We start from the raw sequence: 115,343 nt of genomic DNA on the forward strand, positions 1-115,343 counted from the left end.
TCTGATTCATTACCTAAATGAGATTTTCAAAACTAGTGGGTATAGCAGGTTTAGTTAGCCTGCCTTTAGTAAGCCACGCACAACAGAAGTTTGCCGAAACCATTACGGCTGCTGATCTTGAAAAACACCTCCGCATCTTGGCCGCCGACGACATGCAGGGCCGCGAAACCGGAACACCCGGTCAGCGTAAGGCGGCAGAGTATATTTCCGCGCAGTTTGCCGCCAATGGCTTAAAACCGATCGTTAAAACTGCCGATGGCAAAACAGGTTATCAGCAACCCTTTACGCTTTACAGGAAGACATGGGGCGATTTTTATGTTACCGCAGGTGGTAAACGTTTTGCCTATTTGAAAGACTTCACAACTAACGGTCTGCTAAACGTACCGACGGAAACAGCGTATGAAACCGTGTTCGTGGGCTACGGCATTGGGGACGCGACTTACGACGATTACACGAATATTGACGTTAAAGGCAAAGCGGTCGTCATGCTGGAGGGTGAACCTAAAGCCCTCAGCAACTCGGGAGCGAATTCAAAATGGAGCGGACCGAACGGCTGGCGTGCTAAGTCTACCCTGGCTAAAGAAAAAGGAGCCGCTCAGATTTTCATTGTTTCGCCTGAATCCGAAGAAAATTTCAAACGCTTACTCTCCGAACGGAGTGCGTTACAAGGCCGGTTTAATCGACTTGGGTTGAAATCCGGCAACGAAAACGTTGGTTCGGTTGGCATTTTCCTGATCACCAATGAAACCGCTGCGGCTTTATTGAATACGCAGGCCGCTACGTTGAAACAGACCGCTGATCAACTTGCCCAGGCCGCTAAACCAACGCCATCGTCACTAACGGGTAAGGTCAGCGTAAAAGCCGAACGTACTGAAGAGCAGGTGCAGTCTTCCAACGTTCTGGGCTACATCGAAGGCACCGACAAAAAAGATGAGGTGATGATTATATCGGCTCATTACGATCACATCGGTGTCAACCCGGACGGTCAGGTTAATAACGGTGCTAATGATGATGGCTCTGGTACGGTCTCGGTGCTGGAGATCGCTCAGGCATTTTCCAGAGCCAAAGCCGCAGGTCAGGGCCCGCGTCGGTCTATCTTGTTTCTGACCGTAACCGGCGAAGAAAAAGGCTTGCTGGGTTCGGAATATTACGCCGACATGAACCCGGTTTTGCCGCTGGCCAATACGGTCTGTGACCTAAACATCGATATGGTAGGTCGCGTAGACGATCTGCATCAGGGAAAATCAGATAACTATATCTACGTGATCGGTTCCGACAAGCTTTCTTCCGAACTGCACAAGATCAGCGAGGATGTGAACCAAAAACACATCAAGATGGAACTGGATTATAAGTACAACGATCCGCAGGACCCGCAGCGAATCTATTACCGGTCCGATCACTACAACTTTGCGAAGCACCGTATTCCCATCATCTTCTATTTCAACGGGTTGCACGCCGATTATCATAAACCAACCGACGATGTCGAGAAAATTGATTTCAAGCTGGCAGAACGTAGCGCCCGACTGGTGTTTTACACCGCCTGGGAGGTTGCCAACCGCGAACAGCGACTAGTGGTTGATAGTAACAAGCAATAGTACGTGTTGTAAAAAAAGAGTCCGGGCACTGCAAGTACCCGGACTCTTTTTTAATGGGCTCATCGTTGATAAAGTTTACCCCACTGATTAGTTTCCTCCGCCAACTTTACCGGCTTTGGGCGCGACGCCGGGCTGAGTGATCTCAAAATTTTCTTTCTGCTTCGCGTCGCTGACCAGTTGGCGAACATCGGCTAACAGCTTTTTAGCGTCGTAGACAACGCCATCTTTCACGGTATACGTTACACCACCGACGCGCTCGACCTGGTTTTTCTCATTCAGATGGATAGCGCCCGTTCCGTACAGCACTTTCAGATTCGCCAGCGGGTTCTGATCAATAATGACGAAATCAGCCAGCTTACCCACTTCAACCGAGCCGATCTGATCCGACATTCCGAGCGCTTCAGCGCCTTTCAACGTAGCCGCCCGAATTACCTCAAGCGGATGAAACCCGGCTTCGCGCAAAAGCTCAAGCTCGCGGATGTACGCGAATCCATAAAGCTGATAAATAAAGCCAGAATCCGATCCGGCCGTAACGCGACCTCCCCGATTCTTATATTCATTGATGAAGGCCATCCAAAGCTGGTAATTCTTTTTCCAGGCTACCTCCTGCTCGGTGCCCCAGTTGTGCCAGTACGACCCGTGCGAAATTCGGCTGGGTCCGTAGAATCGCCAGAGGCTGGGCAGGGTATAGTCGTCGTGCCACTCGGCACGTCGGGCCAGCATCAGCTCCCGGTTCGCTTCGTAAATGTTAAAAGTTGGATCGAGCGTAAAGTCTAGGGCAATCAACTCGTCCATAACCTTATTCCACCGATCGGTACCCGGTTTAGCCGCCTGCTGCCAGAGATTACCCGCTTCCTCAAACCGGTTCTGCTCATTGTTGTAATTGTAGTTTGCCGGATAGCTTTGAATCGTCTTATCCTCAAACAAAGCTTCGGGTAAACCATACCAGTGCTCCATGGTCGTCAGGCCCGCTTTAGCCGTAGCCAGCGCATTCATTCGGGCGACCTCAAGCTGCGCGTGGTGACAAGCCGATCGCAGCCCCAGCTTCTTGTTCTCATCTAAAGCCGTCCGGAACACAGCGGGTTCAGCCCCGAAAAATTTAATACCATCAGCTCCTTTTTCGGCGTTCTGCTGCACCCAGGCCCGCGCTTGCTCCGGCGTATTGATCGGCTCTTTTACGCCTTGACCAAACACCGTATACGCTTTGATCCGCGGAGCCGTAATTTCGTTACGTTCACTCTTGGTCCGGTGTTCAAGCACCCAGTCCAATCCGTTCCCGCACGATGGATCGCGAATGGTAGTGATACCGTGACCAAGCCAAAGCTTGAACACATACTCAGCGTTCGCGCCCTGCTCCTGACCGCCAATATGCCCATGCATATCGACAAAGCCGGGCATCAGATACATACCCTCGCAGTTGAGTTCTTTATCACCCGCTGCAGCCTTTGGGCGGCTTTGCGGATCAATAGCCACGCCGGGATAGCCAACCTGCCGAATCTGAGCGATCCGGTTTTTCTCGACCACAATATCGACGGGACCGATTGGTGGTGCCCCTGTGCTGTTAATCAACGTAACACCTCGAATGATCAGCCGCCCAAACGGTCCTTCGCCTTCACGGCGCGGGGGCGCTTTCTCAACCTGTGCTGTCACCAGGCTACAGCACATAACTAAGAAGAACCAAATAAAGGGTAGTCGTAACTGCATCGTAAGAAGATCTGGGTGCTAAATAGTTGTAAGATAAGCGAAACTGCCTGACTTTTGTCGGATCGAATTTGTACGTGCCGTATGTTCATCCAAAAAAATTTCCTGCTTATTGTGCTAGCCCTCGCTACGGTGTTTGCGTTTGCTCTGAAAGCAACTGTCTTTCAGAGCAACCCATCCGCAGCGTCGATTACACAGGCAGTTCCACCAGCTAATTTCGCTAAGTACTGGGCTACCGGAAAAGCGGAAGTAAACACGTACAAGCTTGAACAGGCGGAGTCTGGCACCTTAAATCCTGGCGAAGCCGTGCTGATTTTCGCGACCGAAGACTTTCGAACTGATAAACAGGTACAAGCGCAAACGCCGGAAGGCCATGACCGATCCATACCCGTTCTGAAAACAAACCTGCTCAAAAAATTCACAGCCGGACTCTCCGATTATTCGCTTTCCACCTCTGTTTTTACCCCTATTAGTGCTGGTCAACTGTCTCCATATTCGAATACGTTGAAAGTTAGTACGTCGGGCCAGGATTGGAATGGGCACAGCTACGTACAGCTTAATTACCGTAACAATGGCTACCAGGTGAGTGGTAGGTCGTATGTTGAGAACGAAGTGGACGAAGCGTATACGCTGGAAAAGGCAATGCTGGAAGACGAACTCTGGAACCGCATCCGGCTCAATCCGGGCAGATTGCCCACGGGCGAAATTCACCTGATCCCGGGTACAATGACGGCCCGATTACGTCATAAACAGCTCCATCCGTTAGTAGCGAACGCTAAAGTGAGCCCTTATCAGGGAATTTTGTATCCGGGAAAAAAACTTACGGCCTACACCATATCATACCCCTCCGACGACCGTACACTGATGCTTGTCTTTGACAATCAATTTCCGCATAAGATTGTGGGCTGGGAAGAAACCTATCGGAGCAAAGACAACCTTCTGACCTCGCGCGCGGTTTTAAAGAAAACGCTTATAACCGACGATTGGAATCACAACGCGCCTGCGTACAGTACGTTACAGGCGAAAGTAGTGCAGTAAACGTATGCAACTAGTCAATTTGATCACGAAAAATCCAGCAACGTATCGTTCAGCGAACCACATCTATTCGCTAAGAACGGTGTGCGTCTTTGGCGTTCTGCTGTGCAGTCTTTTCCTGCAATCCTGCTCTTCTGACAATGACAAGCCCATAACAACCGACGAGCCAACCTACACACTGATCTTCCTGGATAAGACACGTAGCGTGAACGTCAACAAAGCGTTTGTCGCGCAGAAATATCAGCAGGCCATTGCCGATATTATTGAACAGAACATCCGGCAGAAAGGCGACAGACTGGATGTGTATTTCATCCACGAAAACACCTCGAAAGCGCGGGCGCTGAACGTAACGACACGTACTGAATTGGAAGATCTTAGTGCCGCCAGCCCAACTGACCGCGAAGCCGCCGAAACAGAATTCAATCTGATGTTAAGTCGGGAAAAAGCACAGATTCGTCAGCGGGTTTTGCAACAGTTATTAGCTCAGAATGCGGGTGCGTCGAATCAGGAGACGGATATATGGGCCAGTCTGCCCGTTATTGCCAAGGCGAACGAATCTGGGGCTACGGTAAAAGTATATTACCTGAGCGACATGATCGAAAGCGTTAAAGGAGCCGACCGCCGGGATTTTCAGGTGAAGCCGCCAAAAGATAACGCCCAGGCCGACGAATGGGCAAAGGCCGATGCCGGACAACTTAAGCGGTATACCATTGGGAGCCCCGAGATTACCCTCATTTTACCGTTCGAGCCAAACGCATCGGTAAAAGAGAATAACCCGGCTGTAACCCAATATTGGCAGACTCTATTGTCGGAACTTGGCGCGGGTACTATAAACGAGCAGTAAGGCCGCGCTTCAACGTCAGAGGTTAGTGATCGGAACCGATTCTTTGGCTAGATAATACTCAGCCTCCTGCAAGGCTCTCTTGATGTGTCTGTTGAGGTAAATACGTTGCTTATCCACGAAGAAAGCAACTTCCTCATCGTAGTCAACCGTGAAGAACACGCCATTGGCAAAATAGCCCGTACCTGCGTTATGATAGCAGTTAAACTGGCTTATGGAACCGGTATTCAGGGCATTCTTTTCAGCAATAAGTTGCTCGTTTAAGCCGTGTACCAGCGACGTAATGTCCTGAATTTTACCGTTTACGCCAACCTCTTTTGTGAAGTCGATCCGTTGCCCAGCTGCTTCGGACTGCTGCAAAACATCATTCAACAAAGGAATAAGTTCGACGAAGGCTCGCTCGCAGGCACCGTCATCGACACGGTTCTGGTCAAATACATCCGACTCCAGTAACTGATGCAGGCGATTTAGACGCGACTTACGCTGCTCATCCGGGGGCGTAGTCATAAACCCGCGCTCCGTTTAGCAGACGATCTCAGAAAAATAGGCTGTAGTTGGTCTTCTACCTGTATTGGCTGGAGAATTACGGCCGGATATAAACGCTCCTGTTCGGTAACCATAGGCCGAAACATAGGAACGAAATACGTACCGATGTCTGTCGCCCGAAACAGTACGTCGAGCTTGTTAAAAAAACGTTTGATTGTTTTCATCGGCATAAGGTAGTCAATTAATTACGCAGTCTCGGTACTTTGTATATAAAAGACCAACATTACCGATAAAGTTTAAACAAAGGCAAAATAAATCACTAAAAATCAGAAAGTTAATTCGCTTCGTTATACCTGTCTACTACCGTGCCGTTCAACTCCCCTGACTCGCCACCTCAGTAGCGGTAGCAATCTGGTAACTATACCCTTCTTTGAAGCCCGAGAAGTCGTTTTTCAGACAGTACGAAGTCAAAGCCAATCCATCGCCTTCGCGCCGAACTGATAGGTAATGAAACAAAGGTTTGTAGGTTGTAGCCAGATCAGGTAACCGACTGGGTGACAGGTTCAGGGGCTGTCGTAGCCCTCCTCCCCCACCAATCACCAAAAACTCTTTATTCTCAAATCGGTAGCGCTCAAATGCGTGTGAGTGCCCGGTAATGAACAGTTGAGCTTTGGCCGATCTGATATAAGGCGGCACAAACCGCTGCTGTACCAGCTTCGATGATCCAACCAGTTTACTGTTTGAATAGGGAGCATGGTGGCAGGTTACAACGACGACCGCTATAGCTGGGTCGGCATCAAGATCAGCCAGCGTTTGCTCGTACCAGGTTTGCTGCTTCACTAAATTAGCCGCCGAAAGCGTATGAAAGTTTGAATTCAGCATCACCACCGCTACATCGCCCGTCTTCTGTAAATAACCCGTTGGGCTATGCTCCGGAAACCGCTTCTGAAAGTTGCGGGCTCCTTTACGGGGCCTGCCCATTACGTCGTGATTGCCCATAATGGCATACACCGCCGTACCTACTTCGGTGCAGTTTGCCAAGAACTGGTCGATTATCCGCCATTTATTGTTCCGATAACCCAGCGAAACAATGTCACCAAGCCAATACAGCACCGGTGGCTTTAACCGGATGATCTCGGAAAAAATAGCCATCGTTGCTTTTGTATTCTGATGCGCCCGCAGCACTAAACGCTCAACCCACATGGGGGCCTGCGTATCGCTCAGGAACAGAATATCTGTTTTTTTGTCGTCTTCCATCATACTCTAATTCACTTACCATGAAAATGCGCGCCATACCAATTGCAGTTGTAACGAAAAGTTGGCGTCGTTAGTAGCCGTAGCGTTGAGCCATTTTACTTCAGTAGCCAACCGAAACCGGCGATTGATGGGTTGGGTATAAGCCGCTGCGGCCATCCAGCCAACGCTTAATCGATTGGATGTCACCCTTCCTTCGTAATTTAACTCCGACTGAATCAGATAAGCCCCCGTTCCACCGGTTATCGACAGTCGCCGGGCTAAACTACGTTCTGTGCCACTTAACCAGGCCAATGGCATCGAGAAAACAATCAGCACCGGTATTGCCGACACCGATACGCCTGCTGCTTGATTGGCCGATGCACCCTGGTACGAATACATAGGTGTCCATCCCGTTTCCAGGCCAATCCGTAACCGGTGATCAGGGTACCACATCGCCCGAAATGTAAACGGAGTGCCAAAGCGTTTAAAAATCACCCGGTCGAGCGTAGATGGAACCCCCAGCTGCGCCCCATAATAGGCGACGCCACAGCCTCCTATCAACACAAGGTTATACGGATCCCGCTTTGGCTTCGCCGTCAGTGAATCGGTTGCTGCGGCCGTTTGCGCCTTGGTACCTGCATAAGTTCCAAGCAGAACGATCAAGCAGCCAAGTATGCGTACGTAGTGTGCCATAGAGTTACTGACCGACATAATGGTAATACGCAACAACCGGTGAATAGTTTGACAGTATTCCGTTGAAACGGCCCTGATTGATAAACTCCTCAATGAACTTTGGTTCGTCGAGCGTCCAGACAAATACCGTATGGCCCGCTTCCTGCATAGCCTCCACTTCGCTCGTCTGCGGACCGAGTGTCCAGCGAGGTGCCCATATACGAGCACCCAGCGACTGGGTGATAGCGGTATCTAACTCGCATAAAATGGGCGTATCTTCCTTATTGGCCAGTGCCCGGTACGAGTCAACAGCTTCCTGGCTCGGTAGTCCGATTACAATTTGTACGTTACGTCCGGCGGCCAGAGCCCATTGTCGATACTTCTGCTGAATGGCCTGCACTTTATCCATTGGCCCAATATACTTGGTATCGAGCCACACAAATTCGAGGGGCGTACTGTTGACAACTGTTTCTAACGCTTCTTCCAGCGTGGGTATCTTCTCTCCGTTGATGAGCCGGACAAACGTTTGCAGTTGCTGATACGTATATGACTCAACGGATCCCTCCAACCCATTTTTCTGGATAAGCCGGAGATTGAGTGTGTTGTCGTGATACAGGATTGGAACACCGTCTTTCGTATAGCGCACATCCAGTTCAATACCGGTTGCGCCCAGCCTGGAAGCTAGCTTGATTATTTCAATCGAGTTTTCTGAGGCAGGCAGCAAATCGGAGGTGCGCCCACCCGACCGGTGGGCCATGATCGAAAATGGCTTTGTATTTAACGGGCGCTGGTAGGTCAAGGTAAGCTTTTGGGAAGGAGCAGCGGTCTGCTCACCGAAGGCGCCATCCAGCACAAGCGTGTCATTATCAGCTAAGCTATCCGCAAAAGCAACAAACTGTCCATTCCGTTTGGTCCGGAGGGTAAAGCGAACCTGCCCGGTTGCCGTATTTACGAGCTTTCGCCAATAACCGCCGATCACTAAACTATCCTTTGTCCGCTGTCCTTCGAGGTTAAAGAACGTAGCGTCTACACCCGAGAAAATGGATACGTAGTGAGTAGTGTCCGTTCCATTCAGCAAGTACGTCCATTTCAGGGCCACCTGGCTCCCGAAGCGGGTCGACCCATCCGAAACAGCATACACTCCTTCCATCATAGTACGAATAGGCTTGGTAAAATGCCCTGCTCCGGATTCATTCACAAACGCGTAAGGTACGGGGGATTCGTATTGTTTCCGGCATCCTCCTACCAGCAACCACAGGCAACATATAACCAGATAATACGTCTGTTTCACAGAATAAATGCGAAAAAAAGTTGAGGATAAAACAAGTCTCGATCAAACGTATCGTAGAGTGACCAGAACTGCCAGTTAAAGTTTGAATAGGCCGCCCGGAGCCCGAGCGTTACGTGCCGCTTATCATAAAAGGGCTGTTCAAGTATAAATGAGAAAGCAACGCCATTGAAGCTTGCCCGCTTATCCTCCACAGCTAATGTACCGACGCTCGACCGGTAGTATAGATCAATTATAGCCTCCGACCGAACGGTCAGCTGCAAATCCTTTGTCAGTCGATACCCTACCGATATGTTTGGAAAGCTTTGTACGCCATAAGCCTGACTATTGAATACGTCTTTGATCTTAAGCGCCCCGAACCAGCCCGATACCTCATAACCCGCCGATGCGAATAATTTAGTCGTGATCGGCGTAGCCCAGCGAGCACCAAGTGTTAAGCTACTTTGCACGATTTGGGTTTGCAGCCGACCTACCGCAAACAAATGCTTCGTTAAGCCACGTTGTAAGTTGACATCAATAGCTGGCACACTCACTCTAACTTCTTCGGTTAGTTCGGGTGGTGTCGTGGTGAAGATTAACCCTATTGATTTATGCCACTCACCCGGTTGGGGAGCTTGCGGAAAATAGATACCCGGTTGATTGGATATGGGTGCCTCGGCCTCGGTTTGCGCAAAAGCGCTGGAGGCTGCTATTGCCAAACAGGAGATGAACAGGCAAGCCCGGTTGGATATAATTCGAAAAATGGTCACCTAACGTTGAGTGGTGGTAGTTAGATGATGTAAACCGGATTGGTACAGGTTATGTTAGGTGCAGTTAAATAAACACAAAAAGCCACTGGCAACCAGTGGCTTTACTTTAGTAGCGGGAGCTGGACTCGAACCAGCGACCTTTGGGTTATGAGCCCAACGAGCTACCAACTGCTCCATCCCGCGATGTTTGGACTGCAAAAGTACGGCGACTTTCTAAATAAACAACTACCTTTGTCAAAAAAAGTTTTACTCCCTGCCGGAAACGTTTTTTTCCAGCAGGGAGTTGTTTGCTAAAGCCACTGAAAATCAATTAGTGGGATCACCTACGCATGAACACAAAATCTGTAGAAAATTTTCCGGCCGATCACAAGGCCGGTTTCGTCAGCATCGTTGGCAAACCGAATGTTGGTAAATCAACGCTGATGAATCAACTGGTTGGCGAACGATTATCGATCATCACCTCCAAAGCGCAAACCACCCGCCACCGCATTATGGGTATTCTGAACGGAACCCATAACGGTCAGGAATTCCAGCTCGTTTACTCCGACACGCCCGGTATTATAAAGCCTCAGTATAAGCTTCATGAATCTATGATGAGCTTTGTACGTGGCTCGCTGGAAGATGCCGATGTGGTGCTGTTTGTCACAGACATCTTTGAGCAGCACGACGAGAACGACGTTATTCAGCGGCTTCAAAAATCGGAAGTACCTGTCCTGTTGCTGATTAATAAGATTGATCAGGCCACGCAGGAGCAGGTTGAAGAGAAGATTACGTACTGGCAGGAGCATTTCAACGCGCAGGAAATTATGCCTATTTCTGCCTTGAACGGCTTTAACATTGACCGCGTATTTGAGGGCATTATCAGCCGCTTGCCTCAGCATCCGCCTTACTTCCCGAAAGACGAGCTGACCGATAAGCCGGAGCGCTTTTTCGCATCCGAAATCATCCGGGAAAAAATCTTTCTTAATTACAAAAAGGAAGTCCCGTACAGCAGTGAAGTCGTCGTAACTGGCTTTAAAGAGAAAGAAGACATCATTGTGATTCAGGCCGAGATTTTGGTTGAACGCGCCACACAACGCGCAATTCTGCTCGGAGAAGGCGGTAAGATGATCAAAAAAACGGGCATCATGGCCCGCGAGGAACTGGAACGCTTCTTCGGCAAAAAAGTATTCTTAGAGCAATTCGTTAAAGTAGAACCCGACTGGCGTCAGAAAGAGCGTATGCTCAAGCGTTTAGGGTATGATGAATAAGCATCAGGAGTGAAAAGCGAGGAGTGAGAATGGCTGATGTAAGCATTTTAACCAGAGCATTCTCACTCCTCGCTCCTCACTCCTCACTCCTTTTAAGAAATGGCAAATATTGTTGCAATAGTTGGCCGCCCAAATGTGGGCAAGTCCACGCTGTTTAACCGGTTGACGGAACAGCGGCAGGCCATTATGGATAATCAGAGTGGTGTTACCCGTGACCGCCACTACGGTACAGCGGAATGGAACGACAAGTATTTCACCGTTATCGATACTGGCGGCTATGTGGTTGGCTCGGAAGACGTATTTGAAGAGTCAATTCGCGAGCAGGTGGAAATTGCAATCCAGGAGTCGACCGTTCTGTTGTTCGTCGTTGATACGCAAACTGGTATAACAGGTTTAGACGAAGATTTTGCGGACGTACTACGTCGGACAAAGAAGCCGGTATACGTGGTTGCCAACAAAGCTGAGACTTCGGATCGAACTCATAGTGCGGTCGAATTTTATGGGTTAGGGTTAGGTGATCCGTATCCAATTTCGTCGATGACCGGCAGCGGTACCGGCGACCTACTGGATGAAGTGGTAAAGCACTTTCAGATACAGGGAGTAGAAGATCCGGATGCGGGCATTCCCCGTATCGCAATTCTGGGCCGTCCTAACGTCGGGAAATCCTCGTTTTTGAACGTATTGACTGGCCAGGAACGTAGTATCGTAACCGACATTGCCGGTACCACCCGCGACGCGATCAATACCCGTTACAAAGCGTACGGGAAAGATTTTATTTTGACGGACACCGCTGGTATTCGTCGTAAAGCCCGGATTCAGGATAACATCGAGTTCTACTCTACGCTTCGGTCGATCAAGGCCATGGAAGAGTCTGATGTATGCATTATCATGCTCGATGCTACGCGTGGTCTGGAGGCTCAGGATCTGAACATCATTGGTCAGGCGGTTAAAGTAAAAAAAGGCGTAGTCATCATGGTCAACAAATGGGACGCCGTTGAAAAAGACCACCGGACTGCCGATGTGTTGCGGAAAGAGATGATCGAGCGCATGATGCCGATCGACTATCTGCCCATCATCTTCGCGTCTGTCCACGAAAAACAGCGCATTTTCCAGGTTATGGAAAAGGCAATGGAAGTCTACGAAAACAAGAGCAAGCGCATAGCGACCTCGAAGCTGAACGAAGCCTTGCAGCCTGAAATTGAGAGGTATCCTCCGCCTTCAATGAAAGGCAAGATGATCAAGATTAAGTATATGCTTCAGCTGCCTACTCCTTCACCGACGTTTGTATTTTTCTGCAATCTGCCGCAGTACGTTCAGGAGTCTTATCAGCGCTTTCTGGAGAATAAAATCCGGGCCCATTTCGACTTTACGGGTGTTCCGCTAACCTTGTTTTTCCGCCAGAAATAAATGTTACGTCCCGCCAGCGCTGATTTAGGTCATCGCTGGCGGGATAAATTTGTCCATGTTGCCGCAGTCTACCCGTACACGCTATTGGCTTGGTGCCTTTCTGGTGTTTCTAGCGGCTTTTTGCTTCGCAACAAAAGGGATTCTGATCAAGCTGGCGTATCAGTATGAAATCGACGCGATTTCGCTGCTCACGTTACGTATGCTTTTTGCTTTACCTTTCTACATCGGTATTGCGCTAAACCTGGCCCAAAAATATCCTCCTGTTCAGCTTACAACACGGCAATGGCTAACCCTGGCAGCCCTGGGAATTACAGGCTATTATTGCGCCAGCTTCTTTAACTTCCTGGGCTTGGTTTACATCACAGCAAGTCTGGAGCGGATTCTGCTGTTTACGTATCCCACCTTTGTGCTGCTCATGAATGCCTTTGGCCGACGGGTTACGCGGTTGCAGCTGCTGGCACTTGGTCTTACCTACGCCGGTATATTCATCGCCTTTATTGGCAACATTGAAACCTCTTCGCAACGAGACGTTGTCCTGGGTGCCTTTTGGGTTATTTTAAGCGGTTTGGTGTATGCAGTTTATCTGGTCGGCAGCGACCGCATGATTACCCACGTTGGCTCTCAGCGCTATACCTGTTACGCTATGATGGCAGCCACAGTGCCGACAGTTATTCATTGCCTGGTCCAGAATGGCTTGCAGATTGACCATTATCCAATGCCCATTTATGGGCTGGGCCTAGGCATGGGCATTTTCGTGACAGTAATTCCGACATTCATGATTACCGAAGGCATTAAACGGGTTGGTTCCGGAAATGCATCCATTATTGGTAGTGTGGGGCCAATATTTACAATTGTGTTATCAAGTACGATCCTTCACGAGCGTATCAGTACAGAACAAATTGTGGGTACGTTGTTGGTACTTACCGGCGTATTTCTGATTGGATGGCGGGGTAATCGGCCAGGCAACACAGCCGCCCGTTAACTGATTGTCTGTTATGGATTATAGATATCATTTATGAGTAAATCTTACTACTATATTTATCAGAAACCTAATCCATTAACAAGTTTACATGCCCCAATAGGATACAAATTTACCTTTAAATAAGAAACGCTCACTTTCAGCGTGTTAGTCCATAAAGTATGACGCTTTTTGACTTATCTTGCCTACGTATCACACCTGACAATCTCATTCTTGTATGGCTACTGATAAGGTTATGGACGACGATAAACGTATTGACAAAGCGGCTTATGTACTTAAGGCCGTCGCTCACCCATTGCGAATCAAAATCATTCAAATGCTGAATGATAACAAAGAACTGAACGTATCCACGATTTATAAAAATCTGAACGCGGAACAGTCTCTGATTTCCCACCATCTGATTAATATGCGCGACAAAGGCATATTGGATATTCGACGTAGTGGAAAAAATATCTACTACTATCTTGTCGACACGGCCGTATCCGAGATAATCGATTGTATTTATAAGAGCAAAATTCTTAACTAGAAAGTTAAACCCGTTACCTGTCAACGGCCAACAAAAAAGCCCTCTGCGTAGAGGGCTTTTTTATTAACCGAATAACTCACCGGTTTTATAGTGCGGCACAATGCCTAAGTGCATGTACGCCTTTTCCGTCGCTTCCCGACCGCGTGAGGTCCGCTTCAAAAAACCCTCCTGAATAAGAAACGGCTCGTATACCTCCTCAATCGTTTCGGCTTCTTCCCCACAAGCCGTTGCGATCGTCGTAAGCCCTACTGGCCCGCCCTTGAATTTGTCGATGATGGTCAGCAGAATCCGGTTGTCCATATCATCCAGCCCATTCTGATCTACATCGAGTGCGCTCAGAGCAATCTCGGCAATGTCGACGTTGATGTACCCGTTTCCTTTCACCTGCGCAAAGTCGCGGGTTCGGCGCAGCAGGTTGTTGGCAATACGTGGTGTACCCCGACTACGACGGGCAATCTCGTAGGCACCTGATTCGTCGATAGGCGTCCCCAAAATGGCCGCTGACCGTTGAACAATGGTCGTAAGGAGCTGGGCGTCGTAATATTCTAACCGGCAGCTAATGCCAAACCGCGCCCGCAGTGGAGACGTCAGCATACCCGCCCGCGTCGTCGCGCCAATCAGGGTAAACGGATTAAGCTTGATCTGTACCGTCCGGGCGTTTGGGCCGGAGTCGAGCATGATATCGATCTTGTAATCCTCCATAGCCGAGTACAGGTACTCTTCCACGATGGGGTTCAGCCGGTGGATCTCGTCGATAAACAGGACGTCGTTCGGTTGCAGATTCGTCAGTAGTCCGGCCAGATCGCTCGGCTTGTCCAACACAGGCCCGGAGGTCATTTTGATGTTGGCGTTGAGTTCATTCGCTATAATGTGCGACAGCGTTGTTTTGCCCAAACCCGGAGGGCCATGAAGCAGTACGTGGTCGAGCGCTTCGCCCCGTTGCATAGCTGCCCGCACGAATACTTCGAGGTTTTCGAGCACTTTAGCCTGGCCCGTAAAGTCTTCGAACGACAGCGGCCGGAGCGCCCGTTCGATCTCTTTATCGGTGGTGGTCATTCCGTCGTTCGTTCCCTTCAGAAAGTCGTTTCGCATGGTATTGATTAGTGCAATCCTGCTCGAATAAGGCCTGTTTTTCAGGTCAATCCGAACAAGTCGTTTCCATCAAATTTACAAAAAAAACAGGAGAAAACCGCTACCTAATCAGCATTACCGTACCTCGTTTTGTGACCTGGCCACGCTCCGGAAACGACTCACTTTTGTAGGTTACAACGTACGGATACGTCATGGCTGGGTACGTTGTTCCTTTGTAGGTTCCGTCCCATTTCTGCTCGGGATTTGTGCTCACAAATATCACTTCGCCCCACCGGTTGTAAATCCTGAACTCGTAATCCGTAATGTAGGCGGTAAACACCTGGAGCAGATCATTCTGGCCGTCGTTATTTGGCGTAAAGGCATCGGGTATGTTGACGCGTGGCTCACACAGATTAATGACTCGTGCTGTGGCCGTGGCTGTACATCCCTGCGGGTCAGTAGCCTGAACCACAAAGTCCCCAGTCTGGCTTACCGTAACAATAGCGTTAGTTTCATTCAGCGAAGGCCAGAAGAAACTTAGGTTATTGCCTCCACTTGCCACCAGTTGCGCCTTACCTGCATCGCCTACGCACAAGTACGCGTCTTTCGTAAGATTGAACGTAGGAGCGCCTGGCTGTTTCAGTGTAAACGCCGTATCGGTCTCGCAGAAGTACGCAGAATCGGTAACAGTTACCGAGTATGAGCCCGGCGGAATTGCCAATTGTCTGTTAGCTGTACCCGAAAGCGGTCCTGAGGCATCCGCCCAGACGTACGCGTACCGACCAGCAGCGCTGGGCGTTACTTCGATTGCCCCATCCGCTGATGTGCACGATTTAGGATCGGTCAGCGTAGCACGCAGATTCAGTTTTGGCAGCTCATTTACCTGGATGGTATCGGCGTTTTCGCAAACGCCCCCGTCGGGCTCATTAAACCGGGCGGTAACGCTGTACGATCCGCCCTTCGACACCGAGATGTCGCGCGTGGTTTCGCCATTGCTCCACTGAAACTGGGTCCAGGTGCGTTGCGGAACGGTCAGCTTCACCGACGCCCGGTAACACACAACCGTATCCGGGCCAAGATCGAGCGACGGTACCGGCTTTATAAGCACCTGAATGGTATCGCTCTTAAAACATCCACCATTGGCGGCCAGACCAATAACCTGGTAGTAGCCGATCCGGGTAATGGTGACGGTCTTTTGCCTGCTGACTACCCTCCCATTGACAATCCACGCATAGAGTTTGGCGTCAACCTTCAAGTCAAGCGTGATGCCCTTTTTGTTACATATCGACGTATCAGCCCCGAGTTTTATGTCCGGTGGTGTTTCAACAATGGTGATTGTGTCCTTAATAATGGTGTCTTTGCAGATTCCCCCATTGCTGGTTCGGGTTACAATGCGCAGGCTGACAGCATAGTCTCTGGGCTGCTTATAAGTGTGCTGTATCGGATTCAGTGCGGTTGTTGACGTAGGCTGACTACCATCACCAAAATCCCAGGTATAGGTTTCTTTTAGCTTCGGACAGTTTGGACTAGCCTGAAACGTAGTGGGCTGATTGGCACACGTATCGGCGTAGGTAAAGCCCGGTCCACTGGAGTTATCGTTAAAGTTCGCAACCAGGTTCGGCAAACCCAACTGGCTGGTTTTCCCCCCAAGCGACTGCCCGTTCGGATTAAACTGCAAGCTGTCCAGTATACCCCCCGAATTCGGATTTTCAATCGTAGCTAACGAGTTACTACCCTTGATGGCCACATAAATACGCCCATCGGGGCCGATCTGGACAGACCCGTATTGTCGGGTTGTACTGCTGTCAACCACCGTTCGGGAGGCTGTGAGTAAGGAATCTCGTTGCGTTAAATTATACTGAAGTATGTATGATGAGCCCTTTAGACTACCATCCGCGTTGGTATCGGCCAGCATCGTTACGTAAAGTTTTTCACCATCAGGCGAAAACTCAACACCGTACGCTTTGGGGGGCGCGGGACCTAAGTCAAGCGTTCGATTAAAGGTCATTATACCCGTAGAGTCATTGAAGGTGTACAGGTCTACTGAGTTCTTCGGTGGCCCCGGAATCACAACTGCCATCGGCCGATTTCCTTTATTGCCCCCTGTTGTATCGGCCGGGCCAATTTTGATATACCCCTCAGCCTTCGATAACGTGTCTGCATTTATAGTTTGTCCACCTTCGTAGGTTGTAATCGTAGGGGTTTCCGCACGAGTCAGATGCCGTATTTCAAAACGGTTTGTGCCTAACACGCGGGAGATCACCCAGTACGTTGAGTCACGGTCGTTACGTACGGATGCAGACTGTTCAGTGCCTTGCCCAGGCTGGCTTACAGGAATATTTTTTTCTGTTATAGCGCCTTTGCCCGCGTTCTGACGCATGTCGACAATACTGTACGTCAATTGCTTCGCACCATTAATTTCCGTCGTTGTGTATACGTAATACAAGTACTCACATCCCCGGCAGGTCGGTTTAGGCACAATGAGCGCGGATTGGGTTGAATTTTTACTTCCTCCCAACGAAATCGGAGTAGCCGTTGCTGCTGAGTCGCGCGGATCAAGCGATTTCAACGGTTTTCCGTCTTTATCGTAGATGGTAATCCCGTCGGTATAGAACAGCAGAATACCTTTACTGTTGGCAATGGATGATGATCCTTCAATGGTGTTGAGCTTGGCGTCGTCAATGGGCTTAGGTGTACCACCTCCGCTAAAATCCAGACCCGCATTAGCTCCGAAATACCATTTCACGCCCTGCGATTCTTTCTTTTCGCCACACACATCGACGTTGATGCGGTCCTGATAGGAGCAACCATTCGGCCCGATAGCCTCCACAAAGTAACAGCCCGAACTATCGACCTCAATACTTTGCGTAGTCTGCCCTTTAGGATACCACAAAAAAGTTACTCCCGGAGGAGCAGAACCGCCCTGATAAGGATCAAGAGTAATCTTTTCTCCTTTACAAATGGTCGTATCAGTCCGCCAGTTAGCAAATGGCGACGGTGGCGTACCAATCGTAATTTTACGTTCCGAAACGAGAGACGTTCCACTAACCGTACGAGTTAATCGAATCGTATACGTACCCGGTTGCTGATAGACGTGGCGAGCTATAGAATCGTTTTGTTTGGTAACTGTGCTGTTATCGCCAAAATCCCAGACCCGCGTCGTCACGCCCGCCTGTATACTGTCCGTAAGGACAAGTGAATCGGCTTTACACTCCTGATCAGGTACGCAAGCCTTACCCCGAATCCTTATTCCCTGCGATGATACCTGCGCCTGAGCGGTGGAAGAAAGCCCGATCAAGGCAATCAGCACGGTCCAGAGCGCAAGTAAACGTGTATAATTAATAAAAGTTAGCATGTATAAACGCTGAATAAGCCCTCCACTCAAATTCGTCCCTCGGCATAACAACAACGGGGGCATTACGTTAGTATAAACGAAGCTGTTCTGCTAAAATTTTATTGCCCGACAGTCTCTAAAGCACTCCCATTCCGTCTAAATTTAGAGAGTATTACGTTGTATATACTTCGTTTCACTTCGCAACGTTGCAACAATGAATTTGGCCCAGTCTTTGCCACGATTAAGTCATTATGATTAAGAAATATATACTGACGATTTTGACGCTAGCCATTAGCCGGGCGGCCTTCGCACAAGACCCTCAGTTTACTCAATTTTACGCAGCTCCGTTGTACCTGAACCCCGCGTTTGCCGGGTCGGCGCTGGCCCCGCGCATCACGGCGAACTATCGGAACCAGTGGCCAGCCATTACGAACTACGTAACGACCATGATCGGTCTCGATCATTACTTCGACCGGATCAATAGTGGCGTTGGCCTTTTGATTCAGAATGACAACCAGGGTCAGGGTAGGATTCAGTCGACGGAGATAGGGTTGCAATACTCTTATCAATTTCAGGTCGGTGAAGAATCGTTCGTGCGGCTAGGTTTGCAGGGCTCCTACGTAAACCGAAATGTTAACTACTTCGGCCTGACCACGGGTGATCAATTTACCGACCGGGGTTTCATCACCGGCAGCGTTACGTCTGACCCGACGTTACTGGCCGGTTCACCCAAAAACAAATACCTGGATTTCTCGACTGGCGGTCTGTTCTACTCCGACTGGTTCTGGATTGGCGCGTCGGCGCACCACATCAACCGGCCCAATCAGGGTTTTTTCGTTGGCAACAACGAACGATTACCGATTAAAGGCAGTATTCAGGCCGGTTTACGGATTCCGCTGATGGGCTTTACGGGGTTAGCCGATGAAATGGATCGGGAAATCAGTTTCTCGCCGGTGGTTCTTTACAAGTTTCAGGGAAAATACGACCAACTGGATCTAGGCGCTTATCTGACGTACTCCCCGTTGACCGTTGGTGCTTATTACCGGGGGATTCCGTTTAAGAAGTACGACCAGACGATTAATAACCACGATGCTGTCGCCTTGTTGGCCGGTTATCGTGTGGACAAGTTCTCGATTGGCTATAGCTACGATTTCACCGTGTCGACACTCGGCAACAGTGGAGGTTCGCACGAGTTATCATTATCCTATGTCTTCGAAAAACCAGAAGGTCGTCGGCCCGGAGTGCGCAGACGAGATAAGAAGTTGCCTTGCCCTAAGTTCTAATTGCGTTTAGTCGACTGATTTAGTTAAAGTTAACCACTAAACAGCGCCCAAGTCTCGCACTACCAGCTGAACCGTATACCGACTTTTTTGTTCCAGCAATAATTTCTTTTTCACCAGTACCCGGTCGATTGTCCCCTGGTCGTAATAGCGAATGGTGATCAGCTCCAGGCCATCGTTGTAAGTAACCCGAAAGTCTTGTTTTAACTCCTCCAGCAAAGCTGGAATGCGGTCCGGGTTGTCGTCGACTACCACCGAAAAGCTGATGGCCGTGTTCTGCATCAGGTTAATTTTTACGCCCAGTTGAGCAAACCGGCCAAAGATCCGACTTAGGTTATCTTCCGCTATAAACGAAAAATCATTCGGGTGCAGCGAAATTAAGACCTGGTTGATCTTGAAAATGAACGACGGTATAGACAGGTGCTGCTGAAAATCACCGATCACAGTGCCGGGCTTCTCCGGGTCGATGAACGATCGGACGTAAAGCGGTATCCCTTTGTTCTGTAGCGGCTTGATTGTTTTCGGGTGAATCACCGTTGCTCCGTAATACGCCAGTTCGATCGCGTCCTGATACGTAATCCGATCCAGCAGTACCGTTTCGTCAAACCACTTTGGATCAGCGTTCAGTACGCCCGGCACATCTTTCCAGATCGTGACGCTTTTCGCGTCTAGGCAGTACGCGAAAATAGCGGCCGTGTAGTCAGAGCCTTCGCGCCCAAGCGTTGTGGTACGGCCGTCAATAGTCTGCCCGATGAAGCCCTGCGTTATTGTGATCCGATCGGGGTCGATTTTATCCCGGCTACGTTGTTCGGTTACCGTCCAGTCAACACGTCCTTCACGAAATGTTGCATCCGTTTGAATAACCTGCCGCGCATCAACCCATTGAACAGATAAGCCAAGGTGCTGTAAGTAAGCCGCTACAATTTGGGTAGAAAGGAGTTCGCCTACGGAAACGATCTGGTCGTACGATTCATCGTAAGCACCCGCCGATGGTTGACGCAGGAAATCGGCCAATTGGGCGAATGTTTGGTAGACGGCCGAAAAATCGCCCGATAGCTCAGTGAGCATCTGTTCATGGTAAGCCCGTATGGTTTGCAACTGGCTTTCCAGAAGGTCCGTTTGCTGGTCAGCGTAAGCTCTGGCTAAGACTTCCAGCGCATTGGTTGTCTTTCCCATGGCCGATATAACCACGATCACCTGCTGCCCCTGCTGCTGAACAATTTTCGCCAGGTTACGCACCCCAGCCACATCTTTAACCGATGCTCCTCCAAACTTGTAAACTTTCATTGGGTACTCAAAAAATTGTCATTCTGACCAGAGAAGACCTTCACCGCTGACTAGCTGGGGTGAACGCACTTTTCTGATCAGAATGACAAGAAAAAACGAATCGATTAAACAGTAACTGCGCTTCGGGTAAAGAGAAGCTCCCGAACGGCATCGGCTATGCCCTGCGGATCAAAACCGCACTCGTGGTGCAGTTCAATCTGTTCGCCGTGCTCAATAACGGCATCCGGAATACCCAATCGCTTCACACGGGCCATGTAGCCGTGGTTCGCCATAAATTCGAGGACAGCGCTCCCAAAGCCGCCCATGATGCAACCATCCTCAACGGTCAGCACCCGATCAAAGCGGCTAAAAATCTGATGCAGCATTTCTTCGTCGAGCGGCTTCACGTAGCGCATATCGAAGTGAGCCGGGCGAATACCCTCTTTAGCTAACAACTGAGCCGCTTCGACCGCGTAGTTGCCAATGTGCCCAATGGTCAGAATGGCTACGTCTTCACCATCGGCGATCATCCGTCCTTTGCCGATTACCTGCTTTTCGAGCGGAGTGCGCCAATTCGGCATTACACCTTCTCCGCGCGGATAGCGGATGGTGAACGCCTGTTTGCCCTGTTGCACCTCGTCTGACTGAGCCGTGAACATCATATTCCGAAGCTCCTGCTCATCCATGGGAGCAGCGACGATCATATTGGGGATGCAGCGCATGTAAGCCAGATCATACGCCCCGTGGTGCGTAGGTCCATCGGCACCGGCGAAACCCGCCCGATCCAGACAGAAGACTACGGGCAGCTCCTGAATGCAAACGTCATGGATCACCTGGTCGTAGGCACGCTGCATGAAAGTTGAATAAATATTGCAGAACACGACTTCACCCTGCGTAGCCATACCGGCTGAGAACGTAACCGCGTGTTGTTCGGCAATACCAACGTCAAAAGCCCGCGTTGGCATGGCTTTCATCAGGAGATTCATGGAAGAGCCGGAGGGCATAGCGGGCGTAACGCCTACAACACGTGGGTTTTGCTCAGCCAGCTCCACCAACGTATGCCCGAATACATCCTGATATTTCGGCGGCTGGGGCGTATCGTATACCTTCTTTTTAATAACTCCGGTTACCTTGTCGAACAGACCGGGGGCGTGCCACTTGGTCTGGTCTTTTTCGGCTGGTCCATACCCCTTTCCCTTAACGGTCAGAATGTGCAGCAGCTTAGGACCTGGTATATGCTTGAGATCATCCAGAACGCTTACCAGATGGTCGATATCGTGGCCATCAATGGGACCGAAGTAGCGAAGATGCAGCGATTCAAACAGGTTACTTTGTTCCAGCAACGACGATTTGATGCCCGACTGCACCTGCGAGACTAACTCCTGGGCGGTTTTGCCGAGCTTATCCATCTTGCCCAGCAGATTCCAGACCTCATCTTTTACTTTATTATACGTCTGTGAGGTGGTAATGTCGGTCAGGTATTCCCGGAGCGCACCGACGTTCGGATCGATGCTCATGCAGTTGTCGTTCAGAACGATCAACAGATTAGAATCGGTAGCCCCGGCATGGTTCATACCTTCAAAGGCCTCACCAGCCGTCATCGCACCGTCGCCAATCACCGCGATATGGTGCCGTTCGGTATTGCCCTGCAGCTGCGAGGCCACAGCCATACCTAAGGCAGCTGAGATAGACGTAGAGGAGTGCCCAACGCCAAATGCGTCGTACTCACTTTCTTTACGTTTTGGGAACCCTGACAGCCCTTTGTAGAAGCGTTGGGTATGAAACTGGTCTCTTCTGCCGGTTAAAATTTTGTGCCCATAGGCTTGGTGACCAACATCCCATACAAGCTGGTCGTCGGGCGTATTGAATACGTAGTGTAAAGCCACTGTTAGCTCAACTACGCCGAGGCTGGCCCCAAAGTGACCGCCATACACCGATACATCGTCAATAATGAACTGACGAAGTTCATCGGCAACCTGAGGCAATCGAGATTTGTCGAGTTTACGAAGATCGTCGGGAGTGTTGATGGTAGCCAAAAGACTGCCGGGAGTAATCAGCATGTTCGTAGCAGAAAAGCGTCTGTATTACAACAGACGTATAAAGTACAATGTTTCCTTCGGTATTTTTCCCGTTGCTTTATACAGCGAATGTACTTGATTTTTTGTATATTATTAAAAAGTTAAGCCCTGACTGTCTTGAAAATCACTTCGGACAGTCAGGGCTTAACTTGTTAGGTACTTGAAATAATAGCACTGTTAGACAAGCCTAATTACGTTGGCTGGCCCGAAATAGTTTTTGCTTTTCTTCGCGGGTCAGGCTTTCGTAGCCAGAGCGGGATATTTTATCCAAAATTGTATCAACTTCGTCCTGGTCGGGCGTCGAGATTGCCGACGCAGTACTTCCTGCTGTAGCATACGTACTGGCCTGCGTACTGGCACTGCTCCGTTGCCGATACGATACTTTCACGGCTGGCTTGGGCTTGAGCAGGTTGCTCCATCCATCGACTATCCAGTAAATGGGTCGTCCCAGATCGGTACCACTTTGCAGAAGCTTAACGTAGCAGAAGCCCATGATTGCACCACCTAAGTGAGCCAGATTACCACCGGCATTTGCGCCCGCTGATTGAGCAATAGACAGAATGACAAAAAAGAAGACGATGTATTTGATTCGTACGGGCCCAAAGAACAACAGGTGGAACGTATAGTTGGGCAGCAGCGTAGCGGCACCCACAGCTACTGAGAACGCAGCGGCTGAAGCACCGAGCATGTGTGCTAATTGAACGCGACTTTCAAAGTAAGGCACCAGATTGTACATAGCCAGAAACAGCAGGCCACCGGCTAATCCTCCCATAATGTATAACCCGATCAACCGACGACTCCCCAGATATTCATCGATTAACCGACCAAACCAGTACAGAAAGAGCATATTGTACAGAATGTGGAATATCTCTTCGTGCGAGAAAAAATAGGTAATGAGCGTCCAGGGCCGATGCAAAAAAGTAGTGATCGATCCGGGAATCGTCAACTGTTCTAAAATCAAATCGTATACAATCTTCTTCTCGGCCATTGTTAGACTTACTTTAGCTAACAACAGCACTAAAAATACAACGGTATTGATCAATATAAGCTGAACCAACGTATTGTTGGGCTTATTGAATTCGCTTCGAAAATCATCTAACAACCCGCTCATCACTAATAAAACGTTTTTCGTTGTGAACCCCAGTATTTAACCAGTATGTATGCAAACAGCATGCCGCCTATATGAGCAAAGTGAGCTACGTTGTCAGCCTGCGACTGATAGATACCTGAATAAACTTCCATGGCCCCGTAAAAGATAACGAGGTATTTTGCCTTAACCGGTATAGGTGGAAACAATAAAAATAACTGAGTGTTTGGAAACAATAGTCCGAACCCCATTATAACCCCAAATATAGCACCAGATGCCCCAACCATCGGTTGGTTCACCTGTTCGGTATAGATCCCGTTTACGATACGGACTGTGTACTCCTGAATCTTGGCATCTCCCGGAAACTGCTGATACTGCTCGATCACGGTAGTCAGCTTGTCGTATAAAGACGATGCGTGCGTATCCACAAAATTCAAAAAACCGTCGGGCGTCGGGTTCATCCGGTACTCACGAACAGCTGCGTATACGTCGCTAACCTCAAAATAATTTATACCCGAAAACAACAGGGCAGCTCCCAGTCCCGTAAAGAAATAAAAGAATGTGAACCGACGCGGCCCCCAAAACCGCTCCAGCATTGGCCCAAATACAAGCAAACCGATCATGTTACTGAAAATGTGACCGAAACCACCGTGCAGAAACATGTGTGTCAGTAATTGAATCGGGTTAAATCGTTCTGACAAAAATGAGTGCAGCCCAAATTGTTGAATAACAGTCTCATTCGTAAAAAAAAATACCAGTACGTTTAATAATAGTAACGTGCGAACAACCGGAGTAAGATCAAACATTCGTAGAGGACAATTTACCCCGAATAACTCAATTTTTAGCGAAAAAGTCCCGCAATCTTATCCAACGTCAATACAACCGTTATGGGTTCACCGGTTGGCGTATAGCTGGGATTGTCGGACGCAAACAACTGATCCACCAGCGCTTTGCACTCCGTTGAACTCAAACGCACGGCATGGCGACCAGCCGAACGACGGGATAATGAGCGAGCCAGCAACTCAATCCGATCTAATTTTAGCCGCCCGGTATCGGCCCGAAGCTGCGCCAGCAAATTAGCGAAAAGTTCTTCTTCGTTTTCGCCCGTTGTTAAAGCCGGAACGCCCCGGATCACAAAGGTATTTTGCCCCAACTCGTCGAATTCGAACCCCAGGCTAGCCAAGTCATCCCGCAGCTCCAGAGCGAGTTGAAAATCAACCGGCGTCAAGACAACCGTTTTCGGAAACAGAAGCTGCTGCGACGAACCGCTGCGTTTAGTCAGGGCTGAATGGAACTGATCATACAATATTCGCTCGTAGGCCCGTCGCTGATCGATCAGCATCATGCCCGATTTAACGGGAGCCAGCAAATACCGATTCTGTATCTGAACGATTGTTTCTTCGCCAATTTGCGGGGTTTCGTGCTCCTGGGTTTCAACAACCTGCAACTGATTGGCGCGGCTCCCCAACGTAACAGGCCCTACTTCAGGAACAGGTTGATCTTCAGTCGGAGCCGATGCGGGTTTAGCGGTGCCCAGCCAGTCGTCTTCTGCGGACTTATCCACTTGTGCCGGGTCGCTACTCGGACTTACGCCCTCGAACAAAGCCTGCCAGTTATTCACCGACGGCTTTTTGGGGATATCAAAACTTCCTCCAGCGGCTTTGTCCAGTGAACTTGTTCGCGACGAACTCCGCTCACTTATGGGTTTTGTTATAGGATCGGGGCTACGTTCGACCTGACTGCCAGTAGCCCACGAAGCAGTAATGGGCCGGACTGCATCCGGCTTATCGGTACCTGCTGGCTTGGCAACGCCCGCTCCCCGGCCACCCGACAAGAAATTAACATCCGAATCAAAATCGAGTGACGGAGCCAGGTTATAAACCCCAACGGCTTTCCGAACGGCCGCCATCATAATTGCGTACACGGAGCGTTCGTCGTCGAACTTTATTTCTGTTTTTGTTGGGTGAATATTGATGTCAATGTGCGACGGATCGATGTCAATAAATAGGACGTAGAACGGATGACTTCCTTCGGGCAATGTTCCTTCGTAGGCCCCGATTACCGCATGATGCAGGTAATTATGCTTTATGTACCGGTTGTTTACGAAGAAGAACTGCTCGTTACGTGCTTTTTTGGCCGACTCGGGTTTACCAATGTAACCGCGCACGGTAACGTAAGGCGTTTGCTCTTCACAGAAGTTTAACTGCTCGCGGTAGCTCTTGCCGAACATATCAATGATCCGGCGACTCAGTTTACCGGCGGGCAGGTTGTAAATCTCCTGATCGTTATGGAACAGCGAGAAGCCCACTTCGGGGTTGGCCAGGGCCACGCGTTGAAACTCATCGAGGATGTGCCGCATCTCAACCGAGTTCGACTTTAAGAAATTACGGCGGGCCGGTACGTTAAAAAACAGGTTTTTTATGAGAAGATTGGTCCCTGGGAGGCAGGAAATAGCCTCCTGCGTTTTTACGTCCGACCCCTCAATTCGTATAAGTGTCCCTAATTCGTCTTCGGCTCGCCGGGTTCGCATTTCAACCTGCGCTACGGCCGCAATAGAAGCCAGGGCCTCACCCCGGAATCCCATAGTACGAATCCGGAACAAGTCATCTGACGATCGGATTTTAGACGTAGCGTGCCGTTCAAAACTCATCCGGGCGTCGGTTTCAGTCATACCGGCCCCATCGTCCACGATCTGGATCAAGTTCCGGCCGGCTTCCCGAATGATTACCTGTATCGATTTAGCTTTTGCGTCTACTGAATTTTCGAGCAGTTCTTTCACGACCGATGCCGGCCGCTGAACCACCTCACCAGCGGCAATCTGGTTGGCTATCGAGTCCGGTAAGAGCTGTATTACATTTAACATAACGAATTATAGCAGCCTTACGTGGCGTTTTGTCGTACTCTACAATATACAAAGAAAATAGGTGGCTAGTGCCTATAATTCAGATAAAATACAAAACCAGACGATGCGCTATGAACCAGGCGAAAACTGAAAATGCCGCAAGCACAAAACAGGTCAGTTTCATACTTGCGGCATTGATAGCCATTAGCCAGGAGTCATTAGACTTTAATCTCTACGTCAACACCGCTTGGCAATTCCAGCTTCATCAACGCGTCAACCGTTTTGGCACTGCTGCTGTAAATATCAACCAGACGCTTGTAGGTGCAAAGTTGAAACTGCTCCCGCGCTTTCTTGTTGACGTGGGGTGACCGCAGTACGGTGTAAATTTCTTTGTCAGTTGGCAGCGGGATAGGACCGCTTACAACCGCACCCGTTGATTTGACCGCTTTTACGATCTTTTCTGCCGACTTGTCAACCAGCATGTGGTCAAACGACTTCAGCTTAATGCGAATTTTTTGGCTCATTGTGTTTTGGTTCGTTATTTGGAAACAGGACCGTCGAAAGAACCATTTACTCCGACCGCCCTTGAATTGGCCTGCAAAGGTACGAAATAGTGCTGGCTTTTAAGCCTTTACTTTTGTTTTTTTCTCTACAAGTGAGCTAAACGCAAAAGCTTACTGATCTCGTTTTTTCGAGAAAACGTTCAGCCTGATAACGACGAACAATGCGCGCCGACGTAACGTTTCTGGTACGTAGTAACATTACGTCAGGCGTTATAGATCAAAAAGGGCACCTAACGTTAGGTGCCCTTTTTGATCTATAATATGCGTTACAATTACGCTTTCACCGTACCTTTTTCTTTAGCAACTACTGCTTCCGAAATGTTCTGTGGTACAACTTCGTAATGCGAGAAGGTCAGGTTAGCCGTAGCACGACCCGACGACATCGTCCGAAGGTCTGTTACGTAACCGAACAGTTCAGACAGAGGTACGTCAGCTTTGATAACCTGCGAACCTGCTTTAGAATCCATTCCTTTCATCACACCCCGGCGACGGTTCAGGTCACCTGTGATCGGACCGGTATATTCTTCTGGCGTCAATACTTCAACAGCCATGATTGGTTCGAGCAGTTTCGGACCAGCCTGGCGGGCAGCCTCACGGAAGCCCAGACGAGCTGCCATTTCGAACGATAGCGAATCGGAGTCAACGTCGTGGTACGAACCGTGGAACAACCGAACTTTCATGCTTTCGAGCGGGAAGCCAGCCAACGGACCGTTTTTCAGCGACTCGTCAAAACCTTTCTGTACAGCAGGAATAAATTCGCGAGGAATTACACCACCAACAATACCGTTTACGAACTCAAGGCCAGGCTGAACAACACCCGTTTCGTCTTCACCACGTGGTCCAAGTTCAAACACGATGTCGGCAAACTTACCGCGACCGCCCGTTTGTTTCTTGTATACTTCACGGTGTTCAACGTTCTTGGTCAGCTTCTCTTTGTAAGCAACCTGAGGTGCACCCTGGTTTACTTCTACCTTGAACTCACGACGCATCCGGTCGATGATGATCTCAAGGTGAAGCTCACCCATACCACGAATGATGGTCTGGCCGGTTTCTTCGTTCGACTCAACCTTCAGGGTTGGATCTTCTTCGATCAGTTTACCAATTGCTTTCGAGAAGTTATCCTGATCGGCCGTTTTCTTCGGCTCAATCGCGTAACCGATAACGGGGTCGGGGAACACCATCGATTCGAGAACAATCGGGTTCTTCTCGTCCGACAACGTATCACCCGTTTTGATGTCTTTAAAGCCAACTACCGCACCGATATCACCTGCTTCCAGGCGTTCGATTTGATTTTGCTTGTTAGCGTGCATCTGGAAAATACGAGAGATACGCTCTTTGTTACCCGAACGATTGTTCAGGATATATGAGCCAGACTCCAGCACACCCGAGTACGAACGCACGAAGCAAAGACGACCTACGTAAGGGTCAGTCGCGATTTTGAACGCCAGGGCCGAGAACGGCTCAGCCGACGAAGGCTTCCGCGAGATCTCTTCACCCGTATTTGGGTTCGTGCCTTTGATGCTTTCTTTGTCCAACGGCGATGGCAACAGAGCCATCACGTAGTCGAGCATGGTTTGCACGCCCTTGTTCTTGAACGACGAACCGCAAAGCATTGGCACGATTTTCATGCTGATGGTCGCTTTACGAAGAGCCGCCAGGATTTCATCTTCCGAGATCGACTCAGGATCTTCGAAGTATTTCTCCATCAACGAATCATCGAACTCAGCAACGGCTTCGAGCAGTTTCTCACGCCATTCGGTAGCTTCCTCGAGCATATCATCCGGAATAGGAACAACCTCGAAGGTCATGCCTTTATCAGACTCGTTCCAAACGATACCCCGGAAGTTAACCAGGTCAACGACGCCTTTAAAGTTATCTTCTTCACCAATCGGCAATTGAAGTGGAACAGCGTAGCTGCCCAGCATTTCTTTCACCTGCTTGCACACATTCAGGAAGTCAGCCCCCGAGCGGTCCATTTTATTCACGAAGCCCAGACGAGCTACGTTGTAATTGTTAGCCAGACGCCAGTTGGTTTCTGACTGAGGTTCGACGCCATCAACGGCGCTGAAGAGGAACACCAGCCCATCAAGAACGCGCAGCGAGCGGTTTACTTCAACGGTGAAGTCAACGTGGCCCGGTGTGTCGATGATGTTGATGTGGTACTTTTTGTCCCGGTAGGTCCAGTCGACAGTTGTAGCAGCTGAGGTAATGGTAATACCCCGTTCCTGCTCCTGCTCCATCCAGTCCATTGTGGCGGCACCGTCGTGAACCTCACCGATCTTGTGGCTTACCCCGGCGTAATAGAGAATACGTTCGGTAGTAGTTGTCTTACCCGCATCAATGTGGGCAGCGATACCGATGTTTCTCGTGAAATTTAAATCGCGAGCCATTAGCTTGTTATACTGAGAGTTATTTAATTCTAAAACAGCAGGAAGGGGCCGATGAGTTCGCCTAACGGCACCTTTTCAAATCAGGTCGCAAAATTACTGAAAGCCAATAAGAAAACAAATACAAATGCGAAAAATAGGCCGGACACTTGTTCAGCTACTTTCTATCTTTTGTCCAATATTGGCGGGTCCTGAACAAGATTCATCAACCACTGTAAAACCAGGCGTGGCTTTGCTACGTATTGAATACCGGAAGGCGATTATCTATTAGAGCAGGTCTATATAGTTTTAAGAAATTCAAGGCGAGCAGCGAACCTGTCTTTTTGTTTTTGTCAACTCTGCATTCTGCTTCCAGGCTGGAATCTTTATCATAACTTACTTCATGCAGAATCCTTATCTGCTCCCGCTCCACACGGCTTGGCGGTATGCACGACCGGAAAACGACAATATGTATTTGTTTACGTTTTGTTTGTGCTGGCCGATATAGCAGCAGCCTTATACCCTCTTTTTTTAGTTGGTTGGGGCTGTTGAGTCCGCTCAACGTAAAGATACCCTAGTTGCCGATGTTCGATTCTATTTACATTCTCCGCAACGGGCGAATCGTTAACGATGGTAGCTTTGTCGGTCTCCGGCAATGTAGCGTCCTGTTTCAGGAAATGTGGGCGAATCAGAAAGAAGCTCCACAAACCGAAGAACGACTGGAAGCGTAATTCTGCCAATGGTTTAACATAATATAGCCCCGCCAGTGCGCACTGGCGGGGCTATATTATAGACGAGGCCTTACTCCACAGGAGCTTCTACGATGGTTACTATTTTCCAGAGGCCCCGGATGTCCTGAAGCGGTACCGTTACGTTGCCACCGTTCGGATTATCGGAGTGAAGCGTCAGGTATTTGCGGGTTAAGAGCTCGTTGTCGCGGATACGTTTCACTACGAAGTAGTCCCGATACATAACCGCGTACACCCCGCCCGACTGATATTCCCAGTCGCTTTCGCTGACCGGTACAGCCAGCACTTTTGCGCCGTGCGCTAGCTGCGGGCTCATGCTGTTTCCGGAAATCTCCAGGACAACCGCCCGCTTATGCCCTTTCATCACGGGCTTCCTGATTCGGAACATCTCCATGTCAGCATTATTAATGCCATCGGCGTAACTCTCCACGAAGCTGGCGTAGAAACGTACCGGCACGAACGGAATTTCCAGCGTGTCCTCATCGGAAGTCATTAACGTAGCGTTTGCTTCCGGTGAGTTCAAGATGGGCAGAATACCCCGAATCAGGTAATCAGCGCTGATCTGAGGATAACAGGCCAGTAAGCTCATAATCGTATCGTACGACGGCTTGGCGCGACCATTCAGAATATTGTAAAACTTCGACGGGTTCTCGCCTAACTCTTTGGCTATCTGATAAATCGTTATGCCTAATGCGTCGAATATATGCTTCAGTCGATCTTGTATGCTCATGGCTTCATTAATTTTTTCTGAACATTTCTCCATGGAGTGAGTATGGATATGTAGTAAATATAATATAAGTAAAATATATTGCACTTGTATTAGCCCAAAACTACGATAATTGCTGATCATTCGTGCGAATATCAACGGCTTTTTATCTAATAATACAATGAACCGAAATCGACTTGGAAACTACACCCAGTCAACCATCCTGTTTGTTGACATGAATAGCTTTTTTGCTTCCTGCGAACAACAGGATAATTACTGGCTGCGCGGCCGTCCCATCGGCGTTTGTGTGTATACAGGTCGGCAAGGTTGCGTTATCTCACCTTCGGTAGAAGCCAAGCGACGGGGCGTTAAAACGGGCATGCGTCTGGACGAAGCGATGAGTGTATGCCCTGAACTTATCCCCGTTGAAACGCACCCATCCCGATACCGGGATTATCACGTCAAAATCATTACCGAACTTCGCACATTTGCCGATGATGTTGTTCCAAAAAGCATCGATGAAGCCGTCATTGATTTGACCAACTACCAGCAGGCTTACCCCGATATGCGGCAGGTTGCGCTGGCCATAAAAGCTGCCATACGTAACAAAGTTGGGGATTGGCTACGCTGCTCGATCGGGATTGCCCCAAACGTGTTTTTAGCGAAAGTAGCATCCGATATTCAGAAGCCGGATGGGTTGACAATGATAACGCCGGAGACAATTGACGACGTATTACGTCCACTACGGCTTACCGACTTACCCGGCATCGGCCATCGAATGCTGGCCCGGCTTGAAGCGGGTGGTATCTACACGCCACTGGATTTGCGGTATGCGTCTCCCGAGCACTTACGAGCCGTTTGCAAGAGTATTATCGGCTGGCACTGGCACTTGCGCTTAAACTTTGGCGGAGAAGTTGACCTTGGGGCGAATGACGAATATAAAAGCATGTCGGCCATGCGTACAATCTCTGCTGAACAACGGAACACTCCTGAACGATTAGACGAATTGCTTCAGTCACTTTGCCTGACTCTCGAACGGCGTATGGTGCAAAAAGAGGTGTTTTGCCAGGACCTATCGTTCTCCTGCCGATACCATACGGGTAAAACATATAATTATGAAGTACGCTTCCCAGAACCCAAACAAGACGGCCCCGAACTCTACCAGATCATCCGTCAGCGGCTCGACAAATTTCAGGAAACACACCAGTGCGAACCGGTTCTGAACGGGCACTTACGGAGTATGTGCGTTGCCGTTTTCAGATTCATTCCCGCTGAGGTAGTGCCGCTTAGCTTATTTGAGAACTCATTACGTAAAGACAAGTTCCGGCAAACGCTTTACGATATAAAGGCTAAGTTCGGCACCGACAAGCTGATGCGCGCCACCGAGCTGCGCGACAACCCCATCTACCGCGACGTAATTGGCTTTGGAAATATTAAAGATTTATAGATTCACCTGCTCTTTTGGACAAAAGAACGTAGTGCGTCCGCCAACAACAGTCCGTTCAATTCGGGTGGCACAGCGCGGACAAAATTTATGGGCTTCGACATCGTCGTACGGCGAATCGTCCCACTCACGGACGTGGATCAGAAAGCTGTTCGGAAAGTCACGGTACGTTGCTTCGTAGCGGATGGCTGTTTCCAAAACCAGCCGGATAGCTTCATGCAGTAGCACCAATTGACTGTCCGTTAAAGTATCTGCCCGTTGCTCGGGATGGATAAATGCCTGAAACAGCACTTCGTCAACAATCCAGTTTCCTAAGCCTGCCACCACACTCTGATCGAGCAAAACGGGTTTGATCAGGGCTTTTTTCCGCCGAATACGTTCCGATAATTCAACAAGGGAAATATCCAGGGCGTCTTTACCAATCTTCTTACGCTGAAGGAACGTATCAATGTCATCGACCAGCCCTACCCGTTCGAACTTACGCGGACACAGAAAACCCAGGTTAAACCCACTGCCGAATTCAAACACAATCCGTGCAAAGCGGGGCCGGTCGAGGGAAGCGTGATAATAATCAAGGTCGCCGGTCATGCCGAAATGCATGTGCACCGTTACGTTGGGATCATCGGTTTGCACAAACAAATTCTTGCCTACCCGCCGGGTTTGGATAAACGACCGCCCCGTTAGCCTGGCAACCAGTGTTGAATAATCGGTGGTCAGCAGTTTTTTATCTTCCACCTCAATATGAGTGATCGGCTGATAGAGCGACGACGTTTCCAGATACTGTCGCCGAATTTCAACTTCAGGTAATTCAGGCATTATTTATCTAATTTTTTATTGACAAAATACTGTACATCAGGCTTTCATCCGAAATTGACCAAAATCGTATTTACGGCCTTAAATTGCGTAATTACCGTCCTCGCTTTTATCTATTAAGTGGTACCTGAACCGATTACGCAATCGCTATCTTGCAGGAGTTCAGACCATTGGCGGAAAACTTTTTTTCAAGGCAATCAGTTGTTGACAACAATACCCTGGTATAAGTCAGCGTTTCGTCTTTATGTTTCATCCGTAAACGGACCATTCTGTAGCAAAACTTTACTTTTCTTAGCCACTACTACACGGAAAATGCAGCAACCTCTACACAACCGCAAGTGCGGCCTTTTTATGAATGTGCATGTTCAACTGTTAAACTGAAGATTGCTATGGAGAACAATCCCCAAAAACCCAGAACGAATGGTGCCCTGTTAGCAGCCCTGATTATTATGACAGGTCTGGCTGGGGTGTCAAGCTATTTGTATTTCGACCAGAAGAAAGTATCGGAGAACCAGGAGGTAACGATTTCGGAACGCGTTGAAGAATTATCGACAACCCGCGTCAAACTGGATTCGATTTCCTCGGCTCTTGATGCGAAGATTGCTGAAGTACAAAAACTGGGTGGTGATATTACCGAACTTGAAAAAGTACGGGCTCAACTGGAACAGGATAAAGCGGCATTACGTCGTGGAAACCGCATTTCGGCCGTTTCGCTTGCCAAATACGAAGGCAAAATCAAGCAGTATGAAGCGTTCCTGGTCGAAAAAGATTCGCTGATTTCCAACCTACAGCGCGAAAATGTTACGCTGGCGACGAACGTTAAAGTTCTCGATGAAGAAAACACGGGGCTGAAGACTGAGCGTCAGAAGCTTACCGATTCGGTCACAACCGTAATCGCTCAAAACCAGGAGTTGAGCACCAAGGTGACCCGCGCAGCCGCCCTGAAAGCCCAAAACGTAAAGGTGTTTGCGGTTAACGCGAAAGGTAAAGTGAAAGAGGATGACGCCTATAAAGCAAAACGTTTAGACAAAATCAAACTGGTTTATACGCTGCTCGACAATCCGCTGACCAAAGAGGAACCGAAAGACGTATATGTTCGAGTGCTTGACCCAACCGGTGCGGTCGTGTCAGATATGGCCAATGGCTCTGGAACATTTACGGTTGATGGTAACGAGACGATCTATACCACCAAACAGACCATTAATTACACCAATAACGGCCAGAACGTCGAACTGCTTTATACACGAGGCATTCCGTATAAGCCGGGCAAATACACCGTAGAACTGTACGCCGAAGGTTTCCGGATCGGAGCCGGTGAGTTTGCAGTCCGGTAGTTAACTGCCCCTCCAGATACCAAAAGCGCGGCACCCAACGGTGCCGCGCTTTTTTATGTATTTTCGGTTTGTGTAATCGCTGGTCTGTTACTGTTTCACTCCGGTAAAATAGAACAAGGTATCGGGTTCCTGAACGATCGATAACCGAAGCAGTTGGCCCTGCTTTTCCATCCCGCTGTTTGTGAAAATCCGCTCGGTCTGTAATGTACCAATGCTTGCGTCCGCCGTCTTCAGTAGAATAGCGTCGGCCTGACGGCTTAAGCCAATCTGCGGGATCTTCGTACGGTCATTGGCGGAGGCCGACCTGGTATAAACCAGCGTTACGGTACTGTCTGATTCAGGGGTCAACTCAACGTACGGTAACTGCCCGGCAGGCACAGCCACCCGCGATGGATCCAGAAATACATTCGTTTTATAAGTACCGGCCACATGGTCGACTAACGACGCGTTTGGTTGAATATCGTGATCCTGCTGACAGGACATCAGGCAAGCAGCTAAGGCGAAGACAGGTACCTGTGTTTTCATGGGCGGATATAGTTACTGAATAGATCCATCTGAGCCCGCAAGCGTTGCCGTCTCAGGTGTTTTTTTTCCAACATGTTCAGCCGAGGAATTACCTATTGACTCTTCTTCGGTCTCTGTTTCAGCTTTACGTACCCAGACCCGCATGTCGTTGAGGGTCATTGATCCGAATTGCGTGGTAAATGCTACGTCAGCGGCATCACGACCGTAGGCGACTGTGATTCGATTGCCCCGTGGTTCCTGTTGGGTAGCATCGAAGGTATACCACCGATCGTCTACGAAAGCTTCAAACCAGGCATGAAGGTCCATCGGGTCGAGTTCGTACAAGTAGCCGACCACCATACGGGCCGGAATGTTCAGGGCCCGGCAGAGTGCCATGCCCAGGTGCGTGAAATCACGACAGACCCCCACACGGTTGGCAGCGGTATCTACCGCCGAGGTACTGACATCGCTGGCCCCGTATTGATACGTTACATGATCGTGAATCCATTTCCGGATCGCTTCAACCTGGTCATAGCCCGGCTCGGCACCTTCGGTAATCTGAGTGGCTAAATTCCCTAGTTGATCCGATTGACAGTATCGGCTCGGTAGTGTATAGTGCAATACGCTGTCGGGCAGTTCTTCGACGGGGGTATAGGGTGCGCCAAGCGTTACGTCGATGACATCGGCGGTTTGGACAGTAGCCGCGAAATGAATGGAAAACGGCCCCTGAGGAGCCACCAGCCGCTGGCACAGGTTACCGTAGATGTCGGTGAACTCCGTTACGTTAACCGAAGGTGTTATCTGGTATTCTTCGCGAACAATCCATTGCCCCGCCCCTGATCGGGGACGTAACATAAGCACTAAAGGAGTGGGGCCGTGCGCTTCGAACTGAAGTTCGCAGCCAGCGTTGAGTAACATGCTGTATCTGGTGAATGGTTTTCTAGGTAATGCGTAGCTGTTCGGTTTTGTTCAAAGTGAAGCGGCTTTAATTAATTTCCAATCTAAACCGTCTAAAGGCACCGATACGGAGTTCGTTAGTATAACTACTCCCGTCTTATTAGCGGGATTAAATCCTATAAAGCTTCGAAAGCCGCCGGTTCCTCCGTTGTGCCACAGCCAGCCGGTTCGGTTAATGATATGCCAGCCCAGGCCTATTGCCTCAACTGGGTTTTTACCGTTGAATGTCTGCTGGTGGGTTAGCTCAAAATCATGAACTAGTGCGGACGAAGCTTTGCCCAGATTAGCCTGAAGATACCGTAACAAATCAGCCGTCGTGGACCGAATGGCACCTGCACCAGCCAGCGCCTGAAATGTCCAGTTCGGTGTTATCAGTCCACTTTCATCATAGCCAATCGCCATATTCGTGCTGTCGCCTGTGTTCAGCGTAATTTTTGTCTGCTGTAATCCAATCGGTTCACTAATTACCCGCTTCAATAGCTGCTCATACGACTCACCAGCCTGACGCGCCAAAATAGTACCCAACAGGCCAGTCGCCAGGTTCGAGTATTCATAATTGGTACCGGGCCGATACCGAAATTTGGGTTTCATTAAACAGGAGAACAAGAGTGGTTCAGTATACACAGCATACGGGTTCCGGATTGTAAACCCTGTCCCGGTATTCCAGTTACTGGCCATCCGCGGCAGACCTGACGTATGATTAGCCAGCATTTTTAACGTCACCGCAACGCCTTTATAGGTCAATACTGGAATCGAGTCGGGTAAGTAGTTGCTGACCGGATCATCTAACTTCACTAAGCCGCGTCGAACAGCATCGGCTAATAAGGTCGCGGTAAAGGTCTTACTAATTGATCCAATCTCAAAAATGGTTGCTTTGCCTGGAACACGTCCTGTCCCTTTTACCGTTTCCCCATAGCCATAAGTAAACAAGCTGTCGTTACGTAGAATACCTACACTGATCCCCACAGTCTGAGTATTGGTAGTGTAATCACGTAAGGCGGCATCAACTTGCCGGTCAAGGGCTGTACGGAGCGGATTGTTCGTTATTACCTTCGCCGACCGGATTATGGCGGTTTCCCGCAAAGGTTGAAGCGCAAACAGGGCGATTTTCTTCTGCTGGTCCAGATTCAGCAGAAAGTCCATGGTTGCCTTCTCGAAAAAGGCTTTGGAGTGAAACGTGCTGCCGATTAGTACAGGCTTCTCCGACAATTTCCATTTGCCCAGGCTAGCAACAGCTCCCGTGATGAATGCGTGAAACTTGCTTTCCGAAACTTGCTGTTGGAACAAGCCATTGGTCATTGCATACAGTTTTTCGGGCTGGTTAGCGTTATATGCGTTTCGCACCAGCACCTCAGTCGAATCCAGTGACTGACTAATTGGCGACTGCTGCGCTGTGGCAGCAAATGAGCTTAGACAGCTAAGGACGATAAGCAAGCGTAGCATCGGCAGGCAGAGCTATTCCAGCGGCTTGAACAGGAACGTTTCAATTTTGCCTTCTTTATTCTGACTGACATAGAAATCGAGAGCTGCCAGCGCGAACGTAGCTTTATAGCGCGCAATTCCGCCTTCCATCCCTCTGGATTCGAGCGATACCCATTTACCGAGCTGGCTCGTTAGCTGCGCCATAACCTCCTTCGTCTTCTCCAGTGAAATTTGCTGCCTGAAGCCTGGTCCCATCAGGGCATACAGCGAGTCGGGTTGATTGGTATTCATAAACCGCTGCGAGAGCTTGGCGAGTGAATCAAGCTTAATGGCTTCGGCAGACTGGGTTTGAGCCGAAGCAGAAACAACCAGCAGAGTGAGAACTACCCCGAATGCAATACGTATCATCAATAGAGGATTTTAGTTTCAGTCAAAGGTAGGCGGTTTACTACGGTTTATTGCGGCCGTTTATAAAAGGGACCTGGGTTTTACCTTAATGGCAATTCTGCCGGACAAACGGCTTAGAACAGGATTTAAGTAAGAAAAGAATCGGCCTACGCATTTTTAAGTTTGATGATCCATTCTGTTATATAATATTCTGCTACGTAGTATATTTACAATATAAAGTAACTACCGTTTGTACGAACTGATGAACACTAATTCTGAATTGATCGCTGGGATTTACAACTACTGCGACACCTGGTGTGAGCGGTGTCTGTTCACCAGCCGTTGCCGCAGTTTTCAAATCCAGTCGGAAACGGGTCTGACAAAGCCGTTGGAGAACGGACCCGATCTGGTACAGCAATTAACCGAAGCACTGGCCTTAACCAAGCAGTACATCGACAACTTAACGCAGAAGTCAGCACAGGACAGTCCAGAGGCTCCGACTGAACAGCAGGTGCAGGCTTTGGAAGAAAAAGCCGTCGAACGTACTGACTCCGTAGGGCAGTCGATCCGTCACCATACCGCTGTTTTATTAGCCAATGAATATATGCGGTTGAGCGGTTTATGGGCTAAAGAAGAAAATAACCTATTGGAGCAGGCGGGTCAGCGGCAGCTTCACGACGTTGAGCTTGGCCTACGGACGCAGGAAGAAGCGATGCCGACGCTGCATGCCCTCAAAGATGCCTGGGAGATGCTGCGCTGGTACCGAACTTTAATTCCGGTCAAAACACAATCTGCATTACGTGCGCTGGCTGAACCCAGCAATAACGCTCTGCTGCAAAATTATCACTTGGGCAAAGCGAAACTGGTGCTGGTCAGCATTGACCGGTCGCTGATGGCCTGGGAAACCATGATTCAGCATTATCCCGAAAAAACGGACGACGTACTCGATATGCTGTCGCTGCTAAGTCGGTTACGCCGGGAGATGGAAGGAAGCTTTCCGGACGCCCGAGCTTTCAGACGCCCAGGGTTGGATTGAACCGCTCTTCGCCCACAACAAAGCCTGGAATTACGTCAGTAATCGACTTAATTCCAGGCTTTGTTGATTTGTACGGCCTATTTTTTGACAATAACGAACTCCACGCGCCGGTTCTTCTGACGGCCTTCTTCCGTATCATTGGTAGAAATTGGCTTTGTTTCGCCGAACCCTTTGCTGGCAATGCGATCGGGTTCAATGCCTTTGCTGATAAAATACTCCCGAACGGCGTCAGCCCGATCCTGCGACAACTTTGCGTTAATTTCGTTTGAGCCGGTATTATCCGTATGACCGCGTACTTCAATCACCATTTTGGGGGCCTCGTTCAGCGTGGTTACCAGCCGATCAAGCTCGGGTCCTGACTCGGGCCGAAGCTCCGATTTACCCGTATCGAAAAAGATGTTGTTCAGCCGTACGGTTACACCTTCTTTAATCGGTACCAGCTTTAACTCCTTGCCTTTAATCTCCTGGAATCCTTTTGTCTGCGTCAAGTCGACGTTATCCCCTTCGGCAATAAAATCCTTGGCGATGGCGCGCATGGTGTATTTCTGGCCATACGGCAAAACAATCTTGTACTCGCCCGTTACGGGATCAGACGTAGCCTCACCTGCTTCGGCCCCATCGGGCAGAGTCTGGTAAATTATCCGGGCTTCTATGGGTTTACCCGTTGTTTGGTCGATTACCTTACCACTAACGAGTGCCACGGGATCAGGACGGGTACTGGGAGCCGCTGCTACGTCGCTGCCACCACCAACTTTTCCCGGCTGATTCGTAGGCCGATCGTCGGTGAGCTTCACCCGCACAATATCGCCTTTGCCCAGCGTATTCTTGAACGTAGTCAGATACGCATAATCACCCGACGCGGCCAAAGTATAATAAGCATCGTAACCATCGGTATTCACTGCGGGGCCAAGATTAACGGGTTTCGACCAATGCTTCCAGGTCTTGTCGACGCGCTTGCTGACGTAAATGTCATTGCTTCCCAAACCACCCTCGCGGTCACTTGAAAAGTAAAGTGTGGCACCATCGGGTGCTAAAAACGGCGTTGTTTCCGTAAATTTGGTATTTACTTCAGGACCCAGTTCCATCGGCTTCGACCAGGACCCGTCTTTCTGACGGAAACTGACATAGATGTCGTCCTCCTTACTGTTTTTCTTTTCGCTGAACGCCATGAGCAGCACCTTGCCGTCGGCCGACAGGAAACCGCAGTCAAACTGCCCTTTGCTCATATTCACGTAACCAGGAATGTTTAACTTCTGCGGAGGTGCCCACCCATTTGCGGTACGTTTGCTCATCGAAAACCCGCGCGTTTCGTAATTTCCGTTCGTATACTGGCCTTTTATGAGCATCGTGTTCCCGTCCGGTGTGATGCTGTAGGCGCAGTTGTACTCGTCTTTGTTCAGCGGAAAACCCATCCGACGCGCCGGTCCCCACTTACCGCTGGCCGCATCGAGTTCAGAAAACCAGATATCCTGACTGCCCTTAGCCCCGTGCGTGTTGTTCGGATGACTAATCCGGGCGAAGTACAACGTTCGGCCATCGGGTGCAATCATCGGATTGATTTCGTTATACTCCGAATTAACCTGATTGCCCAGGTTTTCGACCTTGGGACCAGCCGCTACGGTTGAGTCTTTTGGGGCCTGGCCAAACGTATACAGCGATACAAGTGCAAAAAATAAGCTGGCGGTAAGGGTACCGTTAGCAGTCATGATATTGCGGAAAAAGTAATAGTGGGGATACTATGTGAATGAGAACGACCGATGGAACAAGTTTTGTATACTACCAGAGCACCCGAACTTGAATCCCGGTCTTACAGAATTACCCGCAATTTGGCAAAACTTAGCAACAACACTTTCTCCCCGGCTTTTTCAAACTGAATCGTCGCTTTACGTTCGGTACCGTTCACATCCACGCTTTTGACTGTACCGAATCCAAACTTAGCGTGCTCAACGCGCTGCCCGGCTGCCAGATCGGCCGTACTGGTCGGCGCGAAATCAGCAGACGGCGTATGCGTTACGGTTGGTTGGGGAGCCTGGCGCTGCGCCGTTTTTTGCGCTAACGACCGTACGAAGGCCATTGAACCGGTCGACGTACTTTCGCTACGGTCCCGCTCGGGTCGATCGAAGTCGAGTCGGCTCGGGGCCGAACGCAGCTTCGACATTTTCATGTAGCGCTGATCGATCTCCATCAGGAACCGGCTTGGCTCGCACATTTTCAGACGGCCGTAATGATAGCGCGTTTCGGCATAAGATACCGTCAGGCGTTTCTCGGCGCGGGTAATGGCAACGTAAAACAACCGCCGTTCCTCTTCCAGGTCATTCCGGCTTTCCAGCATCATCTGGCTCGGGAACAAATCTTCCTCCAGCCCAACGATGTGAACATTCTTAAACTCCAGACCCTTCGCTGCGTGGATGGTCATCAACGTCACTTTGTCGTTATCGCCATCGTCCTCTTTCTCATCGGCGGTGGTTAACAGCGAAACAGATTGCAGGAACGCGCCTAAGCTCTTGTCGTCATTGTCCGGATTATCGACAAACTCTTTGATCGCGTTCAGCAATTCCTGAACGTTCTCGTAGCGGGCCAGGCCTTCAACCGTTTTATCGTCGTACAGCTCTTTCAGCAGACCCGATGCTTTAGCGATGTGGGAAGCCACTTCAAAGGCATCTTTCTGGTCGAGCAGCAGCTTGAAGCTCTTGATCAGATCAGCGAACCCTTCAATGGCAATGGCCGATCGGCCCGCTACGTGCCTGGTGATCTCCGATACAATCTCCCAGATTGAATCTTCTTTCTCGGCGGCAATGACGCTGATTTTGGCAACGGTAGTGTCACCGATCCCGCGTTTAGGGAGGTTAATGATCCGTTTGAACGCTTCTTCGTCCTGTTGATTTACCGTGAAACGCAGGTAAGCAATTAAGTCCTTAATCTCTTTCCGCTGATAGAAGGACAGCCCGCCGATGATGCGGTATTTGATGCTCATCTTACGTAGCGCTTCTTCAAAGGCCCGCGACTGAGCGTTGGTGCGGTACAAGATGGCAAAGTCATTGTTGGTCAGCGACTCGTTCATCTTGGTTTCGAAAATAGCCGATGCGACCAGGCGCCCTTCTTCGTTATCCGAAGAGGCCTTGATGACATCAATCAGCGGACCATCTTCATTATCGGTAAAGACGCTCTTTTCGAGTTGATTCTTGTTGCGGGCAATGATCGAGTTAGCCGCCTGTACGATTGTCTTTGTGGAGCGGTAGTTCTGTTCCAGCTTAACAATTTTGACGTTCTCTTTACCGTAGTCACGCTGAAAGTTCAGGATGTTTTCGATGTTAGCCCCACGGAACGCATAGATACTTTGCGCATCATCGCCCACCACACAGATATTCTGGTGAACGGCCGCCAGCTTCCGGGTAATCAGGTACTGCGATACGTTGGTATCCTGAAACTCATCGACCATTACGTGCTGGAACTTGTGCTGGTACTTATGCAGAATGTCCAGATGGTCGCGGAACAATACGTTGGTATTGAACAGCAGATCATCGAAATCCATGGCATTGGCGGCAAAGCAACGCGTGGCATACTGCTTGTAAATCCGGCCGATATGCGGCATTCGGGCCGCTTCGTCATCGGCCTGAATCACGGAGTTATTGATGTAATCGTCCGGACCGATGAGCCGGTTTTTCGCTCCGGAAATGCGCCCGAAAACGTTGTTGGCCCGATACACTTTATCGTCCAGGCCCATCTCTTTGATGATGCTCCGGAGTAGCGACTTCGAGTCGTCGGTGTCGTAGATAGAAAAGTTGCTGGTATAGCCGATCGCCTTGGCTTCAATGCGCAGGATTTTGGCGAATACCGAGTGAAATGTACCCATCCAGATGTTGCGGGCTTCGGTGCCGACAACCTTCTCGATCCGGTGACGCATTTCACCAGCGGCTTTGTTGGTAAACGTAAGCGAAAGAATACGGAACGGATCGACGCCGTTTTCAATCAGGTAGGCGATGCGATACGTTAAGACGCGCGTTTTGCCGGAACCCGCACCTGCTATAATCATCAGCGGTCCGTCGCCGTGCATAACGGCCTCCCGCTGTGGGTCATTCAAACTCGATAAATAATCAATCATCAACGTTGCTTCTATCCCTCTATAACAACCAAAACTACGAAAAAATTTGGTTAGGCTAGGCTGAATGCCGAGGATAAACCAACGCTGGCCAGGCACGCTTTATTTATAAAAATACCCCCAGTTCAATGCCCATTACTTCCGAAAAAGACGATGTAGTAGCGACTCCGCCATGGCCTTTCCAATAGCGCAGCCATTCCCGTGTTTTATAATTATAGACAAAGCCTTCCAGAATACCGTAGTTGTCATCTTCAATGAGCCGAATTGTCTTTCTTAGATCGCTACGTTGTCATAGAGCAATAGATCCGGAACCGCGTGACCAGGCCCTTCATTTAAAGGAGTTTCGGATAATAGCTCTAACGTAATGGCATGTTTGTGATAAAATAAAACGCCTAGTTCAACGGTGAGTCTACTGATTATCCGTTGGTGCTCTAATGGCAAATTCGTACCATCGTCATGAGCAAAAAACGTTTCCTCCTGCCAAGTTTTATATATGATAAAAAATTAATATCTTACACTTGAATAGAAGCGGTAAACCACTGAGAACGAATTTCTTTGTAAGACCGATACATGCTTGATGTTACTAGTTTAGATTTTTTTACTTATCAGTGCAACCTTTTTAGTTTACCCCTGTCTTTTCCCTGATTGCAACCTAAATCACCTGGACCGCTGAACCTGTTGGAACCGAATCGAACCGTCGGACCGCCGTATCCGGATCGCCATGCTGAACTGGTCAAACGCTGCCAACAGGGTGAGCGACGGGCGCAGTATGAGCTGTATCAACAGTACGTGAAGGCGATGTACAATGTATGTCTGCGCATTCTGAACCACGAGGCTGAGGCTGAAGACGTATTGCAGGAAGCGTTTATGGACGCGTTTAACCACATCAACTCTTTCCGTGGACAAAGCACGTTTGGAGCCTGGTTAAAGCAGATTGTGGTTAACCGATCCATCAATCATCTTCGAAGCCGTCGGTTAGAATTAGTCGACATTGATGCCCACCGCTTTGGCGAAGACGACGGGCCGGACTACGCCGATCCTGAGCCCTACGACGAAGACGGCGTTCAGCTGGAGGTCGAGCGCGTCAAACAGGCAATGCAACACTTACCAGAGGGATACCGGGTTGTTTTGTCGTTATACTTGTTTGAAGGGTATGATCATGAGGAAATTGGTAATGTTCTGAATATAAGCGAAACAACATCACGAACGCAGTATCTGAGGGGAAAGAAACGATTGCTGGAGTTACTGAAATAAACAACAAGACCAATGAAGAAAGATAATTTAGAACGCTTCGTCCGCGACAACCGCGAAGCTTTTGATGACAAAGAGCCGCCGGGCAACTTGTGGCTACACATAGAGGCCGAGCTTACGAAGCAGCAACCCGGTTCATCGGGGCAGGACAAGGCATCGCCGTTTCAGCAAGTTCACCGAAATCAGCAACAATCGGGCCGACGCCAGATTGGCTGGCCGAGTCTCGACTGGCGGGGGGCCGCTTCTGTAGCCGTCTTGCTGCTGGCAGGCAGCTTCTTTTACATGAATTATCAGTACGGGGTAACTCAACAACCGAACGTTGTGGCCGCCAGCCCGATCTATGCAAAAGAAGTGGTGCAATATACCCGCCTGATTGATACGAAACGGGCCGAGTTGAAGCAGATGACCGAAGACAACCCGCTTTTATACAAGGAATTCGCGACGGACCTGAACCGGCTGGAGCGATCGTATCAATCGCTAAAAGCGGACTTACCCAAGAACCCGAATCAGGAAATGCTGATTCAGGCGATGATTCAGAATCTACAGATTCAGATTGACCTGCTCAATGAACAGTTGCGCGTTATTCAGCGCATTAAACGACAAACCAATGAAAATCCTGTGTAGTCTAGTTTTGTGCCTACTGCCTATGCTTGCGTGGGCCGGGGAACCGACGGAAGTCGGTATGCTTGAGCGAAAGAAAACGATTATCAAGATGTTCGACGTAGACGCAAATGATAATCTGTCGGTTGATAATCAGTTTGGCCAGGTTTCGGTAGGCCTGTGGGATAAGAATGAGATACGGGTTCAGATTACGATCACGGCCAATTCTGATTCAGACGAACGTGTGCAGCGGTATCTTGATGCTGTATCCATTGAAGAAAAACGAGTAAACAATCAAATCATTCTCCGCACCCATTTCAGCCAGAATTCAGTAACCAACTGGAGTGTAAATAATTGGAAGAATGATGGGGAACGCAACTTCGTCAAGATAAACTACGACATCATGATGCCCAAGCAGAATGCGCTGTCGGTACGTAACAAATTTGGTAATACCAGCATCCCGGCATTTCACGCTCCGCTGACTGTGTACAATCGGTACGGTAACTTCAATGCCGATGACCTCACGAACCGTCAGAATGATATTGATGTCGCCTACGGCAAAGCTTCCATCCGGAATCTTGACCAGGGGAAGCTGGATATTGCCTACGCTACACTCGACTTAACGAAAGCCAACGTGCTGATCTTAAGCAATAAGTTCGGCAAGATGAACATCGGCGATGTCGGGAAGCTGAACGCGGACATCAATTATTCCGGTGCTAAAATCGGAACGCTCCGTGAATCGGCACGGGTAAATCTCGATTTCTCGGGTGGCTTCCGCATCGAACAGTTTACTAAAACCACTGACGCGATCGATATTGTTGCTTCTTACTCGTCGGTAGCGTTACCAGTTGCTGAAACATCCGACTGCGATTTCAACGTAACAGTTAGCTATGGCGGCTTTAATTACCCAAATACAAACGCCATTCGGTTCACGTCGCAGCCCGATCGCGAAGGAGAGCGTTATGGACCGCGCACGAAGAAACAATATTCCGGAAAAATCGGCTCGGGTAATGGCCCTAAGATCCGGGTTGTATCGTCGTTTGGCAGCGTAAACTTTAAATAGACGAGCGCAGCTAAATACATGAACGCAAAAGGCAACCGACATTGGTTGCCTTTTGCGTTACATGGTAAGCAGTTCACTACGATCAGCCATCTCAAAATCAGCGAAGTCGAAACCAGGCGCAACTGTACAGCCAACCAGTGAGAACGCAGCACTTTGCGCGGTTCCGGATTCGGCCGGTTTGGCACCGAACCAGCAACCCGCCGGAACAACGGCCTGAAATACTTCGCCCTTAACTAAATCGATACCAAGCTTGATTACCAACAACTCCCCTTCTGGGTCAATAACGTAGACGTGAAGCGGGCTCCCGGCGTAAAAATGCCAGATCTCATCGGCCTGTATGCGGTGCAGCGTGGATACGTGATGGCTTTCCAGCAGAAAGTAAATCGCCGTCCCGAACGAGCGGCTACCCGTGAATCGGCCGGGCAATGCGTCTTTCGGGATAACTTCGGCGGAACGATATGTTTCTGCAAAGTACCCTCCCTCCGGGTGAGGCTGCATGCCAAGCGCCTGAACGTATTGAGTTGCTGTCACGAATATTTATTACGTATCGTTGATTATACGTTGGCTTTTATTACGTTGGTGAACTCCCGCGATTTGAGCGAGGCTCCACCAATCAAGCCACCATCGACATCGGGTTGCGAGAACAGTTCAACGGCATTTTTTTCGTTGGCACTTCCTCCGTACAGAATCGTGGTGTCCTGCGCTACGGTATCGCCATACTGGCTGGCAATGTGCTGACGTAGTTCAAAGTGCATGTCCTGCGCCTGACCCGACGTAGCGGTTAGCCCCGTTCCGATGGCCCAGATCGGCTCATAGGCAATCACAACGTTCGCGAACTGCTCGGCTGACAAATGAAACAGGCTCTCGGTAAGCTGGTCTTTTACGAACCCAACGTAATCGCCGTTCTCCCGCAGATCGCGTGATTCACCGCAGCAGAAGATTGGTTTCAGGCCCGTTTCCAGTACGATATTAACTTTCTCCGCCAGCTGCGAATTGGTTTCGCCGAAATACTGCCGACGTTCACTGTGACCCAGTATTACGTAATCAACACCGATCGACTGGAGCATGGGGGCCGAAATTTCGCCAGTATAGGCACCCGATGCTTTTTCATGGCAGTTCTGAGCCCCAAGCGAAATCTTACCACCTGGTGTTACGTACTGACGCGACATGGTCAGATATAAGGCGGGCGGACAAAGCACGACCTCGACATCTCCCGTAACTTCATCTTTTACCATATTGACAACCTCCGAAAGCAGCGCCTGTGCTTCTTCAAAGGTCTTGTTCATTTTCCAGTTACCGGCAACAATTTTTTTACGCATGACAGATTAATAAAGTGGTCATAATCAGATTCTCAATCAAACAAGCGAATTCCTTGTTTATCAATTGCGGGCGAAATTAGAGCTTTTCGGCGGAAGCACCTGATTGCGTTTCCGCTAATTTTTCCGCTACGGTACTCCCTGTAAACGACCGTTTAAAAAGACTATAAACCGGCGGAGGTTTTTTTGTGTTATTTTTATAAAATAATACGTACATTCAATGTAATACTACTTTACATGAAAACGCTGGTTTTGGCTTTTGGCCTATTATGTACCTGTCTGGTAACGCGAGGGGATAACCACCAGCGCACACCAGACCGGGAGCGTTATGGCTTTTTTCTGGCTGGTAACCGATCGTGGACGCGTATTCCCTTCCAGCTCCACTCAAATCTGATTATTGTTCCCGTTAAGGTTAATGACTCCGATACCCTTCAGTTCATTCTGGATACGGGTGTCAGCAACACAATTATTACCGATCCCAAGGCTTTCAAAAAGAGTCCTGTTACGTTAGGGCGGAAAGTCAAATTAGCCGGGGCGGGTGAAGGTGGTAGCTTAACAGCTTCGGTATCGGTCGATAATTACCTGAGCACGGGTGGCCTGCGGGCCGCTCACCATAACCTGGTTATTCTGGACGAAGATATTCTGAAGTTATCGGAGTATGTTGGGACGCCCGTACATGGCATTTTTGGGTACGATATCTTCGCGAATTTTGTTGTCAATATTGACTTTCAGCGTCGGGAGATTCTGCTGATGCAGCCAAAGAAGTACCACTATCGCAAACGTAAAGGGGATCGGTACCCGATCACGATTCAGGATACCAAGGCTTATACCGACGCTTTATCCGTTTTCGACGGCGAAAAAACGCTTCCCCTTCGGGTGGTGCTCGATACAGGAGCCGGTCATGCGCTGTTGCTCGACCGATCGCGGAGTACGGCCGCCATGCCATTGCCCGAGAAAAGCATCCGGGCTCAGCTTGGACGTGGGCTGAACGGCATTATCCACGGCAGTATGGGGCGCATCCAGAAGATTCGCTTTGGCCGGTATGAGCTGGACAACATCCTGGCCTCTTTTCCGGATAGCATGGCCTTTGGGATGAAACTCGTCGACATGCCCGAGCGGCAGGGCAACGTAGGTTGTGAGCTGCTGCGTCGGTTTCACGTTACGTTCAATTATCCGGAGAAGTACGTAGTGCTGAAACCCGTTAAGCGGTTGATGCGCGAAAGCTTCGAGCACGACATGAGCGGGCTCGAACTGCGGGCGAAAGGCGAACGGTTCCGAAACTATTACGTCGACAAAATTATTGAGAACTCCCCCGCGGATCTGGCGGGTTTGCAGGAAGGCGATGAAGTATTGTTTGTGAACAATAGCTCCACCAGCGACCTTACCATTAGCGACATTTATAAAATTCTGCAAAAAGGAGAGGGCCGCGAGGTTACGTTACTCGTCCGGCGAAGCGGTCAGGTGATTGTCGCTGCGTTTGTGCTCAAGCGATTAATTTGACCAGCGGATCAGACATGACTAACAGGCGGCAATAGGTCTATTCCAGTTTGTCCAGCTTAAACCGGAAGGTTGTTCCTTTCTCCAGTTTGCTCATGACGGTTATTTTGGTCCGGTGCGCATTCAGAATATGCTTCACAATGGCCAGCCCGAGGCCCGTACCACCCCGATCTTTAGAGCGGCTCTTCTCAACCCGGTAAAAGCGCTCGAAGATCCGGCTTAAGTGCTCAGGCGGAATACCGGGGCCATCGTCTCGGACGGAAACCAGCACATGCTTTTTGTCTTCTTCAAGACTAACCACGACCCGACCGTTCTCATTTCCGTATTTAATCCCGTTCTCCACCAGATTGGTCATAACCTGCGCAATTCGCTGCGGGTCGGCCTTTACCCAGAATGGACCGGGCCGATCGACACGCATTTTCAAGGATGTGTCTTTAACGTGGGCTATTTTTTCGAGCTGGTCGAATATTTCCTGCGTTACGTGAATCAGATCAACTCGCTCAAAGCTCATTTTCACTTCACCCGTTTCAAGCTGCGACAGGGCTACCAGATCTTTCACCAGCGCATCGAGTCCATCGAGACTTTTGGCCGCTTTTGACAAAAACTTATCCCGAACCTGTTCATCGTCAACCGCACCGTCGATAAGCGTGTGAATAAACCCCTGTGCGGCAAAAATGGGCGTTTTCAGCTCGTGCGATACGTCGGCCAGAAACTCACGCCGAAACTGCTCCAGGCGCTTTAGCTCATCGATCTCTTTCTGCTTTTTGGCGACGTACACGAAGATTTCGTCATTCAGCTTTTTAAAGGGGTTGTTGTTCTTGATGATCGATTTCCGGGAGATGTTGAAATCGCGAATCTTGAGTTTGTGAATGGTTTTATACATTTTGTTTACCTCCCGAAACACGAGTAGTTCGATGGCGTATAAAACCAGAAAAAAGGAGATGACAAACGACGAGATTCCTACCACAAACAACATGTTGTTCGTAACCCCTTCAACAAACGTCAGGAAAGCAAGCGTTAGCGCCGAAATCAGGCACGCCAGCAGCAGCGCAATAATACGGGGACTTAAAGACATTTAATGAATTAGCGAATGACCGGGACACCGGTGCGGTGAAAGAGCGAAAAGAGCGCTCAAACGCAAAACGTATCCTAAAATTAATTCACGCATTCGCTCTTTCACGCACTGGCTCATTCATTTTGGTCCGTAAACATATACCCTACGCCTTTGAGGGTTCTAATGTGGGTATCGCCGATTTTTTCGCGGAGCTTACGGATGTGCACGTCTACGGTGCGTTCGAGTACGTAGATGTCGGCCCCCCATATTTTCTGGAGCAGTTCTTCGCGGCTGAATACTTTGTTGGGGTACTGCGCGAGGAAAAATAAGAGTTCGAATTCTTTTTTCGGCAGAATAACCGATTTGTCGGCCTGCGTAACGGAGTAGTTTTTGCGGTTGATAACGAGGTCAGCCACGGTAATCTGTTCACCGGGATCAGATTTCTGAGCCTCGCGCCGGAACAGCGCATTGATGCGGCTCATCAGCGCCCTTGGCTTAATGGGCTTGGTAATGTAATCGTCGGCACCCACGTCAAAAGCAGCCACTTCAGAATACTCTTCCGAGCGGGCAGTCAGGTAAAGTATATACGTCTGACGTAACTCGGGAATATCGCGCAGTTGTCGACCGGCTTCGATGCCATCCAGATGCGGCATCATGATGTCCAATACGACCAGTTCGGGCAGATACGTCCGGGCCACATCGATGGCTTTACGGCCATCGGTTGCGGTTCGAACGTCATATCCTTCCTTTGTCAGGTTGTATTCGAGCATTTCGACGATGTCTGCGTCGTCGTCTACGACTAAAATGCGGTGCAATGGTTGAGCAGCTTTAGCAGCACTCATACGAAGCGGAGTTGGTGAGAACATTCTGCTTTTTTCGGCAGGTTGCCCGAAGTTACGCGGCTTATCCAGAACGTTACGCTTACATACTGCATACTTAACAAAAATTTAACAGCGCCCAACGCCAATTTTATCGTTTACGAAGTCCTGATAACGAACAATTTACAGGCCAATTTTAGTGGACTCCTTAGTAAAATCGGCCTGATCCGGTACTTGCTGTTTTTTTGCTAAACCTGTCAAGAAAATAACGATAACGGCATTAACGATGTTTATCCGACATTATGGACACTCGCGCACCGGAGATTCAACTCCCCCCCTACGCTAAACTGGTTTGCATTCTGCTTTCATTGGTCATTATCATCTATGGTTTACACGCCCTCCAGGGGTTGTTGATTCCGCTGGTATTTGCCATTTTGTTTGCGGTGCTGCTGTTTCCACTAGCCCGGCGGCTCGAGAATTGGCGTCTGCCCCGTGTCCTGGCAATTATTATATGCCTGATTCTGACGCTGGCCGTCATCGTCGGCATTCTGTATGCCGTTTCTATGCAGATCAGCAGTTTTTCGGAAGTGCTGCCCCAACTCATCGAGCGGGGAAACAACTACCTGAATCAAATTCAGACGTATGCCGACGAGCACCTGAATATCGACCGAAAGAGACAGGTAACCGAAGTTCGTAAATACTTGAATCAAGCCATATCCGAAGGTGGGACGATTCTTACCTCGACTTTGCTGGCTACAACCAGTACGTTAACGGACGTATTTCTGGTGTTGCTGTTCATCTTCTTTTTTCTGCTGTACCGTGACTTTTTCCGGTCGTTCTTCTATAAAGTATTTGTGAACACCCGCCGGTCGAAAATAGATGCGGTCTTACAGGGCATCTACATGGTGGTCAAGGATTACCTGGCGGGTTTATTTGTGGTTATTCTGATCATTGGTACGCTGATGACGGTAGGACTGCTTATTTTAGGCATTGACTATGCCGTATTCTTCGGCTTTTTCGGGGCCTGTCTGGTGCTTATTCCTTATTTTGGCATTTCGCTTGGTTCACTCTTACCAGCTGCTTACGCCCTTGTAACCGACGATAATCCCTTGAAAGCGCTGGGAGTTATTGGCGTATTTCTGTTCGTACAGACGCTGGAAGGCAATTTCATTACGCCATACATTGTCGGTTCTAAAGTCAGCATCAATCCACTGGCCGCTATTATTGTTCTGCTTTTGTGGGAGAACGTATGGGGACTACCCGGTCTGGTCCTGGCCTTACCTATGACGGCCATATTAAAGGTAATATTCGACTCGGTCGAGTCCATGAAGCCCTATGGCTTCTTACTGGGAGAAGCCGAAAAACCACGGCCACCCATAAAAAATTTACAGGAGCTAGCCGAGCAGCTACCGCGACGCGCCAAAAAGATTGGTGAAATAGATGAGAAAGACTGATTTAAAGAGTGAATGAGCGAATGGGTGACTAAACCAGTAAATAATCACTCTTTCACTCATTCGCTTTTTCACTCTTTAGAAATTGAGCGGATCAAGGTTTTTGAAATGACCGTTCATACGGATTCGCTGCTTCGTGCGCTCCATGTCCGATACCACCGGCAATACGTTGTTGAGGTGCTGAATCAGGAAAAGCTGCCGTTCGGCTTCGGTTTCGATCGTCAGGAGCTCGTATTCCTGCTCCATAGATAAACCGACTTTGTGGGCAACGCGGTAGGAAAAGTTTTTCACGCTCGGTTTGTAGTCGGTCTCAATCTGCAACAGCTTGTATAAGCGTTCCAGCCGCTCGGTCAGGGCCGATGCGTGGGCGCTGTAGCTATCGCCGGGCTCCACTAACTCAACTTCACCACCGGCGTACAGCTTACCCGAAACCGGATTTTCGAAGTTTACCAGCCGAAAAACGCTTATGCCTTTCGTCTTTATATCCATCCGGCCGTCCTCATAGCGTTTATGCAGGGTCGTTACGTGCATTTCGGTACCGTATCCGGGCAGCTTGTTATTGATAAAGGCCGGAATGCCGAACGTGCGCTCTTCGTCCAGACATTCGGTAATGAGCTGGCGGTATCGCGGCTCGAAGATATGCAGGTTCAGATCCTCACCAGGATAGACTATCAGGTTCAGTGGGAACAGGGGCAGCGTCTTTTCCATACGGCCAAAAAGGTACGGCTTTTTAATGGAACATTGCCTTCGACTCCACGAAACGCACTTGTCTGGCCCGCGCTTCGGTGTAAATCGGATCGGCCAGATGACCCAGGCCTGTTACGTCGGATGTGCAATCAGTAACAACGATGACCTTCGGCACAAGTTGCGGAGCAAAGTCCAGTATCTGCTTCAAACTGTTGGCCACACAGTGCGACTTTGCTTCGCCCATCAGATAAATGGTATCAAATCGATCCAGATCCGCAATCAACGGCTCATTTAATTGAGTCTCGGGCACGTTTGGATCGGGCACCTGCGCTCTGAAAATACCGAAGTGCTCCGATAATGGATGTAAGCCTTTCGGAACCGCTACGTAGTCAAGCTCGCGCTGCCGTGACCAATCTTTGAGTGCCGCCAGCAACGTATCGTGCAGAGCTGCCCCGCGCGATCCGATCAGGCAATGCTCTGGCCAGATAAAGTGTTGAAACTGCCCGCCGGCTTCCAGATCCCGGACGTATTGCTGTGCCTTTTCGGCCGCAAAGCGAGGAATCCAGCGACCCTGGTCTACGTCTTCGGCTGTAATCTGGGTAAAGGGAGCGGGGTGGTTACCAGTGGCATCCTGCCAGAACAGGGGATGGGCAATGTCAAGCAAATGGTGCGTATCGAGCGTCACTACAATGTGGTCAATGTGATCGGTATGCTGACGGATGAGGTTGGCCATGCGATCGACGTCTTGGTCAGCACCGGGCACAAACAGGGCACCATTGGGGTGGCAAAAATCATATTGAGTATCAATAATCAGAAACGCGTTTTTCACGGGCTGTTCGTTTTAACTAAGTTGACGGTATTCAACTGTCCATTGTAAAAACAAATGTAAGGCACAAGGGCTTTCTGTTGTCCAGCCACAGCACTATACAAATGGAATCACGACAGGCAATAAATGTTCTTTGGTTTAAACGGGACCTGCGCCTACGGGACCATGCGCCTTTGCAAGCCGCCATTCAGGCCGGCAAGCCACTATTGGTAGTGTATTGCTTTGAACCGTCGGTGATAGCTGATCCAAACTACGACCTGCGGCACTGGCGGTTTGTAACCGAGTGTCTGGCCGATCTCAATCAACAGTTATCTGCTTTAACGGATCAAGTTGCGGTCGTTCAACCAAGTTCTTTGTCTCATGAGTGGCTTCCGTTTATGTTCGATGATGAACCTGTAGGACCTGATTTAAACGGGCAACCAACGGTTTGGGTATTTCAGCGGGAAGTCACGGACGTATTTAAAGCCCTGCATGTTCAGTTAGCTATTAACACTATCTTCTCGTACGAAGAGACGGGGTTACGCGTTACGTATGAACGTGATAAAGCGGTAGCTGCTTTCTGCCAGGAAAACGATATCAACTGGCAGGAGTTTCAGTCGAATGGGGTCATCCGCCGGTTGAAGAACCGCGACACCTGGGCTGATGAGTGGCAGCGTACCATGCGGGCACCGCAGGAACATCCGGATTTAACGCGCTGGCAGCCCGCAGCTCTTGATACGAGTTGGTATGAGCAGCAAAAAGGCGAACCGCTACCCATTAACTGGTCTGTTCCAAACACTTTATTTCAGCCCGGTGGTGAGCATAACGCTCATCGGTATATGCATAGCTTCCTGACGGATCGGATTGCCTTTTACGCGAAATCAATTTCCAAACCGCTCGATAGTCGGCGCGGATGCAGCCGACTATCACCTTACATTGCCTGGGGTTGTCTGAGCATTCGCCAGGTGTATCAGGCACAGATGCAAGCGGCCAAAAAGCCACCTGTACCCGGTCTGGGCCGGCAGTTCAGTGCGTTTGCATCGCGACTGCGCTGGCACTGCCATTTCATACAGAAGTTTGAGAACGAGGACCGGATGGAATTTGAGAACGTAAACCGCGCTTTCGATGCGTTACAGAAGAGCACTAATTTTGAGCAGTATGCAGCCTGGCGCGATGGCCACACCGGCTATCCGATGGCCGATGCCTGCATGCGCTGCCTGACGGCAACGGGTTACATCAATTTTCGGATGCGGGCGATGCTGATGTCATTTCTCAGCCACCACTTACTTCAACACTGGAAAGAGGGTGCGCTGCACATGGCCCGTATCTACACCGACTTCGAACCGGGTATTCACTACGCTCAGATTCAGATGCAGTCCGGCATGACAGGAACCAATACAGTACGTATTTATAATCCCGTCAAGCAATCGCAGGACCACGACCCGGAGGGCGTTTTCATTAACCAATGGATTCCCGAACTAGCCAATTGCCCAACCGCTTACATCCACGAACCCTGGACGATGCCGCCGTTGGAACAGGACATGTACAATTTCCATGTCGGCATCGATTACCCCGCTCCTATCATCGACATCGCGGTGACAGGGCGAGTGGCTCGCGTTAAGCTTCATCAGCCCCGGAAAACAGAAACGGGTCAGAAAGAGCAGGAGCGAATTTTAAAGAAGCACACGATTCCTTACACACCCGTTAACAAAAAGCGGCCCAGACCTACCACCAAAAGCTTAGGAAAGCGATCCGGTTAGGAAGGTTTGATACAATCGATGCATTCCGTGCGGTGTTGAAGTTATACCGTAACCTGGTCGTACATATTCGCCCGTTATCCGAAGGAGCCTGGCCAATCAAGCTAGTTATCGTTTGACAAACGAGCATAGCCCTGCGGTTTTTCGTTACTTTGAGGTATGAACTACATTGAACTGCAACTGCACCTGTCGCCCGATTATGCTGATATTCTTACTGCCGAGCTGGCCGAGCTTGGGTATGAATCCTTCGTGGAAACAGATGAGGGTCTGAACGCCTACATAACAGAGCCTGATTTCAATCAGGACAGCCTCAACGAATTAGTCGCTAAATACGCGGACCAAACTGCAATAGCCTATGAAGTCAGTTCGTTAGAGAAACGAAACTGGAATGCTGAGTGGGAGCGCGAATATGAGCCGATTGAAGTAGCGAACCAGGTCCGGGTCCGGGCGTCCTTTCATCCATTGGACGCCCGGTTTCGTTATGACATCGTCATCAATCCCAAGATGTCGTTTGGTACGGGCCACCACGAAACAACGGCCATGATGCTCGAACAGCAACTTGGTCTCGATGTCGAAGGCAAAACTGTTTTAGACGTCGGCAGCGGAACGGGCATACTAGCCATTCTGGCCGTTAAGATGGGAGCCCGATCAGCGCTGGCGTTTGACATTGAAGAATGGGCCGTAGAAAATGCCCGTGAGAATGCAGGCCTAAACGGTTGCCCCGAAGTTGACGTTTTTCAGGGTACCATTGCCGATGTTGAATCGACCAGTCGGTTCGACGTAATACTGGCGAACATAAACCGAAACGTATTGCTCGCAGAGATACCGACCTACGTTACGTTATTGAACACCAACGGTTTTCTGTTGGTGAGCGGGTTTTATGAGCAGGACGCGGTTGATATTCAACAAAAAGCGGTTGATGTCGGCCTTACTCCGGTACGAACCTTGATCAGGAATGACTGGACATCGATTCTGTTTGCGAACTTAACTGAATAGGCATTGACCGCTTTGTCCCGTCTGTCTGGATTGATTAACAACAAAGAACATGCAACGAGTATACGTATCCTATTTGCCGCTGTATAGGCTGACGCGAAGGTGGGGGTTAAGAATGTCGCTTATAGCATTGGTAACCTCATTGGCGGTGTCATCTTCATTAGGCCAGGCCGTTAAACTTTCTGACAAATCAGACCAGTTTATCACCGATGTGCAGAAACTGATGGCTACCGGTGGGCCAGCGGCCGTGCGGTCGGGTACCAATCTTCAGTCGTTGTGGTCCGAAAATCGCCTGTCGACTCCGCAGCAGGAGCGCGTGATGGCCTTGAGCCGCAAGATGAACCAGAAACGGCTTCAGGCGGCTACGCATTTTGCGCCGTTCTACGAGTCCTTGTTTCACGCGATCAGTACGCAGCAGTCGACCGACATCGACGGGTTGCTGACGGTAGCCGAAAAGCTTTTTGAAACAAGCGATACGAGAACCTTTGCCCGTACGCTGGAAACGCTCCGGCGGTTTCTGGAACGACGCGAATTCTATGCCAGCAACTACAACAAGCTCTACGCGCTCGGCGGCTCGTTCCAGTTTCGATACGTTGACGGAGCCAATACTCAATCTGTCGGCTCTCCGGCTTCGCAAACTATTTCTACGGCGGACTCGCTAGCCGCCATTAAAGCCGCGAATGAACGTTCGCGCTTCGATGGATGGGATGATCCTGTCCCCGGCGACTCGGGCAAGTCGCGTCCGCTCGGGGTTCAGTTCGTTCCCCAGCGTCGTCCTATCCCGTCGGTGGCGGGCGCGGTCATTACGGTAAAGGACGTCTCTCTGACGATGGTCGCCAATGGCGATTCGGCCGTACTGTCCAATACGAGTGGGGATCTGATGATCAAAGACGGCGTGTTTGTAGGGAAAGGCGGAAAGTTTACCTGGGAGCTGGCCGGTCGACCCGACATTTTTGTAACTCTGAGTGAATACGCGTTCACGACGATGACCCCGCGCCTGTCCGCCGACGACGTAACGTTAACATACGAAGGGTCTGGAGCCTCATCGAAACCCATTAAAGGCGTATTTGAGTACGTTAGTAAGAAGAAAAGTGGCCCAGCGACCTATCCGCGTTTTATGTCCTGGCAGAACGATGTAAAAATGCCGGGCTTAGGCGCAGATGTCGAGTATCAGGGCGGCCTGGCGCTGGCTGGCGTGCAGATGGTGGGCTCATCGGCCAGCGGACAACCGGCGCTGTTAACCGTGAAGCAGAATGGCAAACCGATCTTTAAAGCGTCCGGCCGCCGGTTCGACTTCCGGGATTCAACTATTTCAGCGCCATCGGCTTCGTTCGTGGGGTATGTCGACACCGATTCGATCACGCACCCGGCTGTTCAGTTCCGGTTCGACAAAGCGCAGCGAGTGGCCTGGCTCAACCGCTTCGACCGCACCGAATATGCTCGCGTTCCGTATGCCGACTCTTACCACAAGTTTTACATTCTGCCCGAAGTCATGCGGTGGGATTTGCCCCGGCGCAAGGTCGATTTTTACCAAGTTGGCGCGAAACGCGAAGTGCCCGTGCGCTTTGAATCCTTCGATTATTTTCACCCCCAGCGTTACGCGGATTTGACGGTCGACTACGGTTTTCACCCGCTACAGATTGTTGCCAATTATGTCACTACGAAAAAGCAGCAGACGTTTTCGGAAGACGACATTACGCAATCGGTAAAGGTGAATGCATCAGCGTTACGGGGTTCGCTGAACCGAATGGTGCTGGAAGGCTACCTCGATCGCGAGCCGAAAACGGGAATAATGCGGCTCAGTCGCAAAGGTGCGTTGTATGTGTTAGCGTATGCGCAGAAACGCGATTACGACAACTTCCAGGTGCAATCGATTTTTGCCTCTAACGACAGCACCAAAAACGCAACCATCAACCTCGACGACAAGATCCTGACCATTCGTGGGGTTAATCAGTTCGTACTTTCTGATTCGCTCAAGGTATTTGGAATTCCATCCGACAAAACGTTACGGGTAGGTAAGGGACGCGCTTTTACGCTGAACGGTCAGCTCAAGGCCGGAACGCTACGGTACGCCGGCCGCGACCTGAAGTTCGACTACGATAAGTTTGCCATGAGCCTGAACCGGATCGACTCGATTACGTTCTCATCGCAGAAGCTGGCGGCTCAGGGTAAAGAAGGCGAAGTAGGGGGCGACATCAAATACGAAAATCCCGGAACGGTTTTCTTAGGCAGCGCCGATAACAAGTCGGGACGTATTGCCGGTAAAAAAACGACGCAACGCCTGGTAATGCCGCAGGGGATGACGGTTTACTTCAACCAGCCCGTGCGAGGTGATAAGACGTACAACCAGAAGGTATATTTCAAGATTCCGGCGATTGATAATGATAGCCTGGGTAAGGGAGACATCTCCTTTATGGGTACGTTTTATTCCGATGGCATCTTTCCCCCCTTCAAGGCAGAGCTGAAGACCATGCCCGACAACACATTGGGCTTCGTACATAAGGCTCCGCCCACGGGCTATCCGGTGTACAGTAGTAAGTCAAACGTGAAGTTTACGGGCGATCTGGTTATGGACAAAAACGGGTTGCGGGCCGAGGGCGTTTTGAATCACCTGACCGCCAGTCTCAACACGCAGGGTATGCTGTTCATGCCGGACTCGCTGGTAGCCTCGGGCGAGAAAGGCGAAATCAAGGAAGGGCTGGTTGGTAAAGCGTATTTTCCGCAGGTACAGCTCAACAATTTCAGCATGAAGTGGTGGCCTAAAGCCGACAGCATGGTCATTACCACTCAGAAAAATAATTTCAACTTCTACAACGCCACAACAAACCTCGAAGGTGGTTTAGTAATGCGTTCGTCGGGCCTGTTCGGCAACGGTACGTTACGTCGGAAAGATTCTGAAGCCATCTCGAAGAGCATCAAGTTCAATAAAGAAGGGTTTGTTGCCGATAACGCTCAGTTTAAGATCGTCTCCGACAAAGAGGCCGGAAAACCCATTTTGGTCGGCAATGCCATTGACGTCGACTTCAACCAGACAAAAGGCATCGTTGGTTTGGCGATCAATAAAACCCAAAGTATTGATGATACCCTTGGCTCAACGATGGAGTTCCCGTTTGCGGCTTACAAGACCAGCATCAACCGGGCGCAGTGGAACGTAAACGCCAAAACAATTGCCATGAAAGGCGACGTTAAGACTTCTACCTTCACGGCTACGTCTGAGGAGCAGGAAGGTCTTACGTTCAACGGTTCAGCAGCGATCTACGACGTAGAGAAAATGGCGCTTAACATCAGTGGGGTCCCTTACGTTACGTCCGCCGATGCGCGAATTTATCCGGACAAAGGCGTGGTGACCATCAAGCGGAACGGGGAGATGCTCGCGCTTAAGAATGCCCGGCTGGAGCTGGATACCATCAGTCTCTTTCACAAGCTTAAGACCGGCAACATTCAGGTGGTATCGAGAACTCGTTTTGCGGGCGATGCTACGTATCTGTTTCCAACCGCGAAAGGCGATACGGCCAGCATCAAGATGGGTAGCTTTGAATTGAAGGAAGCGCCAGCCTCTGCCCCCGCGACGCTCACTGCGGATACGAAGAAGCCCGCCCGCAGCAAACGGAATGCCGCTCAGAAACCAGCAACGACGTACTTCACGATAGCGCGTGCCGAAGTCGATGAGGATGATAACTTACAGTTGGCACCTAAAATGCAATACAAGGGTGGTATTGTAATGCAGGCTCCCGATAAAGATCTGGCCCTGGATGGGTTTATCCGACCCGCGTTGAAAAAACGGCGAGATCTGGTCAGTGGCTGGATTCCGTTCAAAGAGAAAGTAGCCGAACGGCTGGAGGTAAAGGTAGATAAGAATTTAAAGAACGAAGGTGGCCAGCCACTCGTGGCCGGTATCCACTTCCGCCTGGGCAATGCGGGATTGTATCCAACGTTTCTGTCGCCCAAAGAAGACCCGAAGGACGATGATCTGTTCATGGCTACGGGAATTATGCGCTACGACGAAAAAGGCAAGGTGTACCGGATTACCTCCGGCGCTAGCGATCAGGCATCGGCAGTAGCCGACAGCGCTGCTCAGGCTGATAGTGGGGCGATTGAGGTAGAGAACGCATTTACCTTCAACGATGCGCGCGGCCTGATGACGTACAAAGGCCAGTTCAATTTGCTGAATGCCGCACCGAATCAGTTCCTGTTGGCCGCTGGTTCGGCCCGGATTAATATTGATAGCAGCCTGTACCGGATGAATACGCTGCTGGCGTTCACGTTCCCAACGCCGGAGGCTATCAATACGTCCATTGCCAGTAAGCTGATCACCACCAACCAGGACGAGAAAAATGATGAAGCGGCCGACGACGATCTGAACCGATTATCCGACAAGCTATTACCGCTTATCGGTCAGCAAGCCGTCGATGCGTATCGCGTTAAAGCCCAAAACCAGCACGTACCACTCAACCAGGCTTCGCCGAAGCTGAACGCTATGCTCGTGCTGGCCAACACCAATTTACGTTGGTCTGAGAAATACAACGCCTTCTACAGTATTGGCCGTCTGGGCGTTTCGAACATCATGTCCGCCGATGTCAACGCGCAGATGGATGGTTTTGTCGAGATCCGGAAGTCAGCGAATGGCGACGAAGCGAGCATCTACCTGGAAGCTTCGCCCGACGTATGGGTGTTTTACGACTACAAACCGGGAAATGGACCGGGGGCACTGGGCGAGTTAGCCATTGTTACGTCGGAGCAGGAGATCAACGACCGGTTGCTGGCAGGGTCCAAGAACAGCGGCAAAGCGACGGTACAGGTTGTAGCCGCCACAGCCGACGAAAAAGAGCAGTTTGTGGATCGGTACCTGGATCAGTACAAAACGAAAGCGAAATCAGCCCCACGTCCGAAAGCCCAGCCCAAACCAACCGTTGCGACTACTACGGAACCTAAAACTGACCCGAACGACGAAACAGTCGAGCCAGCCGACAGTCCGGAAGAGCCAGCAGCGGCTACTGTTACGGATGCGGCCAAACCTGATGCGAAGGCCAAAGGTGGCAAGAAGACAAAGGCGGGTGCAGTGCCTGCTGCGGCTAAACCTGCAGCACCGAAAGTAGCGAAAGAAACTCCCAAACCCGTTGAAAAGAAGAAAGACAAGGAAGAGGAACGCGAGGGTTTCTAAGCCTTTCGTCAGTTTTCGATACGTTTAATACAAGTACGCACGGGGGTCTTCGCTTAGTAACGAAGACCCTCTTATTTTTACCAGACTAAACTCTTAAATCCACCGTTTCTTCGTGATAGCCCTTTGGCGTGATCTGCGCGACCATCTTCGCACCGACTTTCGGCCTGATCTGTATGCAGGTGTCGCCCTATGGGCCGTCCTGCTCCTTTCCGTCAATTATTACCTTGATCTGGAGGATTCGTATATCGACAGCTTTCAGGGCGATCCCCGCTGGCCGGTGCTTTATTTCCTGCTGTATGCCACCGCTTATTACGTAAGCGTCTGGCTTTGGACGCATTTCCGTCGTCGGCCCGACATCTGGCGTAACCGCGAGTTTTGGCTACGTAGTGGAATCGCGCTGATTTGTTACTCAATCTATGCCGGATTCTCTGCGCACAATGAATTGAGTCGTCAGATATTCGATGGGCAGATTTATGTGTTTGCTTACTACTGCCTGCACAATCTGCAATCGGTCTTGACTATTGTACTACCCCTGTACGTATTTTATAAGTGGGTCGACAAACATCCGAGTAACTTTTACGGCATGGCCCCCAAGCGTAAGGGCTTGATTTTATACGTAGTGCTGCTGGGCCTGATGATCCCACTCATCACGATTGCTTCGTTTCAGCCCGATTTTCTGGCTTCCTATCCAACGTACCATGATACGAACGCCAACGAATTTTTCGGCGTACCTGAATGGGTAACGGCGTTGGTGTATGAGCTTTGCTACGGCTGGGATTTCGTACCGACCGAGCTTCTTTTCCGGGGTTTTCTGGTTATTGGGATGAGTCGGGTTCTTGGTCGAGGAGCCGTATTGCCCATGATCATCTGGTACTGCGCTATTCACTTCGGCCGACCGCTCGGTGAAGCTGTTTCTTCGCTGTTTGGTGGCTACTTATTGGGCGTGTTAGCCCTGAGTACCCGCAGCATCTGGGGCGGCTTATTGATTCATATTGGCATCGCCTGGGGCATGGAAATTGCGGCTTTCCTGCAAAAAGCTGGGACCTAAGCTTCAAGAAGTTACCGAAAAGGATGATACGTAATAGGGCCTGCAACTCTCCCCAAAATCTATTTAATCGTGTGGATTGATCTAATAAGACGTCCGTTAAATTTCTTGACACACAAGTCCCTTACTTATGTCAGTAACCGTTCAAGACCTTTTACTGCACGGGTCTAAACTGGCTGATTACCCTACGAAACATACTGTTGAGCCAAATAAAGAGCAGTAGGCCAATAATAATCAACACAGCGCTCAGCTTATAAGAGAAGCCCACAAATTGCTCCCTGCCATCTAGCGAGAGATCGTACCGAAGCCAGTAGCGCTCAACCCGCGTCGTCGGCTGATCAAAGGGAAATGCTTCATCGTAGATGAGTGGGATAATCAAACGACTACTCGTATCAATAAAGCCATATTTGTCCTTCATCCGGACCATCGAGAGGCCATGCTGGTAATAGGAGGCAAAATCATAGGTCAACGGAGTGCGCACCTTTCCCGACTTATCGATATGGCCGAATTTACCGTCTATGGCTACAGCGGATCGATCCTCGGCCGTAAAACCGGTCGCTTCATCGTACAGATGAGGAATACGCAGCTGGCCGGTTTTGTCAATACAGCCCCATTTCCCATTTTTCTTCACCCAGAACAGTCCGTTGGTTGGCTTGCGCGTATCGGTACAGGCAAAGGGAACAATCAGTTCACCCGTTATCGGACTCACATAGCCGTACTTTTCGCCGTACCGTACCCGTTGCAGGCCCTGGCCCGAATAGGTGTAGTCGACATCAATCGCATCCAGCGCCACCGGGACTTTTAGCACCAAATCGGGGTCGATGATACCAAATTTACCCTGGTATTTAAACGGAGTGACGTGTTTGGCATGCTGAATCTGCTCGGTGACAAAGGGAGTAAAATTGAAGTTAAGGATAAAGTATTCGCCCTGTCGCCACCACAGCACATCTTCCTTGGTGTCATGGTTACACGTGTAATCAAGGGTCGATTCGTTGATCAGGTAGTCTCTTACGTAGTGCTGGATGGGGATTCTATACAACTCCTTTCCCCGCTGATCGATATAGGAAAGCCCATAATGGGTGCCGGCTGGATAAATGACCCAGGTTTTGCCATTACGGAACCGGTCAGTGGCAATGTAGTTGGGTTCGATGATGACCCTGCCTTTTTTATTGATAAAACCGTGTAGTCCATGTCCTTGCAGATCGAGAGTCATGGGCACAAACTCAGCGAGCCCTTCTTCAAACTCCCCAATGTCGCGGTAAGCGGGAGTCAATTTTCGCCCATTTTTATCGGTCAGAAAGGTTTGGTAGGAACGGCACTTTTTGATAATCTTTTTGACCACGTAGACCTCACCATAATCCTGACATTCATCATACTCGTTAAGCCACGCTTGGTTTGAAGCAGGTTTGGTCTGGGCCAGTAAGGCCGCCGATGGCCAGAGTAGAAAAAAAAAGGCTAGGGTTCGAAGCGTGGCCAGAAGTCTGTGGGACCCCTGTCTTCTAAGCGTACACCAGGCACTTCTACAGTACTGTTGAAACATACATCTTGAGAAATAAGAGAGCGACTATCCTTTCTAGATGTATTGTCTTACGGTATTCCATACAACTTAGGAAGAACTTGTAGATTAAACTTAGTTTGTGGAACACCTGAGTTTATTTAAAACAGGAGTTCAGTTCTATCCTATCTGCTGTTGTCGCTTCAGTAAGCGCATGACCTGCGTCAAACCGCTGAACCATTAAACTGAACGGGTTTATTGAACAAAAAAGGGCCGTTTCCAGCCCCTTCCCTCCTACCCGATCACCGTCCACCAAAACCTCCGTTTAATTAGCCCAATGATACCAATTCCTTCAACTCGTCATCGTTGAGATCGCCCAGCCAGGTTTCGCCGGTCTTGACGCTGAGGTCGGCCAGTTCTTTTTTACTACGTATCATCGCGTCAATTTTCTCTTCCAGTGTTCCCTGGTTCATCAGGCGGTACACCAGTACGTTCTTGGTCTGACCAATCCGGAACGCGCGATCAGTGGCTTGTGCTTCAACGGCGGGGTTCCACCAGAGGTCGTAGTGAATGACGTGATTCGCCTGCGTCAGGTTCAGCCCTGTACCACCGGCTTTTAAGGACAGAATGAAGGTATGGTCAGAACGGTTCTTCTGGAACTGATCCACCATCCGGTCGCGGTCGGGACGAGAAGTTCCTCCGTGCAGAAATAAGGGTTCCTGGCCAAACTGCTGCTGAATGAACTGCTGCAGCAACACACCCATTTCATGGTACTGGGTAAAGATCAAAACCTTCTCGTGGTTGGCATAGACAGTTTCAAGCAGATTTAGCAGCAAGGTGGCCTTGCCCGACAGCGCGGGGTTTGCATTTCCCTCCTTGAGGTACTGATGGGGGTGATTACCGATCTGCTTCAGCGCGGTCATCAGTTTCAGCACCAACCCACGCCGGGCGATGCCATCTTTGTCTTCAATGGCCCGAATGCTTTCCTGCACTACGCTTTCATACAGCGCCGTTTGCTCGGGTGTCAGCGAACAGAACTGATTATTTTCAATTTTATCGGGCAGATCGCTGATGATGGTTTTATCCGTCTTAACGCGTCGGAGCAGGAAGGGGCTCGTGACGCGCCGGAACTGGTCGAGCCGCTGGCGGTCACGCTCCTGTTGAATGGGTTTACCGAACTCTTCGTTAAACTTGGTCAATCCGCCCAGATACCCTTTGTTCACAAAGTCCATGATGCTCCAGAACTCCGACAATCGGTTCTCTACGGGCGTGCCACTGAGTGCAATTCGAATAGGCGCTTTCAGGGCTTTGACGGCCTTGGTCTGTTCGGTATCGGCGTTTTTGATGTTCTGCGCTTCATCGATAATGACTGTAGCCCAGGTCGTTTTTTTCAACTTTTCCAGATCGGAACGGACCACACCATACGTAGTCAGCAACAGGTCGTAGCCGTCTGCTTTTTTGCCTTCAGGTAATTTGCGGCTGGGTCCGTGGTAAATATGAGGACGTAGGTCGGGCGCAAACTTGGCGATTTCCTTCTGCCAGTTCGTCAGCAGCGTGGTAGGCATCACGACCAGACCTTTCTGTTTCTCAAAGCGGCCCTCCTGTTTAAACTTGAGCAGCAGGGCGATGACCTGCAAGGTTTTACCAAGCCCCATATCGTCGGCCAGCAGGCTCCCCATGCCGAGCGCGGTATTTTTAACAAGCCAGTCGTAACCCCGGTGCTGATACGGTCGAAGACTAGCGTTCAAGGCGTCGGGCAGGGGCTGGGCGTCGGCATCCGTAAACTGCCGGATCACCTCGCGCACATCTTCCGATAAACCCAGTCGTCCGCCTTTGTACTCCTCCGATAAGGCCGCCCGTATCATCTCGGCTCCCGTCAGCTCGGGCGGGGTTTCGAGTTGTTTATACAGCTTCGTTAGTTCGTTAGGATCAACCAACACATACTGATCCTTGATCTTGACTAGGCCCGTTGAGTTATTGACCAGCTTCTGAAATTCCTTTACGCTTACCATCTCCTCACCCAGTGCTACCTGCCAGTCGAAAGTCAGCATATCGTCCAGGCGCATAAAGGCGTTATTCGCCGTAACCTTGGCTTTTGTACGCAGCCGCCCGCCCGCCGATGGGCGCACCCAATGACGTAGTGATTTCGGAAGCAGCAGCGAAATACCCAATAGTTGCATCTGGGGCAACGTATCGAGCAGCACTTTAACAAAATCGTCGGGTTTATAAACCAGATACTCCGGCCGGGATGCGCCATCGCTTTTGGTGAGCTGCGCCAGGTCGGGAAAATGCCGTGACAACACCAGTAAATCCTGCAATACCGCCATACGAATGCTCGCATGCTGACGCTCGGTCAGTATCTCCCGTAATGGAATTGGTGGTGCCACCGAAGGCGCAGGAGCTGATTTCTTTGCCGTTCGAGCGGATTTTCTGGTTGCATCAACAACGGAAGCAGACTGGGCTTCGTTATCGCGAATGAGCAGACTAACCCGAAATTCGTCGCCTAACTCACTGTCTTCAACGGCCAGGATTGGCACAAAGCGTTTGTGCGTTAGAAAGAAATCGTTGAGCCAGAGCTGCATGGCCAGCGGCATCTCCCGCTTTCCGTAGCCCTCAAACCGAACGGTTTCAACGCCGAAGAAAAGCCGGTCGGCATCTTCGAGCGGCCAGCGTTCCCAAAGTTCAACCGTGGCCTTGTGAATAGTGGGCCGCATCAGTAGCGAACACAGCATAAGCGCCTGCTCCCGGCCCGGAAACGCCAGCCATTCCTTCTGCCAGCGCAGGGTCAAAAGCAACGGGGGCAGCTGAGCCGCCAGCAGATCGGTTTGCTGACGTACCGCTTCGTTGAGCGTCGCCGGTAGCCAACGTACCCGATACTGGTCTTCTTTCGCCCCTACCAGCAGCAGTTGAGGAACTACGGCTCCCCGACGTAACAAAGCGGCAGAAAACTGACGCGCCAGGTACAGCCCACGTACCGAATCGCTCATTTCGGCAAAATCGGACTCGGTCAACGTATCAAGCCAATCCACTAATTCGGGAAGGTCATAGTCTGAAAAAGACCGTTGTTCACCATGCTCCGTGAACACGCCGACCTTTTTAATTTCCATCAGTTCGTCCAGCTGCAACTCTATACTGTCGCTAAGATCGGGGTGCTGGATATCTTCGTTCGGCCTGGCCTGTCGTCCGTTCACGGGAATGATACGTCTGGCCATTTTTTCGTCAACGGGTTTGCCGAACAGGCCGTAGGCTCTGGTTAGTGATTTTAGGAAGTCGCTCTTGGTAAACGTTGTTTCGGGTTGAAGCAGGTTGAGAAGTTGCTCGGCCAAGGGGGGAATGATAGCGAAATCGAGCTGGGCACGAGCCGCTTCATCGGGTACCCAATCCTCATCGTCGGGCAGGTCTTCGGTGCCCAGACCCTGCAGGGGCAACACCGTTTCCATACCGCCACTCAGCAGGTCGGCCTGCTGGCTTTTCAACTCCTCCAGAATGTCTAACCCTTTAAGCAGAAACACCAGAAACGGATTGCGGTCGATTTCGTTGGCAATCACGTACACAACGGCCGCTAAATGTTTGCAGGGAATGGCGTAATCGGGGCAAGAGCAGCCCATGCCGAGGTCTTCAAACGACCGCGGAAACAACCGAATCCCTCGCTCCTGCGCAAATTCGACCAACTCCTCAGGCAACTGACGATTCAGCAGCCTGGCCAGCACCGCCGGGTTTTCGCTGATTTCAGCCACGAGCCAGTTACGTTCCTGCTCCGTGAACAAAGGTACCGTTAGCTTAACTTTATAGGGTCGCGGCTTGGTACCCTTAACCGACGCGCTGATTTGGTTGTTATCTATTTTTAAAGCTTGTACAGCCCCTTTGTTAGCGTAGGTTTTTCCACGCGGCAGGCGGTTATCTTCATCAATATTGGTTAATGCCTGAAGCCACTGCTGTCCCCACCACGTTTTGCCATAGCTAATGCGTTCTGCCATGAATACTCTGGTTAAGTTTTCTCAAAAATAATGTGTTCTAAACGCTTTATCAGTAATTGAGCCAGGAGCCCTATTGTTTAAAACGCTCAGCTTCCTGATATCGGTAAGGAGAAGCATAAGTAGGTTGTTCTTTTTTATATACTTTTATAGACACTCCTCTTTCTAACCATGTCTGCTGTCAGCCTCACTTTAGACGCGCCCGCCGATACACCACTTGGCCGGGGCATCAAGCATATTGGTATTGGTAAATATGGTAGCAAACCCTTGCCTCCCGACCTACTTGCCGAATGCCGCGAGGCTTTACTCGATCCCGCTGCGCATCCGCTTCAACGAGGGGCATTCCTGGGTGCCTTGATTGCCAAAGGTCCTACGCCGGAAGAGAAAACGCTCGAAGAGGTTATTGGAAAAGGCGCATTCGGCCACGCTACGTTTTTTATCAATAAAGTTTGCCCCGATTTGCCGGTTCGTCTGCACCCCATTGCCACGAAACTGGTACGTGGGCATAATTTACAGATTAGCGAAGCGCACCAGCTTGGCGATTACCTGTTCGGGGAGGGCGACTGCGAAACCTTTCGGGGGCTGGCAGCCAGCATCATGCGGGTTCGCCATGAAACAAACGAAGAGTATCACGGCCTCATGCGGGCCGCCGAAGCGACCTTCTCGCCCGGCTTTGGTCCCATCAGTTGCGCCGATCGACCACTGGTTCAGATCGCGGAGCCGTTTGATGGTGTTGAGAACAGCTACCTCATTACCCCACTGCTGGCACAGCTATTTCAGAAACGAGGTTACGGGGCCGTTTCGGTCGTTGGGCGGTCGGGGGGGCCTAAGTTTGCGCTGAATGCGCTGGACTTATACATGCACCTGGGGTGTCAGTTCCTGCAAAGCAACCACGAGCTGGATACCCCGCTGGAAAATTACGGCTGGGTACTTGATCAGAAAGCGCTATCGCCTGCCCTCAATCAATGGGTCGATCGTCGGCGAACTTTATTGAAGCGCCCGTTCCTGGCCACGCTGGAAAAAGTGCTGAATCCCTGCCATGCCCGTATTCTCGTTACGTCGGTGTTCCACATTACGTATCAGATGAAAATGGCCGAGTTGGCTATGCTGGCGGGCTTCGATGCCGTGATCGTCCTTAAACGGGGGCTGGAAGGCAGCTTAACCCCATCAACCAGCCGGGCTACCGGCATTCTCTGTGCCGTTCGTACCCCCAGAGGTCATTTGTTCTACCAGCATTTTGAAGGCGACACGCCTGCTTTTTCCGCCTTTCGCACCGAAAGCGAGATACACTACGAACAGCCATCAGCGACCGAAAATGCCCGCCTTGTGCGGCAGTATATGAACGAGGGCAAAACGTCTGATCCCGATTTCAATAACCGCGTCAGCTTCGCCAGTGCCTTGTACGGACGGGGTTTGGACTGGATCGAAGGGCAGCTTCAATAAACCGCTTGTATTCCAAATCGGCCACTCATCCGAATCCATCGTTTTTCGGACAAATTCACAGTCTTTAGGCTAACAAGTAAACAACAAGTACTGCTGTACAGAGTTATTGTAGCACAAGACCCGGAACGTTTTGCGGCAGACAGCTAGAGGAGAGAGCGCAGCGATGATTCGTTGCGCTCGTTTTTGTTTATGAACGCCGGTTCCGGCGTACCTTTGCAAAGTAGATCGTACTTAATGCTACCGGTTAAAACGCCGACAGATTCGAGTATTCACGACAGAGTGCGGTCGCATAGGTAATAGCCATGACAGACGTAGTAATTATTGGCGGGGGCATTGTTGGCTTAGCCACTGCTTTGCAGCTCAAACAGCAACGGCCGCAACTTGACATTATTCTTATTGAGAAAGAGCCCGCAGTTGCTCGCCACCAAACCGGCCACAACAGCGGGGTTATCCACTCCGGTTTGTATTATAAACCGGGCAGCCTCAAAGCCACCAACTGCATTCGGGGCTATCACATGCTGCTCGATTTCTGCAATGCCGAAGGTATCCCGTATGATCTGTGCGGCAAGATTGTGGTAGCCACCAAGCAAGAGGAGCTTCCGCAGTTAGACACGTTGTACGAACGTGGACACCAGAACGGACTCACCGGCCTGAAAAAACTGTCGCTGGCGGAAATGCGCGAGATTGAGCCGTACGTAAATGGCGTTGCTGGCATGTTTGTACCGCAAACCGGCATCATTGATTATAAGCATGTTTCCGAAAAATACGCGGAGAAGTTTCAAGCATTGGGTGGTGAAATCCGGCTGGCGGAACGGGTTGAGCAGGTAACACCCGGCACTAGCCTGAGCATTGTTGTTACGAACAAAGGCCGCTACGAGACCAAACTGGTTGTTAATTGCGCTGGACTGTATTCAGATAAAATCGCTCAGCTAACCCAGCGCGAAACGGTCGATGTCCGTATTGTTCCCTTCCGGGGCGAGTATTACAAGATCCGGCCCGAAAAACAGTACTTGGTTAAGAACCTGATTTACCCAGTTCCCGACCCGAACTTCCCCTTTTTGGGCGTTCACTTTACCCGCATGATTCACGGCGGAGTAGAAGCGGGTCCAAACGCCGTATTAGCCTTTCAACGCGAAGGCTATGCCAAATCGGATGTCAACCTGAAAGAACTGTTCGAGACATTATCCTGGCCAGGGTTTCAGAAAGTAGCCGCCAGATACTGGCAGACAGGGTTAGGCGAGATGTACCGCTCCTTCTCAAAGTCAGCTTTTACCAAAGCGCTGCAGGAATTGATTCCTGATGTGCAGGAAGCTGACCTCGAAGACGGCGGTGCGGGAGTCCGGGCGCAAGCCTGCGACCGGACCGGTGGGCTGCTGGATGACTTTGCCATTCTCGAAACTGACAAGGCAATCAACGTAGTGAACGCCCCTTCGCCGGCCGCCACATCGTCTTTGTCCATCGGGCAGACGGTATCGGAGAAAGTACTGGCGCGATTTTAACAAACAATATGCGGTTGGTGGTGTTCTTTCAAGGATAAATTCGATCGTTAAACTGTAGCCCCATGAACGTAACTAAGCATATCGAAGCCCTGGATACTCCCTCCGATTTAGAAGAAAAAGGACGGGAGAAAGTAGCCGAAGCCTTAAACGCTCTGGTTGCCGATGCGTTTGCTTTGTATATCAAAACAAAAAATTACCACTGGCACGTATCCGGTCGGCACTTTCGGGATTATCATTTATTACTCGATGAGCAGGCAGCCCAGATTTTTGCCACCATTGATCCGTTGGCGGAACGCGTCCGTAAAATTGGCGGAACTACCATTCGGTCAGTAGCGCATGTCGCTCAGCTGCAGCGCGTGAAGGACAACGACGAAGACTTTGTTGAACCCAAAGATATGCTTCTCGATCTGGTTAATGAGAATAAGCGGATGGCAAAAAACATGCGCGACGCACACCAGATTGCGGATGACGCTCAGGACGTAGCAACGGCTAGCCTCCTGGAAAATTTCATTGACGAAACCGAGCAGCGTACCTGGTTCCTGTTCGAAACCACACGGGATCTGAACTAGCCGCTATCTTCGGCAAAGCTCACCCGGTTTATTCAAAAGCCGTCTTCTTTCCCGAAGATGGCTTTTTATATATTGCTCTTATGAAAGTTCGCCCCTCTGCTCTTATCTGGCGTCAGCACGCCAACCAAACCGAAATTTTATTGATGCGTTACGTATATGGCGGTCAGAATGTATTTGCCTTACCCGGTGGCAACCCGGACCGGGGGGAAACGTTATCCGAAACCGTTGGTCGCGAAATTCAGGAAGAACTTGGCGTCCAGGTAGACGTTGGCGAAATGATTCTGGCAGGGGAAATGCTGTTAACCGAACGTAACGACGATGTTTTGCACGTCGTGTTTGCCACGCGTAACGTACAGGGAGAACCGACGCTCAATCCGGCCGAGACAACCGCTTTAGAACTCGTTTGGAAACCTGTTTCTGAACTGAACAAGCTAAATATGTACCCAAACATCGGAGCCCGGATTCAGCCCTGGTTTACGAGCGCTACGTATCTAGGCTACGTTGGTCGGATCGCCCAACAATATTTTGGTTAAGCTTCGGCCGTAACCGCAGGCTGTTGTCTGGGTCGACCCAGCAGACTACCAGCAATCATGGCAACGGTACTGGCGAGCAGCCCATACATCATGGGCGAGTATTCGGTACTGGCCCAGATACAGCCTAACCACACAACCAGGCCCACACCCATTGACCATAGGCAACCCAGTAGATTCGACCGCTTCCAGTAAATTCCCGCGGTAAGGGGCACGAACAACGACACCAGGCTAAAGGCCGACGATTCACCGACAAGGTCAAATATGTTGGTGTCGCGGGCGGTACTCATCCAGACGCAGATAACCGTAATGACGACGATTGCCCAGCGAATGGTCTTCAGCAACTCCTGATCGCTCAGGTTCGGCCGAAAAAATTTAACGATGTTCTCCCCGAAAACAGTAGCCGGTGCCAGAATCGCCCCGCTCGATACGCTGAGGATAGCTGACGTAACGGCCCCAAAGAACAGGACTTGGAGCGGCAAACTCCCATGCTGCATCACCATATTCGGAATGATGAGTTGATTGTCTTTAGGCAGATTCGGATGAAGTAATTTCGCACTCAGGGCAATGAACAAGGGCAGCATCGCTACGGTAAGGTACAGCCCCGAAGCCAGGTACGAGGCCCGTACGGATGTATCTTCCGTTTTAGCTGCCATTACCCGCTGAAAAATATCCTGCTGTGGAATAGAGCCTAAACCAATGGTAAACCAGGCGGCTACGTATTCGACCCAGTCTTTAAACGTTGGGTTCGGAAAAAAATGGAAAAAGCCCGCTGGTGTTCGTCGCTGAATGGTTTCCCAGCCGCCCACCTGATTCCAGAGCAGCACGGCCAGCACAGCCAGCGCAAGCACAATAATCAGGTTATGGAAGAAATCGGTGACGGAAATAGACCACATGCCCCCTAATAGGGTGTAAGCCATGACTACAGTAGCGCTGAACAGAATACAGTACTCGCGGGGAATATCCGTCACGACGCTCAAGACAATACCGATTGCCACTAACTGGGCCGCAATCCAGCTAAAGTAGGAAGGAATGATCATCACGGCTGATAGCAGTTCCGCCGAACGCCCGAACCGGATTCGAAAGTAGTCGCAGAACGTAGTGATGTTAAGCCGGTACAGTGGTCTGGCAAAAAAGGCGCCCACCAAAAACAAGCAGAGGGCCGATCCAAACGGTTCTTCAATAATCGCCGGAACTCCGCCCTCGATAAACATGGCGGGTGCTCCCATAATAGTTTCCGAGCCGAACCAGGTAGCGAAGGTTACCGATGCAGCCAGCACCAATGGCAATCGCCGACCCGCCAAGACAAAATCCTGCGAGGTGGTTACCCGGCGGGCCGCCCAGGCCCCGACCGCTACGTTCGATACTAAGTAGAGAGCAATGAAGAAAAGAAGCATTATGACCGGGAAGGGGTGGCGACGGTCAAACCTTTTATTTGTAGCAAGCTAGCGTAGTTGGTTGGCTGCACTAGCTTGCTGAGTACGGCTTACAAACGAATGGTTGCCGGTAAGTATTTAGCGATCAACTCTTCATAATACGGCTTTAGCTCGCTCACAACGGGCGGTTTCGGGCTTTTCGAATACAGATCGTATGGGTTGAATTTCCGTACCCAGTTGAACATTTCCCGATCATGATCGTCCATCAGGTGATCATAAGCCTCTTCCCGGTGCTGCGAATAGAACGAGTGGTACCGGATCATGTACAGAGCAGGCTCCGGCAGGTAGTTTTTCGTGATTTGATAGAGATACTCGTCATGACCCCAGGACATGTGCACGTTACGTAATCCGCAGTTTGGCTCGTACACGCCGTACTTCGTGTTGTACCGCTCATCGTGCGCATCGGGGTTGTTGACAAAGTATTCGGGATAAACGATCTTATCCGAATGCTTGCAGCCTACCGGGAACGTATCGCCCACCACGGCCCATTGTGGCTCGCCGAACAAGCACAGCACTTTGCCCATGTCGTGCAAAAAGCCGGTCAGCACGAACCAGTCCGGGTGGCCATCGGCCCGAATGGCTTCGGCCGTTTGCAGCAGGTGCTGAAGCTGGTCGAGATCAGTATCCGGATCGGAATCGTCAACGAGCGTATTCAGGAACTCCATTGCGCCCCAAACTGGCAGCTCTTTCTTGTTGAACGTAAGAAACTCCTTCTCTTTGTTCAGCACAAAGTCGTATGTCTGATACGTATGGTTTAGCCGGTAGAATTCGCGAACGGTGTCGCGTTCCGGGTTATCGTAATTCCGGTATTCCTCTTTTGCCTTGTGTTCGGGCTCTGGATAACGGATTAAAAGGTCATCTTCCCATTGTTCGAGGCTAGCGAGCGGGTTTTGCTGGGTTTCGTTGAAAGCAGTCATGACACGAGCGATCCTTTTTAAAGCGTAAACGTAGCTAAAATTTTAACAGCCAACGGATTGATGGCGGAATTTGTTTTTAAACGCAACAGAATCCGGCGAAAACCAGAACCACCGGCTCACCAGAAAATAGAGTATAACACGGCTAATATGCCAAAAATAACGGCCGACCCCGTAACGAATGAAGGGGATACCCGGAACATTCGGGTGTCTATTATTAAGCCTTTCACTTTAATGGAATCGGTCAGCGATACGCCTACCATGAGCGCTACGTCGATGCAAAACACCCAGGTAGTCCGATGCAAAAACGGGATCGGATCAGCCGAACCACCCAACATGCTGACAACATCAGGCCAGAACTTTAATAACGTCGATAGCGGAATGGTCAGAATCGCTACCGTTAAAGCGGCCCGGTTGGTGGCTCGTTTCCAGAAAAAACCCAGCAGAAAAATAGCAAACACGCCCGGGGTAATAAAATTTGTATACTCCTGAATGTACTGATACACCTGATCGAACGATTGAAGCATCGGGGCCAGCACAATAGCGATGGCAAATGAAACCAGTACGGCCCAGCGCCCAACGTTGACTAGTTTCTGCTCGGACGCGTTTTTGTCAACGTATTTTTTATAGATATCAAGCGTAAAGATGGTCGAGATGGAGTTGCACTTGCCCGCCAGCGACGCTACCACAGCCGCCGTTAGAGCGGCAAAGGCAAGCCCTTTCATGCCTTTCGGCAGCAGATTCATCAACACTGGATACGCGTGGTCGGGCTTCACTATACCCGACGCGTCGGTCATCGCTTCGCGGAACGGCCCACTTTGGTACAGCACAAAGGCGGCAATACCTGGAATCACGACAATCAACGGAATCATCAGCTTCAGAAAAGCGGCAAACAGAATGCCGCTACGGGCTGTTTTTAAGTCAGCGCCTAAGGCGCGCTGGACAATGTACTGGTTGCAACCCCAGTACGATAAGTTGTTGATCCACATGCCCCCCAGTACCAGCGACATACCGGGAAGAGCGTCATAATGAGGGTGTCCTTTCTCTAAAAACATGTGAAAGTGGCTGTCGGCCTGGTTCCGTAAGGCCACCATCCCATTCCAGACACCTGCTGTGCCGGTTTGCTCGGCAACTAATTGCAGCGCCAGATACGTAACAACCAGGCCACCAATTACCAACACAATCACTTGGATTACGTCGGTGTAGCCAATCACTTTCATTCCGCCCAACGTAATGAAAATGGCAAATACAGCTAACCCGATGGTGCAGGCCGTAAATGAAATACCCGCCAGCGATTGGATGGCAATAGCACCCAGATAAAGAATCGAGGTTAAATTCACCAGCACGTACACAACCAGCCAGAACACCGCCAAAATGGTGCTGACGGTATCGCTGTAACGCTGCGCCAGAAACTGCGGCATGGTGTAAATGTGGTTCCTAAGATAGATAGGGATAAAAAACACCGCCACAATGACAAGGGTAGCCGCAGCAATCCATTCGTAAGAGGAAATAGCCAGGCCCATGGCAAATCCGGAACCGGCCATCCCAATAAAATGCTCCGCCGAAATATTGGAAGCAATCAGGGAGGCCCCGATGGCCCACCAGGTCAATGACCCCTCGGCCAAAAAAAACTCCGTGGTGTTAACCTCGCCCGATCGCCTTCGCTGATACACCCAGTAGCCATAGCCTACCACGATGATCAGATACAATAAAAAAACAACGTAGTCGGCGGTGTCAAGGTGGTTCATGAGCGGACTTTGTTACAGTAGTGTACGGTAGCCAAAGTAAACAGAGACCCTTTTTTACCAATCACCCAGTGAATTGACGTGCTCCGGCCACAAAAAAACCCGCCATCCGTATTGATACGGATGGCGGGTTATGTATCTGTTACGTGTATTACAACGTAGAGAAATCGAACGTTTCCAGGAAAGCCGTTGTGAACTGACCTGATTTAAACTTAGGATCGTCCATGAGCTTGATGTGGAAAGGAATAGTTGTCTTTATTCCTTCAATCACGAACTCCTGCAAGGCTCGCTTCATCCGCGTGATTACTTCTTCGCGCGACTGGCCCGACACAATCAGCTTGGCAATCATAGAATCGTAATTCGGAGGTATAGTATAGCCTGCGTATACGTGACTATCTATCCGAACGCCATGTCCACCGGGCAGATGCAGCACCGTAATCTTTCCGGGCGACGGGCGGAATCCATTGGCCGGGTCTTCGGCATTGATGCGGCACTCCATCGCATACAGCTTCGGCGTATAGTTACGTCCCGAAATTTCGGCTCCGGCAGCAACTTTGATCTGCTCTTTAATCAGGTCGAAGTCGGTTACCTCTTCAGTAATCGGGTGCTCTACCTGAATCCGGGTGTTCATCTCCATAAAGTAGAACTTCCCGTGCTTGTCGACCAGGAACTCAATCGTGCCCGCGCCTTCGTAGCCAATCGCCTGTGCGCCTTTAATGGCCGCTTCGCCCATCTGTTCGCGCAGTTCCGGGGATACGATTGGAGACGGCGTTTCTTCTACCAGTTTCTGGTGTCGACGCTGAATAGAGCAGTCCCGTTCCGACAAATGACACACACGCCCGTATTGATCACCAACGATCTGAATCTCGATATGACGCGGTTCCTCAACAAACTTCTCCAGATACAGGCCGTCGTTCCCGAACGCAGCACCGGCTTCGGTCCGGGCGTCGTTCCAGGCTTTCTCGAATTCGCCTTCTGAGCGGATAATCCGCATACCGCGACCTCCGCCCCCGGCGGTTGCCTTCACAATGACCGGATAGCCCATTTCGGCAGAAAGCCTTTTGCCTTGCTCCACCGATTCCAGCAAGCCATCTGAACCAGGAATGACCGGCACGCCCGCAGCCCGCATGGTTGCTTTGGCCGTGGCTTTATCGCCCATACCGTTAATCTGCTCGGCCGTGGCTCCGATGAACTTGATGCCGTAATCCGCGCAGATCTGAGAGAATTCGGCGTTCTCGGACAAAAATCCGTATCCTGGGTGGATAGCGTCAGCTCCTGTCACTTCAGCGGCCGAAATGATGCTCGGAATACTTAAGTATGACTGTTTGCTAACCGGAGGCCCTATACAGACGGCTTCATCAGCAAAACGCACGTGTAGACTATCCCGATCGGCTGTTGAGTAAACAGCCACCGTTTTAATGCCCATCTCCCGACACGTACGGATAATACGTAACGCAATCTCCCCCCGGTTGGCAATAAGGATCTTTTTAAACATATTGAGTGAAAGGCGAAAGAGTGAATGAGTGCGGTTATAAAATCGCTCTTTCACTCACTCACTCTTCCGCTCATTTAAATGGGTTCTACTAAAAACAGCGGCTGGTCGTACTCTACGGGCGTAGCGTTCTCGACGAGCACTTTAACGATACGTCCCGACACTTCGGACTCGATTTCGTTGAACAACTTCATAGCTTCAATGATGCAGACTACCTTACCCTCCGTTACGCTGTCACCCACTTCCACAAACGAGGGCGTATCGGGGTTAGACGACCGGTAGAACGTACCGATCATCGGCGACTTGATGGTAATGTAGTTAGACGTATCCGCTTTGGGAGCTGGAGCGGAAGCAACAGGTTGAGCCGGAGCGGCCTGAGCAGAGGCTACTGGTACTGAGGCAACCGGCGCAGGCGCAGCAGCTACCGGAGTCGGAGCAGCAGGTGCGCCTGCGCCGTATCGTTTGACACTGATCTTGAGATCGCTGGTCTCGATGTTTACCTCATCCAAACCCGACTGCGAGATGAAGTCAATGAGTTGTTGTATGTCTTTTGTATCCATGTATTAGGAGCGAGAAACGAGAAACTGGAAACCAATCGATTCCTACTTCTCACTTCTCAGATTTATTTCACTCGTTCAACGTACTCGCGTGTGCGGGTGTCTACCCGAATTTTTTCGCCGGAATCAATGAAAAGCGGCACCATAATCTTTGCCCCTGATTCAACTTCAACCCGCTTCTTCGGGCTGTTGGCCGTATCACCTTTGATTCCTGGCTCAGCATAAGTTACCTCTAGTTCAACAAATGGCGGCAACTCACACGACAAAGGAACTTCACTCTCCGCATTGATAAGAATTTCGACCTCCTGCCCTTCTTTCATGAGATCAGCGCCTTCAACGAGTTTCTCATCAATGTTAATTTGATCAAACGATTCCTGGTCCATAAAGTTATAGCCAGCTTCGTCTTTATAAAGGTATTGAAACTTCCGACGTTCTACCCGAACCGGATAAATTGTTACGCCCGAGTTGAAGGTATTATCAATTACCCGGCCCGTGGTCAGACTTTTTAATTTCGTGCGCACGAAAGCGGCACCTTTACCCGGCTTAACATGCTGAAATTCTGTGATCTGAAAAAGGTCGTTGTTGAAGTTAATGACTAGTCCGTTCCGGATGTCTGCTGTCGTTGCCATGCGTTATGGTAAATTTGTTGTCATTGATTGTCATGTGTAATATTGCTTGTTTTGATCGCTTATAGTGTCCATCAACGACAGCAATATCTATACATGACTACGTATTAATACGCCCACTTCACGTAGGCGGCTCCCCAGGTAAACCCGCCCCCAAAAGCAGCCAGCACTAAGTTATCGCCTTTTTTCAGCTGCGGCTCGTAATCAAACAGGCACAGAGGAATTGTAGCCGCGGTCGTATTTCCGTATTTGTGAATATTCATCATTACTTTATCGGATTCGATACCCATGCGGTTTGCGGTAGCGTCGATGATCCGTTTATTGGCCTGGTGCGGCACCAGCCAGGCAACATCCGCGCCGGAGAGGTGATTCCGCTCCATGATTTCAGCCGATACGTCAGCCATGTTCTTTACGGCAAACTTAAACACCGAGGGACCGTCCTGATACACGTAGTGCCACCGCTTCTCAACGGTTTCGTGCGTAGGTGGATAACGGCTTCCGCCTGCTTTCTGGAACAGGTGATTCTGACCAACTCCGTCCGAGCGAATAATCGAATCCAATATACCTACTCCTTCAGCATTCGGTTCGAGGAGCACCGCACCGGCCCCATCGCCAAACAGCACACAGGTTGTTCGGTCGGTGTAGTCGACAATAGCCGACATTTTATCGGCACCAACAACAATCACTTTCTGATACTTGCCGCTTTCGATAAATTGCGACCCCACGGTTAAAGCGTATAGAAATCCCGAGCAGGCGGCCTGTATATCGAAACTGCCTACGTTCCGGATGCCAACCATATCGCAGATCAGGTTAGCCGTACATGGGAATACGTAGTCTGGCGTTGTAGTGGCGCAGATAAGGAGATCGACCTCTTCAGGCTTAGTGTTTGTTTTCTCAAGTAAGCCAGCCACCGCCTTAGCGCCCATGTGCGACGACCCCATCCCCTCGCCTTTTAGAATATGCCGTTCCTTTATGCCCGTTCGGGTGGTTATCCATTCGTCGTTCGTATCTACCATGCGCTCTAACTCAGCGTTAGTCAGCACGTAGTCAGGCACGTAGCCGTGAATTCCAGTAATGGCAGCTTTACTCATAAATCGGTGGTATAGGTGCTTAACAGCACACTGTCAGTTAAACACGGGAACCCTCGCTTAAGCGAGGGCCTGTGCAATCTTGATATAAGCATCCGACTCAACTTGCCGAATTGCCAGATTAATCATGTTTTTTATCGCAATCGGCGACGATATACCATGGGCGATGATTACGTTACCATTAACGCCTAGTATCGGACTACCGCCCACCGACTCGTAATTCGTTTTATCCAGGAATTCATCCGATATACCTCGCTCAGAGGCTACCGTATAAAACGACTCTCCCAGTTTAAACATGGTATTACCCGTAAAACCGTCGGTAACAATTACATCGGTTTTACCCGCAAAGAAATCGCCACCTTCGATATTACCGATAAAATTAATGCGCCGGTTATCCTTCAGCAGCTGATGAGCTGCCTGCGCAACCAACGATCCTTTCTGCTCCTCAGAACCAATGTTCATCAGAGCAACCCGGGGCCGTTCGATCCCAAAGATGTATTGAGCGTAGATTGAGCCGACCTCGCCGAATTGGGCTAACATTTCGGGCTTACAGTCGGCATTAGCGCCAATGTCGAGCATTACGGCATGACCGCCGGTAATTTGCGGGACAAACCCCGCTATACAAGGACGTATCACGCCCTCAATGGCTTTAATACTGAAAAGAGCACCTACGTGCATGGCACCCGTGTTGCCAGCACTGCAAAACGCATTCACCTGCCCATCCTTCAAAAGTTTAAACCCAACTCCGATGCTGGAATTGGGCTTCTGAGAGAGCGCTTTGGTTGGGTGCTCACTCATGTCAATAACATCCTCAGCGTTAACCAATTCAATATTGGCTATCGCTTCAGCAGCGTACTGACGAACTAACTCCTGCACAATGGACTGCCTGCCAATCAGCACGATAGTTATGCCTTGCGGCAATTCAGCAGCGGCCATTACAACTCCTTTCACAATTGCGTCGGGAGCGAAATCACCCCCCATTGCGTCCACTGCAATCTTCATTGACTCTAGTTGTTCAACACCTCCCCGCTTAACGGGGTTACTAAAAAATACGCGTAAAAATAGGGAGGTAGTGGGCAATAAAAAAGTATTTCACGTTCATCTTCAACAAGACGTCGGTGAAATACTTTTTATAAATCAATGATAATTAGGCCGTTTTGGCGTAATTCTCGACAATCATTTGCCCTTTATAGAACAGATTACCTTCAAAAACGTGGGCGTGGTGACGCTCGTGAACTTCGCCGGTTTGGGCGTCGGTTGACAACGTTACAGCGGATGCCTTGTAATGCGTTCTGCGCTTATCGCGCCGGGTGCTCGAGTGGCGCCGTTTGGGGTGTGCCATAGCTAAATATATCGTTTTTGGTTTACAGTTGTCAGTTTTTGATGATTCTGGTCACTCGTATACCTTCTTAGAATCTATAGAATTATCTGAAACTAAGACGGCTCTCTATTAATTATCACTCAATTTGCGCAAAGCGGCCCAGCGTGGATCAACGGCTGGCTGGTCAGTGTTTTCGTCGTCTGGTTCAGGGTCCGAACGGTAAATTAATTTACCGTTTACGTCATCGTCGGCATCCTCTTCATCCCGAAAGCGCGGGTGGAGACGCTTCATGGGCAAGGATAAACTCAGAAACTCGAATACGTACCGGGCAACGTTGATGGTCGCCGTTCCTCGTTCGATAAGCTCAATTTCATCGCTTAACTCTTCGTTATGATCACCGAATTTTAACAGCATACGCTGTAGGGTATCGACTGGTTCATCATAACAATCGAGGCTGCGATCACAAGTCTGTTCGACTGTACCGGTGATGTGAAAATCCAGCCGGATCATGGTTTCAGACTTATCGAGAATCAGATGCGTGTGCACGTTCCCCTTTTCGATCAGATCCTGCTCCAGAGCCGCAAAAAACGCATCGTCCGACGTAAAGTCGTATTCATAGCGCTTGTTTTCCAAGCCTATAATATTAATGTCGTATGCGCGTAATACGTTCACCTCGTATCTCCTTCCAAAATAAGACCGCAAAGGTACGAAACGTTTGTCAATCAGGAAAGTGCTTGGCGTAAATTTCTAAATAGCCGCCAATTATGCGCAGGATAGCCAACTTTATCCACTCGATGCTGGACCTGCTCAACAGCGTGGTTTTTTAGCGAACCCGTTTACTACGTAATGGAGAGCTGTGAAAGATAAGGCTGATTTCTTAAAAGTCATGGAAGCTGGCAGCAGTAAACCCGACCCCTGTTTAATGTATCTCCCGGTCGCTGACCCTTTGGAATCTGTTCAGGAGTTGTCAGAAGCAATAAAAATCTGACCTCTTAATTACGTACCTAAATAACCATACTGCTCTAAATTGGGTTATTTAGGCCTAACTATTCTATAGCTATGGCCCAATATCAACTCGTCGAGAAACACGCTATCGAACACCACAATGAATATTATGAGGTACGCATCACTCAGGAAGGCGATCATCCGGAGAGTCTTTTCTTTATCACAAACGAGGAAAATCTGGAGGATGTGGCGGCCGATATTATTGCAGACCACAAACCTGGCGTTAAGCACTGGACAATAGTTCCCCATCGGAAAGATGAGTAGCTCGCGTTCTACGTGCTGTAAACTTGTATTTTATACGTAATGCCCTGTTAAATTTTGTTTGTTCAAATGGTAGCTACGTGCGTCAACAGCCCTGAAAAAGAATAAGTTATTTGTTTATAACTAATAAGCGCCCATTCATCACAAACAAAATTTAATAGGGTTTCAAACAATTCCTATTGATAATAGTTGCGCCAAATCTTATCTTCACAGAACAAATAGAGTCCCGCTTGCTAAAGCGGGTGAACACCGTGACGTTGAATGATGAAGATTGGCCGAATTCTATTGTGTTCGGGTTTGCTGATCGGACTATGTAACCTGATCGCTCCCGCCCAACCCCTTACTCCTGAACAAGCTCGTACTGACTTAAGCTATCTCAAACGCAAGCTCGACTTGCTGCATCCTGGCATGGGCTATTACACCCCACAGCCACGGATGGAGCAGCTTTACGACTCACTATACAATTGTCTGACGGCTCCAGTCGACTATTTATCGTTCTTCCGTCACGTTAGCCCTCTCATCACCGCCATAAAAGACGGGCATACGAATCTGAATCACCGGAAGAGCTTTATTAACAAACAAACCCGGTACATACCGTTTTACATCCGGCCCGTCGGAGATCAATACTACATCAGCCACAACGTATCGGCGGATACGAGTCTGCACCGGGGAACGGAACTGCTGACCATCAACGGACGTAGCGTTGGCGATATGCACGACGAGTTGATGAAGTCAGACCACTCGGGCTCTGATGGGGATAACGTAACGGGCCGTCGCCAGTGGAGCCTTGTCCAATTTGCTGACTATTATGCAGCCTGGTACGGGTCGGCGGATTCGGTTCGCATCACCTATCGGCTCCCCGGCGATACAACCGTTCGCCAAGCACGCCTGGCTTGCCCTAACCTGGCGGGATTCCGCACGATGATGCACCGCCGATACCAGTCCGAAATTGACCATCGCCCCAATGTATCGGTGCGGATCGTTGATTCACTTACGCATACGGCCGTGTTACGAGTAGCCTCGTTTATGGGTCCGAAGAAGACAGACCCTTTTCAACTGGCGTTTAACCGGAGGTTGAAAAAGGCGTTTAAGCAACTACGCAGCGAGAACGTACAAAACCTGGTGATTGACATGCAGGGGAACGGCGGTGGCGTTGTACTGAATTCGGCCCGGCTGCTGCGTTACTGGATGCCTAAACCGTTTACCATCATGGAGCATGAAGAGATGAAACGGGCCGCCCGTGCCGAACTGGTTACGCGTTGGAACCCGATATCAGCTATCAACTTTAGCCTCCAGTATAAATCTACCAACGCGGGTGGTTTCGCGAGTCGTTCAGCGCGTCGGCGTTATCGGCCGAAGCACAACAACGCGTTTAAGGGCAATATTTATTTCCTAGTCAATGGCGCGTCGTTCTCGGCAACGACATCGGTTCTGGCCAAGACGCTGGATGCCGGTATGGGTACGTTCGTTGGCGAGGCCAGTGGTAGTGCGTATTGGGGGGATTTCGCGGGCCATTTTAAAACTGTCACCTTACCCAATTCACGAATTCAGGTTCGTATTCCGCTCAAAAAACTGACCCATGCCGTTACGGCCGATCGGGCAAACGGATTTACGGTCGAGCCTGATTTTACGGTTACCCGCAGTTATGAAGACCTGCTCCGGAACCGCGATTACGTACTCGATTATACGCTTGGGCTCATTCGGCAAGGCGTTGTGGCCCGGCCCGGCCGCGACGTACAACCGATTAAAGCCCGCTCTTTACAAGCGTCTCTCCAGTAATCAGGTATAGCGACAAGCTTTTCCGCTTTTATCATAAAATAAGGTGTAGCCGAACTCATTGCTTAGCCACCTCTGTTTATTCGCTACAGATAACCGTGCTTTTGTGTATTGTATAATTGACGTTGAAACTACGGGAGGCATAAAGGGAGCAACGCGCCTGACCGAAATTGCCATTTTTCGCCACGACGGCCAGCAGGTTGTCGATTCGTTCCACTCTCTGCTCAATCCTGGCTGTTCAATTCCGCCTTTTATTCGCCAACTGACCGGAATTACGGATGAGATGGTGGCCGATGCCCCTACCTTTGCCGACGTAGCAGCCCAGGTGATAGACATAACCCAGGACGCTATTTTTGTGGCGCACAACGTCAGTTTCGACTTCAATTTTATCAAGAAAGAATTAAACTGGCTGGGGCACGACTTCCTGCGCCGAACGCTTTGTACCGTTCGTATGAGCCGTAAACTAATTCCGGGTCACCCTTCCTATAGCCTGGGAAAGCTCTGCCGCTCGCTTGAAATACCACTTAACGGCCGCCACCGAGCCCAGGGTGATGCAGCCGCAACGGTGCTGCTGTTCGAGATGCTTTTACGTAACGACTCGCAGGGGCTGATTCCCCGTGTTGGCCCTCGTCAGGAACTGCTCATCTGAGTTTTCGTTGGTTCTTTATCGGCTGGCCATATAATCTGGAATAAACTTCTCATTTCTACCTACTAAAGCGCTAGCTTAGTAAACTGATTGCGTCTATATTCTTCTTCAACGCTTAGTCTCATGCATGTTTCTAACTCAATCCGACTGCTCCTTATGTTGAGTTCGTCTGTAGCAATGGCCCAAACCGGGGGTCCGTTCAACTACCCCAAAGCGCGTAAAACCGATCAGGCTGATACGTACCACGGCACTCAGGTCGCTGACCCTTATCGCTGGCTCGAAGATGACCGTTCAGCCGAAACCGCGGACTGGGTCAAAGCTGAGAACAAGGTTACGTTTGACTACCTGGCGCAGATTCCGTACCGCAAACAATTACAAACCCGGCTTGAACAGGTTTATAATTACCCGAAGTACTCAGCGCCCAGCCGGAAAGGAGATTGGTTTTACTTCTCCAAAAACGATGGCTTGCAGAATCAAGCCGTTTTATACCGCCAGAAGGGCCTTGATGGCAAGCCGGAACTGGTGATCGACCCGAACAAGCTATCGGCTGACGGTACAACTCGGCTGGGAGCATTCTCGTTGTCCAAAGACGGTAAACACGCCGTTGTTGGCCTCTCAAAAGGTGGATCAGACTGGCAGGAATACCAGATCATGGACCTCGCCACCAAGCAGTATCTGCCCGAAAAAATCGAGTGGGTTAAAGTATCGGGCGCAGCCTGGCAGGGCGACGGGTTTTATTACAGCCGGTATCCTAAGCCCGAAGGAAGCGCACTGGCCGCTAAAAATGAGAACCACCAGGTTTTTTATCACAAGCTGAATACCCCACAGTCGGCAGACCGGCTTGTGTACGAAGACGCAAAAAATCCGCAGCGCTTCCATATTGTGAGCACAACCGACGACGAACGCTTTGCGCTGTTGTCCATCAGTGACCGCGGTCAGGGGAAAGACGGGAACGCCTTATTCTTTATGGATGCGCAAGGCGGGCAAAAAACGTTTAGGCCCGTGGTAGCCGACGTAACGGATTTCAGCTACGGCGTTGTCGACAATGATGGCGACCGGCTTCTGATTTTAACCAATGAGAAAGCCCCAAACAGCAAAGTTGTTGCCTTCGATACCAAAAAGGAAGCCTTCACTACGTTGATTGCTGAACGGCCTGAGCCCATCACTGAAGGTGGCGTTAGTGCAGCTGGCAAAAAACTCTTCGTTGAATACTCGAAAGACGTAGCGTCGCAGGTGCAGGTGTATGATTACGCTGGTAAGCTGGAAAACGAAATTCAACTGCCTGCCATCGGCTCAGCTGGCGGATTCGGGGGCGAGAAAGACGACAAGTTTGTGTTCTATACGTTCACCTCGTTTACCTTCCCGCCGACCATCTACCGCTACGATATTGCTACCCGGAAAAGTAGCGTGTTCCGGGCACCAGAAGTTGATTTTAAGCCGACCGACTACGAAACGAAGCAAGTATTCTATACAAGTAAAGACGGAACGAAAGTACCGATGTTCCTAACGTATCGGAAAGGACTCAAACTGGATGGTACTAATCCTACCCTACTGTATGGATATGGCGGATTCAACGTTAGTTTACCACCTGCCTTTAGTCCATTCCGGATTCCATTTCTGGAGCAGGGGGGCGTGTATGCGCAGGCCAATCTGCGGGGAGGCAGCGAATACGGTGAAAAATGGCACGAGCAGGGCATGAAACTCAAGAAGCAGAACGTATTCGATGACTTTATTGCAGCTGCTGAATACCTGATTGCGCAGAAATACACCAGCCCGGCGAAACTGGCCGTTCAGGGTGGCTCAAATGGCGGTTTGCTCGTAGGAGCCGTCATGAACCAGCGGCCCGATCTATTCCGCGTCGCCATTCCACAAGTAGGGGTTATGGATATGCTGCGGTTTCACAAGTTTACCATTGGCTGGAACTGGATTGCCGATTACGGCAGCAGCGATAATGCCGATGAGTTCAAGGCGCTTCATGCGTATTCGCCCCTGCATAACCTGAAAGCAGGAATCGATTATCCGGCAACGCTGATCACCACCGCCGATCATGACGACCGGGTTGTGCCAGCCCACTCGTTTAAGTACGCGGCTACGTTGCAGGATGTGTATAAAGGCCAGAACCCGGTATTGATCCGTATCGATACCAACTCGGGACATGGAGCCAGCAACACCAAAAAAAACATCGAGACAACCGCCGATATCTACTCCTTCATTCTGTGGAATATGGGCGTCCGAAGCCTGCGGGAAGTAGCCGAAAAATAACCGCTGACACTAGCCATACATGCAAAACGCCCCATCTGAATCAGATGGGGCGTTTTGCATGTATATTTCCTAAAGGTATTTACTGACTATTGACCCAGCTTGAAGGTAACCCCGATTTTGAGTGTAGAAAGGCTAGATCCTAATTCGGCAAATCCACCGACATTATCGCTGAAGAAGTAACGGCCACCAAGGTGGATCGGCACGTAGACGGCACCGTAGTTGTCGAGGTAACCACCATACGAGAACGAGAAGTAAGAAAGGCCTAAACCAGCATACAAATCAGCTTTATCGGTAGATAAGTTCAGTAATTCGTTGAAGTGGTATGAACCGCGTGCACCAATGTCGAACGAATTATATTTGTAGGTACCTACGCTTCCGTAGCTTCTGTAACCGGCCACTGCCCCTACAGTAATGTTTTTGGTCACACCGAAGTCAGCAGCTGCGGTGAAAGCAATGCCGCTGCTACCTGTGTAGTAACCATAACCACCTACGCCGATACCGAGGTTTATAAACTTGGTGCCCTTATCAACGGCCAACTGGGCAAACGATTGAGTTCCGGCTAATAAACCGAGAACTAACAAAAATGAGAAGTGAAATTTTTTCATTGTGGTACAATTGATTTGTGTTTAACTGGGGACAAATTAACGTTGATTCGTATTGGCTATCAAACTGCCTAGCGAGTCACTTATTAATCGGTCATTTAGTCGCCCAATGCAGTAGACAAGGAAACACACTATTGTAAATCAACACATTATCCACCCTAATCAAATAGAATATGTACCTATTAATCATTGAATTAGAGGGCAAAATAATTGTAATTCATTGAGTAACCGGTCAAAAAGAAAGGTAAGCCCGTAGCTTACCTTTTCTTCTTTATCAGGCAGGCTGTTGTTTCACTATTGAAACAGGTTAGGATAATCGGTAATAATACCGTCTACCCCTAACGCGATCAGGCTGTCAATCTCGGGTTTTGTATTTACCGTCCAGGGAATAATCAGCATCCCCCCCGCGTGCGAAGCCTTTACGGTTTCGCTAGTAACCGTTTTGTAATACGGACTGTATGCATACGGCGTAAAGCCTAATGTAGCCAGGTTGTCGGCCAGCGTTTTTCCGTTCATCGTCAGATACGCCAGCGGCACGTCGGGTGCCTGCTTATGAATAAGTTGTAAGGGCCGTACGTCAAACGATTGAATGTTGTACCGCTTGCTGCCCAGCTTCTTCTGAGTGATGGCAAGCACCCGATCAACAAACTCCTGCGGAGCGGGGTGATACATGCCATCCGTCTGCGGACTGCACTTTATCTCAATATTGTACATGGGCAACGGCATCCCTTTTGCTTTTGCATAGGCGTCAACCGAATCGATCAGTTCAGCCAGTAGCGGCTTATAGGCCCGCAACTTTTGCTGCTGCCCAAACTGCGGATGCGGTTTGCTGCCTACGTCGAACTTCTTAATATCGGCATACGTCAGCTTATATAGGTTAATAGTCTTTTGCTCGTCGGCAGTAACCGGCATTCCGTCGGGTTTCAGCGATATATCAGTCGCCATGTACGTGTCATGCGACACGACAACCTGCTTATCCTGCGAGATTACTACGTCCAGTTCCAGCGTTTTAACGCCCAGATCAAGGGCTTTTTTCATGGCCGGAATGGTATTTTCCGGCATCAGTCCCCGGCAGCCCCGGTGCCCCTGCTTGTCAAGCTGGCTTTGAGCAATCAGTTGCTGTGACCACAGCAGCAGCGATAGAAGTCCTAACGTTTTACGCATTTGAATTTGGTGGCTTAAACATCATGGGTGCTGTTGATGCGGGAGAGCCTCATCAATAGAACCCATAATGTCAACTGTACATTAAGTCAGCTTACTTGTTTCTTTACTTACATTGTCCCCTTTTAGAAGCTATACCGAGCGCCTAGCTGAACCTGATAAGGGTTACCGGATGGCGTAACTACCCCCGCCGTATTGACCCGGTACACAAACCGTTGGTTCGTCTTGTCGAAGCCGTCAACCGCTGGCGACGTGCTGGTCCGGGGAATACCTAACGCGTACAAGGCCTGGTTGCCCAGCGACTTGTTTACCCCCCAGCTCTTATTCAGGAAGTTCGCAAAATTGAATATGTCGGCGGATACGTCGATGCTGTGGCTTTTATAAATTCGGAACCGCTTGCTGGCGCGTACGTCGAATATGCCGTAGAAGCCGTTGATGCCGCCATTTCGCTCCGCCATCTGGCCCCCGTATTTGAGAATATAGTCTTTAATGCTCTGACTGGCATTCGGATTATCCAGAATAGCCTGAAGGCCGGTTTTTACGTTGGCTGGCGTGGTCTCGCTGGTTCGGTCAAAAATAAAGGCCAGATCGTTTGTACCCGCCACGAAGTCGGCATTACTGTTTGCTCCGGACAGTAGCGAGTAGCGGGTGCCCCCAATGCCCGAATACCGAACGCCCACCGTAATACCATAGAACGAAGGCAACGTACCATAGAAGACGACCTTGTGCCGGAACTGGTTGTCGGAATAGGACATTCGGCTCAGATTGCGCGGATCATCTTTTACCGGCAGCGACAGTGTGGCCGTGTTTGCTACGTTCCCGTTGTAGGAGGTATTATCCTTTGTGTCGTTGTAGGTATAGCTGGCCGTAAATTCACCGTCTTTGAAATACTGATACGTAGCATCGGCCACAAACGCAAACTGGTTGACTTTTCCTTTGCTGTTCAGCTCCAGCACCCGACCCAGTTTCTGGCTGATCCGTCCCTGCAACCAGTCACCCGACCCGTTGGCGGGCATTGAATTGAGGGGGACATACACACCCCGATTATCTTCGTTCGCCAGTCTAAAGAATGGATCAGTTACCATGTTCCGGTCAACGTACATATAGTTATTACGTCCGAGCGTCATGAATCCAGCCAGACTCACGCGCAGCTTGTCCGTTACGTACCGCGTATAGGAAATATTGGCTTTATACATCACCGGTACGCGGGCATCGGTTCCGGTTAAGTTGATCGTAGGTAATTGATAAGCTGCCAAACCTGGGATGCTCGCATAGTTCGCGCGGTAAGCCGCAAAATCAGGCGTTGGTACGGCGGCTCCGCGTACGTCTACCGTAGCCAGGTGCTTTCCGTCAAACGTGAGGTTATTAATGATGGCATAGTTGTTTATATCGGAAGCGAAAATTCCGGCCCCAAACCGAACGATGTCCCGACGCTGATCATTGATATCCCAGGTAAGCTGCAGCCGGGGCTGGGCAATGAATGATTTCAGCTTATTATCGGTACGCAATTTAAGCTCGTCAAATACTACTTGATTGAACGGAGCCGTTGGGTAATGCGCGTAGTCGAAGCGTAGACCAGCCGTCATGTCTAAGCCCGGTGCCAGTCGGGTACTCATCTGGCCGTAAGCGCCCGCGTTCCAGGTCTTACCGCGCACGCTCCAGTCATCCATCAGCGGCACCTCGCGGTAGTAGCGGTAAGGCTGCAGCCGATCGAACTTGTCGAGAGCTGTCAGGTTACCATCAACGGTGTAGTGGAAGCGGCCGTTTACTTCACTCCCGTAGACCGACCATGCATTGGTGTACATCAGGTCTACGCCAAAGGTAAACTGCGCTTTATCGGTGTTGTAATACAGATTATTAACCAGTTGCAGGACGTTGTTTTTGAATCCTTCCTGCGCGAAGCGGTGGCCACCCATCTGAATATTGGTTGAGCGATTGGCTCCATCCACCGTCGACACAACATTTTCAACGATTGCCCGCGGAATATTCGCCGAGGGCAGCTGATCGCCCGGACTGCTTTTCTGATACGTATACAAGTGCTGAAGTTTCAACTCGTTGGTAACGCGCGGATTCAGCGACGAGCGCAGGGTAGCCAGAAAGCTGTTGTCCCAGTTGAAGTCATTGCCGTACGATTCATAGATGTTGATCGACGTATTATCCTCCAACCCCAGCTTGTTCCGGTCGCTGGTGAAGTTGTTGCGGATAGTCAACAGATTTTTGGGATTGATTTGCCAGTCGATCCGGGCAAACGCAGCATCGGAGCCTCGGTTCTTGTCGAACGTACCGTACTGGGGCGTATTGGCAACTCCGTATTTCGTACGGGCAATGTTCACAAACTGATCCAGCGTGGTTCTGGTCACGTTAAATCGGCTTTCGTCAGTGGGCGTTTGCACATCGGCAATAATCAGCGGACGCGAATCCTGCTGGTGGTCCCACACCACAAAAAAGTGCAGCTTATCTTTGATGATAGGTCCGCCCAGCGAAAAGCCGAACTGGTTCGTTGAGAACGGATTGTTGCGTTTGTTTCCCCGAATATCGTATTGGCTCGATAACCAGTTAGCACGGGTGTAGTTGAAAATACTTCCGCTCAGTTTGTTCGTACCCGCCTTCGTAACGGCGCTAACGATACCTCCACCACTACGTCCATACACAACGTCATACTGGTTGGTGATCACCTTAAACTCCCGAACAGCTTCGATAGAGATGGAATACGGAGCCCCGCTCCGGCTCGTAGTTGCCCCGGCCGAGGTTGGATTCTTGGCGGTCATCCCGTCAATGGTGTAGTTGGTCGACGAGCCAAGCTGGCCCGACAGGTTGCCTCCCCGGCTCAAGGGCGACAGGTCCGTTAACGACGTAAAGTTCCGGCCGTTGACGGGCAGCGAAGCGATGGATTTGGCCGAAACAGCCGTGGCAGCCCCCAGATTTTCGATTTTATTTTTCAGTCCGGAAGCCACAACCTGTACCACTTCAAGGGTTTGACCGCCTTCTTCCATGTTTAGGTTTATCCGGATGGCATCGCCCTGGTTGAGTGCATAACCCGTTCGTTTTTGTTCGCCCAGGCCCACGAACGTAACGCGTATGGTGTAAGGTCCGCCTAAAGGCAGCTCCTTGAATAAATATTCGCCCAGAACATTCGTAACGGTTCCCGTAGTAAAGCCGGTTGACTCATTGCGGACCTGAACTGTTGCCCCCGGCAGTGGCCCTTTGTTATTCTCGGTAACGATTCCCGATATAGATGCCTGAGTGGTTTGAGCCAGCGTTTCAAGAAGGCCAAAACACACCAAGAAAAGCACCAGCATACTGGAAAGTAAATACTTCTTCATGCAGCAGATTGTAAAAAAATTTTCGACTGCAAAGAGAATACAATTGTGTTACCCCCATGTTACCGGCCTATTATCGAATTATAACCAATCAACCCGCGCCGTTAATCCAGACGATGTTTACAGCCCGATGGCGGAGTCTGAACCACTTCGTATTACTTCAAAGCGTCGATATACTCGTCCGTGAGGGGATCACTATTCCGCAGTGCACATTCGGAGGACAAATCTGAAGCATCCAGACTGAGTATCGTCAACGTAGCACCGTCTTCTGGTTCACAACTGGCGTTGTAGCCTTTTTTATAGACGACCAACGCAATTATATCCGCGTTTGTCCAGGTTTCAGCAGAGGCCACGAGCGACCGATTCGCCGTTGCACAAAGCTGAAATGTAGTTGCTGGTGTGTGGGTACCGGCCTTGTACTGCGCCCCAAAAGCCTCTTTTAACGCATTGGTATAATCGCAGGAAATTCGGAACAGTTTGTTGTCATAGAAGTACAGCACAACGTTCGTTATCGTCGTTCCGTCAGCCTCAACCTTTGGCGAGGTGAACGTCTGGATATGATCGCAGGGTAAGGCCAGCGTTCCTTTCACGTACGACTGTTCTTCTTTCTTAAAAACGGTTAGATTTAACGAATCTGAGGTCGTAATACCGATGCGCAGCTTACCCAGGCCCGTTATGCCCGGTTGTCCACTCCCTAAAGCAGGAAGCAGAACGAACAGGAACAGAAGTCGAAGGCCGTTCAGCATTTGAGGAAGAGCGATACATGAGACTGGAAATACCAGCCGTTCTCGTTACGTATTCATTAAAACTTAAACCCTAAGTCTAACGAAACAACCCGATTTTTAGATACCAACTGGCTGCCCCGCGCTACGTTCATCAGTCCCCGCTGGTAACTCACTCCTAAGTTGAAGGCATTGGTCTGGTTAATTTTATACTGGATGCCGGTGCCGAGTAGTAACTCAATATCGCCAAAGCTGTACTGACGGCGGTCGCCCCCGCTTTCGGCCATGTATAATCCGTTACGTTCCTGCTGGAGCGCCCGTTCGGCTAATTTTAAACTGAGCAGTCCACCCGTTTGGACGTATAGCCGAATACCCGGAGCGATGTTGTTGGCAAATAGTTTCACCGTAGCCGGGAGTTGCAGGTATTGCAGGTTGTAGAGGGATTCTTTCTCGGGTGCACCGGGGTTCCAGCGCGTGCTGCCAAAGGAACCCGGCATCTGAAAGCCCGAGCGCTTGATGGTATACCAGAGTCCCGTGCTGAACGCGTACTGATCTTTAAAGAAAAAGTAATCAAGCGTTGGGCCAACGCTCATCCGCACGCCTGCGCCATTGTCCCGGAACCCGACATAACTACCCGTGCCTTGGGCAGTATTAACGTCCAGCGAAGGCGCAAACCGAATGCTCATTTCGATGAGGTGATTCGGCCGGGCATAATCAGGGCCTGTTTCACTGTTAGACTCAGTACTCTGCCGACGGCGACGGCGTTTCCGGTCGTCATCGTAATCACGACGGTTCTGATCCTGACCATCGTAATTGTCGCCCAATATTTTTCGGAATCGTTTCTCCGTTACGTTCGATTCTTTCGTTCGTAGCTTATACAGCGCGGGCGACGATGACTGCGCCCAGCCAGAGAGCGTTGTCAGTATGGCCATAATTAGCCCCAACCCTGCAACTTTTTTCATAATTTTGTCTGTTTTCTATATAGAAAACCTGTGATTTTCATGCTACTACGGTCGGCCCTACTCGGGCTTTTTTGTGCTTTTTTACTGGCCTCGTGCACAGAAAAAGAAGATGTAGCCCTGGTTCGGCTCGATCAACAACTTTTCGCGGCTAAGTCTCCCAGTGCTATCCAGGCGTTTCTGAATCAGAATCCGTCTGTCGCTCAATTGTACTTTAACGCGAACGGAGCCGGAAATGATACGGCCCTGGTGCGCGAATTGACCAACCGGATCGATAATTCAGCATTAAACGAACTAAACCAGCAGGTTCAGGCTGAATTTGGCGATATGGCCGACTTGAAAAGCCAGTTTTCTGAAGCCTTTACCAATATTAAGAAAGAGTTTCCGGAATTCCGATCGCCCAAAATTGCCACGGTTGTCACTGGATTTTCAGGTCCTGATCTGGTCGTTACTGATAGTCTCATCATTATTGGACTCGATTATTTTGCGGGTCCTAAAGCGAAGTATCGCCCGCAGGGACCGACGTTTCCGCAATACATCCTCCGCCGATACCAGAAAGAGTACATCGTCCCGGCGGTTGTGTTTGGTATATCCGACAAATACAATGTTACGAACCGTGCCGACCAGACTATGCTGGCCGATATGGTGTATTACGGAAAAGGCTATGTGTTCACCCGGTCGATGTTAGCTAAAGATGAGGTTCCTGACAGTCTTATTATCGGTTACTCAGACAAGCAGCTGACCGAAACGTTTAACGCGCAGGATATTGTCTGGGGGCATTTTATTGATAATCAATTGTTATATCAAACGAATCCTGCTATAAAACAGCGATATTTGAATGAACGGCCTTTCACGGCGGAGATTGGCCAGGGTTGCCCAGGGGCCATCGGACGCTGGGTAGGCTGGCGGATTGTTGCTTTATATCACGATGAGCACAGTTCAGTCAGCATTGCCGACCTGATGCGCAATGCGGACGCCCGGCAGATATTCGAACAGTCCGGGTACAAAGGTCAGAAAGACGATTTGTAATCCGTGTCTTCGTACGAGAGACAATATTTTTTGAGGTATCGCGACAATACAGGAGCAGACTAGTACGATTGAGAACATCCATTCAGAATGGCAAAGCGAGGTAGGAGTTCTGGCGATGAAGCCAGCAAAGAAGATAAAAAAGCATTAAACCGGGATGGTCTGAAAAAGGCCATGAGCATCTTCCGGTTTGTCAAGCCGTATCGGTGGCAGTATGCCGCTGGGTTTGTATTCCTGGTGTTTTCGACGGGAACAACCATGAGCTTCGGTTTGCTGATTGGGCAGATTACGAGCGTTATTCAGGGGAAGTCGGCGTTCACGCTGAATCAGGTTACGTTGTTTTTTGTGGGTGTACTGATTGCCCAGGCCATTTTCTCCTTCTTCCGGATCTACTTTTTTTCGCAGGTAAGTGAGCGGGCCATGGCCGACGTACGCCGGGCCACGTACAGCAAGATCATTACGCTCCCCATTCCGTTTTTTGAGCAACGGCGCGTTGGTGAGCTCACCAGTCGTATATCCGCCGACGTTTCGCAGCTGCAGGATGTACTGACCCTGACCCTGGCTGAATTATTCCGGCAGGTAGCGACGCTCACGATCGGCACCGCCATTATTTTTTACGTATCGTGGAAGCTGACCTTGTTCATGCTCGCTACGTTTCCGCTCATCATCGTGGCCGCTATGTTTTTTGGGCGGTTCATCCGCAGGCTGTCAAAGCAGGCGCAGGATTTGTTAGCGCAGGCAAACGTAGTAGTCGAAGAAACGCTGCAATCAGTGAACGTAGTGAAAGCGTTTACCAACGAGCGGCTGGAAATTAATCGCTACGGAACCGCCCTGCAGCGGGTTGTCAATACAGCCCTACGAGCCGCTAAGTTCCGGGGCGTGTTCGTTTCCTTCGTCATTTTTGCGCTTTTTGGCGGTATTATCGGGGTTGTATGGTATGGGGGTTCGCTGGTCTTGTCGAACGAAATGTCCTTCCCCGATCTGTTGACTTTTATCGTCTATACCACGTTTATCGGGGGCTCCGTAGCCGGTATGGGTGATCTGTATGCTCAACTGCAAAAGACGGTGGGTGCGTCCGAACGCATTCTCGAAATTTTGGGGGAGTCGTCGGAAGTTAACGCCGGCGAAGAGTTACCCTTGTTTGTGCCCGTCCACGGCCACGTTCAGTTTACGGATGTTCAGTTCTCGTATCCCTCGCGCCCCGATGTACCGGTCCTGAAAGGTATCTCGCTCAACGTAGCGGCCGGACGAAAAATCGCGCTGGTGGGTCAGAGCGGAGCTGGCAAATCGACCATCGTGCAGCTGCTGATGCGGTATTATCCCATGTACAACGGTCAGATTACGGTAGATGGCCGCGATCTGTCAGGATTTAACGTAACAGAACTTCGGAGAAATATTGCGATTGTTCCCCAGGAAGTTATGTTGTTTGGTGGTACCATTCTGGAGAACATCCAGTATGGCAAGCCCGGCGCCAGTGAAGCTGAGGTACGCGAAGCGGCCCGCAAAGCCAACGCGCTGCAATTTATCGAGTCATTCCCCGACGGGTTACAGACCGTTGTGGGTGAACGTGGCGTTAAACTGTCGGGTGGGCAGCGCCAGCGAATTGCCATCGCCCGAGCCATTCTGAAAGACCCCGCTATTCTGATCCTTGACGAAGCTACCAGCTCGCTCGACGCGGAATCGGAGCGGTTGGTTCAGGAAGCCCTCGATGAGTTGATGCAGAACCGGACTACGATTATCATCGCCCACCGACTGGCTACCATCCGTAAAGTCGATACGATCTACGTTATTCGGGAAGGGCAGATTGCCGAAACCGGTACGCACGACGAACTGGCGGGCCAGGAAGACGGCATCTATGCAAACTTGGTTAAATTGCAGTTCGAGACGATGAATAATGAATCGTAGTTATCAGTTTGTGCGAAAAGCAGAACCGGTTTGAACTGACGTTTTTCAGCACTCGTTATTTTATAAAACATGACTTCAGCCGCCAAAACTCTCAAAGACTTTAACCTCCGACACACGAACGGTCGTGAGGAAGTCCTGGACCTGTTCCTGCGAGCGGGTCATGCGCTGGCACATAGCGACGTTGAGAACGGGCTTGGCCCCGACCATGACCGGGTAACAATTTACCGTACGTTACGTACGTTTCTGGACAAAGGTCTCCTGCACAAAGTTCTTGACGACGAAGGCGGTACTAAATATGCATTATGCCGCGAAACCTGCGCTGATGGCCATCACCACCATGATCACGTTCACTTCAAGTGTGAGCATTGCGGTCAGACAACCTGTCTCGACCAGGTACGTATTCCGGCAGTCGCGTTACCCCAGGGCTATAATCGAAAAGAAATGAACCTGCTTATTCAGGGCGTTTGTCAGGATTGTAACGAGTAGATGTGTGCTTCTGGCACCAAACCCAGAAATTAGAAACTAGTGAACATTGGTCGTCGGCGGTATCTTTACTGCCGACTTTTTTATACGAGTTTATGCCCCTCGAAGCCCTTTTTCAACAGCGTCATCAACAATTTGTTCAAGCCGAGCAGGCCGCCCAGCGTAAATACAATCAGCTTGCCTTTTGGCGACTTATCTGGTTCATCGGCAGCGTCGCTGCGGTATGGATACTCGGCAGATTGGACCAGCAGTTGGCTGCCATTCTGGTTCTGCTCATCGGTATAGCCGGTTTTATGTTCCTGTTGAAGCGCCACCAGACGATTCGACGCGAACGGGATCTGAATCACCACCTGGCCTTTGTCAATCAGGATGAAGCCGCTCGGCTGAACCGGCAGTATCTACGGCCAGAAACAGGTGAGCAATACGCAAATCCAACGCACTATTACTCCGGCGACTTAGACGTATTCGGTAAGCATTCGCTGTTTCGGCTCTTGAATCGCTCCCATACATTCGAAGGCCAGAAGCGGCTTGCTTCCTGGCTGCAAACCCCTTCCTCTTCGGAAACCGTTCATTTACGCCAACAAGCCGCAGTGGAGTTAAAACCGCAGCTTGACTGGAGACAGCGAGTTGAAGCGTTAGCTTATTTAGAGGAGCACATTAGCCACTCGCCGGAATCGCTTATTCAATGGGCAACTTCGGAAGGTAAGCCGTTGTCAGCTTATTTCAACGTTATTCGGTTTCTGTTTCCCGCCATTACGTTAGGGCTATTTGCCGCGTGGCTGTCGGGGCTGGTGCCCGGTTTGGTGGTGATCCTGGCTTTGGTGGTGCACAGCTTTGTTTTAAGCCGAACTGCCGAAAAAGCCAGGAACGTAAGTGAACAGACATTTGATATTTCGAATGCGCTACGTGCCTATCAGGCGTTGTTCCAGCAGGCTGAGCAGGTAGAAGGAGAAGCGGTTCGCCTGAAAGCCATTCGGCAGGTATTAACCGCCGATGGCAGTGTGGTGTCATCGGCCATTCGTCAGCTAAGCCAACTGACCGAAGGGCTGAATTACCGACGTAATCCGTATTTCTATTTAATTTTTGGCACAGCCCTGCTGTGGGATTTACACTACCTGTTCCGGCTGGAGCAGTGGCAAAAGCAGTACGGTCCACGTTTAGCATTTTGGTTCGAAGCGTTAGGCGAACTGGAAGCACTGAATAGTCTAGCCGGATTTTCGTATTCGCATCCCGGCTATGCGACTCCCGATATTGTTGACGATCAACTAACCCTAGCCATTAGCTCGGCGGCCCATCCACTACTCTCACCTGACCGTAGCATTGCGAATTCGCTTTCACTGATTGGCGCGGGCCAAACCATATTGATCACCGGCTCAAACATGTCCGGCAAGAGCACATTTCTGCGCACTGTTGGGGCAAATATCGTGTTAGCCCTGGCCGGAGCAGTTGTCAGCGCCGAAAAATTCCGCTGCTCGCCCGTACAGGTATTTACGAGTATGCGCACGCAGGATTCGCTCGAAGAAAGCACGTCGTCGTTCTATGCTGAATTAAAGCGGCTTCAGACGTTGATTAACCTAACCAAAGACGCGCAGGCAATTCCTGTTCTGTATTTTTTGGATGAAATCTTAAAAGGAACGAACTCGGCAGACCGTCACCGGGGTGCTGAGGCCTTAATTCGACAGTTGCATCGTACCACGGCCTCCGGCTTTGTGTCCACTCACGATCTTGAATTAGGGCAGCTGGCAAACGAACAAGTCGCTGTGCAAGGTAAGGCTCCCGCCGACTTCGTGACAAACTACCACTTTCAGTCTGACCTAAAGGACGGCGAGCTCGTATTCGATTACAAGCTACGTAACGGAATCTGCGAGAGTTTCAATGCCAGTCAGCTCATGCGTGCCATTGGTATTGAGATAGCGACTGAATCGGCCCAGGTGAAGTAAATAGCCCCGGTCTAGCGCAAGAGGGTTTGTACTACAGGCGAACCCTCTCCTTCATTGACTCTCACTACGACCGTTCGCTCCCGATTGGATCATAGATTGTCTGTACTCTTCAAAGCCCAATAGATGAGGACAGGCTGGAAAAATAACCGAACAAATCGTTTTCGGTCTGTATCCAAACCAAAAGCACTTCGCCGATTGACGTATTGGGAGATGTTACCGGGAAAAACGGCCGTAAAAAAACTGGCAGCCACTTGTCCCACAACCTGCTGATGCTTTTCCGGAGTCAGCACAAGACTGCTTCCAAGCGCGATTTCAGCCAGACCTGAATACACCACTGTTTCATCTTTAGGCAGGGGAACCCAGTCGGGAACCTGCGCCTGAAACGCTTTTCGGGCGAAGGTCAGATGACTTACGCCCGCAAAAATCAAGTTTGCTCCTAAAAGGATTCTGGCTACTTTTTTCGCATTTCTCTCGTTCATGTCAATCGTTTTTATATAGTCCCAAAACGTTGATTTCAGCGTATTGTTAATGAACAGGGGATGGATGTTACGTTCTACTTCAGAAGCTGAACCGCAAGAATCATTGATGTTAGTACTCAGCAACTCTATTCGTTTCATTGGTTTCGCTGTCGCTTCAGACATAGATACTAATCGGATACTGACTGTATATATAGCCCGTTAAGCTTCTATTTTATACGCATCGTATGAGCAAGAATTGTGCGCTTTAACTACTTGCGATTCTCCGGTAAGCTATATACTTTTGCCTCGTCAAAATAGTATGCATGCATACTATTTTGACGAATTAAAAACGAAGAAGGGGCTTTTGCCGTTATAGGTTATGAAGATTCAGGGCTTTTCTTGCACCGGGTTGGGTATTGACATTATCCGCCAACGTTTGGCACAAGCGATAGTCAAAAATGATGGATAATGCACCCATATTGTATCAACAAAAAAGGCAGTCACAACTTCTAGCTGTAACTGCCTCCTATTTTCGTGGTGATGGACGGAATCGAACCGCCGACACAAGGATTTTCAGTCCTTTGCTCTACCAACTGAGCTACATCACCGCAGGCGATGTATCGTCGAAAACGTGGGTGCAAAAGTACATGGTTTATTAACTCAGTGCAACCCCTTGTCAAGAATAATTTTTAAATAATCGGCTGACAAACCCAGCATGTGCTGATAATCAGGCCAAGTAAGCATCATAAACGGATGGAACTTTTTCAGCAAATTTTGTTTGTTGCGGCTTTAGCGGCCACGGCATGGTACATAACGAAACGAGTTCAGCTTATTGCCCGCGCCATAAAGCTGGGTCGTGCCGAAGATCGGTCTGACAATGCTGGCGAGCGGATGAAAACAATGCTGCTGGTTGCGTTCGGCCAAAAAAAGATGTTCACCAACCCACTGGTAGGTATCATGCACTTTGTGATTTATGCCGGGTTTGTAATCATCAACCTAGAAATACTGGAGATAATCCTGGACGGTGTTTTAGGAACGCACCGGCTGTTTGCCCCTTACATTACGCCAATCTATCCAATTCTGATTGACGTGTTCGAGGTCCTGGCCTTTGGCGTTCTGGCCGTTTGTGTTGTATTCCTCTGCCGACGCTTCATTGCTCGCGTAAGTCGACTCCAGACTAGCCGCCACCGCGAACTACGCGGCTGGTCAATCCGCGATGCCACAATCATCTTATTAGCCGAGATTGTGTTGATGATTGCGTTTTTGACCTGGAATGCATCCGACAGTGTTCTGCGCGATCGGGGCGTTGGTCATTATAGTGAGTTGCAGGGTATCGTTCCCGATTTTATTGTTAGCCAGTATCTAAAGCCAATTTTTGCGGGCTTTAGCGATACAGCGTTAGGCGCTTATGAACGGACGTCGTGGTGGCTGCACATTCTGGGCATTCTCGCCTTTGCCGTCTACGTTACGTACTCGAAGCACCTGCACATCGCGCTCGGTTTTCCGAATGTCTACTATTCCGATCTGCAGCCTAAAGGTGAGATGCAGAACATGCCGGAGATCACGAAGGAGGTACAGCTGGCGTTGGGTTTACCCATAACCACTGAAGCCGATGGATCGCAGGTTAACGATAATGGAGAGCAACCGGCTGAAGTGGGTCGTTTCGGGGCGAAAGACGTTTATGATCTGAAATGGATCAACCTGATGAACGCCTACAGCTGCACCGAGTGCGGACGCTGTACGGCAGCCTGCCCGGCTAACATTACCGGCAAAAAATTGTCGCCCCGTAAGATCATGATGGACACCCGCGACCGGCTTGAAGAAATTCAGCGCGGTTGGCAAACGCAGGGAAATGATTACAAAGACGACAAATCGCTGCTGAACGATTATATAACGGCGGAAGAGTTAAACGCCTGTACGACCTGCCAGACCTGCGTGACGGCTTGCCCGGTTAACATCAATCCGCTGGACATTATTCTTCAATTACGTCGCTATCGGGTGATGGAAGAGTCGCAGGCTCCGGCTTCGTGGAACGCAATGTTCAGCAATATTGAAAACAACATGGCCCCCTGGAAATTCTCGCCGAGCGATCGGTTCAACTGGGCTGACCAGGTCAACGAACCCGTAACAAAATAAATTGAAGTCATAACCTGGCAAGCGTAGGGAGTTTCTAAGTTCCGGACGGCTCTGCTCGTTGCAGGGTTATGATTAGGCCACTTGACACGTTTCGAAAATGACAACTGAGAAAACCTATAAAGTACCAACTATGGCCGACATGGCTGCATCGGGCGAAGAACCGGAAATCTTATTCTGGGTTGGCTGCGCTGGCTCCTTCGATGATCGGTACAAGCGCGTAACCATTGCCTTCGTACGCATTTTAAATCATGTCGGTATCAAATTCGCCGTACTTGGTCCCGAAGAAGCGTGTACAGGTGATCCGGCACGACGGGCTGGTAATGAATTTCTGTTCCAGATGCAGGCTATGGCCAACATTCAGGTGCTGAATGGCTACAACGTTAAAAAGATCGTAACGGCCTGCCCGCACTGCTTCAATACGCTCAAGAACGAGTATCCGGAACTCGGCGGCAACTATGAGGTTATTCACCACTCGCAGTTTCTACAGGGTTTAATTAATGAAGGTCGGGTACGGGTAAAAGACGGCCAGTCGTTCAAGGGCCGACGTATTACGTTCCATGACTCCTGTTACCTCGGCCGGGCTAACAAGATTTACGAAGCTCCTCGCGAGGTCTTGGCAGCCTTAGATGCTGATCTGGTTGAAATGAAACGGGTACGTGCCAACGGCCTGTGCTGCGGTGCAGGTGGTGGCCAGTATTTCAAAGAGCCCGAACCCGGCAATAAAGATGTGAACGTTGAACGGGTTGAAGAAGCGTTACGTACCGGTGCTGATACAATTGCCGTGGCCTGTCCATTCTGCATGACCATGATGTCTGATGGTATCAAGAACCAGAATAAAGAGGATTCTGTCCGGGTCTATGACCTGTCGGAACTGATCGCGCAAGGAGAAGGGTTGTGACATTATTGAGTACTAACCCTTCATTATTTACTCAATATACCCTTTAGACTATGTACATTGATTTTGATAAGCTGCCAAATGAAGCCCGTGTATGGGTATATCAGGCTGGCCGTCCACTGTCGGAAACAGACGTAACAACAGTTGAAAAAGCGCTGGAACCGGCACTGAATCAGTGGGCAGCGCATGGCCAGCCACTGCTTGCATCAGCCAAAGTCATTGAGAGCCGCTTTGTGATTGTTGGCGTCGACGAAGGGTTTAGTATACCCAGCGGTTGTTCAATTGATTCATCCGTACGAACGTTACAGGAGATAGGCCGCCAGGTTGGCGTAGATTTCTTCGACCGTTCGGTAGCCGTTCGCTCAGCTGATGGTACGGTTCAAACGTATCCGTTACCGATGATTAAAGCGGCCGTTGAGGCTGGTTCCATTACGCCCACTACAGAGGTGTTTAATACGTTGGTAAAAACCAAAGCGGAGTTTCTGAACAGCTGGACTCTATCCGCTTCGGACTCGTGGTTAAAGCGTTATTTCAAATCTATAGCGGCTTAGGTTCTCGTATATAGTAAGCCAGTCACGTATTTAGAAAGTCTTTCTAAATACGTGACTGGCTTTAACGTTATGATATAGCTAAACGTTCACTGCCAATTCGTCATATTGTCTGGTTTTCAACTCTTTTTTCAAACAAAGGATTGATTTTTGTAGTCAAACCCTGATACGGCTCAGCGGATTGGTACCGTGTAATTATTGAATTCGTTGAGTATTGCCGCTAGTAAACGGCAATTAACTCTTACTTTTATGGCGACTATACCAGAAGTTATGTCAGATACGCCAACTCGCGACGACCGGGATGCCGGACCAGATCAACTGTTGCCCGGTGGAGACTCCGCTGAGCAGCCATCCACTGATGCGCCTGCCCGCCGTTATACCGACGAGCAGAAATATCAGGTATTTAATAAGGAGTTCATGCCCCACATCGACTCCATGTACAATTTTGCTTTTCGCTTAACGACCGATGAGGACGATGCCAACGACCTTGTACAGGATACGTATTTAAAAGCATTCAGGTTTATTTCATCATTTGAGCAAGGAACTAACGCCAAAGCGTGGCTGTTCCGCATATTGAAGAACAGCTTCATTAACGATTACCGAAAGAAGAGCAAAGAACCGGCTAAAGTGGATTATCAGGACGTAGAAACGACCTATAATTCAGAAGATGCAGAGACCGAACACACGGTTGATCTTCGGGCTGAGTCAGTATCGGATTTAATCGGGGATGAAGTCGCAACGGCGCTTAACTCGTTGCCCGTAGATTTCAGAACGGTCATTATTTTGTGTGACATTGAAGGGTTTACGTACGAGGAGATGGCGAAGATATTGGACATCCCGATCGGTACTGTTCGATCACGATTGCACCGGGCCCGTAACTTGTTGAAAGAAAAATTGCGTGATTACGCATCTTCAATGGGTTATAATGAAGAAAGTGAAGAATAAACCGAACTTTTTCTAACTATATTTTGGTTCTGCTAATAACTTAACGTATTAATATTCTTGGAATAAATAGAAATTTTCCAATGCAAACGTCATTGCCATCGTCATCTTCATCCAGTGCCAGGCCTGAGATGAAAGAGCATTGCAGTCATCAGGCGGACTGCTTGAAGATGATCCAGTTGATTCTGGACGGGGAAGCCACTGAACAGCAACTCGCTAAGCTGAAAGTTAATCTCGAAAGTTGCAAGCCGTGCATCGAGATGTACCACCTCGAGAAAGAAGTTAAAGAGTTATTGACCAAGCGAATGGAAAAGAAATGCTGCCCCGATCAACTGGTGGCAACGATCAAATCCAAGATTCTAACTTTCAGTTAATACTTTCATCAGCAACATTGGGGTAATTAAGGATAAGGCATCTGCCACCCTTGATTACCCCAATTGCTATAATAAACCGTATCGTATTTTGGACGGCAAGCTCATCATTTTTTCAGCCCCATCGGGTTCAGGCAAAACCACTATTGTTAAGCATCTCCTCGCCGAGAATGCCAACCTTGGCTTTTCGATCTCAGCGTGTACACGTGACCGTCGGGGACGTTCGGAAGAAAATGGTAAAGATTATTATTTTCTGACGCCGGAAGAGTTCAAGCAACGAATCGACAACGACGAGTTTGTGGAGTGGGAAGAGGTCTACGTCGGGGCCTTCTACGGAACACTTAAATCCGAGATTCAGCGCCTTTGGGACAGCGGCAAGCATGTTCTCTTCGACGTAGACGTTCAGGGAGGCCTGAAGCTGAAAGAATACTACGGCGATAAGGCACTGGCCGTTTTTGTTAAAGTGCCGGACGAAGAAACACTACGTCAGCGATTGATCGGGCGGGGTTCCGAAACCGAAGAGAGCCTGTCCAAACGTTTGTTTAAGGTGCACTTTGAAATGAGCTTCCAGGATAAGTTTGACGTGGCTCTTGTTAACGATGACCTGGAGACGTCCCTGCAGAAGGCGCAAAAGCTGGTCGATGACTTCATAAAGGAAAACAAAGTGCCAATGAAGTCTACGGTGATTTAAAGCGCTTCTTATGAAAATCGGTCTGTTTTTTGGCTCGTTTAATCCGATTCACATCGGCCATCTTATCATTGCCAATACGATGGCCACAACAACCGATCTTGACCAGATCTGGTTCGTAGTGTCCCCCCAGAATCCGTTCAAGAAGACAAAAAGTTTGCTGCATGAATTCGACCGGCTTGACATGGTCGAACGGGCCATCGCCGATAATAGCTGTCTGAAAGCTACCGATATTGAGTTTTCGATGCCTAAGCCCAGCTACACGATTGATACGTTAACCCGGCTTGGCGAGAAGTATCCGCAGCATACGTTTCGGCTTATTATTGGCGAGGATAATTTAGAGCAGTTTGCTAACTGGAAAAATCACGATAAGATTCTCGAGTTCTATGGCCTGAGCGTGTACCCAAGACCTCGTGCTGCCGAAAGTCCGTTTAAAATCCATCCTAATGTTCAGGTTGTAGAAGCACCACTGCTGGATATATCAGCAACGTTTATTCGCGACTGTATTCGAAGGAACCGCTCGATTCGCTACCTGGTCCCAGAGGTCGTTGAAGAGATGGTTATACGTAAGAAGTTCTACGTATAACCACTTAAAGATCAAGGCAAGCCGTTCTGAAACGTTACCTCTGTTGCCAGCCCAATGGCACTCATCCGTATGGCGACCGATCTACTGGCTGACTTGGTAGGGGGGCTGTCGCAGTGAGAGCCCTTTTCTAGGAAATAGATATAAAACTTTTGATTCCGGTCCGCAATCTGATTGATGTCCGGGCGACCGAGCAGCTCACCGATTGTATTGGCGGTTTTCCCTTTCAGGTTTGGAATTTCGGCTTTGAAGTCTGGCACAAGCGTCGCCCGAACGCCAGTGCAGCCGCCCCGATCACTACGCCATTTTTTGAGGTTCAACTTACCAAATTGATCCGGCACCGGCTCGCAACCGGTTAATACGTTGACCAGAACCAACAAAGCGACAATAAACGTTAGCGGTCGGACACTCTTCATTGTTCGTTATATAGTACCTGTAACAAGGTTTGACCAACGGCCTTGAGCGTCGAACGGTTGATATTGTCCATAGTATCTTCGGCCGTATGCCAGCCCGGGAAGAAGCCGCCCGTACCGATGTTGGTGTGAATAATATCAATCATCGGAATCTTGGCAATTGTGTTCGGGGCTAAGTGATCGTCGGTAATTGAGCCACCAGCCGTATCAACAAAAAACTGGCTGTAGCCCAATCGGCTTGCCGTTTGCCAAACATTATTGACGACGGTTGGCGCGTACTGCATGGAAATGCCTTCTTTGGCGAACGTAGCGCCCTTCGCGCCGACCATGTCCAGCAGAATACCGTAATAAGCGGAGTAACCTGGTTTATGCAGATTCCTGGCCCAATAGCGCGAACCTAAGCAGAAACCACCGTAACTAAAATCACCACTTTCCTTCTCAAAGTCTTTGGCGGCTTTTTCACCGTTACCCCAGTCTTCGGCATCAAAAAAGATGATGTCAATTCCCACGTTCGGCTTTTGCTGACTTTGCTGAATCGTACGGGCTAATTCGAGTAAAACCCCGACTCCACTAGCGCCATCATTAGCAGCCAGTACGGGTTTATTTTTATCAGCCTGATCCGTATCGTTATCGGCATGAGGGCGTGAATCCCAGTGCGAGGCAAGCACGATACGTTTCGTCGCTTTGGGATTGATACTGCCAATAATGTTACGTGCGTTCAGCTTTTTACCATCCCAGGTTGTAGCCACGAATGCTTGTTCAGTCACTTCACACCCAAACTGCTTTAGCTGAGCTGCGAGGTAATTACCCGCCTGAACGTGAGCCGGTGTGTTAGGCACGCGTGGTCCGAACGCTACCTGCCGGTCAACGTACGCGTAGGCAGAGTCAGCGTTGAACGGCGGAGCGGATACCGTCGCTGGCTGTTCGGTGGTTTGGGTCGTCGTGTTTTGATCGTTTTTCGTTTTACAGGCACCAACCAGAACGGCTAAGGCAAGCGTGTAGAATAAGAGGTTCGTCTTCATCAGTTAATGTATTGGCGGGCCGCCGAGTGGATTTAGTTCAAGGCCTGCTTATTTGTGGTTATTCTTCGTACGCCCAATCGATCTGGTGCTTCATATCTTTGATAGCCAGGCCCTGCGCTTTGAAGTACGAACGAATTTGGTCTACCTTATCGTACTGCCGCTGCTCTTTGTACTCGCGATAAAGCGTTAACAAGCCTTCCAGTACCGGTTGATTTTCAGTACCTTCTTCTTTCAGGCCCAAAACGTCCTTCATAAACGTAACGAACGACGTTCTTAAGAGTTCGAATACTTCTTCGCCCAGGGTAGCTGATTGAAGCTGATTCAAATAAATCATGTTTACATACTTCAGCAGCGTAAAGAGCTGCGCAATGGCAACGGCCGTGTTGAGATCATCGTTCATCGCTTCGTAAAACTGCTGAACCGCCTGCCGGATGTCCTGCTGCTTTTTCTCGTCGGCCGTGCTCACTTCGTCGGGCTGGTAGGTTAATGTTTTCACGACCCGCAATCCATTCGCCAGCCGCCGGTATCCTTTCTGAGCGGCTTTGAGGGCTTCGTTCGAGAAATCGAGCGTACTGCGGTAATGCGATTGAAGCATGAAAAACCTGACCGTCATGGGGCTGTATGGCTGTTCGAGCAAATAGTGACTTCCCGCGAACAACTCGGCTGGCAGGAAGGAGTTGCCCAGTGACTTCGACATTTTCTGGCCGTTAACGGTCAGCATGTTCGAGTGCATCCAGTACCGAACGGGCTGTTGGCCAGTTAAGCCGTCGCCCTGCGCAATTTCGCATTCATGGTGAGGGAACTTAAGGTCCATACCTCCGCCGTGTATGTCGAATTGCTTGCCCAGGTACTTCGTGCTCATGCAGGTGCATTCTAAGTGCCAGCCCGGAAAGCCTTCGCCCCAGGGCGAATTCCAGCGCATGATATGCTCGGGTGCTGCCCGTTTCCAGATGGCGAAATCAAGCGGATTCCGCTTCTCTGACTGACCGTCCAAATCACGGGTTTCGTTTAGCAGATCGTCCAGGATCCGTCCAGACAGCTTGCCGTAATTACCTCCCCGCCGGTTGTACTCTTCGATGTCAAAGTAAACCGAGCCGTTTGATTCATACGCCAACTCATTAGCCAGCAGCTGCTGAACGGCTTCGATCTGCTCAATCATGTGTCCGGTTGCGGTAGGTTCAATACTTGGGGGAAACGTATTGAACTGCGCCATTACGGTGTGGAAGTCATTCGTAAAGCGCTGCACGATTTCCATCGGCTCCACTTTCTCCAGCTTGGCCATTCGCCCGATCTTGTCTTCCCCATCGTCTCCGTCGCCTACCAGGTGGCCAACGTCGGTCAGATTCCGGACGTAACGAACTTTGTAGCCGATAAATGTGAGGTAGCGATAGAGCGTATCGAATGTAAGAAAGGTGCGGACGTTCCCTAAGTGAACGTAATTATACACCGTAGGGCCGCAAACGTACATACCCACATACGGTGGGTTGAGCGGTTCGAACAGTTCTTTTTTACGGGAAAGCGTATTGTATAAATGAAGGGGCTGCGCCATCAGTGTTTGGTTGTTTGGCCATTGGTTGTTTGGTACGAGTTCATAACAACCGAACAGTCAAACAACCAAACAACGAACAGCTTTTTGCAGTGGCGAAGTTACGGATTGTAAATCGGAAAATGGTGCAGATGATCCGGTTACAAGACTCAAAACTTTAGTAAGGCGCTGATTTGGAGCGGTAGGCCGACCGGTTTTGGCTATATTCGCACCCAATTTCTGAATAATACCGAATGCAGGTAGTTGAGGTGGGCGCAAACGCCCTGTACCAAAAAGAATTTATTGAGTTTCCTGTCCGGCTCTATCGCAACGATCCGTGCTGGATTCGGCCCCTGGATACCGACGTAACGGAAGTCTTCGACCCAGCCCGGAACAAGCGGTTCGAGCATGGGGAGTGCGTCCGCTATCTGCTGCTGAACGACAAGAACGAAACCATCGGTCGTATTGCCGCTTTCGTCGATTACCAGATTGCCAATCTCGACAACGACCAGCCCACGGGGGGTATTGGCTTCTTCGAGTGCATCGAGGATCAGAACGCGGCCTTTATGCTTTTCGACACGGGGAAAGCGTGGTTGCAAAGCCGGGGCATGGAAGCGATGGATGGCCCCATTAACTTCGGCGACCGTGACCGCTGGTGGGGGTTACTGGTTGACGGATTCGATCGGGAGCCAAACTATTGCATGCCCTACACTAAGCCGTATTATATTGCTTTCTTCGAAAATTACGGCTTTAAAGACTACTTCAAGCAGTTTACGTTCGGTATTCCCACCACCTGGGCTAAACTGGTGGACATGTCGCAGGCGGTAAAGGACCGGGCGCAACGTATCTACGAAAACCCCGATTATACGTTTCAGACGATCGACAAAAAGCATCTTCCTGCCGCGGCAGAGCAGTTTCGGCACATTTATAATGCCGCCTGGGGAAACCATGCCGGGGTGAAAGAGATGTCGGCCGAGCAGGCGCAGGTGCTGATGCAGAAGCTCAAGCCAGTCATCGACGAAAAGATCATCTATTTCGCTTACTATCAGGGGGAGCCGGTCGCCTTTTTCGTGTGCCTGCCCGAATTGAATCAGATATTCAAGCACGTAAACGGTAAACTTGACTGGATCGGTAAGCTGAAGTTTTTGTGGCACATGATTTGTAAAACAAATCGTAAAGCTTTTGGCGTCGTGTTTGGTGTAGCTCCCGCGCATCAGGGAAAGGGGCTCGAAGCGGCCATTGCCCTACGGATGCCCCATGAAGCAGAGCATAACCCAAATTTTCAGTACGATGAGCTGGAAATGAATTGGGTTGGCGATTTCAACCCGATTATGGTGCGGTTTGTGAGTCAGCTCGGCTCAACGATTGTAAAGACCCATATTACGTACCGTAAGCTATTCGACGAAACGAAACCCTTCAAACGCTGCCCGGTCATCGGACGCAAGAAATAAGCTTTACGGGCTTCATTTAGATATCAGCCCGTGAGCAACAAACTGAAACTAGACTAAACATGAGCTTATTAACGGTTGGTTCTGTAGCGTTCGATGCGCTGGAAACCCCATTCGGCAAGACCGACAAAATCATTGGTGGTGCCGCTACGTACATTACGCTGTCGGCGTCGTACTTCACCAAAGAGAACAATCTGGTTGCCGTAGTGGGTGACGATTTCCCGCAGAGCATGATCGGAGACCTGAACCAACATGGCGTCAATACCGAAGGCCTGGAGATTCGTTCGGGGGAGAAAACGTTCTTCTGGTCGGGAAAGTATCACAACGACATGAACACCCGCGATACGGTGGAGGTGCAGTTGAACGTAATGGAAAATTTCGATCCGGTTATTCCCGACGCGTATCAGAACTGCCAGTACTTGATGCTGGGAAATACAGCCCCGGCAATTCAGCGGACGGTCATTGAGCGGTTGACGAATCGGCCCAAGCTGATCGTGCTGGACACCATGAATCTCTGGATTGAGATTGCCAACCCCGATCTGATGACGTTGCTGCCGATGGTAGACGTCTTAGTTGTCAATGACGAAGAGGCCCGGCAACTGACGCATGAATACGCGTTGGTGAAAGCAGCCGCCAAAATTCGTCAGATGGGTCCCAAAACGGTCATCATCAAGAAGGGCGAGCACGGTGCGCTCCTGTTTCAGGAAGATCGCGTATTCTTTGCACCAGCCTTACCACTCGAAGAAGTGTTCGATCCGACCGGTGCGGGCGATACGTTCGCTGGTGGATTCATCGGTTATCTGGCTAAAACAGATGACACCTCGTTCGATAATATGAAACGGGCGATCATTTACGGTTCGGCGATGGCTTCGTTCTGCGTGGAGAAATTCGGGGCCGAGCGTATTATGAATTTAACCCAGGAAGAAATCAAAGACCGCGTCGATAGCTTTGTGAAGCTGTCGGCGTTCGGACTGGACTAAATACTTCTTTTCTTCATATCAGTACCTGTCTGGCTTATCTCACATGTGATGGGTCAGACAGGTATTCTTGTTATATACCAAAAATAACTTGGCGTAACCTTGTTGATTCCGATTTTTAGGTAGGTTTGTAGCCTATCGTATGTAGGCACTATGTTGAATTTCGTTAACCAGATTGCGTTTATTACCGGAGCCGGTTCGGGCATTGGCCGCGCAACAGCCAACGCGTTAGCCAAAGCGGGCGCTCGGGTTGTCGTTGCCGAAATCAACGAAACAAGTGGCCGCGAAACCGTTCAGCAGATCGAAGAGGCTGGTGGAGACGCCTTGTTTGTAGCCTGCGACGTAGCGCAGCCCGCACAGATTGACGCGGCCATTCGAGAAACAATACGCGTGTATGGCCGCCTGGATATCGGAATCAATAATGCAGGCATCGGCGGAAACTTTGCCCGGTTCACCGATCAAACGGCGGAGGACTTTAACCGAATGATGGCCATCAACATCGGCGGTGTTTTCTACGGTATGCAGGGGCAAATTCGACAGATGCTGGCGCAGGACGGTGGCAAAATCGTGAACGTATCAAGCATTGCGGGCGTGCGGGGCATGCCGATGGGCGCACCTTATAGCGCATCCAAACATGCCGTGTTGGGCCTTACCAAAACAGCTGCCCTGGAATACGCAAAGCACAACATCCGCATAAATGCAGTTTGTCCCGTTTATACGCATTCGGGCATGGTCGACGAACTGATCAATGCGGCCCCCGGTATGGAAGAACGAATGCGAAAAATGATTCCCGTAGGTCGACTGGGAAACCCGGAAGAAATCGCGCAGGCAATTCTATGGCTTTGCTCCGACGAAAACGCCTTCTGCACCGGCCAGTCCATTCAACTGGATGGCGGCTTTACGGCCGGGTAAGGCTATAGCTTTCGGTTGGCTAACTCATCAATCATCGCCGGGACCTCCGGTTCACCTTTAAAGAATGCTCCTTTTTCACCCTGCGTAAGCGCCCAGCGGTGAAGCCACGAGATACCCCCTTTGCCGTAATATCGATCAGATGATTGATATGCTGCGTCTTGAAGAGCCTCCTCCAACGTAACAAACTGATAGCCAGCTCGTCTGAGCTGATTAAAAAGCTGCCCAAGATAGTCGGCATTGATTGTGTTGGCATGCAGGAGTAAAACTTGCGGTATTTGCCGGGCAAACAGCGAGTCGGATTGCGCTTCGTAGTACCGGACACAATCGCTCATGTACGCAACGTAATGTTTACCTACTTCGGCCGCTAACGTAGTGTCATGGAGTAGTAAAGCATGGTCGTAAGCCCGTGAGAACAACCAATCCGAATTGTCAACTGTAACGGGGGCCTCCTGATAGCCGTGTCGCTTAAGAAAGGCTTCGAGCGAATCCTTCCTGGCTTGCGAGTCACCTTTCCGTAGGTACGGATGGCGAAAATAGCGATAGGATTTGCCTTGCTTGCCCAGAAACGCTTTAACTGGTTGCTCCCCGGCCAATACGTCGGCCTTTAGCTCGTCAAACGACACCAGGTTGTAGTCCTTGTGGTCGAAAGTGTGATTGCCAAGTTCTAAGCCCGCGTTTAACCATAAGCTCAGCAGGCCAAGTTGACTGGTATCTGGTTTAGCATCCGCCTGTAAAAACGAACCGATAACAAACCCAACCGCCGGAACCTGATACGTAGTACAATGCGCGAGCAGCCTCTGGGTCAAAAGCCGCTTCCCGGGCGCATCGACGTAGTATTTTGAAACAGTAGGCAGATCGTCGATCGTAACGGCGATTCGCTTCTGCGCCGTAGCCCCGAACGTAATCAACAAAAGAGCGCAGGCTATCCACCGCATTCAATTAAGTTTAAGAGAAAAGTTGTCAGTAAATTGAGCTACATCGATCAGGCTAACTAAGTAACAACGCACAATAACTCCGGAAGATACCGTCCAACGCCTGATCTTCCGGAGCTTAGATGCTGTCTACTCTTCCTCCACAACGTCAGCGTCGGGCGCGTTTTTCTTGACGGATTCGATACCGTTGTCACGTCCACTCTCGCTTTCGTACGTTTCGCTGGTGCCGATAACCTGGCCATTACTGGCTTTCAGATTGAAGCGAAATTTGCCCGCTGTTGTTGTCTTACGTTCATACCGGTCATCGTTGGATGAGTTCTTTTTGACAGACTCAATGCCGTTTTCGCAGGCACTTCGGGTCGTGTATCCCTCGCTGCTTAAGATGACCTGGCCATTGCCAGCCTTCAGGTTGAATTGAAATTCTCCGTTTTTACGGGTACTGATGACGAATTTGCCCATGGTCGTTCGCGCAAAATGGTGAGTGTAAACAGGTTATCAACTACCGTAAGTCGTTATTCCCATTTTTCTAACCACTCCTCCTCCTTGGTCCGCATCAGGGCGGCTTCTTCATCGGTTTTATCACCATACCCGCAGAGGTGCAGTAACCCATGAGCCAGTATCCGACGCATTTCCTGATCGGCCGAAACTCCCAACTGGCTGGCGTTGTCAGCTACCCGCTCAACGCTGACGAAGATGTCGCCCTCGAGCTTGTCTTCTTCCTCGCTCTGATCGAACGTAATGATGTCTGTATAATAATCGTGCTGAAGATAGTCGCGGTTGACTTGCAGGACGTATTCATCCGAGCAGAAAATATAATTTAACTCACCCACCGCATAACCTTCGGCTTCGGCCTGCCGTTTAAGCCACTGACGGGTTACCTGCTGTTTGGGGAGTTTATACGGAACGTCCTCGTTAAAGAACCGAATCATTAGCCTGTCTTTTTTTCGGCAAAGGTACATACGTGCGAATCAACTCTCAGTAATCCTCATAAAATGAAAGCTATTCAACTCGCCGAAACGCATCAGCCTGTTCAACTGATCGATACGCCCACCCCAACTGTTCAACCTGGCGAAGTGCTTGTAAACCTGCGGGTGGCTGCCCTCAACCACCGGGATGTATTTATCCAAAAGGGATTATATCCGGGTATCAAGCTACCGGTCATTCTGGGGTCGGATGGAGCCGGTGTTGTGGCAGAAACAGGCGAAGGTGTTGATCCGGTATGGCGCGGACAGGAGGTCGTAATTAACTGCTCGCTAAACTGGGGCGATAATTCAAATTTTTACGGTTCCGATTTCCGAATCTTGGGCATGCCCGACAATGGTACGTTTGCGGAATATGTAGCGATACCGGTTAAATATATACACCATAAGCCTGCCCATCTATCACTTGAGCAGGCAGCCGCCTGGCCTCTGGCGGGGGTGACGGCCTGGCGGTCGCTGATGACTCGGGCTGGACTACATAGCTCAAGTAGTAACGCTCCCGAAAAAGTCCTGATCACCGGTATTGGCGGAGGTGCCGCTTTATTTGCGTTGCAGTTTGCCGTAGCAGTTGGCGCCGAGGTTTGGGTAACCTCTGGCTCGGAGGAGAAGCTGGAAAAGGCGAAAGCGCTGGGTGCAACGGGGGGCGTTAATTATCGCGAGCCCGATTGGGCTAAAACGTTAATGACTCAGACCGGTGGAGGACGCTCGGGCCATCCGGCCCGGGGCTATTTCGACGTAATCATCGACAGCGCTGGAGGAGCAGGTTTTGCTAAGCTGGTTGACGTAGCAGCACCCGGCGGACGTATTGCCATCTTCGGCGGAACAACCGGCAACCTGACTGATATTGCTCCGTCGAAGGTATTTTTCAAACAGCTCAACATCTTCGGTTCAACGATGGGAACCGAGCACGAGTTTGCCGATATGATCGCCTTTATAAATACCAAACAGCTCGTTCCAGTACTTGACGAACTGTTTCCATTAGCCGAAGCAGAGCAGGCATTCCGAAAAATGGAAGAGGGTAAACAGTTTGGAAAAATCGTTTTCGAAATCTAACCGCAACTATTTGTTAACTAAAATGTTTGCCCTGTTTTAGTCCCGCTTTATCAATTTTTTGTTAGAATAGTTAAATACTCATGAAGTTATCCACATTTTTTA

Annotated in this window: 98 protein-coding genes and 2 tRNA genes; 44 read left to right on the forward strand and 56 right to left on the reverse strand. The window is 50.0% G+C overall.

Annotated features, from left to right (window positions below):
* Nucleotides 1-17: 17 nt before the first annotated feature.
* Entirely contained in the window at nt 18-1,595 is a 1,578-nt protein-coding gene (locus ACYVBJ_RS01175; RefSeq protein ID WP_460980472.1) for a M28 family peptidase, read from the forward strand.
* An 87-nt stretch (nt 1,596-1,682) separates the two neighbouring features.
* Here ACYVBJ_RS01175 and ACYVBJ_RS01180 read toward each other — a convergent pair whose 3' ends face one another.
* Nucleotides 1,683-3,299 (reverse strand): amidohydrolase family protein, encoded by a 1,617-nt coding sequence (locus ACYVBJ_RS01180; protein WP_460980473.1) that lies wholly within the window; start codon nt 3,297-3,299, stop codon nt 1,683-1,685.
* An 81-nt stretch (nt 3,300-3,380) separates the two neighbouring features.
* Between ACYVBJ_RS01180 and ACYVBJ_RS01185 the strand changes: the two genes are divergently transcribed.
* Entirely contained in the window at nt 3,381-4,334 is a 954-nt protein-coding gene (locus ACYVBJ_RS01185) for a hypothetical protein (protein ID WP_460980474.1), read from the forward strand.
* A 4-nt stretch (nt 4,335-4,338) separates the two neighbouring features.
* Nucleotides 4,339-5,175: a hypothetical protein gene (locus tag ACYVBJ_RS01190; RefSeq protein WP_460980475.1), complete on the forward strand. Its 837-nt coding sequence runs from the start codon at nt 4,339-4,341 to the stop codon at nt 5,173-5,175.
* A gap of 15 nt (nt 5,176-5,190) precedes the next feature.
* Here the strand turns inward: ACYVBJ_RS01190 and ACYVBJ_RS01195 are convergent, their stop codons facing one another.
* The 7 genes from ACYVBJ_RS01195 to ACYVBJ_RS01225 all read right to left on the reverse strand — a co-directional run bounded on the left by ACYVBJ_RS01195 (nt 5,191) and on the right by ACYVBJ_RS01225 (nt 9,786).
* Complete coding sequence (locus ACYVBJ_RS01195) at nt 5,191-5,679, reverse strand: hypothetical protein (protein ID WP_460980476.1); 489 nt, start codon at nt 5,677-5,679, stop codon at nt 5,191-5,193.
* A complete protein-coding gene (locus ACYVBJ_RS01200) occupies nt 5,676-5,882 on the reverse strand; it encodes a hypothetical protein (protein ID WP_460980477.1) in 207 nt (68 codons plus the stop codon). The genes ACYVBJ_RS01195 and ACYVBJ_RS01200 overlap by 4 nt, the downstream gene beginning before the upstream one ends.
* Nucleotides 5,883-6,030: 148 nt before the next feature.
* Nucleotides 6,031-6,918 carry a metallophosphoesterase family protein gene (locus ACYVBJ_RS01205; protein WP_460980478.1) on the reverse strand — a complete coding sequence of 296 codons (888 nt, stop codon included), beginning with the start codon at nt 6,916-6,918 and terminating at the stop codon, nt 6,031-6,033.
* A gap of 12 nt (nt 6,919-6,930) precedes the next feature.
* The gene (locus ACYVBJ_RS01210; RefSeq protein ID WP_460980479.1) at nt 6,931-7,587 is read right to left on the reverse strand and encodes a hypothetical protein; all 657 of its coding nucleotides are present in this window, start codon (nt 7,585-7,587) and stop codon (nt 6,931-6,933) included.
* Between the two features lie 4 nt (nt 7,588-7,591).
* On the reverse strand, nt 7,592-8,857 hold the full coding sequence (locus ACYVBJ_RS01215) for a glycerophosphodiester phosphodiesterase (protein WP_460980480.1): 1,266 nt from the start codon (nt 8,855-8,857) through the stop codon (nt 7,592-7,594).
* A complete protein-coding gene (locus ACYVBJ_RS01220; protein ID WP_460980481.1) occupies nt 8,854-9,552 on the reverse strand; it encodes a hypothetical protein in 699 nt (232 codons plus the stop codon). The genes ACYVBJ_RS01215 and ACYVBJ_RS01220 overlap by 4 nt, the downstream gene beginning before the upstream one ends.
* Before the next feature lie 161 nt (nt 9,553-9,713).
* Nucleotides 9,714-9,786 (reverse strand) — tRNA-Met (locus ACYVBJ_RS01225).
* A 146-nt stretch (nt 9,787-9,932) separates the two neighbouring features.
* Here ACYVBJ_RS01225 and era point away from each other — a divergent pair.
* From era to ACYVBJ_RS01245, 4 genes are all read left to right on the forward strand, one after another.
* Nucleotides 9,933-10,853, forward strand: coding sequence for a GTPase Era (gene era / locus ACYVBJ_RS01230; protein WP_460980482.1), 921 nt, complete (start codon nt 9,933-9,935; stop codon nt 10,851-10,853).
* Between the two features lie 99 nt (nt 10,854-10,952).
* The gene (gene der, locus ACYVBJ_RS01235; protein WP_460980483.1) at nt 10,953-12,260 is read left to right on the forward strand and encodes a ribosome biogenesis GTPase Der; all 1,308 of its coding nucleotides are present in this window, start codon (nt 10,953-10,955) and stop codon (nt 12,258-12,260) included.
* A 55-nt stretch (nt 12,261-12,315) separates the two neighbouring features.
* Nucleotides 12,316-13,242 (forward strand): DMT family transporter, encoded by a 927-nt coding sequence (locus ACYVBJ_RS01240; RefSeq protein ID WP_460980484.1) that lies wholly within the window; start codon nt 12,316-12,318, stop codon nt 13,240-13,242.
* Between the two features lie 214 nt (nt 13,243-13,456).
* Nucleotides 13,457-13,765 (forward strand): ArsR/SmtB family transcription factor, encoded by a 309-nt coding sequence (locus ACYVBJ_RS01245; protein WP_460980485.1) that lies wholly within the window; start codon nt 13,457-13,459, stop codon nt 13,763-13,765.
* A 63-nt stretch (nt 13,766-13,828) separates the two neighbouring features.
* Here ACYVBJ_RS01245 and ruvB read toward each other — a convergent pair whose 3' ends face one another.
* Complete coding sequence (gene ruvB, locus ACYVBJ_RS01250) at nt 13,829-14,857, reverse strand: Holliday junction branch migration DNA helicase RuvB (RefSeq protein WP_460980486.1); 1,029 nt, start codon at nt 14,855-14,857, stop codon at nt 13,829-13,831.
* A gap of 100 nt (nt 14,858-14,957) precedes the next feature.
* On the reverse strand, nt 14,958-18,191 hold the full coding sequence (locus tag ACYVBJ_RS01255; RefSeq protein ID WP_460980487.1) for a PKD domain-containing protein: 3,234 nt from the start codon (nt 18,189-18,191) through the stop codon (nt 14,958-14,960).
* Between the two features lie 230 nt (nt 18,192-18,421).
* On the opposite strand from ACYVBJ_RS01255, the gene ACYVBJ_RS01260 reads away from it, so the two are divergent.
* Nucleotides 18,422-19,453: a PorP/SprF family type IX secretion system membrane protein gene (locus ACYVBJ_RS01260; protein ID WP_460980488.1), complete on the forward strand. Its 1,032-nt coding sequence runs from the start codon at nt 18,422-18,424 to the stop codon at nt 19,451-19,453.
* Between the two features lie 36 nt (nt 19,454-19,489).
* Here the strand turns inward: ACYVBJ_RS01260 and ACYVBJ_RS01265 are convergent, their stop codons facing one another.
* The 7 genes from ACYVBJ_RS01265 to fusA all read right to left on the reverse strand — a co-directional run bounded on the left by ACYVBJ_RS01265 (nt 19,490) and on the right by fusA (nt 29,676).
* Nucleotides 19,490-20,737, reverse strand: a complete 1,248-nt coding sequence (locus ACYVBJ_RS01265; RefSeq protein ID WP_460980489.1) for an aspartate kinase — start codon at nt 20,735-20,737, stop codon at nt 19,490-19,492.
* Nucleotides 20,738-20,841: 104 nt separating this feature from the next.
* Nucleotides 20,842-22,776 carry a 1-deoxy-D-xylulose-5-phosphate synthase gene (dxs, locus tag ACYVBJ_RS01270; protein WP_460980490.1) on the reverse strand — a complete coding sequence of 645 codons (1,935 nt, stop codon included), beginning with the start codon at nt 22,774-22,776 and terminating at the stop codon, nt 20,842-20,844.
* A 205-nt stretch (nt 22,777-22,981) separates the two neighbouring features.
* Nucleotides 22,982-23,905, reverse strand: a complete 924-nt coding sequence (locus ACYVBJ_RS01275; protein WP_460980491.1) for a rhomboid family intramembrane serine protease — start codon at nt 23,903-23,905, stop codon at nt 22,982-22,984.
* Between the two features lie 2 nt (nt 23,906-23,907).
* Nucleotides 23,908-24,687 (reverse strand): rhomboid family intramembrane serine protease, encoded by a 780-nt coding sequence (locus ACYVBJ_RS01280; RefSeq protein WP_460980492.1) that lies wholly within the window; start codon nt 24,685-24,687, stop codon nt 23,908-23,910.
* 35 nt (nt 24,688-24,722) lie between these two features.
* Nucleotides 24,723-26,744 carry a DNA mismatch repair endonuclease MutL gene (gene mutL / locus ACYVBJ_RS01285; protein ID WP_460980493.1) on the reverse strand — a complete coding sequence of 674 codons (2,022 nt, stop codon included), beginning with the start codon at nt 26,742-26,744 and terminating at the stop codon, nt 24,723-24,725.
* A gap of 197 nt (nt 26,745-26,941) precedes the next feature.
* Nucleotides 26,942-27,247: a 30S ribosomal protein S10 gene (gene rpsJ, locus ACYVBJ_RS01290; RefSeq protein ID WP_077134125.1), complete on the reverse strand. Its 306-nt coding sequence runs from the start codon at nt 27,245-27,247 to the stop codon at nt 26,942-26,944.
* A gap of 311 nt (nt 27,248-27,558) precedes the next feature.
* Nucleotides 27,559-29,676, reverse strand: a complete 2,118-nt coding sequence (gene fusA / locus ACYVBJ_RS01295) for an elongation factor G (protein ID WP_460980494.1) — start codon at nt 29,674-29,676, stop codon at nt 27,559-27,561.
* Nucleotides 29,677-30,236: 560 nt separating this feature from the next.
* On the opposite strand from fusA, the gene ACYVBJ_RS01300 reads away from it, so the two are divergent.
* On the forward strand, nt 30,237-30,383 hold the full coding sequence (locus tag ACYVBJ_RS01300; RefSeq protein WP_460980495.1) for a hypothetical protein: 147 nt from the start codon (nt 30,237-30,239) through the stop codon (nt 30,381-30,383).
* Between the two features lie 70 nt (nt 30,384-30,453).
* Here the strand turns inward: ACYVBJ_RS01300 and ACYVBJ_RS01305 are convergent, their stop codons facing one another.
* Nucleotides 30,454-31,131, reverse strand: coding sequence for a LexA family transcriptional regulator (locus tag ACYVBJ_RS01305; protein ID WP_460980496.1), 678 nt, complete (start codon nt 31,129-31,131; stop codon nt 30,454-30,456).
* Nucleotides 31,132-31,288: 157 nt separating this feature from the next.
* Between ACYVBJ_RS01305 and ACYVBJ_RS01310 the strand changes: the two genes are divergently transcribed.
* A complete protein-coding gene (locus tag ACYVBJ_RS01310; RefSeq protein ID WP_460980497.1) occupies nt 31,289-32,554 on the forward strand; it encodes a DNA polymerase Y family protein in 1,266 nt (421 codons plus the stop codon).
* On the opposite strand, the gene ACYVBJ_RS01315 is transcribed toward ACYVBJ_RS01310, so the two are convergent.
* Nucleotides 32,549-33,367, reverse strand: coding sequence for an Fpg/Nei family DNA glycosylase (locus ACYVBJ_RS01315; protein WP_460980498.1), 819 nt, complete (start codon nt 33,365-33,367; stop codon nt 32,549-32,551). The two genes, ACYVBJ_RS01310 and ACYVBJ_RS01315, sit on opposite strands and share 6 nt — an antisense overlap.
* Nucleotides 33,368-33,753: 386 nt before the next feature.
* On the opposite strand from ACYVBJ_RS01315, the gene ACYVBJ_RS01320 reads away from it, so the two are divergent.
* Nucleotides 33,754-34,698 (forward strand): hypothetical protein, encoded by a 945-nt coding sequence (locus ACYVBJ_RS01320; protein ID WP_460976801.1) that lies wholly within the window; start codon nt 33,754-33,756, stop codon nt 34,696-34,698.
* 87 nt (nt 34,699-34,785) lie between these two features.
* Here ACYVBJ_RS01320 and ACYVBJ_RS01325 read toward each other — a convergent pair whose 3' ends face one another.
* The 4 genes from ACYVBJ_RS01325 to ACYVBJ_RS01340 are packed head-to-tail and all read right to left on the reverse strand — an operon-like array spanning nt 34,786 to nt 37,989.
* Nucleotides 34,786-35,223: a hypothetical protein gene (locus ACYVBJ_RS01325; protein WP_460980499.1), complete on the reverse strand. Its 438-nt coding sequence runs from the start codon at nt 35,221-35,223 to the stop codon at nt 34,786-34,788.
* A gap of 12 nt (nt 35,224-35,235) precedes the next feature.
* Nucleotides 35,236-36,120 (reverse strand): transglutaminase domain-containing protein, encoded by an 885-nt coding sequence (locus ACYVBJ_RS01330; protein WP_460980500.1) that lies wholly within the window; start codon nt 36,118-36,120, stop codon nt 35,236-35,238.
* Nucleotides 36,121-36,171: 51 nt separating this feature from the next.
* Nucleotides 36,172-37,602, reverse strand: coding sequence for a serine hydrolase (locus tag ACYVBJ_RS01335; RefSeq protein ID WP_460980501.1), 1,431 nt, complete (start codon nt 37,600-37,602; stop codon nt 36,172-36,174).
* Nucleotides 37,603-37,614: 12 nt separating this feature from the next.
* Nucleotides 37,615-37,989 carry a DUF3887 domain-containing protein gene (locus ACYVBJ_RS01340; protein WP_460980502.1) on the reverse strand — a complete coding sequence of 125 codons (375 nt, stop codon included), beginning with the start codon at nt 37,987-37,989 and terminating at the stop codon, nt 37,615-37,617.
* A 241-nt stretch (nt 37,990-38,230) separates the two neighbouring features.
* Here ACYVBJ_RS01340 and ACYVBJ_RS01345 point away from each other — a divergent pair, with 241 nt between their 5' ends.
* Nucleotides 38,231-39,004, forward strand: a complete 774-nt coding sequence (locus ACYVBJ_RS01345) for a hypothetical protein (protein WP_460980503.1) — start codon at nt 38,231-38,233, stop codon at nt 39,002-39,004.
* Between the two features lie 77 nt (nt 39,005-39,081).
* Here the strand turns inward: ACYVBJ_RS01345 and ACYVBJ_RS01350 are convergent, their stop codons facing one another.
* A complete protein-coding gene (locus tag ACYVBJ_RS01350; RefSeq protein WP_460980504.1) occupies nt 39,082-40,710 on the reverse strand; it encodes an OmpA family protein in 1,629 nt (542 codons plus the stop codon).
* 101 nt (nt 40,711-40,811) lie between these two features.
* The gene (locus ACYVBJ_RS01355; protein ID WP_460980505.1) at nt 40,812-43,106 is read right to left on the reverse strand and encodes an ATP-dependent helicase; all 2,295 of its coding nucleotides are present in this window, start codon (nt 43,104-43,106) and stop codon (nt 40,812-40,814) included.
* 675 nt (nt 43,107-43,781) lie between these two features.
* On the opposite strand from ACYVBJ_RS01355, the gene ACYVBJ_RS01360 reads away from it, so the two are divergent.
* From ACYVBJ_RS01360 to ACYVBJ_RS01370, 3 genes are read left to right on the forward strand one after another with little or no spacing between them, the layout of a single operon-like run.
* The gene (locus ACYVBJ_RS01360; RefSeq protein WP_460980506.1) at nt 43,782-44,357 is read left to right on the forward strand and encodes an RNA polymerase sigma factor; all 576 of its coding nucleotides are present in this window, start codon (nt 43,782-43,784) and stop codon (nt 44,355-44,357) included.
* A 12-nt stretch (nt 44,358-44,369) separates the two neighbouring features.
* Nucleotides 44,370-44,978 (forward strand): hypothetical protein, encoded by a 609-nt coding sequence (locus tag ACYVBJ_RS01365; protein WP_460980507.1) that lies wholly within the window; start codon nt 44,370-44,372, stop codon nt 44,976-44,978.
* A gap of 58 nt (nt 44,979-45,036) precedes the next feature.
* Nucleotides 45,037-46,017 (forward strand): hypothetical protein, encoded by a 981-nt coding sequence (locus tag ACYVBJ_RS01370; protein WP_460980508.1) that lies wholly within the window; start codon nt 45,037-45,039, stop codon nt 46,015-46,017.
* Between the two features lie 57 nt (nt 46,018-46,074).
* Here the strand turns inward: ACYVBJ_RS01370 and ACYVBJ_RS01375 are convergent, their stop codons facing one another.
* On the reverse strand, nt 46,075-46,548 hold the full coding sequence (locus ACYVBJ_RS01375) for a cupin domain-containing protein (RefSeq protein ID WP_460980509.1): 474 nt from the start codon (nt 46,546-46,548) through the stop codon (nt 46,075-46,077).
* Between the two features lie 23 nt (nt 46,549-46,571).
* The gene (gene tpiA, locus ACYVBJ_RS01380; RefSeq protein ID WP_460980510.1) at nt 46,572-47,336 is read right to left on the reverse strand and encodes a triose-phosphate isomerase; all 765 of its coding nucleotides are present in this window, start codon (nt 47,334-47,336) and stop codon (nt 46,572-46,574) included.
* A gap of 234 nt (nt 47,337-47,570) precedes the next feature.
* On the opposite strand from tpiA, the gene ACYVBJ_RS01385 reads away from it, so the two are divergent.
* A complete protein-coding gene (locus tag ACYVBJ_RS01385) occupies nt 47,571-48,833 on the forward strand; it encodes a retropepsin-like aspartic protease (RefSeq protein ID WP_460980511.1) in 1,263 nt (420 codons plus the stop codon).
* A 37-nt stretch (nt 48,834-48,870) separates the two neighbouring features.
* Here ACYVBJ_RS01385 and ACYVBJ_RS01390 read toward each other — a convergent pair whose 3' ends face one another.
* The gene (locus ACYVBJ_RS01390; protein ID WP_460980512.1) at nt 48,871-49,905 is read right to left on the reverse strand and encodes a sensor histidine kinase; all 1,035 of its coding nucleotides are present in this window, start codon (nt 49,903-49,905) and stop codon (nt 48,871-48,873) included.
* 113 nt (nt 49,906-50,018) lie between these two features.
* The gene (locus ACYVBJ_RS01395) at nt 50,019-50,726 is read right to left on the reverse strand and encodes a response regulator (RefSeq protein WP_460980513.1); all 708 of its coding nucleotides are present in this window, start codon (nt 50,724-50,726) and stop codon (nt 50,019-50,021) included.
* 278 nt (nt 50,727-51,004) lie between these two features.
* Between ACYVBJ_RS01395 and ACYVBJ_RS01400 the strand changes: the two genes are divergently transcribed.
* Nucleotides 51,005-52,156, forward strand: a complete 1,152-nt coding sequence (locus tag ACYVBJ_RS01400; protein ID WP_460980514.1) for an AI-2E family transporter — start codon at nt 51,005-51,007, stop codon at nt 52,154-52,156.
* 75 nt (nt 52,157-52,231) lie between these two features.
* On the opposite strand, the gene ACYVBJ_RS01405 is transcribed toward ACYVBJ_RS01400, so the two are convergent.
* Nucleotides 52,232-52,861: an LON peptidase substrate-binding domain-containing protein gene (locus tag ACYVBJ_RS01405; RefSeq protein WP_460980515.1), complete on the reverse strand. Its 630-nt coding sequence runs from the start codon at nt 52,859-52,861 to the stop codon at nt 52,232-52,234.
* Between the two features lie 22 nt (nt 52,862-52,883).
* Nucleotides 52,884-53,669 carry a cysteine hydrolase family protein gene (locus ACYVBJ_RS01410; RefSeq protein WP_460980516.1) on the reverse strand — a complete coding sequence of 262 codons (786 nt, stop codon included), beginning with the start codon at nt 53,667-53,669 and terminating at the stop codon, nt 52,884-52,886.
* A gap of 101 nt (nt 53,670-53,770) precedes the next feature.
* Here ACYVBJ_RS01410 and ACYVBJ_RS01415 point away from each other — a divergent pair, with 101 nt between their 5' ends.
* The 4 genes from ACYVBJ_RS01415 to ACYVBJ_RS01430 all read left to right on the forward strand — a co-directional run bounded on the left by ACYVBJ_RS01415 (nt 53,771) and on the right by ACYVBJ_RS01430 (nt 62,604).
* On the forward strand, nt 53,771-55,405 hold the full coding sequence (locus tag ACYVBJ_RS01415; protein WP_460980517.1) for a cryptochrome/deoxyribodipyrimidine photo-lyase family protein: 1,635 nt from the start codon (nt 53,771-53,773) through the stop codon (nt 55,403-55,405).
* 156 nt (nt 55,406-55,561) lie between these two features.
* Nucleotides 55,562-56,398: a 50S ribosomal protein L11 methyltransferase gene (prmA, locus tag ACYVBJ_RS01420; RefSeq protein WP_460980518.1), complete on the forward strand. Its 837-nt coding sequence runs from the start codon at nt 55,562-55,564 to the stop codon at nt 56,396-56,398.
* 112 nt (nt 56,399-56,510) lie between these two features.
* Nucleotides 56,511-61,556 carry a hypothetical protein gene (locus ACYVBJ_RS01425; protein ID WP_460980519.1) on the forward strand — a complete coding sequence of 1,682 codons (5,046 nt, stop codon included), beginning with the start codon at nt 56,511-56,513 and terminating at the stop codon, nt 61,554-61,556.
* Between the two features lie 112 nt (nt 61,557-61,668).
* The gene (locus tag ACYVBJ_RS01430; RefSeq protein WP_460980520.1) at nt 61,669-62,604 is read left to right on the forward strand and encodes a CPBP family intramembrane glutamic endopeptidase; all 936 of its coding nucleotides are present in this window, start codon (nt 61,669-61,671) and stop codon (nt 62,602-62,604) included.
* A gap of 151 nt (nt 62,605-62,755) precedes the next feature.
* Here the strand turns inward: ACYVBJ_RS01430 and ACYVBJ_RS01435 are convergent, their stop codons facing one another.
* Nucleotides 62,756-63,943, reverse strand: coding sequence for a WG repeat-containing protein (locus tag ACYVBJ_RS01435; protein WP_460980521.1), 1,188 nt, complete (start codon nt 63,941-63,943; stop codon nt 62,756-62,758).
* A gap of 482 nt (nt 63,944-64,425) precedes the next feature.
* Nucleotides 64,426-68,073 (reverse strand): SNF2-related protein, encoded by a 3,648-nt coding sequence (locus tag ACYVBJ_RS01440; RefSeq protein WP_460980522.1) that lies wholly within the window; start codon nt 68,071-68,073, stop codon nt 64,426-64,428.
* Nucleotides 68,074-68,241: 168 nt separating this feature from the next.
* On the opposite strand from ACYVBJ_RS01440, the gene ACYVBJ_RS01445 reads away from it, so the two are divergent.
* The 4 genes from ACYVBJ_RS01445 to ACYVBJ_RS01460 all read left to right on the forward strand — a co-directional run bounded on the left by ACYVBJ_RS01445 (nt 68,242) and on the right by ACYVBJ_RS01460 (nt 72,114).
* Nucleotides 68,242-69,513 carry an anthranilate phosphoribosyltransferase gene (locus tag ACYVBJ_RS01445; RefSeq protein WP_460980523.1) on the forward strand — a complete coding sequence of 424 codons (1,272 nt, stop codon included), beginning with the start codon at nt 68,242-68,244 and terminating at the stop codon, nt 69,511-69,513.
* Nucleotides 69,514-69,815: 302 nt separating this feature from the next.
* Nucleotides 69,816-71,012 carry an L-2-hydroxyglutarate oxidase gene (gene lhgO, locus ACYVBJ_RS01450; protein WP_460980524.1) on the forward strand — a complete coding sequence of 399 codons (1,197 nt, stop codon included), beginning with the start codon at nt 69,816-69,818 and terminating at the stop codon, nt 71,010-71,012.
* Between the two features lie 62 nt (nt 71,013-71,074).
* Entirely contained in the window at nt 71,075-71,581 is a 507-nt protein-coding gene (locus tag ACYVBJ_RS01455) for a Dps family protein (protein WP_460980525.1), read from the forward strand.
* An 80-nt stretch (nt 71,582-71,661) separates the two neighbouring features.
* Nucleotides 71,662-72,114 (forward strand): NUDIX domain-containing protein, encoded by a 453-nt coding sequence (locus ACYVBJ_RS01460; RefSeq protein ID WP_460980526.1) that lies wholly within the window; start codon nt 71,662-71,664, stop codon nt 72,112-72,114.
* Here ACYVBJ_RS01460 and ACYVBJ_RS01465 read toward each other — a convergent pair.
* The 10 genes from ACYVBJ_RS01465 to ACYVBJ_RS01510 form a co-directional block, all read right to left on the reverse strand.
* On the reverse strand, nt 72,111-73,508 hold the full coding sequence (locus ACYVBJ_RS01465; RefSeq protein WP_460980527.1) for a high affinity choline transporter 1: 1,398 nt from the start codon (nt 73,506-73,508) through the stop codon (nt 72,111-72,113). The two genes, ACYVBJ_RS01460 and ACYVBJ_RS01465, sit on opposite strands and share 4 nt — an antisense overlap.
* An 89-nt stretch (nt 73,509-73,597) precedes the next feature.
* Complete coding sequence (locus ACYVBJ_RS01470) at nt 73,598-74,464, reverse strand: inositol oxygenase family protein (protein WP_460980528.1); 867 nt, start codon at nt 74,462-74,464, stop codon at nt 73,598-73,600.
* A gap of 116 nt (nt 74,465-74,580) precedes the next feature.
* Nucleotides 74,581-76,209, reverse strand: coding sequence for a sodium/sugar symporter (locus ACYVBJ_RS01475; protein WP_460980529.1), 1,629 nt, complete (start codon nt 76,207-76,209; stop codon nt 74,581-74,583).
* A gap of 148 nt (nt 76,210-76,357) precedes the next feature.
* The gene (gene accC, locus ACYVBJ_RS01480) at nt 76,358-77,701 is read right to left on the reverse strand and encodes an acetyl-CoA carboxylase biotin carboxylase subunit (protein ID WP_460980530.1); all 1,344 of its coding nucleotides are present in this window, start codon (nt 77,699-77,701) and stop codon (nt 76,358-76,360) included.
* A 74-nt stretch (nt 77,702-77,775) separates the two neighbouring features.
* On the reverse strand, nt 77,776-78,258 hold the full coding sequence (gene accB / locus ACYVBJ_RS01485; RefSeq protein ID WP_460980531.1) for an acetyl-CoA carboxylase biotin carboxyl carrier protein: 483 nt from the start codon (nt 78,256-78,258) through the stop codon (nt 77,776-77,778).
* A 62-nt stretch (nt 78,259-78,320) separates the two neighbouring features.
* A complete protein-coding gene (gene efp / locus ACYVBJ_RS01490; protein ID WP_460980532.1) occupies nt 78,321-78,884 on the reverse strand; it encodes an elongation factor P in 564 nt (187 codons plus the stop codon).
* 104 nt (nt 78,885-78,988) lie between these two features.
* On the reverse strand, nt 78,989-79,972 hold the full coding sequence (locus ACYVBJ_RS01495) for a beta-ketoacyl-ACP synthase III (RefSeq protein ID WP_460980533.1): 984 nt from the start codon (nt 79,970-79,972) through the stop codon (nt 78,989-78,991).
* A gap of 57 nt (nt 79,973-80,029) precedes the next feature.
* A complete protein-coding gene (gene plsX, locus ACYVBJ_RS01500; protein ID WP_460980534.1) occupies nt 80,030-80,971 on the reverse strand; it encodes a phosphate acyltransferase PlsX in 942 nt (313 codons plus the stop codon).
* Between the two features lie 145 nt (nt 80,972-81,116).
* On the reverse strand, nt 81,117-81,311 hold the full coding sequence (gene rpmF, locus ACYVBJ_RS01505) for a 50S ribosomal protein L32 (protein WP_460976757.1): 195 nt from the start codon (nt 81,309-81,311) through the stop codon (nt 81,117-81,119).
* 108 nt (nt 81,312-81,419) lie between these two features.
* Nucleotides 81,420-81,962 (reverse strand): YceD family protein, encoded by a 543-nt coding sequence (locus ACYVBJ_RS01510; RefSeq protein ID WP_460980535.1) that lies wholly within the window; start codon nt 81,960-81,962, stop codon nt 81,420-81,422.
* A gap of 387 nt (nt 81,963-82,349) precedes the next feature.
* On the opposite strand from ACYVBJ_RS01510, the gene ACYVBJ_RS01515 reads away from it, so the two are divergent.
* The 4 genes from ACYVBJ_RS01515 (at nt 82,350) to ACYVBJ_RS01530 (ending at nt 87,240) form a co-directional block, all read left to right on the forward strand.
* The gene (locus ACYVBJ_RS01515) at nt 82,350-82,559 is read left to right on the forward strand and encodes a hypothetical protein (RefSeq protein WP_460980536.1); all 210 of its coding nucleotides are present in this window, start codon (nt 82,350-82,352) and stop codon (nt 82,557-82,559) included.
* Between the two features lie 261 nt (nt 82,560-82,820).
* On the forward strand, nt 82,821-84,335 hold the full coding sequence (locus ACYVBJ_RS01520) for a S41 family peptidase (RefSeq protein WP_460980629.1): 1,515 nt from the start codon (nt 82,821-82,823) through the stop codon (nt 84,333-84,335).
* 103 nt (nt 84,336-84,438) lie between these two features.
* Nucleotides 84,439-84,981, forward strand: a complete 543-nt coding sequence (locus ACYVBJ_RS01525; RefSeq protein ID WP_460980537.1) for a 3'-5' exonuclease — start codon at nt 84,439-84,441, stop codon at nt 84,979-84,981.
* Nucleotides 84,982-85,134: 153 nt separating this feature from the next.
* Entirely contained in the window at nt 85,135-87,240 is a 2,106-nt protein-coding gene (locus ACYVBJ_RS01530; protein WP_460980630.1) for a prolyl oligopeptidase family serine peptidase, read from the forward strand.
* Between the two features lie 86 nt (nt 87,241-87,326).
* Here ACYVBJ_RS01530 and ACYVBJ_RS01535 read toward each other — a convergent pair whose 3' ends face one another.
* From ACYVBJ_RS01535 to ACYVBJ_RS01555, 5 genes are all read right to left on the reverse strand, one after another.
* Nucleotides 87,327-87,845 carry a hypothetical protein gene (locus ACYVBJ_RS01535; RefSeq protein ID WP_460980538.1) on the reverse strand — a complete coding sequence of 173 codons (519 nt, stop codon included), beginning with the start codon at nt 87,843-87,845 and terminating at the stop codon, nt 87,327-87,329.
* A 291-nt stretch (nt 87,846-88,136) separates the two neighbouring features.
* Nucleotides 88,137-89,006, reverse strand: a complete 870-nt coding sequence (locus ACYVBJ_RS01540; RefSeq protein WP_460980539.1) for a glycerophosphodiester phosphodiesterase family protein — start codon at nt 89,004-89,006, stop codon at nt 88,137-88,139.
* A 122-nt stretch (nt 89,007-89,128) separates the two neighbouring features.
* Nucleotides 89,129-92,326 (reverse strand): TonB-dependent receptor, encoded by a 3,198-nt coding sequence (locus tag ACYVBJ_RS01545; RefSeq protein WP_460980540.1) that lies wholly within the window; start codon nt 92,324-92,326, stop codon nt 89,129-89,131.
* Between the two features lie 152 nt (nt 92,327-92,478).
* On the reverse strand, nt 92,479-93,069 hold the full coding sequence (locus ACYVBJ_RS01550; RefSeq protein ID WP_460980541.1) for a hypothetical protein: 591 nt from the start codon (nt 93,067-93,069) through the stop codon (nt 92,479-92,481).
* A 56-nt stretch (nt 93,070-93,125) separates the two neighbouring features.
* Nucleotides 93,126-94,007 carry a porin family protein gene (locus ACYVBJ_RS01555; RefSeq protein ID WP_460980542.1) on the reverse strand — a complete coding sequence of 294 codons (882 nt, stop codon included), beginning with the start codon at nt 94,005-94,007 and terminating at the stop codon, nt 93,126-93,128.
* A gap of 39 nt (nt 94,008-94,046) precedes the next feature.
* Between ACYVBJ_RS01555 and ACYVBJ_RS01560 the strand changes: the two genes are divergently transcribed.
* The 4 genes from ACYVBJ_RS01560 to ACYVBJ_RS01575 all read left to right on the forward strand — a co-directional run bounded on the left by ACYVBJ_RS01560 (nt 94,047) and on the right by ACYVBJ_RS01575 (nt 99,358).
* Complete coding sequence (locus tag ACYVBJ_RS01560) at nt 94,047-95,033, forward strand: gliding motility protein GldB-related protein (RefSeq protein ID WP_460980543.1); 987 nt, start codon at nt 94,047-94,049, stop codon at nt 95,031-95,033.
* An 87-nt stretch (nt 95,034-95,120) separates the two neighbouring features.
* Entirely contained in the window at nt 95,121-96,935 is a 1,815-nt protein-coding gene (locus tag ACYVBJ_RS01565; RefSeq protein WP_460980544.1) for an ABC transporter ATP-binding protein, read from the forward strand.
* Nucleotides 96,936-97,004: 69 nt separating this feature from the next.
* Complete coding sequence (locus tag ACYVBJ_RS01570; protein WP_460980545.1) at nt 97,005-97,421, forward strand: Fur family transcriptional regulator; 417 nt, start codon at nt 97,005-97,007, stop codon at nt 97,419-97,421.
* Between the two features lie 92 nt (nt 97,422-97,513).
* Nucleotides 97,514-99,358 (forward strand): MutS-related protein, encoded by a 1,845-nt coding sequence (locus tag ACYVBJ_RS01575; RefSeq protein WP_460980546.1) that lies wholly within the window; start codon nt 97,514-97,516, stop codon nt 99,356-99,358.
* A gap of 89 nt (nt 99,359-99,447) precedes the next feature.
* On the opposite strand, the gene ACYVBJ_RS01580 is transcribed toward ACYVBJ_RS01575, so the two are convergent.
* A complete protein-coding gene (locus ACYVBJ_RS01580) occupies nt 99,448-99,837 on the reverse strand; it encodes a DoxX family protein (RefSeq protein WP_460980631.1) in 390 nt (129 codons plus the stop codon).
* Nucleotides 99,838-100,351: 514 nt separating this feature from the next.
* Nucleotides 100,352-100,424: transfer RNA gene (locus tag ACYVBJ_RS01585), tRNA-Phe, on the reverse strand.
* 145 nt (nt 100,425-100,569) lie between these two features.
* On the opposite strand from ACYVBJ_RS01585, the gene ACYVBJ_RS01590 reads away from it, so the two are divergent.
* From ACYVBJ_RS01590 to nadD, 7 genes are all read left to right on the forward strand, one after another.
* Nucleotides 100,570-101,952 carry a 4Fe-4S dicluster domain-containing protein gene (locus tag ACYVBJ_RS01590; protein WP_460980547.1) on the forward strand — a complete coding sequence of 461 codons (1,383 nt, stop codon included), beginning with the start codon at nt 100,570-100,572 and terminating at the stop codon, nt 101,950-101,952.
* Between the two features lie 97 nt (nt 101,953-102,049).
* The gene (locus ACYVBJ_RS01595) at nt 102,050-102,850 is read left to right on the forward strand and encodes a (Fe-S)-binding protein (protein WP_460980548.1); all 801 of its coding nucleotides are present in this window, start codon (nt 102,050-102,052) and stop codon (nt 102,848-102,850) included.
* A 50-nt stretch (nt 102,851-102,900) separates the two neighbouring features.
* Nucleotides 102,901-103,398, forward strand: a complete 498-nt coding sequence (locus ACYVBJ_RS01600) for a hypothetical protein (protein ID WP_460980549.1) — start codon at nt 102,901-102,903, stop codon at nt 103,396-103,398.
* A 246-nt stretch (nt 103,399-103,644) separates the two neighbouring features.
* Nucleotides 103,645-104,340 carry a sigma-70 family RNA polymerase sigma factor gene (locus ACYVBJ_RS01605; RefSeq protein ID WP_460980550.1) on the forward strand — a complete coding sequence of 232 codons (696 nt, stop codon included), beginning with the start codon at nt 103,645-103,647 and terminating at the stop codon, nt 104,338-104,340.
* Between the two features lie 128 nt (nt 104,341-104,468).
* Entirely contained in the window at nt 104,469-104,711 is a 243-nt protein-coding gene (locus ACYVBJ_RS01610) for a hypothetical protein (protein WP_460976987.1), read from the forward strand.
* 88 nt (nt 104,712-104,799) lie between these two features.
* Nucleotides 104,800-105,399 carry a guanylate kinase gene (gene gmk, locus ACYVBJ_RS01615; RefSeq protein ID WP_460980551.1) on the forward strand — a complete coding sequence of 200 codons (600 nt, stop codon included), beginning with the start codon at nt 104,800-104,802 and terminating at the stop codon, nt 105,397-105,399.
* Nucleotides 105,400-105,409: 10 nt separating this feature from the next.
* Nucleotides 105,410-105,982: a nicotinate (nicotinamide) nucleotide adenylyltransferase gene (gene nadD, locus ACYVBJ_RS01620; protein ID WP_460980552.1), complete on the forward strand. Its 573-nt coding sequence runs from the start codon at nt 105,410-105,412 to the stop codon at nt 105,980-105,982.
* Between the two features lie 11 nt (nt 105,983-105,993).
* On the opposite strand, the gene ACYVBJ_RS01625 is transcribed toward nadD, so the two are convergent.
* From ACYVBJ_RS01625 to cysS, 3 genes are read right to left on the reverse strand one after another with little or no spacing between them, the layout of a single operon-like run.
* Nucleotides 105,994-106,395 carry a hypothetical protein gene (locus ACYVBJ_RS01625; RefSeq protein ID WP_460980553.1) on the reverse strand — a complete coding sequence of 134 codons (402 nt, stop codon included), beginning with the start codon at nt 106,393-106,395 and terminating at the stop codon, nt 105,994-105,996.
* Nucleotides 106,392-107,414 (reverse strand): M28 family peptidase, encoded by a 1,023-nt coding sequence (locus ACYVBJ_RS01630; RefSeq protein ID WP_460980554.1) that lies wholly within the window; start codon nt 107,412-107,414, stop codon nt 106,392-106,394. Before ACYVBJ_RS01630 ends, ACYVBJ_RS01625 begins: the two co-directional genes overlap by 4 nt.
* A 58-nt stretch (nt 107,415-107,472) precedes the next feature.
* Nucleotides 107,473-108,963: a cysteine--tRNA ligase gene (gene cysS / locus ACYVBJ_RS01635; RefSeq protein WP_460980555.1), complete on the reverse strand. Its 1,491-nt coding sequence runs from the start codon at nt 108,961-108,963 to the stop codon at nt 107,473-107,475.
* Nucleotides 108,964-109,193: 230 nt separating this feature from the next.
* Between cysS and ACYVBJ_RS01640 the strand changes: the two genes are divergently transcribed.
* From ACYVBJ_RS01640 to ACYVBJ_RS01650, 3 genes are all read left to right on the forward strand, one after another.
* Nucleotides 109,194-110,390, forward strand: a complete 1,197-nt coding sequence (locus tag ACYVBJ_RS01640; RefSeq protein ID WP_460980556.1) for a hypothetical protein — start codon at nt 109,194-109,196, stop codon at nt 110,388-110,390.
* Between the two features lie 59 nt (nt 110,391-110,449).
* Entirely contained in the window at nt 110,450-111,367 is a 918-nt protein-coding gene (locus tag ACYVBJ_RS01645; RefSeq protein WP_460980557.1) for a PfkB family carbohydrate kinase, read from the forward strand.
* A 150-nt stretch (nt 111,368-111,517) separates the two neighbouring features.
* A complete protein-coding gene (locus tag ACYVBJ_RS01650; protein WP_460980558.1) occupies nt 111,518-112,276 on the forward strand; it encodes an SDR family NAD(P)-dependent oxidoreductase in 759 nt (252 codons plus the stop codon).
* A gap of 2 nt (nt 112,277-112,278) precedes the next feature.
* Here the strand turns inward: ACYVBJ_RS01650 and ACYVBJ_RS01655 are convergent, their stop codons facing one another.
* From ACYVBJ_RS01655 to ybeY, 3 genes are all read right to left on the reverse strand, one after another.
* Complete coding sequence (locus ACYVBJ_RS01655; RefSeq protein WP_460980559.1) at nt 112,279-113,211, reverse strand: polysaccharide deacetylase family protein; 933 nt, start codon at nt 113,209-113,211, stop codon at nt 112,279-112,281.
* 126 nt (nt 113,212-113,337) lie between these two features.
* Nucleotides 113,338-113,667: a YegP family protein gene (locus ACYVBJ_RS01660; RefSeq protein ID WP_460980560.1), complete on the reverse strand. Its 330-nt coding sequence runs from the start codon at nt 113,665-113,667 to the stop codon at nt 113,338-113,340.
* A gap of 53 nt (nt 113,668-113,720) precedes the next feature.
* Nucleotides 113,721-114,137, reverse strand: a complete 417-nt coding sequence (ybeY, locus tag ACYVBJ_RS01665) for an rRNA maturation RNase YbeY (RefSeq protein ID WP_460980561.1) — start codon at nt 114,135-114,137, stop codon at nt 113,721-113,723.
* Between the two features lie 63 nt (nt 114,138-114,200).
* On the opposite strand from ybeY, the gene ACYVBJ_RS01670 reads away from it, so the two are divergent.
* Nucleotides 114,201-115,241 (forward strand): zinc-binding dehydrogenase, encoded by a 1,041-nt coding sequence (locus tag ACYVBJ_RS01670; RefSeq protein WP_460980562.1) that lies wholly within the window; start codon nt 114,201-114,203, stop codon nt 115,239-115,241.
* Nucleotides 115,242-115,343 lie beyond the last annotated feature (102 nt).

The sequence above is a fragment of the Spirosoma fluminis genome (genome assembly GCF_054778895.1).

Excerpts from the sequence above, each read along its gene's own strand:
- ACYVBJ_RS01350 (WP_460980504.1), bottom strand. The coding sequence starts at position 40,710 with ATGACTGCTAACGGTACCCTTACCGCCAGCTTATTTTTTGCACTTGTA.
- ACYVBJ_RS01580 (WP_460980631.1), bottom strand. The coding sequence starts at position 99,837 with ATGAACGAGAGAAATGCGAAAAAAGTAGCCAGAATCCTTTTAGGAGCA.
- rpmF (WP_460976757.1), bottom strand. The coding sequence starts at position 81,311 with ATGGCACACCCCAAACGGCGCCACTCGAGCACCCGGCGCGATAAGCGC.
- dxs (WP_460980490.1), bottom strand. The coding sequence starts at position 22,776 with ATGCTGATTACTCCCGGCAGTCTTTTGGCTACCATCAACACTCCCGAC.
- ACYVBJ_RS01650 (WP_460980558.1), top strand. The coding sequence starts at position 111,518 with ATGTTGAATTTCGTTAACCAGATTGCGTTTATTACCGGAGCCGGTTCG.
- ACYVBJ_RS01595 (WP_460980548.1), top strand. The coding sequence starts at position 102,050 with ATGACAACTGAGAAAACCTATAAAGTACCAACTATGGCCGACATGGCT.
- ACYVBJ_RS01335 (WP_460980501.1), bottom strand. The coding sequence starts at position 37,602 with ATGCTACGCTTGCTTATCGTCCTTAGCTGTCTAAGCTCATTTGCTGCC.
- ACYVBJ_RS01640 (WP_460980556.1), top strand. The coding sequence starts at position 109,194 with ATGCAGGTAGTTGAGGTGGGCGCAAACGCCCTGTACCAAAAAGAATTT.
- ACYVBJ_RS01180 (WP_460980473.1), bottom strand. The coding sequence starts at position 3,299 with ATGCAGTTACGACTACCCTTTATTTGGTTCTTCTTAGTTATGTGCTGT.
- ACYVBJ_RS01255 (WP_460980487.1), bottom strand. The coding sequence starts at position 18,191 with ATGCTAACTTTTATTAATTATACACGTTTACTTGCGCTCTGGACCGTG.
- ACYVBJ_RS01425 (WP_460980519.1), top strand. The coding sequence starts at position 56,511 with ATGTCGCTTATAGCATTGGTAACCTCATTGGCGGTGTCATCTTCATTA.
- ACYVBJ_RS01445 (WP_460980523.1), top strand. The coding sequence starts at position 68,242 with ATGTCTGCTGTCAGCCTCACTTTAGACGCGCCCGCCGATACACCACTT.
- ACYVBJ_RS01670 (WP_460980562.1), top strand. The coding sequence starts at position 114,201 with ATGAAAGCTATTCAACTCGCCGAAACGCATCAGCCTGTTCAACTGATC.
- ACYVBJ_RS01605 (WP_460980550.1), top strand. The coding sequence starts at position 103,645 with ATGGCGACTATACCAGAAGTTATGTCAGATACGCCAACTCGCGACGAC.
- ACYVBJ_RS01280 (WP_460980492.1), bottom strand. The coding sequence starts at position 24,687 with ATGTTTGATCTTACTCCGGTTGTTCGCACGTTACTATTATTAAACGTA.
- ACYVBJ_RS01370 (WP_460980508.1), top strand. The coding sequence starts at position 45,037 with ATGCTTGAGCGAAAGAAAACGATTATCAAGATGTTCGACGTAGACGCA.
- ACYVBJ_RS01475 (WP_460980529.1), bottom strand. The coding sequence starts at position 76,209 with ATGAACCACCTTGACACCGCCGACTACGTTGTTTTTTTATTGTATCTG.
- ACYVBJ_RS01440 (WP_460980522.1), bottom strand. The coding sequence starts at position 68,073 with ATGGCAGAACGCATTAGCTATGGCAAAACGTGGTGGGGACAGCAGTGG.
- ACYVBJ_RS01405 (WP_460980515.1), bottom strand. The coding sequence starts at position 52,861 with ATGGAAAAGACGCTGCCCCTGTTCCCACTGAACCTGATAGTCTATCCT.
- rpsJ (WP_077134125.1), bottom strand. The coding sequence starts at position 27,247 with ATGAGCCAAAAAATTCGCATTAAGCTGAAGTCGTTTGACCACATGCTG.
- ACYVBJ_RS01265 (WP_460980489.1), bottom strand. The coding sequence starts at position 20,737 with ATGAAAGTTTACAAGTTTGGAGGAGCATCGGTTAAAGATGTGGCTGGG.
- ACYVBJ_RS01535 (WP_460980538.1), bottom strand. The coding sequence starts at position 87,845 with ATGAAAAAATTTCACTTCTCATTTTTGTTAGTTCTCGGTTTATTAGCC.
- ACYVBJ_RS01590 (WP_460980547.1), top strand. The coding sequence starts at position 100,570 with ATGGAACTTTTTCAGCAAATTTTGTTTGTTGCGGCTTTAGCGGCCACG.
- ACYVBJ_RS01345 (WP_460980503.1), top strand. The coding sequence starts at position 38,231 with ATGAACACTAATTCTGAATTGATCGCTGGGATTTACAACTACTGCGAC.
- ACYVBJ_RS01305 (WP_460980496.1), bottom strand. The coding sequence starts at position 31,131 with ATGAGCATACAAGATCGACTGAAGCATATATTCGACGCATTAGGCATA.
- ACYVBJ_RS01660 (WP_460980560.1), bottom strand. The coding sequence starts at position 113,667 with ATGGGCAAATTCGTCATCAGTACCCGTAAAAACGGAGAATTTCAATTC.
- ACYVBJ_RS01310 (WP_460980497.1), top strand. The coding sequence starts at position 31,289 with ATGAACCGAAATCGACTTGGAAACTACACCCAGTCAACCATCCTGTTT.
- ACYVBJ_RS01610 (WP_460976987.1), top strand. The coding sequence starts at position 104,469 with ATGAAAGAGCATTGCAGTCATCAGGCGGACTGCTTGAAGATGATCCAG.
- ruvB (WP_460980486.1), bottom strand. The coding sequence starts at position 14,857 with ATGCGAAACGACTTTCTGAAGGGAACGAACGACGGAATGACCACCACC.
- ACYVBJ_RS01530 (WP_460980630.1), top strand. The coding sequence starts at position 85,135 with ATGTTGAGTTCGTCTGTAGCAATGGCCCAAACCGGGGGTCCGTTCAAC.
- ACYVBJ_RS01400 (WP_460980514.1), top strand. The coding sequence starts at position 51,005 with ATGGACACTCGCGCACCGGAGATTCAACTCCCCCCCTACGCTAAACTG.
- lhgO (WP_460980524.1), top strand. The coding sequence starts at position 69,816 with ATGACAGACGTAGTAATTATTGGCGGGGGCATTGTTGGCTTAGCCACT.
- ACYVBJ_RS01200 (WP_460980477.1), bottom strand. The coding sequence starts at position 5,882 with ATGAAAACAATCAAACGTTTTTTTAACAAGCTCGACGTACTGTTTCGG.
- mutL (WP_460980493.1), bottom strand. The coding sequence starts at position 26,744 with ATGTTAAATGTAATACAGCTCTTACCGGACTCGATAGCCAACCAGATT.
- ACYVBJ_RS01330 (WP_460980500.1), bottom strand. The coding sequence starts at position 36,120 with ATGTTACTCAACGCTGGCTGCGAACTTCAGTTCGAAGCGCACGGCCCC.
- ACYVBJ_RS01355 (WP_460980505.1), bottom strand. The coding sequence starts at position 43,106 with ATGATTGATTATTTATCGAGTTTGAATGACCCACAGCGGGAGGCCGTT.
- ACYVBJ_RS01455 (WP_460980525.1), top strand. The coding sequence starts at position 71,075 with ATGAACGTAACTAAGCATATCGAAGCCCTGGATACTCCCTCCGATTTA.
- nadD (WP_460980552.1), top strand. The coding sequence starts at position 105,410 with ATGAAAATCGGTCTGTTTTTTGGCTCGTTTAATCCGATTCACATCGGC.
- accB (WP_460980531.1), bottom strand. The coding sequence starts at position 78,258 with ATGGATACAAAAGACATACAACAACTCATTGACTTCATCTCGCAGTCG.
- ACYVBJ_RS01565 (WP_460980544.1), top strand. The coding sequence starts at position 95,121 with ATGGCAAAGCGAGGTAGGAGTTCTGGCGATGAAGCCAGCAAAGAAGAT.
- ACYVBJ_RS01600 (WP_460980549.1), top strand. The coding sequence starts at position 102,901 with ATGTACATTGATTTTGATAAGCTGCCAAATGAAGCCCGTGTATGGGTA.
- ACYVBJ_RS01575 (WP_460980546.1), top strand. The coding sequence starts at position 97,514 with ATGCCCCTCGAAGCCCTTTTTCAACAGCGTCATCAACAATTTGTTCAA.
- ACYVBJ_RS01340 (WP_460980502.1), bottom strand. The coding sequence starts at position 37,989 with ATGATACGTATTGCATTCGGGGTAGTTCTCACTCTGCTGGTTGTTTCT.
- ACYVBJ_RS01385 (WP_460980511.1), top strand. The coding sequence starts at position 47,571 with ATGAAAACGCTGGTTTTGGCTTTTGGCCTATTATGTACCTGTCTGGTA.
- ACYVBJ_RS01275 (WP_460980491.1), bottom strand. The coding sequence starts at position 23,905 with ATGAGCGGGTTGTTAGATGATTTTCGAAGCGAATTCAATAAGCCCAAC.
- ACYVBJ_RS01555 (WP_460980542.1), bottom strand. The coding sequence starts at position 94,007 with ATGAAAAAAGTTGCAGGGTTGGGGCTAATTATGGCCATACTGACAACG.
- ACYVBJ_RS01325 (WP_460980499.1), bottom strand. The coding sequence starts at position 35,223 with ATGAAAACACAGGTACCTGTCTTCGCCTTAGCTGCTTGCCTGATGTCC.
- ACYVBJ_RS01205 (WP_460980478.1), bottom strand. The coding sequence starts at position 6,918 with ATGATGGAAGACGACAAAAAAACAGATATTCTGTTCCTGAGCGATACG.
- accC (WP_460980530.1), bottom strand. The coding sequence starts at position 77,701 with ATGTTTAAAAAGATCCTTATTGCCAACCGGGGGGAGATTGCGTTACGT.
- ACYVBJ_RS01570 (WP_460980545.1), top strand. The coding sequence starts at position 97,005 with ATGACTTCAGCCGCCAAAACTCTCAAAGACTTTAACCTCCGACACACG.
- ACYVBJ_RS01630 (WP_460980554.1), bottom strand. The coding sequence starts at position 107,414 with ATGAAGACGAACCTCTTATTCTACACGCTTGCCTTAGCCGTTCTGGTT.
- ACYVBJ_RS01550 (WP_460980541.1), bottom strand. The coding sequence starts at position 93,069 with ATGCTGAACGGCCTTCGACTTCTGTTCCTGTTCGTTCTGCTTCCTGCT.
- era (WP_460980482.1), top strand. The coding sequence starts at position 9,933 with ATGAACACAAAATCTGTAGAAAATTTTCCGGCCGATCACAAGGCCGGT.
- ACYVBJ_RS01560 (WP_460980543.1), top strand. The coding sequence starts at position 94,047 with ATGCTACTACGGTCGGCCCTACTCGGGCTTTTTTGTGCTTTTTTACTG.
- tpiA (WP_460980510.1), bottom strand. The coding sequence starts at position 47,336 with ATGCGTAAAAAAATTGTTGCCGGTAACTGGAAAATGAACAAGACCTTT.
- ACYVBJ_RS01415 (WP_460980517.1), top strand. The coding sequence starts at position 53,771 with ATGGAATCACGACAGGCAATAAATGTTCTTTGGTTTAAACGGGACCTG.
- ACYVBJ_RS01495 (WP_460980533.1), bottom strand. The coding sequence starts at position 79,972 with ATGAGTAAAGCTGCCATTACTGGAATTCACGGCTACGTGCCTGACTAC.
- ACYVBJ_RS01540 (WP_460980539.1), bottom strand. The coding sequence starts at position 89,006 with ATGCGTAAAACGTTAGGACTTCTATCGCTGCTGCTGTGGTCACAGCAA.
- ACYVBJ_RS01175 (WP_460980472.1), top strand. The coding sequence starts at position 18 with ATGAGATTTTCAAAACTAGTGGGTATAGCAGGTTTAGTTAGCCTGCCT.
- ACYVBJ_RS01545 (WP_460980540.1), bottom strand. The coding sequence starts at position 92,326 with ATGAAGAAGTATTTACTTTCCAGTATGCTGGTGCTTTTCTTGGTGTGT.
- ACYVBJ_RS01315 (WP_460980498.1), bottom strand. The coding sequence starts at position 33,367 with ATGCCTGAATTACCTGAAGTTGAAATTCGGCGACAGTATCTGGAAACG.
- ACYVBJ_RS01460 (WP_460980526.1), top strand. The coding sequence starts at position 71,662 with ATGAAAGTTCGCCCCTCTGCTCTTATCTGGCGTCAGCACGCCAACCAA.
- ACYVBJ_RS01185 (WP_460980474.1), top strand. The coding sequence starts at position 3,381 with ATGTTCATCCAAAAAAATTTCCTGCTTATTGTGCTAGCCCTCGCTACG.
- ACYVBJ_RS01365 (WP_460980507.1), top strand. The coding sequence starts at position 44,370 with ATGAAGAAAGATAATTTAGAACGCTTCGTCCGCGACAACCGCGAAGCT.
- ACYVBJ_RS01245 (WP_460980485.1), top strand. The coding sequence starts at position 13,457 with ATGGCTACTGATAAGGTTATGGACGACGATAAACGTATTGACAAAGCG.
- ACYVBJ_RS01195 (WP_460980476.1), bottom strand. The coding sequence starts at position 5,679 with ATGACTACGCCCCCGGATGAGCAGCGTAAGTCGCGTCTAAATCGCCTG.
- prmA (WP_460980518.1), top strand. The coding sequence starts at position 55,562 with ATGAACTACATTGAACTGCAACTGCACCTGTCGCCCGATTATGCTGAT.
- ACYVBJ_RS01625 (WP_460980553.1), bottom strand. The coding sequence starts at position 106,395 with ATGAAGAGTGTCCGACCGCTAACGTTTATTGTCGCTTTGTTGGTTCTG.
- ACYVBJ_RS01515 (WP_460980536.1), top strand. The coding sequence starts at position 82,350 with ATGGCCCAATATCAACTCGTCGAGAAACACGCTATCGAACACCACAAT.
- ACYVBJ_RS01210 (WP_460980479.1), bottom strand. The coding sequence starts at position 7,587 with ATGGCACACTACGTACGCATACTTGGCTGCTTGATCGTTCTGCTTGGA.
- ACYVBJ_RS01260 (WP_460980488.1), top strand. The coding sequence starts at position 18,422 with ATGATTAAGAAATATATACTGACGATTTTGACGCTAGCCATTAGCCGG.
- ACYVBJ_RS01645 (WP_460980557.1), top strand. The coding sequence starts at position 110,450 with ATGAGCTTATTAACGGTTGGTTCTGTAGCGTTCGATGCGCTGGAAACC.
- ACYVBJ_RS01390 (WP_460980512.1), bottom strand. The coding sequence starts at position 49,905 with ATGTCTTTAAGTCCCCGTATTATTGCGCTGCTGCTGGCGTGCCTGATT.
- fusA (WP_460980494.1), bottom strand. The coding sequence starts at position 29,676 with ATGGCTCGCGATTTAAATTTCACGAGAAACATCGGTATCGCTGCCCAC.
- ACYVBJ_RS01190 (WP_460980475.1), top strand. The coding sequence starts at position 4,339 with ATGCAACTAGTCAATTTGATCACGAAAAATCCAGCAACGTATCGTTCA.
- ACYVBJ_RS01655 (WP_460980559.1), bottom strand. The coding sequence starts at position 113,211 with ATGCGGTGGATAGCCTGCGCTCTTTTGTTGATTACGTTCGGGGCTACG.
- ACYVBJ_RS01395 (WP_460980513.1), bottom strand. The coding sequence starts at position 50,726 with ATGAGTGCTGCTAAAGCTGCTCAACCATTGCACCGCATTTTAGTCGTA.
- plsX (WP_460980534.1), bottom strand. The coding sequence starts at position 80,971 with ATGAAGATTGCAGTGGACGCAATGGGGGGTGATTTCGCTCCCGACGCA.
- der (WP_460980483.1), top strand. The coding sequence starts at position 10,953 with ATGGCAAATATTGTTGCAATAGTTGGCCGCCCAAATGTGGGCAAGTCC.
- efp (WP_460980532.1), bottom strand. The coding sequence starts at position 78,884 with ATGGCAACGACAGCAGACATCCGGAACGGACTAGTCATTAACTTCAAC.
- cysS (WP_460980555.1), bottom strand. The coding sequence starts at position 108,963 with ATGGCGCAGCCCCTTCATTTATACAATACGCTTTCCCGTAAAAAAGAA.
- ybeY (WP_460980561.1), bottom strand. The coding sequence starts at position 114,137 with ATGATTCGGTTCTTTAACGAGGACGTTCCGTATAAACTCCCCAAACAG.
- ACYVBJ_RS01240 (WP_460980484.1), top strand. The coding sequence starts at position 12,316 with ATGTTGCCGCAGTCTACCCGTACACGCTATTGGCTTGGTGCCTTTCTG.
- ACYVBJ_RS01300 (WP_460980495.1), top strand. The coding sequence starts at position 30,237 with ATGTTCGATTCTATTTACATTCTCCGCAACGGGCGAATCGTTAACGAT.
- ACYVBJ_RS01320 (WP_460976801.1), top strand. The coding sequence starts at position 33,754 with ATGGAGAACAATCCCCAAAAACCCAGAACGAATGGTGCCCTGTTAGCA.
- ACYVBJ_RS01470 (WP_460980528.1), bottom strand. The coding sequence starts at position 74,464 with ATGACTGCTTTCAACGAAACCCAGCAAAACCCGCTCGCTAGCCTCGAA.
- ACYVBJ_RS01520 (WP_460980629.1), top strand. The coding sequence starts at position 82,821 with ATGAAGATTGGCCGAATTCTATTGTGTTCGGGTTTGCTGATCGGACTA.
- ACYVBJ_RS01465 (WP_460980527.1), bottom strand. The coding sequence starts at position 73,508 with ATGCTTCTTTTCTTCATTGCTCTCTACTTAGTATCGAACGTAGCGGTC.